General features: G+C 54.9%; 103 protein-coding genes, 3 tRNA genes, 4 pseudogenes and 1 riboswitch (1 of these 111 only partly in view). Of the genes and pseudogenes, 61 read left to right on the forward strand and 49 right to left on the reverse strand.

The window, feature by feature from the left end; genetic code table 11:
* The first annotated feature begins 11 nt into the window (after window positions 1-11).
* The 3 genes from ldtD to AC2FAP_RS02455 all read left to right on the forward strand — a co-directional run bounded on the left by ldtD (window position 12) and on the right by AC2FAP_RS02455 (window position 3,231).
* The gene (gene ldtD / locus AC2FAP_RS02445) at window positions 12-1,835 is read left to right on the forward strand and encodes a L,D-transpeptidase (RefSeq protein ID WP_485452834.1); all 1,824 of its coding nucleotides are present in this window, start codon (window positions 12-14) and stop codon (window positions 1,833-1,835) included.
* Between the two features lie 176 nt (window positions 1,836-2,011).
* Window positions 2,012-2,563 (forward strand): peptidoglycan L,D-endopeptidase MepK, encoded by a 552-nt coding sequence (mepK, locus tag AC2FAP_RS02450; protein ID WP_014169403.1) that lies wholly within the window; start codon window positions 2,012-2,014, stop codon window positions 2,561-2,563.
* 20 nt (window positions 2,564-2,583) lie between these two features.
* Window positions 2,584-3,231 (forward strand): MBL fold metallo-hydrolase, encoded by a 648-nt coding sequence (locus AC2FAP_RS02455; RefSeq protein WP_020884810.1) that lies wholly within the window; start codon window positions 2,584-2,586, stop codon window positions 3,229-3,231.
* Between the two features lie 49 nt (window positions 3,232-3,280).
* Here AC2FAP_RS02455 and aspC read toward each other — a convergent pair whose 3' ends face one another.
* The 4 genes from aspC to pncB all read right to left on the reverse strand — a co-directional run bounded on the left by aspC (window position 3,281) and on the right by pncB (window position 9,141).
* Window positions 3,281-4,471 carry an aspartate transaminase gene (gene aspC / locus AC2FAP_RS02460; protein WP_020884809.1) on the reverse strand — a complete coding sequence of 397 codons (1,191 nt, stop codon included), beginning with the start codon at window positions 4,469-4,471 and terminating at the stop codon, window positions 3,281-3,283.
* 185 nt (window positions 4,472-4,656) lie between these two features.
* Window positions 4,657-5,763, reverse strand: coding sequence for a porin (locus AC2FAP_RS02465; protein WP_050736580.1), 1,107 nt, complete (start codon window positions 5,761-5,763; stop codon window positions 4,657-4,659).
* A gap of 605 nt (window positions 5,764-6,368) precedes the next feature.
* On the reverse strand, window positions 6,369-7,769 hold the full coding sequence (asnS, locus tag AC2FAP_RS02470) for an asparagine--tRNA ligase (protein ID WP_032677806.1): 1,401 nt from the start codon (window positions 7,767-7,769) through the stop codon (window positions 6,369-6,371).
* A 169-nt stretch (window positions 7,770-7,938) separates the two neighbouring features.
* Window positions 7,939-9,141, reverse strand: coding sequence for a nicotinate phosphoribosyltransferase (gene pncB, locus AC2FAP_RS02475; protein WP_279260539.1), 1,203 nt, complete (start codon window positions 9,139-9,141; stop codon window positions 7,939-7,941).
* A gap of 255 nt (window positions 9,142-9,396) precedes the next feature.
* Here pncB and pepN point away from each other — a divergent pair, with 255 nt between their 5' ends.
* Entirely contained in the window at window positions 9,397-12,009 is a 2,613-nt protein-coding gene (pepN, locus tag AC2FAP_RS02480; protein ID WP_449541342.1) for an aminopeptidase N, read from the forward strand.
* A gap of 43 nt (window positions 12,010-12,052) precedes the next feature.
* On the opposite strand, the gene ssuB is transcribed toward pepN, so the two are convergent.
* Genes ssuB through ssuE form a run of 5 tightly spaced genes read right to left on the reverse strand, consistent with a single transcriptional unit; the run spans window position 12,053 to window position 16,293 of the window.
* Window positions 12,053-12,823, reverse strand: a complete 771-nt coding sequence (gene ssuB, locus AC2FAP_RS02485) for an aliphatic sulfonates ABC transporter ATP-binding protein (protein WP_025204544.1) — start codon at window positions 12,821-12,823, stop codon at window positions 12,053-12,055.
* Window positions 12,820-13,611 (reverse strand): aliphatic sulfonate ABC transporter permease SsuC, encoded by a 792-nt coding sequence (gene ssuC, locus AC2FAP_RS02490; RefSeq protein ID WP_020884803.1) that lies wholly within the window; start codon window positions 13,609-13,611, stop codon window positions 12,820-12,822. The genes ssuB and ssuC overlap by 4 nt, the downstream gene beginning before the upstream one ends.
* A gap of 9 nt (window positions 13,612-13,620) precedes the next feature.
* Window positions 13,621-14,766 carry an FMNH2-dependent alkanesulfonate monooxygenase gene (ssuD, locus tag AC2FAP_RS02495; protein WP_014169416.1) on the reverse strand — a complete coding sequence of 382 codons (1,146 nt, stop codon included), beginning with the start codon at window positions 14,764-14,766 and terminating at the stop codon, window positions 13,621-13,623.
* On the reverse strand, window positions 14,763-15,725 hold the full coding sequence (locus AC2FAP_RS02500) for a sulfonate ABC transporter substrate-binding protein (RefSeq protein WP_309161976.1): 963 nt from the start codon (window positions 15,723-15,725) through the stop codon (window positions 14,763-14,765). Before AC2FAP_RS02500 ends, ssuD begins: the two co-directional genes overlap by 4 nt.
* Entirely contained in the window at window positions 15,718-16,293 is a 576-nt protein-coding gene (gene ssuE / locus AC2FAP_RS02505) for an NADPH-dependent FMN reductase (RefSeq protein ID WP_032681324.1), read from the reverse strand. The genes AC2FAP_RS02500 and ssuE overlap by 8 nt, the downstream gene beginning before the upstream one ends.
* Window positions 16,294-16,542: 249 nt before the next feature.
* Between ssuE and pyrD the strand changes: the two genes are divergently transcribed.
* Window positions 16,543-17,553 (forward strand): quinone-dependent dihydroorotate dehydrogenase, encoded by a 1,011-nt coding sequence (gene pyrD, locus AC2FAP_RS02510; protein WP_020884800.1) that lies wholly within the window; start codon window positions 16,543-16,545, stop codon window positions 17,551-17,553.
* A gap of 165 nt (window positions 17,554-17,718) precedes the next feature.
* Window positions 17,719-18,261 carry a cell division protein ZapC gene (zapC, locus tag AC2FAP_RS02515; protein WP_025204541.1) on the forward strand — a complete coding sequence of 181 codons (543 nt, stop codon included), beginning with the start codon at window positions 17,719-17,721 and terminating at the stop codon, window positions 18,259-18,261.
* Here zapC and AC2FAP_RS02520 read toward each other — a convergent pair.
* Window positions 18,258-19,367 carry a YcbX family protein gene (locus AC2FAP_RS02520; RefSeq protein WP_449541341.1) on the reverse strand — a complete coding sequence of 370 codons (1,110 nt, stop codon included), beginning with the start codon at window positions 19,365-19,367 and terminating at the stop codon, window positions 18,258-18,260. The genes zapC and AC2FAP_RS02520 overlap by 4 nt on opposite strands.
* Window positions 19,368-19,465: 98 nt before the next feature.
* Here AC2FAP_RS02520 and rlmKL point away from each other — a divergent pair, with 98 nt between their 5' ends.
* The 6 genes from rlmKL (at window position 19,466) to rmf (ending at window position 27,392) form a co-directional block, all read left to right on the forward strand.
* Entirely contained in the window at window positions 19,466-21,574 is a 2,109-nt protein-coding gene (gene rlmKL / locus AC2FAP_RS02525; RefSeq protein WP_040017073.1) for a bifunctional 23S rRNA (guanine(2069)-N(7))-methyltransferase RlmK/23S rRNA (guanine(2445)-N(2))-methyltransferase RlmL, read from the forward strand.
* 12 nt (window positions 21,575-21,586) lie between these two features.
* The gene (locus AC2FAP_RS02530; protein WP_014169423.1) at window positions 21,587-23,494 is read left to right on the forward strand and encodes an ABC transporter ATP-binding protein; all 1,908 of its coding nucleotides are present in this window, start codon (window positions 21,587-21,589) and stop codon (window positions 23,492-23,494) included.
* A gap of 13 nt (window positions 23,495-23,507) precedes the next feature.
* On the forward strand, window positions 23,508-24,761 hold the full coding sequence (gene pqiA, locus AC2FAP_RS02535; protein WP_020884797.1) for a membrane integrity-associated transporter subunit PqiA: 1,254 nt from the start codon (window positions 23,508-23,510) through the stop codon (window positions 24,759-24,761).
* Between the two features lie 4 nt (window positions 24,762-24,765).
* A complete protein-coding gene (pqiB, locus tag AC2FAP_RS02540; protein ID WP_020884796.1) occupies window positions 24,766-26,406 on the forward strand; it encodes an intermembrane transport protein PqiB in 1,641 nt (546 codons plus the stop codon).
* A complete protein-coding gene (gene pqiC / locus AC2FAP_RS02545; protein ID WP_025204538.1) occupies window positions 26,403-26,969 on the forward strand; it encodes a membrane integrity-associated transporter subunit PqiC in 567 nt (188 codons plus the stop codon). Before pqiB ends, pqiC begins: the two co-directional genes overlap by 4 nt.
* A 255-nt stretch (window positions 26,970-27,224) precedes the next feature.
* A complete protein-coding gene (gene rmf / locus AC2FAP_RS02550; RefSeq protein ID WP_013097261.1) occupies window positions 27,225-27,392 on the forward strand; it encodes a ribosome modulation factor in 168 nt (55 codons plus the stop codon).
* Between the two features lie 72 nt (window positions 27,393-27,464).
* Here the strand turns inward: rmf and fabA are convergent, their stop codons facing one another.
* The gene (gene fabA / locus AC2FAP_RS02555; protein WP_014169427.1) at window positions 27,465-27,983 is read right to left on the reverse strand and encodes a bifunctional 3-hydroxydecanoyl-ACP dehydratase/trans-2-decenoyl-ACP isomerase; all 519 of its coding nucleotides are present in this window, start codon (window positions 27,981-27,983) and stop codon (window positions 27,465-27,467) included.
* Window positions 27,984-28,051: 68 nt separating this feature from the next.
* A complete protein-coding gene (locus AC2FAP_RS02560; protein ID WP_032681323.1) occupies window positions 28,052-29,812 on the reverse strand; it encodes an AAA family ATPase in 1,761 nt (586 codons plus the stop codon).
* Window positions 29,813-29,998: 186 nt separating this feature from the next.
* On the opposite strand from AC2FAP_RS02560, the gene matP reads away from it, so the two are divergent.
* Window positions 29,999-30,451 (forward strand): macrodomain Ter protein MatP, encoded by a 453-nt coding sequence (gene matP / locus AC2FAP_RS02565; RefSeq protein WP_014169429.1) that lies wholly within the window; start codon window positions 29,999-30,001, stop codon window positions 30,449-30,451.
* A gap of 69 nt (window positions 30,452-30,520) precedes the next feature.
* Here matP and ompA read toward each other — a convergent pair whose 3' ends face one another.
* Both ompA and sulA read right to left on the reverse strand, forming a co-directional pair.
* Complete coding sequence (gene ompA / locus AC2FAP_RS02570) at window positions 30,521-31,576, reverse strand: porin OmpA (RefSeq protein ID WP_020884794.1); 1,056 nt, start codon at window positions 31,574-31,576, stop codon at window positions 30,521-30,523.
* Window positions 31,577-31,930: 354 nt separating this feature from the next.
* Window positions 31,931-32,440 carry an SOS-induced cell division inhibitor SulA gene (sulA, locus tag AC2FAP_RS02575; RefSeq protein ID WP_032677816.1) on the reverse strand — a complete coding sequence of 170 codons (510 nt, stop codon included), beginning with the start codon at window positions 32,438-32,440 and terminating at the stop codon, window positions 31,931-31,933.
* 217 nt (window positions 32,441-32,657) lie between these two features.
* Between sulA and AC2FAP_RS02580 the strand changes: the two genes are divergently transcribed.
* Window positions 32,658-33,284 (forward strand): TfoX/Sxy family DNA transformation protein, encoded by a 627-nt coding sequence (locus tag AC2FAP_RS02580; RefSeq protein ID WP_020884792.1) that lies wholly within the window; start codon window positions 32,658-32,660, stop codon window positions 33,282-33,284.
* Here AC2FAP_RS02580 and yccS read toward each other — a convergent pair.
* Together yccS and AC2FAP_RS02590 are read right to left on the reverse strand one after the other, a co-directional pair.
* Window positions 33,241-35,403: a YccS family putative transporter gene (gene yccS, locus AC2FAP_RS02585; RefSeq protein ID WP_020884791.1), complete on the reverse strand. Its 2,163-nt coding sequence runs from the start codon at window positions 35,401-35,403 to the stop codon at window positions 33,241-33,243. The genes AC2FAP_RS02580 and yccS overlap by 44 nt on opposite strands.
* Before the next feature lie 19 nt (window positions 35,404-35,422).
* On the reverse strand, window positions 35,423-35,869 hold the full coding sequence (locus AC2FAP_RS02590; protein ID WP_025204535.1) for a YccF domain-containing protein: 447 nt from the start codon (window positions 35,867-35,869) through the stop codon (window positions 35,423-35,425).
* 123 nt (window positions 35,870-35,992) lie between these two features.
* Here AC2FAP_RS02590 and helD point away from each other — a divergent pair, with 123 nt between their 5' ends.
* Window positions 35,993-38,047, forward strand: coding sequence for a DNA helicase IV (gene helD, locus AC2FAP_RS02595; protein WP_252069742.1), 2,055 nt, complete (start codon window positions 35,993-35,995; stop codon window positions 38,045-38,047).
* 59 nt (window positions 38,048-38,106) lie between these two features.
* Here the strand turns inward: helD and mgsA are convergent, their stop codons facing one another.
* Window positions 38,107-38,565, reverse strand: coding sequence for a methylglyoxal synthase (gene mgsA, locus AC2FAP_RS02600; RefSeq protein ID WP_020884788.1), 459 nt, complete (start codon window positions 38,563-38,565; stop codon window positions 38,107-38,109).
* A gap of 80 nt (window positions 38,566-38,645) precedes the next feature.
* Window positions 38,646-39,308 (reverse strand): curli synthesis inhibitor, encoded by a 663-nt coding sequence (csgI, locus tag AC2FAP_RS02605; protein ID WP_032679662.1) that lies wholly within the window; start codon window positions 39,306-39,308, stop codon window positions 38,646-38,648.
* Between the two features lie 172 nt (window positions 39,309-39,480).
* Here csgI and AC2FAP_RS02610 point away from each other — a divergent pair, with 172 nt between their 5' ends.
* A complete protein-coding gene (locus AC2FAP_RS02610; RefSeq protein WP_025204532.1) occupies window positions 39,481-39,897 on the forward strand; it encodes a CoA-binding protein in 417 nt (138 codons plus the stop codon).
* Between the two features lie 34 nt (window positions 39,898-39,931).
* On the opposite strand, the gene hspQ is transcribed toward AC2FAP_RS02610, so the two are convergent.
* On the reverse strand, window positions 39,932-40,249 hold the full coding sequence (gene hspQ / locus AC2FAP_RS02615; RefSeq protein ID WP_013097248.1) for a heat shock protein HspQ: 318 nt from the start codon (window positions 40,247-40,249) through the stop codon (window positions 39,932-39,934).
* Window positions 40,250-40,309: 60 nt separating this feature from the next.
* The gene (rlmI, locus tag AC2FAP_RS02620; protein ID WP_485452835.1) at window positions 40,310-41,500 is read right to left on the reverse strand and encodes a 23S rRNA (cytosine(1962)-C(5))-methyltransferase RlmI; all 1,191 of its coding nucleotides are present in this window, start codon (window positions 41,498-41,500) and stop codon (window positions 40,310-40,312) included.
* Window positions 41,501-41,675: 175 nt separating this feature from the next.
* On the opposite strand from rlmI, the gene AC2FAP_RS02625 reads away from it, so the two are divergent.
* From AC2FAP_RS02625 to yccX, 3 genes are read left to right on the forward strand one after another with little or no spacing between them, the layout of a single operon-like run.
* Window positions 41,676-42,233, forward strand: coding sequence for a kinase inhibitor (locus AC2FAP_RS02625; RefSeq protein WP_047357174.1), 558 nt, complete (start codon window positions 41,676-41,678; stop codon window positions 42,231-42,233).
* 7 nt (window positions 42,234-42,240) lie between these two features.
* Window positions 42,241-43,032 (forward strand): helix-turn-helix transcriptional regulator, encoded by a 792-nt coding sequence (locus tag AC2FAP_RS02630; RefSeq protein WP_252069743.1) that lies wholly within the window; start codon window positions 42,241-42,243, stop codon window positions 43,030-43,032.
* Window positions 43,033-43,043: 11 nt separating this feature from the next.
* Entirely contained in the window at window positions 43,044-43,325 is a 282-nt protein-coding gene (gene yccX, locus AC2FAP_RS02635; RefSeq protein WP_020884783.1) for an acylphosphatase, read from the forward strand.
* Here yccX and tusE read toward each other — a convergent pair.
* Window positions 43,322-43,651 carry a sulfurtransferase TusE gene (tusE, locus tag AC2FAP_RS02640; RefSeq protein WP_020884782.1) on the reverse strand — a complete coding sequence of 110 codons (330 nt, stop codon included), beginning with the start codon at window positions 43,649-43,651 and terminating at the stop codon, window positions 43,322-43,324. The genes yccX and tusE overlap by 4 nt on opposite strands.
* Window positions 43,652-43,739: 88 nt before the next feature.
* Window positions 43,740-44,399: an FtsH protease modulator YccA gene (gene yccA, locus AC2FAP_RS02645; RefSeq protein ID WP_014169445.1), complete on the reverse strand. Its 660-nt coding sequence runs from the start codon at window positions 44,397-44,399 to the stop codon at window positions 43,740-43,742.
* Between the two features lie 269 nt (window positions 44,400-44,668).
* Between yccA and AC2FAP_RS02650 the strand changes: the two genes are divergently transcribed.
* From AC2FAP_RS02650 to AC2FAP_RS02660, 3 genes are all read left to right on the forward strand, one after another.
* Entirely contained in the window at window positions 44,669-46,297 is a 1,629-nt protein-coding gene (locus tag AC2FAP_RS02650) for an ABC transporter substrate-binding protein (protein ID WP_485452836.1), read from the forward strand.
* 144 nt (window positions 46,298-46,441) lie between these two features.
* Window positions 46,442-46,529 (forward strand) — tRNA-Ser (locus AC2FAP_RS02655).
* Between the two features lie 133 nt (window positions 46,530-46,662).
* Window positions 46,663-46,750 (forward strand) — tRNA-Ser (locus AC2FAP_RS02660).
* A gap of 109 nt (window positions 46,751-46,859) precedes the next feature.
* Here AC2FAP_RS02660 and AC2FAP_RS02665 read toward each other — a convergent pair.
* Window positions 46,860-47,111: a DUF4942 domain-containing protein gene (locus tag AC2FAP_RS02665; RefSeq protein ID WP_305963117.1), complete on the reverse strand. Its 252-nt coding sequence runs from the start codon at window positions 47,109-47,111 to the stop codon at window positions 46,860-46,862.
* 644 nt (window positions 47,112-47,755) lie between these two features.
* On the opposite strand from AC2FAP_RS02665, the pseudogene AC2FAP_RS02670 reads away from it, so the two are divergent.
* The 8 genes and pseudogenes from AC2FAP_RS02670 to AC2FAP_RS02705 all read left to right on the forward strand — a co-directional run.
* Window positions 47,756-48,216: pseudogene (locus AC2FAP_RS02670) on the forward strand (type VI secretion system ATPase TssH); the annotation flags it as partial.
* A 1-nt stretch (window position 48,217) separates the two neighbouring features.
* Window positions 48,218-48,859, forward strand: coding sequence for a hypothetical protein (locus tag AC2FAP_RS02675; protein WP_252069745.1), 642 nt, complete (start codon window positions 48,218-48,220; stop codon window positions 48,857-48,859).
* On the forward strand, window positions 48,856-49,068 hold the full coding sequence (locus AC2FAP_RS02680; RefSeq protein ID WP_052445441.1) for a hypothetical protein: 213 nt from the start codon (window positions 48,856-48,858) through the stop codon (window positions 49,066-49,068). The genes AC2FAP_RS02675 and AC2FAP_RS02680 overlap by 4 nt, the downstream gene beginning before the upstream one ends.
* A 185-nt stretch (window positions 49,069-49,253) precedes the next feature.
* On the forward strand, window positions 49,254-52,109 hold the full coding sequence (locus AC2FAP_RS02685) for a type VI secretion system Vgr family protein (protein ID WP_479435787.1): 2,856 nt from the start codon (window positions 49,254-49,256) through the stop codon (window positions 52,107-52,109).
* Window positions 52,110-52,570: 461 nt separating this feature from the next.
* Window positions 52,571-53,221, forward strand: a complete 651-nt coding sequence (locus AC2FAP_RS02690) for a hypothetical protein (protein ID WP_485452837.1) — start codon at window positions 52,571-52,573, stop codon at window positions 53,219-53,221.
* On the forward strand, window positions 53,200-54,585 hold the full coding sequence (locus AC2FAP_RS02695; protein WP_449541552.1) for a lipase family protein: 1,386 nt from the start codon (window positions 53,200-53,202) through the stop codon (window positions 54,583-54,585). The genes AC2FAP_RS02690 and AC2FAP_RS02695 overlap by 22 nt, the downstream gene beginning before the upstream one ends.
* Window positions 54,578-55,366: a hypothetical protein gene (locus AC2FAP_RS02700; protein WP_449541553.1), complete on the forward strand. Its 789-nt coding sequence runs from the start codon at window positions 54,578-54,580 to the stop codon at window positions 55,364-55,366. The genes AC2FAP_RS02695 and AC2FAP_RS02700 overlap by 8 nt, the downstream gene beginning before the upstream one ends.
* 27 nt (window positions 55,367-55,393) lie before the next feature.
* A pseudogene (locus tag AC2FAP_RS02705) lies at window positions 55,394-55,634 on the forward strand (PAAR domain-containing protein); the annotation flags it as partial.
* Between the two features lie 234 nt (window positions 55,635-55,868).
* On the opposite strand, the gene AC2FAP_RS02710 reads toward AC2FAP_RS02705, so the two are convergent.
* Genes AC2FAP_RS02710 through hpxO form a run of 3 tightly spaced genes read right to left on the reverse strand, consistent with a single transcriptional unit; the run spans window position 55,869 to window position 59,038 of the window.
* Window positions 55,869-56,819, reverse strand: coding sequence for a PDR/VanB family oxidoreductase (locus AC2FAP_RS02710; protein ID WP_449541554.1), 951 nt, complete (start codon window positions 56,817-56,819; stop codon window positions 55,869-55,871).
* A gap of 12 nt (window positions 56,820-56,831) precedes the next feature.
* The gene (gene hpxD / locus AC2FAP_RS02715; protein ID WP_032677828.1) at window positions 56,832-57,866 is read right to left on the reverse strand and encodes a molybdenum cofactor-independent xanthine hydroxylase subunit HpxD; all 1,035 of its coding nucleotides are present in this window, start codon (window positions 57,864-57,866) and stop codon (window positions 56,832-56,834) included.
* Between the two features lie 17 nt (window positions 57,867-57,883).
* A complete protein-coding gene (gene hpxO, locus AC2FAP_RS02720; protein ID WP_138613708.1) occupies window positions 57,884-59,038 on the reverse strand; it encodes an FAD-dependent urate hydroxylase HpxO in 1,155 nt (384 codons plus the stop codon).
* Window positions 59,039-59,280: 242 nt separating this feature from the next.
* On the opposite strand from hpxO, the gene uraD reads away from it, so the two are divergent.
* Entirely contained in the window at window positions 59,281-59,781 is a 501-nt protein-coding gene (uraD, locus tag AC2FAP_RS02725; protein WP_138613710.1) for a 2-oxo-4-hydroxy-4-carboxy-5-ureidoimidazoline decarboxylase, read from the forward strand.
* Window positions 59,778-60,101 carry a hydroxyisourate hydrolase gene (uraH, locus tag AC2FAP_RS02730; protein ID WP_014169459.1) on the forward strand — a complete coding sequence of 108 codons (324 nt, stop codon included), beginning with the start codon at window positions 59,778-59,780 and terminating at the stop codon, window positions 60,099-60,101. Before uraD ends, uraH begins: the two co-directional genes overlap by 4 nt.
* Here uraH and guaD read toward each other — a convergent pair.
* Entirely contained in the window at window positions 60,081-61,400 is a 1,320-nt protein-coding gene (gene guaD, locus AC2FAP_RS02735) for a guanine deaminase (protein WP_025204501.1), read from the reverse strand. The genes uraH and guaD overlap by 21 nt on opposite strands.
* Before the next feature lie 99 nt (window positions 61,401-61,499).
* On the reverse strand, window positions 61,500-62,996 hold the full coding sequence (locus tag AC2FAP_RS02740) for an NCS1 family nucleobase:cation symporter-1 (protein ID WP_047357200.1): 1,497 nt from the start codon (window positions 62,994-62,996) through the stop codon (window positions 61,500-61,502).
* Between the two features lie 144 nt (window positions 62,997-63,140).
* On the opposite strand from AC2FAP_RS02740, the gene AC2FAP_RS02745 reads away from it, so the two are divergent.
* The 3 genes and pseudogenes from AC2FAP_RS02745 to puuE all read left to right on the forward strand — a co-directional run.
* Complete coding sequence (locus tag AC2FAP_RS02745; protein ID WP_020884746.1) at window positions 63,141-63,857, forward strand: GntR family transcriptional regulator; 717 nt, start codon at window positions 63,141-63,143, stop codon at window positions 63,855-63,857.
* Window positions 63,857-64,727 (forward strand): annotated as a pseudogene (locus AC2FAP_RS02750) (aspartate/glutamate racemase family protein); the annotation flags it as partial. The gene AC2FAP_RS02745 and the pseudogene AC2FAP_RS02750, both read left to right, overlap by 1 nt.
* A pseudogene (gene puuE / locus AC2FAP_RS02755) lies at window positions 64,630-65,547 on the forward strand (allantoinase PuuE); the annotation flags it as partial. The pseudogenes AC2FAP_RS02750 and puuE, both read left to right, overlap by 98 nt.
* A 91-nt stretch (window positions 65,548-65,638) precedes the next feature.
* Here puuE and hpxZ read toward each other — a convergent pair.
* The 4 genes from hpxZ to hpxW are packed head-to-tail and all read right to left on the reverse strand — an operon-like array spanning window position 65,639 to window position 69,198.
* Window positions 65,639-66,025, reverse strand: coding sequence for an oxalurate catabolism protein HpxZ (gene hpxZ, locus AC2FAP_RS02760; protein WP_032677834.1), 387 nt, complete (start codon window positions 66,023-66,025; stop codon window positions 65,639-65,641).
* A complete protein-coding gene (locus tag AC2FAP_RS02765) occupies window positions 66,022-67,419 on the reverse strand; it encodes an AtzE family amidohydrolase (RefSeq protein WP_059305462.1) in 1,398 nt (465 codons plus the stop codon). Before AC2FAP_RS02765 ends, hpxZ begins: the two co-directional genes overlap by 4 nt.
* Entirely contained in the window at window positions 67,416-67,604 is a 189-nt protein-coding gene (hpxX, locus tag AC2FAP_RS02770) for an oxalurate catabolism protein HpxX (RefSeq protein WP_014169467.1), read from the reverse strand. The genes AC2FAP_RS02765 and hpxX overlap by 4 nt, the downstream gene beginning before the upstream one ends.
* 10 nt (window positions 67,605-67,614) lie before the next feature.
* Window positions 67,615-69,198, reverse strand: a complete 1,584-nt coding sequence (gene hpxW / locus AC2FAP_RS02775) for an oxamate amidohydrolase (protein ID WP_333192137.1) — start codon at window positions 69,196-69,198, stop codon at window positions 67,615-67,617.
* 153 nt (window positions 69,199-69,351) lie between these two features.
* On the opposite strand from hpxW, the gene hpxU reads away from it, so the two are divergent.
* The 7 genes from hpxU to hpxK all read left to right on the forward strand — a co-directional run bounded on the left by hpxU (window position 69,352) and on the right by hpxK (window position 75,704).
* Window positions 69,352-70,191: a MurR/RpiR family transcriptional regulator HpxU gene (gene hpxU, locus AC2FAP_RS02780; protein ID WP_020884740.1), complete on the forward strand. Its 840-nt coding sequence runs from the start codon at window positions 69,352-69,354 to the stop codon at window positions 70,189-70,191.
* A 192-nt stretch (window positions 70,192-70,383) separates the two neighbouring features.
* Window positions 70,384-71,166, forward strand: a complete 783-nt coding sequence (locus tag AC2FAP_RS02785; protein WP_020884739.1) for a transporter substrate-binding domain-containing protein — start codon at window positions 70,384-70,386, stop codon at window positions 71,164-71,166.
* A 4-nt stretch (window positions 71,167-71,170) separates the two neighbouring features.
* Entirely contained in the window at window positions 71,171-71,836 is a 666-nt protein-coding gene (locus AC2FAP_RS02790) for an amino acid ABC transporter permease (RefSeq protein WP_014169471.1), read from the forward strand.
* Window positions 71,836-72,492, forward strand: a complete 657-nt coding sequence (locus AC2FAP_RS02795) for an amino acid ABC transporter permease (protein WP_025204495.1) — start codon at window positions 71,836-71,838, stop codon at window positions 72,490-72,492. The genes AC2FAP_RS02790 and AC2FAP_RS02795 overlap by 1 nt, the downstream gene beginning before the upstream one ends.
* Window positions 72,473-73,210, forward strand: a complete 738-nt coding sequence (locus AC2FAP_RS02800) for an amino acid ABC transporter ATP-binding protein (RefSeq protein ID WP_020884737.1) — start codon at window positions 72,473-72,475, stop codon at window positions 73,208-73,210. The genes AC2FAP_RS02795 and AC2FAP_RS02800 overlap by 20 nt, the downstream gene beginning before the upstream one ends.
* Window positions 73,211-73,224: 14 nt before the next feature.
* Window positions 73,225-74,466 (forward strand): pyridoxal-phosphate-dependent aminotransferase family protein, encoded by a 1,242-nt coding sequence (locus AC2FAP_RS02805; RefSeq protein ID WP_047357204.1) that lies wholly within the window; start codon window positions 73,225-73,227, stop codon window positions 74,464-74,466.
* Window positions 74,463-75,704 (forward strand): allantoate amidohydrolase, encoded by a 1,242-nt coding sequence (gene hpxK / locus AC2FAP_RS02810; protein ID WP_163304469.1) that lies wholly within the window; start codon window positions 74,463-74,465, stop codon window positions 75,702-75,704. The genes AC2FAP_RS02805 and hpxK overlap by 4 nt, the downstream gene beginning before the upstream one ends.
* Here hpxK and AC2FAP_RS02815 read toward each other — a convergent pair.
* Window positions 75,701-76,816, reverse strand: a complete 1,116-nt coding sequence (locus AC2FAP_RS02815) for an ABC transporter ATP-binding protein (protein WP_020884735.1) — start codon at window positions 76,814-76,816, stop codon at window positions 75,701-75,703. The two genes, hpxK and AC2FAP_RS02815, sit on opposite strands and share 4 nt — an antisense overlap.
* Before the next feature lie 321 nt (window positions 76,817-77,137).
* Here AC2FAP_RS02815 and AC2FAP_RS02820 point away from each other — a divergent pair, with 321 nt between their 5' ends.
* The 6 genes from AC2FAP_RS02820 (at window position 77,138) to AC2FAP_RS02845 (ending at window position 84,212) form a co-directional block, all read left to right on the forward strand.
* Window positions 77,138-78,352, forward strand: coding sequence for an extracellular solute-binding protein (locus AC2FAP_RS02820; protein ID WP_032681287.1), 1,215 nt, complete (start codon window positions 77,138-77,140; stop codon window positions 78,350-78,352).
* A 57-nt stretch (window positions 78,353-78,409) separates the two neighbouring features.
* Window positions 78,410-79,714: a carbohydrate ABC transporter permease gene (locus tag AC2FAP_RS02825; protein WP_163304470.1), complete on the forward strand. Its 1,305-nt coding sequence runs from the start codon at window positions 78,410-78,412 to the stop codon at window positions 79,712-79,714.
* 11 nt (window positions 79,715-79,725) lie between these two features.
* Window positions 79,726-80,577, forward strand: a complete 852-nt coding sequence (locus AC2FAP_RS02830; protein ID WP_014169479.1) for a sugar ABC transporter permease — start codon at window positions 79,726-79,728, stop codon at window positions 80,575-80,577.
* 2 nt (window positions 80,578-80,579) lie between these two features.
* Window positions 80,580-81,782: a glycoside hydrolase family 53 protein gene (locus tag AC2FAP_RS02835; RefSeq protein WP_163304471.1), complete on the forward strand. Its 1,203-nt coding sequence runs from the start codon at window positions 80,580-80,582 to the stop codon at window positions 81,780-81,782.
* 30 nt (window positions 81,783-81,812) lie between these two features.
* Window positions 81,813-83,870, forward strand: a complete 2,058-nt coding sequence (locus tag AC2FAP_RS02840) for a beta-galactosidase (protein ID WP_163304472.1) — start codon at window positions 81,813-81,815, stop codon at window positions 83,868-83,870.
* 99 nt (window positions 83,871-83,969) lie between these two features.
* Window positions 83,970-84,212 carry a PTS sugar transporter subunit IIB gene (locus AC2FAP_RS02845; protein ID WP_025204491.1) on the forward strand — a complete coding sequence of 81 codons (243 nt, stop codon included), beginning with the start codon at window positions 83,970-83,972 and terminating at the stop codon, window positions 84,210-84,212.
* Between the two features lie 104 nt (window positions 84,213-84,316).
* Here AC2FAP_RS02845 and AC2FAP_RS02850 read toward each other — a convergent pair whose 3' ends face one another.
* Window positions 84,317-85,582, reverse strand: coding sequence for a maltoporin (locus AC2FAP_RS02850; protein WP_025204490.1), 1,266 nt, complete (start codon window positions 85,580-85,582; stop codon window positions 84,317-84,319).
* A 269-nt stretch (window positions 85,583-85,851) separates the two neighbouring features.
* Between AC2FAP_RS02850 and AC2FAP_RS02855 the strand changes: the two genes are divergently transcribed.
* Window positions 85,852-86,928 carry a LacI family DNA-binding transcriptional regulator gene (locus tag AC2FAP_RS02855; RefSeq protein ID WP_163304473.1) on the forward strand — a complete coding sequence of 359 codons (1,077 nt, stop codon included), beginning with the start codon at window positions 85,852-85,854 and terminating at the stop codon, window positions 86,926-86,928.
* 41 nt (window positions 86,929-86,969) lie between these two features.
* Here AC2FAP_RS02855 and AC2FAP_RS02860 read toward each other — a convergent pair whose 3' ends face one another.
* Window positions 86,970-87,971, reverse strand: a complete 1,002-nt coding sequence (locus tag AC2FAP_RS02860; protein ID WP_020884727.1) for a magnesium transporter — start codon at window positions 87,969-87,971, stop codon at window positions 86,970-86,972.
* A 60-nt stretch (window positions 87,972-88,031) separates the two neighbouring features.
* Window positions 88,032-88,201: riboswitch (M-box (ykoK) riboswitch) on the reverse strand.
* Window positions 88,202-88,490: 289 nt separating this feature from the next.
* On the opposite strand from AC2FAP_RS02860, the gene AC2FAP_RS02865 reads away from it, so the two are divergent.
* Complete coding sequence (locus AC2FAP_RS02865; protein ID WP_025204489.1) at window positions 88,491-88,994, forward strand: DedA family protein; 504 nt, start codon at window positions 88,491-88,493, stop codon at window positions 88,992-88,994.
* A gap of 1 nt (window position 88,995) precedes the next feature.
* Here the strand turns inward: AC2FAP_RS02865 and AC2FAP_RS02870 are convergent, their stop codons facing one another.
* Window positions 88,996-89,745 carry an SDR family oxidoreductase gene (locus AC2FAP_RS02870; RefSeq protein ID WP_044857451.1) on the reverse strand — a complete coding sequence of 250 codons (750 nt, stop codon included), beginning with the start codon at window positions 89,743-89,745 and terminating at the stop codon, window positions 88,996-88,998.
* A 100-nt stretch (window positions 89,746-89,845) separates the two neighbouring features.
* On the opposite strand from AC2FAP_RS02870, the gene AC2FAP_RS02875 reads away from it, so the two are divergent.
* Window positions 89,846-90,205 carry a winged helix-turn-helix transcriptional regulator gene (locus AC2FAP_RS02875; RefSeq protein WP_020884724.1) on the forward strand — a complete coding sequence of 120 codons (360 nt, stop codon included), beginning with the start codon at window positions 89,846-89,848 and terminating at the stop codon, window positions 90,203-90,205.
* An 86-nt stretch (window positions 90,206-90,291) separates the two neighbouring features.
* Window positions 90,292-91,533, forward strand: a complete 1,242-nt coding sequence (gene agp / locus AC2FAP_RS02880) for a bifunctional glucose-1-phosphatase/inositol phosphatase (protein WP_047366235.1) — start codon at window positions 90,292-90,294, stop codon at window positions 91,531-91,533.
* A 32-nt stretch (window positions 91,534-91,565) separates the two neighbouring features.
* Here agp and AC2FAP_RS02885 read toward each other — a convergent pair whose 3' ends face one another.
* Together AC2FAP_RS02885 and wrbA are read right to left on the reverse strand one after the other, a co-directional pair.
* Entirely contained in the window at window positions 91,566-91,793 is a 228-nt protein-coding gene (locus tag AC2FAP_RS02885) for a YccJ family protein (RefSeq protein ID WP_014169490.1), read from the reverse strand.
* An 18-nt stretch (window positions 91,794-91,811) separates the two neighbouring features.
* Window positions 91,812-92,408 carry an NAD(P)H:quinone oxidoreductase gene (gene wrbA / locus AC2FAP_RS02890; RefSeq protein ID WP_014169491.1) on the reverse strand — a complete coding sequence of 199 codons (597 nt, stop codon included), beginning with the start codon at window positions 92,406-92,408 and terminating at the stop codon, window positions 91,812-91,814.
* Between the two features lie 391 nt (window positions 92,409-92,799).
* Between wrbA and AC2FAP_RS02895 the strand changes: the two genes are divergently transcribed.
* Together AC2FAP_RS02895 and AC2FAP_RS02900 are read left to right on the forward strand one after the other, a co-directional pair.
* Entirely contained in the window at window positions 92,800-92,970 is a 171-nt protein-coding gene (locus tag AC2FAP_RS02895) for a con-10 family general stress protein (protein WP_001273664.1), read from the forward strand.
* Between the two features lie 117 nt (window positions 92,971-93,087).
* Complete coding sequence (locus AC2FAP_RS02900) at window positions 93,088-94,011, forward strand: DMT family transporter (protein ID WP_163304474.1); 924 nt, start codon at window positions 93,088-93,090, stop codon at window positions 94,009-94,011.
* On the opposite strand, the gene rutG is transcribed toward AC2FAP_RS02900, so the two are convergent.
* From rutG to rutA, 7 genes are read right to left on the reverse strand one after another with little or no spacing between them, the layout of a single operon-like run.
* A complete protein-coding gene (rutG, locus tag AC2FAP_RS02905; RefSeq protein WP_014169495.1) occupies window positions 93,999-95,327 on the reverse strand; it encodes a pyrimidine utilization transport protein G in 1,329 nt (442 codons plus the stop codon). The genes AC2FAP_RS02900 and rutG overlap by 13 nt on opposite strands.
* A gap of 21 nt (window positions 95,328-95,348) precedes the next feature.
* Complete coding sequence (rutF, locus tag AC2FAP_RS02910; RefSeq protein ID WP_063925104.1) at window positions 95,349-95,843, reverse strand: NADH-dependent FMN reductase RutF; 495 nt, start codon at window positions 95,841-95,843, stop codon at window positions 95,349-95,351.
* 9 nt (window positions 95,844-95,852) lie between these two features.
* Window positions 95,853-96,443: a malonic semialdehyde reductase gene (locus AC2FAP_RS02915; protein WP_020884720.1), complete on the reverse strand. Its 591-nt coding sequence runs from the start codon at window positions 96,441-96,443 to the stop codon at window positions 95,853-95,855.
* Window positions 96,444-96,452: 9 nt separating this feature from the next.
* On the reverse strand, window positions 96,453-97,253 hold the full coding sequence (gene rutD / locus AC2FAP_RS02920; RefSeq protein WP_020884719.1) for a pyrimidine utilization protein D: 801 nt from the start codon (window positions 97,251-97,253) through the stop codon (window positions 96,453-96,455).
* A gap of 7 nt (window positions 97,254-97,260) precedes the next feature.
* Entirely contained in the window at window positions 97,261-97,647 is a 387-nt protein-coding gene (gene rutC / locus AC2FAP_RS02925) for a pyrimidine utilization protein C (RefSeq protein WP_020884718.1), read from the reverse strand.
* Between the two features lie 11 nt (window positions 97,648-97,658).
* Complete coding sequence (rutB, locus tag AC2FAP_RS02930) at window positions 97,659-98,348, reverse strand: pyrimidine utilization protein B (RefSeq protein WP_068794494.1); 690 nt, start codon at window positions 98,346-98,348, stop codon at window positions 97,659-97,661.
* Window positions 98,348-99,439 carry a pyrimidine utilization protein A gene (gene rutA, locus AC2FAP_RS02935; protein WP_025204484.1) on the reverse strand — a complete coding sequence of 364 codons (1,092 nt, stop codon included), beginning with the start codon at window positions 99,437-99,439 and terminating at the stop codon, window positions 98,348-98,350. The genes rutB and rutA overlap by 1 nt, the downstream gene beginning before the upstream one ends.
* A gap of 243 nt (window positions 99,440-99,682) precedes the next feature.
* Between rutA and rutR the strand changes: the two genes are divergently transcribed.
* Window positions 99,683-100,321 carry an HTH-type transcriptional regulator RutR gene (gene rutR / locus AC2FAP_RS02940; protein WP_020884715.1) on the forward strand — a complete coding sequence of 213 codons (639 nt, stop codon included), beginning with the start codon at window positions 99,683-99,685 and terminating at the stop codon, window positions 100,319-100,321.
* Here rutR and AC2FAP_RS02945 read toward each other — a convergent pair.
* Both AC2FAP_RS02945 and putA read right to left on the reverse strand, forming a co-directional pair.
* A complete protein-coding gene (locus AC2FAP_RS02945; RefSeq protein ID WP_020884714.1) occupies window positions 100,318-100,713 on the reverse strand; it encodes a lysozyme inhibitor LprI family protein in 396 nt (131 codons plus the stop codon). The genes rutR and AC2FAP_RS02945 overlap by 4 nt on opposite strands.
* Before the next feature lie 101 nt (window positions 100,714-100,814).
* Window positions 100,815-104,777 carry a trifunctional transcriptional regulator/proline dehydrogenase/L-glutamate gamma-semialdehyde dehydrogenase gene (gene putA / locus AC2FAP_RS02950; RefSeq protein ID WP_138013722.1) on the reverse strand — a complete coding sequence of 1,321 codons (3,963 nt, stop codon included), beginning with the start codon at window positions 104,775-104,777 and terminating at the stop codon, window positions 100,815-100,817.
* Window positions 104,778-105,200: 423 nt separating this feature from the next.
* Between putA and putP the strand changes: the two genes are divergently transcribed.
* Window positions 105,201-106,709, forward strand: a complete 1,509-nt coding sequence (gene putP, locus AC2FAP_RS02955; protein WP_446489032.1) for a sodium/proline symporter PutP — start codon at window positions 105,201-105,203, stop codon at window positions 106,707-106,709.
* A 116-nt stretch (window positions 106,710-106,825) separates the two neighbouring features.
* On the forward strand, window positions 106,826-107,245 hold the full coding sequence (locus AC2FAP_RS02960) for a DUF3574 domain-containing protein (RefSeq protein WP_063156151.1): 420 nt from the start codon (window positions 106,826-106,828) through the stop codon (window positions 107,243-107,245).
* Window positions 107,246-107,277: 32 nt separating this feature from the next.
* Here AC2FAP_RS02960 and AC2FAP_RS02965 read toward each other — a convergent pair whose 3' ends face one another.
* Window positions 107,278-108,462 carry a NupC/NupG family nucleoside CNT transporter gene (locus AC2FAP_RS02965; RefSeq protein ID WP_014169507.1) on the reverse strand — a complete coding sequence of 395 codons (1,185 nt, stop codon included), beginning with the start codon at window positions 108,460-108,462 and terminating at the stop codon, window positions 107,278-107,280.
* 251 nt (window positions 108,463-108,713) lie between these two features.
* Between AC2FAP_RS02965 and efeU the strand changes: the two genes are divergently transcribed.
* From efeU to phoH, 4 genes are all read left to right on the forward strand, one after another.
* Entirely contained in the window at window positions 108,714-109,547 is an 834-nt protein-coding gene (efeU, locus tag AC2FAP_RS02970) for an iron uptake transporter permease EfeU (protein ID WP_020884710.1), read from the forward strand.
* 42 nt (window positions 109,548-109,589) lie between these two features.
* Window positions 109,590-110,717 carry an iron uptake system protein EfeO gene (gene efeO / locus AC2FAP_RS02975; RefSeq protein ID WP_138013725.1) on the forward strand — a complete coding sequence of 376 codons (1,128 nt, stop codon included), beginning with the start codon at window positions 109,590-109,592 and terminating at the stop codon, window positions 110,715-110,717.
* Between the two features lie 5 nt (window positions 110,718-110,722).
* On the forward strand, window positions 110,723-112,006 hold the full coding sequence (gene efeB, locus AC2FAP_RS02980) for an iron uptake transporter deferrochelatase/peroxidase subunit (protein ID WP_020884708.1): 1,284 nt from the start codon (window positions 110,723-110,725) through the stop codon (window positions 112,004-112,006).
* A gap of 499 nt (window positions 112,007-112,505) precedes the next feature.
* Window positions 112,506-113,294 carry a phosphate starvation-inducible protein PhoH gene (phoH, locus tag AC2FAP_RS02985; RefSeq protein WP_024908976.1) on the forward strand — a complete coding sequence of 263 codons (789 nt, stop codon included), beginning with the start codon at window positions 112,506-112,508 and terminating at the stop codon, window positions 113,292-113,294.
* 116 nt (window positions 113,295-113,410) lie between these two features.
* On the opposite strand, the gene AC2FAP_RS02990 is transcribed toward phoH, so the two are convergent.
* A tRNA-Ser gene (locus tag AC2FAP_RS02990) sits at window positions 113,411-113,485 on the reverse strand (it continues 13 nt past the right edge of the window).

A 113,485-nucleotide genomic window follows, 5' to 3' on the forward strand; every position in this document is an offset into this window, starting at 1 on the left:
GGGGGCAAGGGATGTTGCTAAAGAAAAAATGTGGTCGTCAGCTGTCTGCGCTAAGTTTATGCCTGGCAGTGACGTTTGCTCCACTGTTAACCGCTCAGGCCGACGAGCCTGAAATTGTGCCGACTGACAGCACAGCAACGACTGGCACACAGCCAACGTCGCTGTCTCAACCGCTGGAGCAGTCTCCTGCGACGGCCATCATGGCCGGTATTAAACCGTTGCCAGAAGGCATCGACGCGGTATCGCTTCGCCAGCAGTTGCTGTCTGGGCTGCCAGCAGGCTACACGCCTGTCTATACCAGTCAGCTCACGCTGCTTTATGCGGCGCGTGACATGAAACCCATGTGGGAAAACCGTGATGCGGTGCGCGCCTTCCAGCAACAGCTGGCAGAAGTCGCCATTGCAGGGTTCCAGCCGCAGTTCACAAAATGGGTTGAGCTCTTAACCGATCCTGCTGTCACCGGGCAGGCGCGGGACGTGGTGCTTTCCGATGCCATGATGGGGTATCTCCAGTTTGTGGCCGGTATTCCGGTCAATGGTAACCGTTGGTTGTACAGCGATAAGCCTTACAAGCTGGCGACACCGGCACTGTCGGTAATTAACCAGTGGCAACTGGCGCTGGATAGTGGCGATCTGCCGCGCTTTATTGCGAGCCTCGCGCCGGCACATCCGCAATACGCGACCATGCATCAGTCGCTTCTGGAACTGGTCGGGGATTCACGTCCATGGCCGCAGATGCGTGGTACCGCGACGCTGCGTCCTGGACAGTGGAGCAGCGATGTGCCTGCCCTGCGTGAGATCCTCAAACGCTCCGGTATTCTGGATAGCGGGCCTAAAATTGCCCTGCCGGGTGACGATGCGCAAAGCGTCGTTGTCAGCCCGTCAGCCCCGGTGAAAGAGAAAAAAGCCGCCGTTCTGAGTGATAAGCCCGCGGCCTACGATCGGGAGCTGGTTGCAGCGGTTAAGCAGTTTCAGGCTGCTCAGGGGCTGGGTGCTGATGGCGTGATTGGCCAGTCAACGCGCGACTGGCTGAACGTCTCACCTGCGCAGCGTGCAGGGGTGCTGGCGCTCAATATCCAGCGTTTACGCTTGCTGCCAGGGACCCTCTCTACCGGCATCATGGTGAATATTCCGGCGTATTCGCTGGTCTATTACCAGAACGGCAGTGAAGTGCTGGCGTCACGCGTGATTGTGGGACGTCCCGATCGCAAAACGCCGATGATGAGCAGTGCCCTGAACAACGTGGTGGTTAACCCGCCGTGGAACGTACCGCCGACGCTGGCGCGTAAAGACATTCTGCCCAAGGTCTGGAACGATCCGGGTTACCTGGAACGCCATGGCTATACGGTGATGCGCGGCTGGAACAGCAAAGAGGCGATAGACCCCTATATGGTCGACTGGTCAACCATTACCGCGTCTAATCTGCCATTCCGGTTCCAGCAGGCACCCGGTGCACATAACTCGCTCGGACGCTACAAGTTCAATATGCCGAGTTCAGATGCTATCTATCTGCACGATACGCCGAACCACAATCTGTTCCAGAAAGACACCCGCGCGCTGAGTTCAGGCTGTGTGCGTGTCAATAAAGCCTCGGAGCTGGCTAATATGCTGTTGCAGGATGCAGGCTGGAACGATACGCGCATCTCTGACGCCCTGAAGCAGGGAGATACGCGTTACGTTAATATTCGCCATAATATTCCGGTCAATCTTTATTATCTGACGGCGTTTGTGGGTGAGGACGGGCGGACGCAGTATCGTACAGATATTTACAATTATGATCTCACGGCGCGATCCGGCGCACAAATTTCGCCAAAAGCTGAACAATTAATCAGGTAAATGAAGCAGTTCGGGAAAATAGGTTGTCGTAAGTAATGGTGAATACGGGGCTATATGGCTGGAGGCCGCGTATTTACTGGGGTTGGGTGCCTTGACGTAGTCGGCTTTGCCAGTTAAGGTGCCCTTCGTGCGCTAAGCATATTTACGATAAACATTGACCTGTAGACCTGATTATCATGGACAAATTTGACGCTAATCGCCGCAAACTGCTGGCGTTAGGTGGTGTTGCGCTCGGCGCAGCGGCCATCTTGCCGACGCCAGCATTTGCCACCCTCTCGACACCTCGTCCGCGAGTTTTAACGCTCAACAATCTCCACACCGGTGAGTCGTTAAAAGCGGAGTTCTTCGATGGCAGAGGCTATATTCAGGATGAATTAGCAAGACTTAACCATTTTTTTCGTGATTTCCGCGCGAATAAAATAAAAGCCATCGACCCAGGACTGTTTGATCAGTTATTCCGCCTTCAGGGCCTGCTGGGTACCAGCAAGCCAGTGCAGCTTATTTCTGGTTATCGCTCTGTTGATACCAATAATGAACTGCGCGCCCACAGCCGTGGGGTAGCGAAAAAAAGCTATCACACGAAGGGACAGGCAATGGATTTCCATATTGAAGGCGTTTCGTTAGCCAATATTCGCAAAGCTGCGTTATCTATGCGCGCAGGTGGTGTAGGATATTACCCAAGTAGCAACTTTGTGCATATTGATACCGGTCCGGTCCGGCACTGGTAATAACGAAACACAGGAGCAGTATGAACTATCGTATTATTCCGGTTACTGCATTCTCCCAGAATTGTTCATTAATCTGGTGTGAGCAAACCAAACTGGCCGCGCTTGTCGATCCCGGCGGTGACGCTGAGAAAATCAAGCAGGAAGTCGCTGATAGCGGTGTCACGCTGATGCAGATTTTACTGACGCATGGTCATCTTGATCATGTTGGTGCGGCGGCGGAGCTGGCACAGCACTTCGGTGTGCCTGTGATCGGTCCGGAAAAAGAAGATGAGTTCTGGCTGCAGGGTTTACCAGCCCAGAGCCGCATGTTTGGCCTTGATGAGTGTCTGCCCCTGACGCCCGATCGCTGGCTAAATGAAGGAGAGCGCGTTAACGTAGGGAATGTGACTTTACAGGTGTTGCATTGTCCTGGGCATACGCCAGGCCATATTGTCTTCTTTGATGACCAGTCCCGTCTGCTGATTTCCGGCGATGTGATTTTCAAAGGTGGCGTAGGACGCAGCGATTTTCCACGTGGCGACCACGGACAGCTGATTCAGTCGATTAAACAGAAGTTGTTGCCGCTGGGCGATGATGTGACGTTTATCCCTGGACACGGTCCGATGTCGACGCTGGGTTATGAACGACTCCATAACCCGTTCCTTCAGGACGAAATGCCTGTCTGGTAACCAGAATAAAAAAAGCCTGCATTATGCAGGCTTTTTTTATGGGGGCAATTTACAGCACGGCGACGATGGCTTCGCACAGCGGCGCCATATTGTCTGGGGTCATGCCTGCAACGTTGACGCGGCCAGACGCCACGGCGTAGACGCCAAACTCTTCACGCAGACGCAGAACCTGTTCTTTGGTCAGGCCGCTGAAAGAGAACATACCGTTCTGCTTAATAATAAAGCTGAAGTCACGGTCAGCGCCTTTCTCCGCAAGGGTGTTCACAAACAGCAGACGCATGCGCTGAATACGCTGACGCATATCGTTCAGCTCTTGTTCCCAGATAGCACGCAGTGCATCGTTGCTCAGGATAGTCGCAACGACAGAGGCACCGTGTGCAGGCGGGTTAGAGTAGTTAGCGCGGATCACGGATTTCATCTGGCTGAATGCACGATCAACGGTTTCAGTATTCGCCGCAACCAGCGTACAAGCACCGACACGCTCATTGTACAGACCGAAGTTCTTGGAGTAAGAGCTTGCCACGATCAGTTCCTGATGCACGGCAGCAAAAGCGCGCAGACCTTCCGCATCTTCTTCCAGACCACGGGCGAAGCCCTGGTATGCAAAGTCAAACAGCGGCAGCCAGCCTTTTTCTACGGAGAGCTTCGCCAGCTGTTCCCACTGTTCCAGCGTTGGATCAATACCGGTTGGGTTGTGGCAGCAGCCGTGGAACAGCACCACATCACCCGCCTGAGCCTCATTCAGGCTGGCCAGCAGACCGTCGAAGTCCAGAGAGTGGTTAGCTGCGTCGTAGTAAGCATATTCGCGGACTTCCAGGCCTGCAGAGTTGAATACGCTCTTGTGGTTTGGCCAGCTTGGATTGCTCACCCAGACACGCTTAACAGAGGTGTTTTTCGCAAGGAAATCCGCCGCGACGCGCAGCGCGCCGGTACCGCCAGGGGTCTGTGCTGTACGCGCACGCTTGTCGCTCACAATTGCACTGCCTTTGCCGAACAGCAGTTCCTGAGTGCAACGACCAAATTCAGGGATACCATCAATACCGAGGTAATTTTTGGTGGTTTCATTTTCCAGCAGATACTGCTCAGCTTTTTTAACGCTGGTCAGCACCGGGGTTTTGCCGGTTTCATCTTTATATACACCAATACCCAGGTTGATTTTACCAGGGCGGTCGTCGGCACGAAACAGATCGGCCAGGCCCAGAATAGGGTCGGCAGGAGCGGCGGTAATGTTCTCAAACATGACGAAGTTCCATTGTGATTACAGAAGTGAAATCCGCTATCAGGTTAACGGTAGATTTACAAAATGCCAACCGTTTGCGACAAAAAGCGTGCGGCTTTTCAAAAGTCGCCATTTTTTGCTATCAGACATAAAAAAAACAGGGCCGAAGCCCTGTTCATTAAGCATATAACAACGTGGTGTACTGATTAGAACTGGTAGGTTACACCCACAGCTGCCATATCGTCGTTGCCGTTCAGACCGCCAACCGCTTTCGCGTAGTCGGTGTCTTTGTCCAGCAGGTTGATGTAGTAGTCAGCCCACACGTTGAAGTTTTTGTTGAAGTAGTAAGTGGTACCCACCTGGATGAATTTAGCCAGGTCTGCATCGCCACCGCTGAAGCCGCCGACGGCAGCCAGGTCTTTACCTTTGGTCTGCACGTAGGAGATGGCTGGACGCAGGCCGAAGTCAAACTGGTACTGAGCAACCACTTCGAAGTTCTGAGTTTTGTTAGCAAAACCAGCATCACCGCTAGAACCGGTACGGGTGGTGTTACGGGTTTCTGCATAGGTGGTTGCCAGGTACAGGTTGTTAGCGTCGTATTTCAGACCAACACCCCATGCTTCAGCTTTGTCACCCTGACCATCAGCCTTCTGGTTCAGAGTACGGTTAGCGTTGCTGTAAGATGCGATTGCACCGAAGCCTTCGCCGAAGTCGTAACCCAGGGAGTAACCTACGCCGTCACCGTTAGAGGTTTTAACGTCAGCACGGTCGTTTTTACCCTGGTACTGTACGCCCATGCTCAGACCGTCAACCAGACCGAAGAAATCGCTGTTACGGTAGGTCAGCAGGCCAGTGCCACGGCTGGTCATAAAGTTATCAACGTAGTTGCCGCCCCAAGTCATACCTGAGAAGGACGGCGCCATATCGGTGTATGACTCAACGTCATAAACGATACCGTAGTTACGACCATAGTCGATGCTGCCAGCGTCACCCGCTTTCAGGCCCGCGAAAGCCAGACGGTTTTTGTTAGCCTGAGCAGTGTTCTCAGCCTGGTTAGCCATGAAACGGTATTCCCACTGGCCATAACCGGTCAGTTGGTCGTTGATCTGAGTTTCACCTTTGAAACCGATCTGCGCGTAGGTAGCGTCGTTGTTATTCGTGTTATCGCCAGAGGTCACGAAATCGTGCTCGGCGTTAACTTTCCCGTAGAAGTCCAGTTTGTTGCCGTTCTTGTTATAGATTTCTGCAGCGTTAGCTGCACCGGCTACCAGCAGGGCAGGGATTACCACTGCCAGAATATTGCGCTTCATCATTATTTATTACCCTCATTGGTTTTTTTATGACACTCGCCACTGCCGTCAATAAATTCTGTCAATAAATATTTCCGGAACTATTGATGAGAGTTAGGTGTCTTTATGTATCTGACAGGCATCTTTCCATTCATAGAACCGTTTCGCTAGCCTGAAAGTGCTACAATTCTCAAGATTAAGTTACAAAAAGAAATCATGTGTAACCAGATGTGTATTTTCCGGAACTTTGTGAACCACCTCAAATTTCAGCGTCCACTGGCGAATTAAACGGCAGATGCTTTGATATCTATATGAAAAGCTTATAATTAATTTAGATAAAGGCAATTCGTATAAACAGAAGCCAAACGGCTCATTTTTTCTTATGACCCGAAAGAGACTTCTGGATGGCTGTAAAACTGGTTGAATTTTGTGCTATTGCTTCAGATTGCAATAAGCGCAATAAGAATAGGGTTTATTTTTTGTGCGCAGATGTTTCGTGGAAACAAAACGTAACAGGTAGTGGTTGTAACGGGGTTGTGGTTTAAAAATGCTGACTTTGCGCTGACGAAAACTGACAATGCAGAATAAAATAATGGCCAGCAATTGCTGGCCATTTGTTATTCAGACGATTAGAAACTGGCGTTACGCGGTGTGCGTGGGAATGGAATAACGTCACGGACGTTCTGAACACCGGTGACATAGGCGATCAGGCGCTCAAAGCCCAGACCAAAACCGGCATGCGGGACAGTACCGTAACGGCGTAAATCGCGATACCAGCTGTAATCCGCAGGATTAAGGCCCATCTCTTCCATGCGTGCGTCCAGAACGTCAAGACGCTCTTCACGCTGAGAACCACCGATGATTTCACCAATGCCCGGTGCCAGGACGTCCATCGCCGCAACGGTTTTACCGTCTTCGTTAAGGCGCATATAGAAGGCCTTAATGTCTTTCGGGTAGTTTTTCACCACAACCGGTGCTTTGAAGTGCTTCTCGGCCAGGTAACGCTCGTGCTCAGACGCCAGGTCAACGCCCCAGTAAACCGGGTTCTCAAACTTCTCACCGCATTTCTCGAGGATGGCCACCGCGTCGGTGTAGTCCACCTGCGCGAAATCTGCTGAGACGAAACGCTCCAGACGTGCGACTGCATCGCTGTCGACACGCTCTGCGAAGAATTTCATGTCATCAGGACGCTCTTCCAGCACCGCTTTGAAGACATATTTCAGCATCGCTTCTGCCAGACCCGCGACATCATCCAGATCTGCGAACGCCACTTCAGGCTCCAGCATCCAGAATTCCGCCAGGTGACGGCTGGTGTTGGAGTTTTCTGCACGGAAGGTTGGACCAAAGGTGTAGATTTTGGACAGCGCGCAGGCATAAGTTTCACCGTTGAGCTGACCAGAAACCGTCAGGAAGGCCTCTTTACCGAAGAAGTCTTTGTCATAGTCCACTTTACCTTCTGGCGTACGCGGCAGGTTTTCCATGTCCAGCGTAGAGACGCGGAACATTTCACCCGCGCCTTCCGTATCGGACGCGGTGATCAGTGGGGTAGACACCCAGAAATAACCCTGCTCGTCGAAGAAACGATGCAGCGCCTGCGCCAGCGTATGACGCACGCGGGCAACCGCACCAATCAGGTTGGTGCGTGGACGCAGGTGCGCCACTTCACGCAGGTATTCGATGCTGTGACGTTTTGCCGCCATTGGGTAGGTGTCGGGATCTTCAACCCAGCCAGTGACTTCAATGGCTGAGGCCTGAATTTCGAAACTCTGACCCTGACCAGGTGATGCCACAACAACACCAGTTACGATAACGGAACAACCCGTTGTCAGGCGCAGAACGTCATCATTGTAATTGGGCAGAGAATTATTAATGACGGCCTGTACAGGATCAAAGCAGGAACCGTCATAGACGGCAAGGAAGGAGATGCCAGCTTTAGAATCTCGGCGAGTACGCACCCATCCGCGCACGGTGACTTCTTGGTCAACGGCGACACGGCCCTGGAGTACGTCGGCTACAGGCACAACGCTCATAATATTCTCTCTGTTAATAGTCGGAAAAAATAAACACTTGTCCACCCTTACTGGGGGGGATATCTATGTTACCTGGCATCCGCCATCAGACAAGCAGATTTCGCAGTCAAAAGAGAAGAATTAAGAAATAAATTGAGGAGAGGGGAGCCTGAAAGGCTCCCGAAAGCGGTTAACTGGCTTTTTTGATCTGCGGCAGATCGAATGCTTTGCGTAATGCGCGCACAAAGGCTTTGTCATGGCAGATGGTTTTACCGGGGCTATCGGAGAGCTTCGCTACCGGCTTACCGTTACATTCCACCAGTTTTATCACGATGTTCAGAGGTTTTACCTGAGGGATGTCGCAGGTCAGGCGGGTGCCAATCCCAAAGCTCAGGTTAATTCTGGAGGTGAAATGACGATAGAGATCGACCGCTTTCGCCAGATCGAGGTTATCGGAGAAGACCAGCACCTTGCTCATCGGGTCAATGCCCAGTTTTTCGTAATGGGCAATGGCCTTTTCACCCCATTCAACCGGATCCCCGGAATCATGGCGTAATCCCTGATAACGTTCGGCAAATTCAGGGCCAAAATCACGCAGGAACGCGTCCATCGTAATACAGTCGGTAAGCGCGATGCCCAGTTGATTGGGATATTCTTCCAGCCACGCGGCCAGTGCGGCGCGCTGGCTGTTTGCCAGGTCCGGGCTTATCTGCTGATGCGCCTGGAACCACTCATGCGCCTGGGTGCCCATCGGGGTCAGATCCAGACGACGTGCCAGATCGTAGTTGCTGGTGCCCACGAACCACGGCTCCTGCTGCAGACGCTTCACAATAGCCTGCTGCACTTCGCGAGAGAAACGGCGACGCGTGCCAAAATCCATCAGGCGGAAGCGGGACATATCCAGCCCTTCGGTCAGCGTTGAGAATGCGGCCAGTTTATTTTCCAGCGACGCGACCGCCTGCTCAACGCCGGTTTCCGGCGAACGGTAGCGGTGGGCCAGTTCACTGATCACCGCGAGAAGCGGAACTTCCCACATGATCACTTCACGCCACGGGCCTTCAAGACGAATATTCAGCTTGCCGTTATCATTGACCACGGTCACCTGCTCCGGCTTATAGCGGAAGTCGCGCAGCCAGTTCAGGTAGTCAGCTTTAAAGAAGGGCAGGCCAGAGAGCCACTGATATTCGTCGTCCTGCAGCGTCAGATGCTGCATAGCATCGACCTGTTCACGAATGGAGTCTGCGTAGATACCGAGCAAGTCGTCACCACGGCAGCGGAATTCCGCCGCGACATGGACGTCATAGTAATGGTGGAAAACGGCTTGCTGCATATGCAGTTTATACGCGTCGGTATCCAGCAATGTATGCAGAACAGGAGAAGCGAATTGAGTCATAGGTGCGCAGTAGCATCCTCTCACAGGAGCGTTTAGTACAATAAACAACTCCGGAGTATACCTTGTTTAGTGATTTATTGAACCCCGATCACAACATAAGCGCTCTTTATGGTCGAGGGCATTTTGTGCCCCGTGTTATACAAATGTAGCGAAAAAGGTGTTTGTACCTGAAAAGATGAACATTCTGCATAGCGCGTTTTACACAACAGGAATAGACTGGATTCGTTATTCGACAAACGATGCATAAGGTTTTCTATGACACAACAGCCACAAGCCAAATACCGCCACGACTACCGTGCGCCGGATTACCTGATTAGCGATATCGATCTGACTTTTGACCTGGATGCCACTAAAACCGTTGTCACGGCGGTAAGCCAGCTCACGCGCCAGAGCGCGACGGCTGTGCCGCTGCGTCTGGATGGTGAAGACCTGACGCTGGTCTCCGTGCAAATCAATGATCAAGCATGGTCTGACTATAAAATAGAAGGCAACCAGCTGGTTATCGACAACCTGCCGGAACGCTTTACGCTGCGCATCGTGAATGAAATCAGCCCGGCTGCCAACACGGCGCTGGAAGGGCTTTACCAGTCTGGCGTGGCCCTGTGCACCCAGTGTGAGGCCGAAGGTTTCCGCCACATTACCTGGTATCTTGACCGCCCGGACGTGCTGGCACGCTTTACAACGAAAATCATCGCCGATAAAACCCTCTATCCGTTCCTGCTTTCCAACGGCAACCGCGTAGGTGAAGGCGAGCTGGAAAACGGTCGCCACTGGGTACAGTGGCAAGATCCATTCCCGAAACCGTGTTACCTGTTTGCGCTGGTGGCGGGTGATTTCGACGTGCTGCGTGATACGTTCAAAACCCGTTCAGGCCGCGACGTCGCGCTGGAGTTGTTCGTCGACCGCGGCAACCTGGACCGCGCGCCATGGGCGATGAACTCGCTTATCAACTCCATGAAGTGGGATGAAGAGCGCTTTGGCCTCGAGTATGACCTCGACATCTATATGATCGTTGCTGTCGACTTCTTCAACATGGGCGCGATGGAGAATAAAGGTCTTAACGTCTTTAACTCCAAATACGTGCTGGCACGTACCGATACCGCGACCGATAAAGATTACCTGGATATTGAACGCGTCATCGGACACGAGTATTTCCATAACTGGACAGGAAACCGCGTCACCTGCCGTGACTGGTTCCAGCTGAGCCTGAAAGAGGGCCTGACCGTCTTCCGTGACCAGGAGTTCAGTTCCGATCTGGGTTCCCGTGCGGTGAACCGCATTAACAACGTGCGCACCATGCGTGGCCTGCAGTTTGCGGAAGATGCCAGCCCAATGGCACACCCTATCCGTCCCGATAAAGTCATCGAGATGAATAACTTCTACACCCTGACGGTGTACGAAAAAGGGGCGGAAATTATCCGCATGATCCATACCCTGCTGGGTGAAGAGAACTTCCAGAAAGGGATGCAGCTCTACTTCGAGCGTCATGACGGCAGCGCAGCCACCTGCGACGATTTTGTGCAGGCGATGGAGGATGCGTCTAATGTCGATCTTTCCCATTTCCGCCGCTGGTACAGCCAGGCCGGGACGCCGATTGTCACCGTCAAAGACGACTACAATCCGGAAACCGAGCAGTACACCCTGACCATCAGCCAGCGCACGCCGCCAACGGCAGAGCAGGAAGAAAAACACCCGCTGCACATTCCGTTCAGTATTGAACTGTATGACAACGAGGGTAACGTGATCCCGCTGCAGAAGGGCGGTCATCCGGTCCACCACGTCCTGAACGTGACCCAGGCGGAACAGACCTTTATCTTTGATAACGTCTATTTCCAGCCGGTTCCCGCGCTGCTGTGTGAATTCTCTGCGCCCGTGAAACTGGAATATAAGTGGAGCGACCAGCAACTGACGTTCCTGATGCGCCATGCGCGCAATGACTTCTCACGCTGGGATGCGGCGCAAAGCCTGCTGGCGACCTACATCAAGCTGAACGTTAATCGTCATCAGCAGGGCCAGCCGCTGTCGCTGCCGGTTCACGTTGCGGACGCATTCCGCGCAGTCCTGCTGGATGAGAAGATTGACCCGGCGCTGGCGGCTGAAATTCTGACGTTGCCATCCGCAGGCGAAATCGCCGAACTGTTCGACATCATCGATCCGATTGCCATTGTGGCGGTGCGTGAAGCGCTGACCCGTACGCTGGCGAACGAGCTTGCAGACGAATTCCTCGCAATCTACAACGCTAATAAGCTTGACGCTTATCGTGTGGAACATGCTGACATCGGTAAACGTTCCCTGCGTAACACCTGCCTGCGTTATCTGGCCTTCGGTGAGCGCGAGCTGGCAAACACGCTGGTGAGCAAGCAGTATCACGAAGCAGACAACATGACCGACGCGCTGGCAGCCCTGGCTGCAAGTGTTGCCGCCGAACTGCCGTGCCGTGATGCGCTAATGCAGGAGTACGATGACAAGTGGCATCAGGATGGTCTGGTGATGGACAAGTGGTTCATCCTGCAGGCCACCAGCCCGGCGGCCGATGCCCTCAGCAATGTACGCAGTCTGCTGAAGCATCGCTCCTTCACCATGAGCAACCCAAACCGCGTGCGTTCCCTGATTGGCGCGTTTGCCAGCAGCAACCCGGCGGCGTTCCATGCGGAAGATGGCAGCGGTTATCAGTTTATGGTGGAAATGTTGACCGAGCTGAACAGCCGTAACCCACAGGTGGCGTCACGCCTGATTGAGCCGCTGATCCGTCTGAAACGCTATGATGCACAGCGCCAGGCGAAAATGCGTGCTGCGCTTGAGCAGCTGAAAGGGCTGGAAAACCTGTCTGGCGATCTGTACGAGAAGATCGCTAAGGCACTGGCCTGATCGAAAGACCAACCCTCCCTCTCCCGGTGGGAGAGGGAGGATGTCAGCCGTGAGCCGTCATTAACGCTCGCTCGCTGACCCCGCGCTTCATCACCCGATTCAGCACTTCCGCCTCCAGCTCTGCCAGTCTTGCCGACCCTACGCGGCGCGGACGCGCAATATCGACCGTGACATCAAGACCGATTTTCCCTTCTTCTATTAGCAGCACGCGGTCTGCCATCGCGACGGCTTCGCTCACGTCGTGCGTCACCAGAAGTACCGTAAAGCCATGCTTTTGCCAGAGTGCGGCAATCAGGTCCTGCATTTCGATTCGCGTCAGGGCGTCGAGCGCGCCGAGTGGCTCATCCAGCAGCAGCAAGCCCGGACGATGTATCAGCGCTCGCGCCAGCGCCACGCGCTGCTTCTGCCCGCCGGAGAGCGCCGCAGGCCATTCACCCGCACGGTTTTCCAGCCCTACGGCGGCTAGCGCCTGGCGGGCTTCATCCCGCCAGTTGCCGTTGAGGCCCAGTCCGACATTATCAATCACCGTTTTCCAGGGCAGCAGGCGCGCGTCCTGAAACATCATGCGGGTATCGTCCTGAATAGTGGCCAGCGGTGTCGCGCCTGCCAGAATTTCGCCGCCGTTGGGGGATTCCAGCCCGGCTAAAAGGCGTAACAACGTACTCTTGCCGCCGCCGCTGCGGCCCACAATGGCGACAAATTGTCCGGCAGGAATATGCAGGTCCAGCGCGTTGAGAATCGTGTTTTCGCCATAGCGCTTCGTGACACCGTTAAGGAGCAGCGGTGTACCCTGAGTCAGTCGGGCAGTATTCATGCTTTAGCCTCCTGTGAAATATAGGCTGGATTCCAGCGCAGCCAGCTGCGTTCCAGCCACTGGGCGCTGACGTCGGCAAGTTTGCCGAGCAGGGCATAGAGGATAATGGCCACCACCACCACGTCCGTTTGCAGGAATTCGCGGGCGTTCATCGCCAGATAGCCAATCCCTGAGTTTGCAGAGATGGTCTCTGCCACAATCAGCGTCAGCCACATCAGGCCGAGCGCAAAGCGCACGCCGACCATTATGGAGGGCAGGGCGCCCGGCAGGATCACATGCATAAAGAGGGCAAAACCGGACAGGCCGTAACTGCGTGCCATTTCGACCAGTCCGCGATCGATGTTGCGGATCCCGTGCCAGGTATTAATGTAAATCGGGAACAGCGTGCCCAGCGCGACGAGAAAAATTTTGGCGCTCTCATCAATACCAAACCACAAAATGACCAGCGGGATCAGCGCCAGATGCGGCACGTTACGCAGCATCTGAATGGAGGTATCGAGCAGCCGCTCGCCCCAGCGAGAAAGCCCGCTGATCAGACCCAGTACCAGGCCGATGCTTCCGCCAATCGAAAAACCAATTACGGCACGCCATGAGCTGATGGCCAAATGCTGCCAGAGTTCGCCGCTGACGCTCAGCGACCAGAATGCCTCTATTACGCCCTCCGGAGAGGGCAGAATACGGCTCGACAGCCAGCCGGCAGAGGACGCGAGTTGCCAGACAAGCACAATGCCAACGGGTAAAAACCATGGGGCGGCACGTAGCAACCATTTTTGTGAGGGGGCATTCATGGCAACTCCTTAGCTTTGTGCGGCTCTTCGCGGGATAAACTCGTTAGCCACGGCTTCGCCCTGAAGCTGGAGCTGGCGGGGCTGCGGTACGTCCGGGATGGCGACATCCAGATGCGGGAATAACAGCTCGCCCACTTTGTAGGCCTCTTCCAGGTGCGGATAACCGGAGAGGATAAAACTGTCGATACCCAGGTCCGCGTATTCATTGATCCGCGCAGCCACCGTTGGACCGTCGCCGACCAGCGCGGTACCCGCACCGCCGCGCACCAGGCCAACGCCCGCCCACAGGTTCGGGCTGATCTCCAGATTCTCGCGCTTACCGTTGTGCAATGACGCCATTCTGTGCTGGCCGACGGAGTCGGTTTTCGCAAACGCCGCCTGAGCTTTAGCGATAGTCTCATCATCCAGATGCGCGATCAGCCGGTCGGCCGCCTGCCAGGCTTCTTCATTGGTTTCACGCACAATCACATGCAGGCGAATACCAAAGCGTACCTTGCGACCATGCGCTGCCGCTTTGGCGCGCACCTGGGCAATTTTCTCTTTGACCAGCTCGGGCGGCTCACCCCAGGTGAGGTAGAGATCAACCTGTTCTGCCGCCAGATCCTGCGCCACATCTGATGAGCCGCCGAAGTAAAGAGGAGGGCGCGGCTGCTGCACCGGCGGGAAGTAGAGCCTGGCGTCGCGAACGTGAATATGTTTACCTTCGAAGGTGACGGTTTCCCCCTCCAGCAGACGTCGCCAGACGCGGGTGAACTCGGCGGACGCTTCATAGCGTTCGGTGTGATCGAGGAACACGCCGTCACCCGCCAGCTCCTGCGGATCGCTTCCGGTGACCAGGTTAAACAGGGCCCGGCCGTTAGAGAGCCTGTCGAGCGTTGCCGCCTGGCGCGCCGCGACGGTCGGGGAGACCACGCTCGGACGCAGTGCCACGAGGAACTTCAGGCGTTGGGTCACGGGGATCATCGATGCGGCTACCAGCCACGCATCCTCGCACGAGCGTCCGGTGGGGATCAGTACGCCGGTAAAACCGATTCGGTCAGCTGCCTGCGCAATCTGCTGCAGATAGCCGTGGTCAACCGGGCGTGAACCCTCTTCTGTACCAAGATAGTGTCCATCACCGTGGGTGGGTAAAAACCAGAAAAGATTCAGACTCATGATTTGGTTCCTTCTTTGCCTGCGGGTTGCCAGATGCGTTCGCGAATATTCACCTGTTTTGGAACAAGGCGATTTTGATAGAAGAGATCTGCGGTTTGCTGCTGCAGCGCAGCGACGTGTGCGTCCACCGGGGTAATGGTGGTCTGTGGACGGTGATCGAGATAGCTCGCGATCACCGGCTCAGGTAAGCCCATGGTTTTCGCCAGCAGGGTAATGCTCTCCTGACGTTGGCTTTGCGTTAGTGCATCCGCCTGAGTAAAGGTGTTGAGAACATCCTGAATAAAAGCGCCATTCTTTTCCGCATACGGGCGCGCGGCGAGATAGAACGAGCCGGTTTGTTTCAGAGTGGTGCCATCTTTTAATACCCGCACGCCACCCTGCAGTAAAGCTGCGGAGTAGTAGGGATCCCAGATAGCCCACGCGTCGACATTGCCCTGCTGGAAAGCGGCGCGAGCATCAGCCGGCGTCAAATAAACGGGTTGAATGTCGGTGAATTTAAGACCGGCCTCCTGCAGGGCCCGCAGCAGCAGGTTATGCGAGCTTGAGCCTTTCTGGAATGCAACCTTGTGGCCTTTGAGATCGGCGACCGTCTTAATGGTGCTCTTTTCAGGGACCAGAATGACCTCAGCCTTCGGCTTGGCCGGCTCAACGCCGACATAAACCAGGTCGGCCCCCGCCGCCTGCGCGAATATTGGCGGAATATCCCCGGTGCTGCCGAGGTCGATGCTTCCGACATTCAGGGCTTCCAGCATTTGCGGGCCAGCAGGGAACTCAATCCAGGAGAATGTGGTCTTCGGGAAGCGTTTTTCCAGAAGCTGATGGCTTTTAGCCAGCACCATACTGACGCTGCCTTTCTGATAGCCGATGCGTAAATGTTCAGGCGCCGTCTCTGCCGCGTGGGCCAGCGAGGTGAGCGCTAACAGCCCGGCCAGTCCGAGACGGGTTAATCTTTTAAACATGGGCGACTCCCTGTGACGGGTTAAACGCCGGGGCGTGGATATCTCTGCGGTGCAGGGCATGCCAGAAGGTTTCCAGGGCGCTGTCGAGACGGGTTTGCAGATTCGGCGTGAAGTGAGGTTTGTGTTGATAATCGATAACCTGCGAGTCGTCGGCAAAGACGCCGTGGAGGATCTCCTGCGCTTTTAGCGCATTGAGTACCGGCTTGAGGGCATAATCCACCGCCAGTAAATGTGCCACCGTGCCGCCCGTTGCCAGTGGCAGAACCACTTTGCCGTCCAGCGCACGTTCAGGCAGCAGATCGAGCAGGGTTTTCAGGGCCCCGGAAAACGAAGCTTTATAGATAGGCGTCGCCACGATTAAGCCATCAGCCCCTTTAAGCTGTTCAGTCAGCGTTTGCAGCGCCGGACTGTCAAAACGGGCGTAGAGCAGATCCTCGGGGTCGAAGTTATGCAGATTCCAGTGGCATACTTCCACATCCAGAGCATTGAGCTTTTCACGGGCATATTCCAGCAGTGCGCTGGAGCGAGAGGGGAATCGTGGACTTCCGGCCAGGGTTATGACGCGCATGCATGCTCCTTATAACTAATTGTTTGCTTTTATCTAACATTCATAACAATTTTCAGGAGTGTGACACTGCCCGGTTATTCCACTAAATGATTTATCTGCAATTAAAATGCGAAAAAGCGCATAAGAACGGGGCTGCGAGGTAAACGATTGCGTCTAACGGTGTTTTTTTTGCCACAGGTCAATTCCCTTTCCGGGCCGGATCGCACATAATCCCCTCCCGGTTTGCACACCGGGAATCCAGGAGAGTTCATGTACTACCCCTTCGTTCGTAAAGCCCTTTTCCAGCTCGACCCTGAGCGCGCTCATGAATTTACATTCCAGCAGTTACGTCGTATTACCGGAACGCCGCTGGCCGCACTGGTGCGTCAAAACGTGCCGGAAAAACCTGTGCAATGCATGGGCCTGACCTTTAAAAATCCGCTGGGTCTCGCGGCGGGTCTGGATAAAAATGGTGAGTGCATTGATGCCCTGGGCGCGATGGGCTTTGGCTCCATCGAAATCGGTACCGTCACGCCGCGTCCGCAGCCAGGTAATGATAAGCCGCGTCTGTTCCGCCTGGTCGAAGCCGAAGGGCTGATCAACCGCATGGGCTTTAATAACCTCGGCGTTGATCACCTTGTTGAGAACGTAAAAAAAGCCCATTTTGATGGTGTATTAGGCATCAATATTGGCAAAAATAAAGACACGCCGGTAGAGCAGGGTAAAGATGACTATCTGATTTGTATGGAAAAAGTCTATGCCTACGCGGGGTATATTGCGGTGAATATTTCCTCACCAAATACCCCGGGTCTGCGCTCTTTACAATATGGCGAAGCACTGGACGATCTTCTGAGTGCCATTAAAAATAAACAAAATGAGCTCCAGGCGATCCACCATAAATATGTTCCGGTTGCGGTTAAGATCGCACCGGATCTTTCTGCTGAAGAATTGATCCAGGTTGCCGACAGTTTAGTTCGCCATAATATTGACGGGGTGATTGCGACCAATACCACACTCGATCGCTCGCTCGTTCAGGGAATGAAAAACTGTGACGAAGCGGGTGGGTTAAGTGGACGTCCGGTACAATTAAAAAGCACAGAAATTATTCGTGCTCTGTCAGCAGAATTAAAAGGACGACTGCCGATTATTGGCGTCGGTGGTATCGACTCCGTGATTGCGGCTCGCGAGAAGATGGCGGCGGGTGCCTCACTGGTGCAAATCTATTCCGGTTTTATTTTTAAAGGACCGCAGCTGATTAAAGAAATCGTTACTCATATCTAATCTTTTCTCTTTATCAGACAACCAGGGCTTTATTTCCAGCCCTGGTTGTTTTATATTCCGTCATTGTTGCTTATTTAGTCATTATAGTCTTTTATTAATGGTGTTATAAACGAAGCGGCGAACAGGACATTTTTAGTACAGGAAGTTTGGGGACGGGAGAGAAACATGCGAATTAAACCTGACGATAACTGGCGCTGGTATTTTTGTGACGAGCATGATCGCATGATGCTCGATTTAGCCAATGGTATGTTGTTTCGTTCCCGTTTTGCTCGCCGAATGTTAACCCCGGACGCCTTCTCCCCGTCAGGCTTTTGTGTTGACGACGCTGCGCTTTATTTCTCCTTTGAAGAAAAATGCCGCGACCTGGTGCTTTCTAAAGAGCAGCGCGCCGAACTGGTATTAAACGCGTTAGTGGCTATTCGATTCCTGAAACCGCAAATGCCGAAAAGCTGGCATTTTTTACCGCACAGCATGAACTGGACCCCCGCCACCGGCGATGCGGCGAGTGTAAACCTGAGCGATACCGCTGAAGAGGTGAGCCTGCTGGTGGTTGAGCCTGGCGAAAATGCCGCGCTCTGTCTGCTGGCCCAGCCCGGTGTGACCATTGCCGGGCGGACGATGCAACTGGGGGATGCCATTAAGGTAATGAATGACAGGCTGAAACCGCAGCAACGCGTAGACGCTTTCAGCCTCGAGCAGGCCGTTTAAGCTTCCAGCTGTACCGACGTTTTCGGAATACAGCTGCAGCACAGAATTGTACCATCATCGCCAATCGCGGATTTTTTCAGCGCGCTGACTTCCCCTTCGACCAGCTTGATTCGACAGCACCCACAGATGCCTGCCCGGCAGGAGTAAGGTACGCGGATCCCCGCTTGTTCCAGCTGTTCAAGTAAAACCTGCTGATTGTTGCCGCGGATAACGGTGCCCTGCCAGTGAATGTCTACGGGCGAGCTGGCTGGCGTCTCAACGTCGACGAACTCTTCTTCCTGACCTGCGCCATACACTCTTGCGGGCCCACGGGCGAGAATTTCGACTTCGTCACCCACGCGGATGACGCCGCTTGAGCGCGGAATGAGGTTCTGGCCGAAATCCACATCGCCATTGTCCTGCGCTGTGCGGAATGACTGCAGGGTTTTTAACGGCTCGCCGGAAGGGTGTTTCTGGCCTTTTTCGGGACTGACGGTGGTAAAGATACAGCGGCTGCAAGGCTTCACGACATCAAATACCACGCTGCCGATACGGATCACCTTCCAGGTATCCTCTTCCCAGGCGTCAGCGCCTGTAACAACCAGGTTGGGACGAAACTGCTCCATCTGGACGCTGGCTTTACAGCGACGCTGCAGGTCGCGCAGGGAGGCGTCGTTAGTCAGCAGGAAGGGGAAGCCGTCCGCGAATGAGAGCGGGACCGCCTCGTGGCGCTTAACGCGCCGCGTCAGCGCCGGGCCGACCCAGCGCAGCTGCACATCCCGGGAGAAGAAGCCGCTCAGCCAGCGGTTAATGTCATCCGGGGCGATGCGCGCGGTAAAATGATTGCCCCACACTTCCGTTGGCGCTTCGACAGGCGCAAAATCAGCAAAGCGGATCACCACGCTGGAGCCATCCGGCGCGGTGAGATGCAAACCGTCATAAAGCGGGGAAGGGGTAAAGCGAACCATTTGTGGGAACTGGCGTGCGGTAATGAACGTACCGTCAGGTTCGGTGACCATAAAGATACGATCGAAGGCAAATCCGCTCATGTCGGCCAGCGCGTGTGAAACGCCGAGCCCGCGCATGGATTTCACCGGATGAATAAAAAGCCTGGATAACGTCGCCACTGCACAGCCCCTCGAATGAAAATAAGCCTTCAACTTTATGACATACACGCCATATTAGCTATAATGCGCGACAATTTTCTAAGAGTAAAAGTGACGATATGAATTCTCTGTTTGCCAGTACGGCCCGTGGGCTGGAAGAGCTGTTAAAAACTGAACTGGAAACCCTGGGCGCGCAAGAGTGCCAGGTGGTTCAGGGTGGTGTCCATTTTGAGGGCGACACACGGCTTATTTACCAGAGCCTGATGTGGAGCCGTCTGGCATCACGCATCATGCTGCCGATGAAAGAGTGCAAGGTTTACAGCGACCTTGACCTCTATACCGGCGTACAGATGATCGACTGGACAGAGATCTTCTCCCCAAATGCCACCTTTGCCGTGCACTTTAATGGCGTGAACGATGAGATCCGCAACAGCCAGTACGGTGCCCTGCGCGTTAAAGACGCCATTGTGGACTGCTTCACGCGTAAAAATAAGGAACGCCCAAACGTCGATCGTGAAAATCCCGATCTGCGGATCAACGTCTGGCTCAACGGCGACACCGCCAGTATCTCTCTGGATCTGAGCGGCGCGGGTCTGCACCTGCGTGGTTATCGCGATCGTACCGGTATGGCGCCCATCAAAGAGACTCTCGCCGCCGCCATAGTGATGCGTTCCGGCTGGCAGCCAGGCACACCGCTGCTCGACCCGATGTGTGGCTCCGGTACGCTGCTGATTGAGGCCGCTATGCTGGCCACCGACCGCGCACCGGGCCTGCACCGCGGCCATTGGGGCTTCAGCGGCTGGGCGCAGCACGATGAGGCGCTGTGGAAAGAGGTCAAAGACGAAGCGCAGACCCGTGCACGTAAAGGTCTGGCGGAGTACACCTCCCATTTCTACGGCTCTGACAGCGACTCACGCGTCATTGAGCGTGCGCGCAGCAACGCCCGCCGTGCCGGTATCGGCGAGCTGGTCACCTTCGAAGTGAAAGACGTGGCGAACCTGACCAATCCGCTGCCAAAAGGCCCATACGGTACCGTTATCAGCAACCCGCCTTACGGCGAGCGTCTTGATAGCGAACCGGCGCTGATTGCCCTGCACAGCCTGCTGGGCCGTAATATGAAAAATGACTTTGGCGGCTGGAACCTGTCGCTGTTTAGCGCCTCGCCAGAACTGCTGAGCTGTCTGCAACTGCGTGCCGAACGCCAGTTTAAGGCGAAAAACGGTCCGCTGGACTGCGTGCAGAAAAACTACCATCTGGCCGAGAAAGCGGCGGACAGTAAACCATCGGGTGTGGCGGAAGATTACGCTAACCGCCTGCGTAAGAATCTGAAGAAATTCGAAAAATGGGCGAAACAGGAAGGTATCGAATGTTATCGCCTGTATGATGCCGATCTGCCGGAGTACAACGTGGCGGTTGACCGTTACGCTGACTGGGTTGTGGTGCAGGAATATGCGCCGCCAAAAACGATTGATGCACAAAAAGCGCGTCAGCGTATGCTGGACGTGATTGCGGCAACAATTTCGGTGCTGGGCATTGCGCCTAACAAACTGGTGCTGAAAACCCGCGAGCGTCAGAAAGGGAAAAATCAGTATCAGAAAATGGGTGAGAAGGGTGACTTTATCGAGGTGGGCGAATACAACGCGCGCCTGTGGGTTAACCTGACCGATTATCTGGATACCGGTCTGTTCCTTGACCACCGTATCGCCCGCCGCATGCTGGGCCAGATGAGCAAGGGTAAAGACTTCCTGAACCTGTTCTCCTATACCGGCAGCGCCAGCGTGCATGCTGGCCTTGGCGGCGCGCGCAGTACCACCACGGTGGATATGTCCCGTACTTACCTGGAATGGGCAGAACGTAACCTGCGCCTGAACGGTCTCACCGGGCGTCAGCATCGTCTGATGCAGGCTGACGTGCTGGGCTGGCTACGCGAAACGAACGAACAATTTGATCTGATCTTCATCGATCCCCCAACGTTCTCTAACTCCAAGCGTATGGAAGATAGCTTTGACGTTCAACGCGATCACCTGCGCCTGATGACCGACCTGAAACGCCTGCTGCGTAAGGGCGGTACCATTATGTTCTCGAATAACAAACGCGGCTTCCGCATGGATCATGAGGGGCTGGCTGCTCTGGGACTGAAAGCACAAGAAATTAGCCAAAAAACGCTGTCCCAGGACTTTGCCCGTAATCGTCAGATCCATAACTGCTGGTTGATCTCCGCGGTCTGAAAGGAATAATACATGTCTTTAATTAGTATGCACGGCGCGTGGCTCTCTTTCAGCGACTCGCCGCTTCTCGACAATGCAGAACTGCACATCGAGGACAACGAGCGCGTCTGTCTGGTCGGCCGTAACGGCGCGGGTAAATCCACGCTGATGAAAATCCTCAACCGCGAACAGGGCCTGGACGACGGGCGTATTGTTTACGAGCAGGATCTTATCGTCTCTCGCCTGCAGCAGGATCCGCCGCGTCACGTGACCGGCAGCGTTTACGATTTTGTTGCCGAAGGTATCTCTGAGCAGGCCGAATACCTGAAGCGTTATCACGAGATTTCTCACCTGGTGATGACCGACCCGAGCGACAAGAATCTTAACGAACTGGCGAAAGTGCAGGAGATGCTCGATCACCACGGCCTGTGGCAGCTCGAAAACCGCATCAATGAAGTGCTGGCACAGCTCGGACTGGAACCGGACATGGAGCTGTCGGCGCTTTCTGGCGGCTGGCTGCGTAAGGCTGCGCTTGGCCGCGCGCTGGTCAGCGGGCCGAAAGTACTGCTGCTGGATGAACCAACGAACCACCTGGACATCGAAGCGATAGACTGGCTGGAAGGGTTCCTCAAAACCTTCAACGGGACCATTATCTTTATCTCCCACGACCGTTCGTTTATCCGCAATATGGCCACGCGTATTGTCGATCTCGATCGCGGCAAGCTGGTGACCTACCCTGGCGATTACGATACCTATCTGCTGGAGAAAGAAGAAAACCTGCGTGTGGAAGAGTTGCAGAACGCTGAATTCGACCGCAAGCTGGCGCAGGAAGAGGTCTGGATCCGTCAGGGCATCAAAGCCCGTCGTACCCGTAACGAAGGCCGCGTTCGCGCGCTGAAAGCGATGCGTCGTGAACGCAGCGAGCGCCGCGAAGTGATGGGCAGCGCCAGAATGCAGGTTGAAGAGGCTTCCCGTTCCGGCAAAATTGTCTTCGAAATGGAAAACGTCAACTATCAGGTTGATGGCAAAGTGCTGGTGAAAGACTTCTCCGCACAGGTTCAGCGTGGGGATAAAATCGCGCTGATCGGGCCGAATGGCTGTGGTAAAACCACGCTGTTGAAGCTGATGCTGGATCAGCTGAAGCCTGACAGCGGCCGCATTCACTGCGGTACTAAGCTCGAAGTGGCTTACTTCGACCAGCACCGTGCGGAGCTGGATCCGGACAGAACGGTGATGGATAACCTGGCGGAAGGTAAACAAGAGGTGATGGTTAACGGTAAGCCGCGTCATGTGCTGGGCTACCTGCAGGACTTCCTGTTCCATCCGAAACGCGCGCTGACGCCGGTACGCGCGTTGTCAGGCGGTGAGCGAAATCGTCTGCTGCTGGCACGTCTGTTCCTGAAGCCAAGTAACCTGCTGATCCTCGATGAACCAACAAACGACCTGGACGTGGAAACGCTCGAACTGCTGGAAGAGCTGATCGACGGCTATCAGGGAACCGTGATGCTGGTAAGCCACGACCGTCAGTTCGTCGATAACACCGTGACCGAGTGCTGGATCTTCGAAGGTGAAGGGCGAATCGGACAGTATGTGGGCGGCTATCACGATGCGAAAGGACAGCAGTCGCAGTCTCAGGCGCTAAAACAGGCTAAATCCAGAACCAGTTCCGAACCTGCTGTAACAAAAGCAGAAACTGTCAAGAAAACCTCGGTTAAACTAAGCTATAACCTGCAGCGCGAACTGGAAGGACTCCCTCAGCGTCTTGAAGAGCTGGAAGCCGCACTTGAAGATCTGCAGGCGCAGGTCGCTGATGCGTCATTCTTTACCCAATCGCATGACTATACTCAAAAAGTACTGGCAGAACTGTCCGCGGCTGAAAAAGCCCTGGAAGAAGCATTTGAGCGCTGGGAGTACCTTGAGTCTCTGAAGAACGGCGCATAAACAGGGATACAATATGTGTGACCAGCACCATGCCGACAGGCATATATTATGCTCTCAATGCGATATGCTCGTGGCGTTGCCAGAGCTTGGTCACGGACATAAAGCCCTGTGTCCCCGTTGCGGTACGACGTTGACAACCGAGTGGGACGCACCAAGGCAGCGTCCCACTGCTTATGCGCTGGCGGCGTTGTTCATGCTGCTGCTTTCCAATCTCTTCCCCTTCATTTATATGAAGGTGGGAGGGATGACCAGCCAGGTCGATTTGCTTGAAATTCCGGGGGTTATGTTCTCGGAAGACTATGCCAGCCTCGGCACCTTTTTCCTCCTGTTCGTACAGATCGTCCCGGCTTTTTGTCTGGTCGTCATTCTGTTGCTGGTGAACCGCGTCGCGATGCCCCTCGCGCTTAAAATCTGGCTCGCGCGTATCCTGTTCCAGTTAAAAAGCTGGGGTATGGCCGAAATCTTTCTGGCAGGTATCCTGGTCAGTTTCGTCAAACTGATGGCGTATGGCGATGTGGGTATCGGCAGCAGCTTTGTACCCTGGTGTCTGTATTGCGTGCTGCAACTGCGCGCCTTCCAGTGTGTGGACAGACGTTGGGCGTGGGACGATATCGCGCCGGCACCGACGCTGGTGCAGACGGTAAAGGTGGGGGTGCCAGGCATTCGTCAGGGGCTTCGTTCTTGCCCATGCTGCACCGCTGTGCTGCCAGCCGATCTGGATGTGTGCCCGCGCTGCGAAACAAAAGGATACGTGCGACGTAAAAATAGCCTGCAGTGGACAATGGCGCTGCTGGTGACTTCCATCATGTTGTACCTGCCGGCCAATATCCTGCCGATTATGATCACCGATTTGCTCGGTGACAAAATGCCCTCGACAATCCTTGCCGGGGTAATACTGCTGTGGGGTGAAGGCTCCTATCCCGTTGCGGGGGTGATCTTTATTGCCAGTATTATGGTACCCACGTTAAAAATGATCGCCATTGCCTGGCTCTGCTGGGATGCGAAAGGCCATGGCAAACGCGACAGCGAACGCATGCACCTGATTTATGAAGTCGTCGAGTTTGTTGGACGCTGGTCAATGATTGATGTGTTTGTTATTGCCGTTCTCTCTGCACTGGTGCGGATGGGCGGATTGATGAGTATTTATCCCGCGATGGGGGCATTAATGTTTGCGCTGGTCGTTATTATGACCATGTTCGCGGCCATGACCTTCGACCCTCGTTTATCGTGGGATCGTGAGCCTGAATCAAGCCATGAGGAACAGTAAGAGCATGGAAAATAAGAGTGGAGAGGCGAAAGTGCAGAAGGTCAAAAACTGGTCGCCGGTGTGGATTTTCCCCATCGTGACCGCGCTGATCGGTGCATGGATCCTGTTTTATCATTACAGCCATCAGGGACCGGAAGTGACGCTCATCACCACCAATGCCGAGGGGATTGAGGGCGGTAAAACGACCATCAAAAGCCGTAGCGTCGATGTGGGCGTGGTTGAAAGCGCAACCCTGACCGACGATTTAACCCATGTGGAAATCAAGGCACGCCTGAACGCGGGCATGGAAAAACTGCTGCACGGTGATTCTGCTTTCTGGGTGGTCAAGCCGCAGGTAGGACGTGAAGGGATCAGCGGCTTAGGTACGCTGCTCTCCGGTGCCTACATTGAACTGCAGCCGGGTAAAAAAGGAAGCCAGCCGGCGCAATACCAGCTGCTTGACTCGCCACCGCTTGCGCCGCCAGATGCGAAAGGCATCCGCGTGATCCTGGACAGTAAAAAAGCGGGCCAGTTAACGGCGGGCGATCCCGTGCTGTTCCGCGGTTATCGCGTGGGATCGGTTGAAACAAGTACCTTTGATCCGCAAAAGCGCACCATCAGCTATCAGCTGTTCATCAATGCGCCAAACGATCGGCTGGTCACCAGCAACGTCCGTTTCTGGAAGGACAGCGGGATCGCGGTTGATCTAACGTCAGCGGGAATGCGCGTTGAGATGGGCTCCCTGACCACGCTGTTTGGTGGCGGTGTAAGCTTTGATGTGCCGGAAGGGCAAGATTTGGGACAGCCGGTTGCAGAGAAAACGGCGTTCAGGCTCTTTGACGATCAACGCAGCATTCAGGACGCACTCTATACCGATCACATCGACTTCCTGATGTTCTTTAAAGATTCCGTCCGTGGCCTTCAGCCGGGCGCGCCTGTCGAATTCCGCGGCATTCGCCTGGGTACGGTGGGGCAAGTTCCGTTCTTTGTACCGGGTCTGCAGCAGGTACTGGATGACGATTACCGCATTCCGGTGCTGATTCGCATTGAGCCGGAACGTCTGCTCAACCAGATTGGTGAGAATCAGGATATTGGTACGCATATTACCGAACTGATGAACCGGGGTCTGCGTGGGTCGCTGAAGACGGGCAACCTGGTGACCGGTGCGCTGTATGTGGATATGGACTTCTATCCAAAAGCCCCGCCGATTACCGGTATCCGGGAGTTCGGTGGTTATAAGATCATCCCGACGGTGAGCAGCGGCCTGGCACAGATCCAGCAGCGTCTGATGGAGACACTGGATAAGATTAACAATCTGCCACTGAATCCGATGATTGAAGCCGCGACCAGTTCGCTCAGCGAAAGTCAGGCAACAATGCGTCGCCTGCAAACCACGCTGGATAACATCAACAAGATCACCGCAAGCCAGAGCATGCAGCAGCTGCCGCAGGATATGCAGAAAACGCTGCGTGAGCTTAACCGCAGTATGCAGGGCTTCCAGCCTGGCTCGGCGGCGTACAACAAGATGGTGGCAGATATGCAACGTCTTGATCAGGTCTTGCGTGAACTGCAGCCGGTTCTGAAAACGCTCAATGAGAAGAGCAACGCGCTGGTGTTCGAAGCGAAAGATAAAAAGGATCCTGAGCCTAAGAGGGCAAAAGAATGAATAAATGGCTATTAATGGTTGGCGCTCTGCTGTTAACGGCGTGCAGTTCAGGCGTGGAGAACAAGAGCTACTATCAGTTGCCTCTTGCAGCGCAAAACGGGGTACAAAGTACCGCCAGTCAGGGAAACCGTCTGCTGTGGGTTGAGCAGGTTGCCGTGCCGGATTATCTGGCAGGCAACGGCGTGGTCTACCAGACCAGCGACGTAAAATACGTGATTGCGACAAACAACCTGTGGGCCAGCCCGCTGGATCAGCAGCTGCGCAACACGCTGGTGGCCAATCTGGGCAGCCAGCTTCCGGGTTGGGTTGTCGCGTCGCAGCCGCTGGGTAACGACCAGGATACGCTGAACGTCACGGTTACGGGTTTCCATGGCCGTTATGACGGTGCGGTGGTGATTAGCGGAGAGTGGTTGCTGAACCATCAGGGCCAGATGATTAAGCGTCCTTTCCATCTTGAGCTGAAACAGCAGAAAGATGGCTACGATGAAATGGTGAAAGTGCTGGCCCAGGGGTGGGCGCAAGAGTCGGCCAGCATCGCCAGGGAGATTTCCCGGCTGCCATAAGTAAAATTCATCGGTAAAAACCGCAGTCGGCCTGTTGCTGATTGCGGTTTTTTTTCAGTTTCACTTCAGACCGTTACTTGTGCCGGGTCACAATTTTTGTACAAATGATCTTCCAGGTAGCTCACAAATATGACACCCGTATGAATTTTGAACATTGACGCTGCGACTAATTCGGGGTATTCGTTATCTGTGCCTGCGCAAGTTTGTGCAGACACTGTTTTCTTTCCACCAGACAAAGAATGAGGGAAACGAGGCATGAAGAGACAGAAACGAGATCGCCTGGAACGGGCTCATCAACGTGGTTATCAGGCCGGCATCGCTGGACGATCTAAAGAAATGTGTCCTTATCAGACGATAAATCAAAGGTCACAATGGCTTGGAGGCTGGCGAGAAGCCATCGGCGACAGGGCACTCATAGCCTGATAACGTCTCTTTCAAAAAAAGAAACCTCCGCACTGCGGAGGTTTCGCCTTTATGGGGTCGCTCAACGCGAAATCAGAACGCGGAAGTGTCCTGGAACAGACCCACTTTCAGGTCGTTTGCGGTATAAATCTGACGACCATCTACCAGCACTTCGCCATCTGCCAGGCCCATAATCAGGCGGCGGTTAACGATGCGTTTGAAGTGAATACGATAGGTCACTTTCTTCGCAGTAGGCAGAACCTGTCCGGTGAATTTCACTTCGCCAACACCCAGCGCACGGCCTTTACCTTCACCACCCAGCCAGCCCAGATAGAAGCCAACCAGCTGCCACATTGCATCCAGACCCAGACACCCAGGCATTACCGGATCGCCAATAAAGTGGCAACCGAAGAACCACAGGTCCGGATTGATATCGAGTTCTGCTTCTACGTAACCCTTATCGAAGTTGCCGCCGGTTTCGGTCATTTTCACGACACGGTCCATCATCAGCATGTTCGGGGCCGGTAACTGTGGGCCGTTAGCGCCAAACAGTTCACCGCGACCAGAGGCAAGAAGGTCTTCTTTTGTATAGGATTCGCGTTTATCTACCATGTTCTCAGTAAGCCTTATTTTAGTGAAGGACGCAGGATAGCTAACACGTGTACGCTGAACAAGTCCGATCAGTTTGAACTAAACCAGCCTAACCAGCGTAACGGCCAGGGATAACGATGACGAGCATCCTGCTGCGTCGCCTGAGCAATGCGCTCCTGGATAGTCTGCATCAGGGTTGTTTGCCCTTCGCCGTCCCATACCAGGTTTGTCAGTAAGGGTAGTGCATCATCAATGCCTTCGATGGCCCAGATGGTGAATTGTTCCTGTTCCACGGCATCCAGAATGTCCTGGCTGAGGCTCAAATGGCGCGCGTTAGGGGCAGGAATAATCACCCCCTGTTTGCCGTTTAACCCACGCTGCTGACAAATCGAGAAGAAGCCTTCAATCTTTTCGTTCAGACCACCCACTGGCTGCGCACGACCAAACTGATCGACCGAGCCGGTGATCGCGATGTTCTGATTAACTGGCACTTCTGCCAGGGCGCTGATTAAGGCGCACAGCTCAGCCATAGAGGCGCTATCACCGTCGACTTCACTGTATGATTGCTCAAACGTCAGCGAGGCGGAGAAGGGGATTTGCTGCTCAAGCTGCAGCTCTGACATCAGGAACGCCTGCATGATCATCATGCCTTTAGCGTGAATGTTGCCGCCCAACTCGGCTTTGCGTTCGATATCAGTGAACTCACCGTCACCGACATGCACAACGCAGCTGATGCGGGAAGGCTCCCCGAAAGCGCGCGGGTGGCCGGGGAATTCAATCACCGACAAGGCATTGATCTGCCCGATACGTTCGCCTTCGGTCTCAACCAGAATTTGTTCCAGCAGAATTTCATCCTGCATACGGTCAGCAAGATAGCCTTCACGCCACTCACGCTGCGCCAGCATCTGGGTAAGCTGCTCACCGGTGAATGCGCCGTTACCGCTGACGACACCCACTTCACGTAACTGCTTGCCGATCCAGAGCGGGCAGAGCGGCAGCGTCTCCTGGTCACCGGTGTAGCGAACCGCTTCGCGGATCAAACCAGGCCAGGCGTCGGCGGCCGGCGTTGGCAGTGCGAAACGTTCCGCAACGCTCAACACCCACTGGCACCACTGTGCCATATCATCGGCATCGGTAATCTGGATGTTATCTTCGTATTCGCTGTAGACCGCCTGCTCAGCCAGTTCGGGCTCCATCTCCTGGAAGTCAGCCAGCGATTCACGATCACCCGTCAGCACCACGGTCAGCGACAGCGGCATTGAAGGAACTGAGACAGGCAGGGGACGAGACTCGTCGTAGCCAACCCAGTCAAAACGCTGCTGATTAACCACCGTTTTCAGGCGCATCCACAGCAGAGGTTGTGAGAGAAGGGTGCGCAACGAGATGATCAATACGCCGCCATTCGCGCGGTGCACCAGCCCAGGTTGCAGCGAGAGCTCACCGTTAAACTGGCGCAGACAACCAAAGAGTTGTTCAGCCTCGACCCAGTTAGCGGTAATCACTTCACCCCTGGCAGCAAAGCGATCGTCGGGCTGCTCTGCCGGTTCGAATGTGACATCATGTCCCGCGATACGATATTGGCCGCCAAAGACGGCGTTCGCTTGCGGTCGCAACTGGCGCATGGCATCACCCAGAAGCGTCAGATATTCCGCTTCTTCCGGGGCCTTGAGCATCATGAAGGGTGATGTTGCCCAGGGGCTTAACACCTGCTCCAGCGCATAATGCAAACGGGGTTGCGTATCGCTAAGGATGAATTCGTGTTCTTTTGCGAGATCGGGTCGTGCAAACAGTTCCTGATAGCTCTCGGTATCCGGAACGAGGTCACGCCATGCAAGTTTCGTAATGGTCAAAGTTGATGTTTTTTAGTTAGATGTAAAAGCGTGGAGTATACCGTAAGCGGGGGGCTCTACCCAAGAAGGATTGGGCATTTCGGCAGGGTGATTGGCTGCATTCACTCACAGGATATGATTTCTTTTCAGCAGATTGCCAAAAAACTGATATTCTGAACAGAGTTACGTGGTAACACTGAGATCGCAATGAAATATCAACAACTGGAAAATCTCGAAAGCGGCTGGAAATGGAAGTACCTGGTCAAAAAGCACCGTGAAGGGGAGCTGATCACCTGCTACATCGAAGCCAGCGCAGCGCAAGAAGCCGTGGATATTTTGCTGACCCTCGAAAATGAACCGGTACAGGTTAACGGCTGGATTGAGAAACACATTAATCCTGCGTTGTTAAACCGGATGAAGCAAACTATTCGTGCGCGTCGCAAGCGGCATTTTAATGCGGAGCATCAGCACACTCGCAAAAAATCCATCGACCTGGAGTTTATGGTCTGGCAACGTCTGGCAGGGCTTGCGCAACGGCGTGGGAAAACGCTGTCAGAAACGATAGTGCAGTTGATTGAAGATGCCGAGCATAAAGAGAAGTACGCCAACCAGATGTCGACGCTGAAGAATGATCTTCAGGCTCTGTTGGGTAAGAAATAGATTTTTGTTTTCTTCAGATTCAGATAATAAAAAACCCCGCAATGCGGGGTTTTTTTATAAGACGATAACTTATGCCGCTGGCTGAGTTACAACGTCTTTGATGCCTTTAACTTCGATCTCTACGCGACGATCTGGAGCCAGGCAGTCGATCAGTGCAGCGCGAGCTTTAACGTTGTCACAGGTGTTGCCAGTAACTGGGTTAGCTTCGCCCATACCACGTGGGGAGATCTTGTTAGCTGGGATACCTTTAGAGATCAGGTAATCAACAACAGACTGAGCACGTTTCTCAGACAGTTTCTGGTTGTAAGCGTCAGAACCGATACGGTCGGTGAAGCCCAGAACCACTACAGAACCGTCTTTAGGATCCAGGTTGCTCAGCTGGGTGTACAGCTGATCCAGTGCCTGCTGACCTTCTGGTTTCAGGGTAGCTTTGTTGAAGTTGAACAGAACGTCAGACTTCAGAGTGAAGTGCTTGGTCTGTACTTCTGGAGCTGGAGCCGGCGCTGGAGCAACGATTGGCGCTGCATCTTCCTGCTGGCCGAAACGGTAGGAAACACCTACGCTCAGCATGCCGTTGTCCGGACGAACACCAACGGTGTTGCCGTCGCCGATGTTGTTAACCCACTGGTATTCCAGACGGGTAGCGATATCACGGGTCATAGCCCACTCAACGCCACCAGCGAATACTGGGGAAACACCGGTGTCATGGTCGTCGCCAGCGATGCTGTTGCTGGAGTCAGCGCGCCATACCATGCCGCCCAGACGAGTGTACACGTCCAGATCGTCAGTTACTGGGTAACCCAGTTTAGCGGTCAGCTGTACGCCCTGAGCTTTAAAAGCGCCGTTTACGTTGTCGCCTTTGTATGGCATACGACCTAACCAGTCGTAACCCATTTCAAAACCAACATACGGGTTAACCTGATAGCCACCGAACGCACCTGCACCAAGCTGGCTCTCGTGAGTAGGGCCATCGTTGTTCAGGCTGCTGTTGTACCAGCCGGTGTCATGGAACTGAGACCAGCCCAGTTTACCACCTGCATACCAGGTATTATCTTTCGGAGCGGCCTGCGCTACGGTAGCGAAGCCAGCCAGTGCCACTGCAATCGCGATAGCTGTCTTTTTCATTTTTTGCGCCTCGTTATCATCCAAAATTCGCCATGAAGGTCTCAATAGAGATTCACGGTTAAATCCTTCACCGGGGGGCGTGGTCAAATATAAATCTACCGATATCTTCGGCTTAGGCCGAGCACCCCTGGCGATGTAAAGTCTACAACGTAGCTGAAAACTTACAAGTGTGAAGTCCGTCAGGCATATGAAAAAAAAAGTTCCGTATACCGATTATTTAACATTTTTCGAACGAGTTTTGTGCAATAAAATTAAGGAGAACCGCACCAGACAAGCCTTGCCGCAGTTTTGGCGCCTGGAACTAAAATCGCATCTTGTGGTCAAAAAAAATTCCAGGAATAATCTTAATTTTCCTCAATGATACAAATTTGAGTGAATTTTTAGGCCAGAAAGTTGTCCTCTGCGATAAGAATCTGGTCGAACCGGACGCATGATCAACCCGATCGCACTACCTTCTTCAGCCGCTTCCGTCAGTCGAAAATGTTCCTCATCGGTCAATTCGTCTGATAACCATCCAATCACCACGCTGTAATTCCCCGTACGTAACGCCCGGATCATCGATTCCACAGTATCGCAGGGAGAGAGTTGGTTAATTTGCATGACCTTTGTCAGCGGCAGGCCCGCGGACTGCACCCATTCACGGCTCAGTTTTTGTTGAGGCGTCAGCCAAAGCTGCCAGCGCGACTGCTGACCAAGCTGTTGTAATAACGGCAATAGCAGAAGTTGAGTGAGCAGGGGCTGGTCTTCACGATAAACCACTTCACTGATAAGCCCTGTCGAAACACGCCCGGTGGAATTCTGCGTGACATTGCCAGCGGAAGAAGAGAGAGAGGTTGAGCGATTTGCATAGCCTGAAGTGTACATATTCATTCCAGCCCTGTAGTTACTGTATGGATATACAGTAACCCCTGTATGCATAAAGATCAACCTCATTTTCGGAAAGCGACTCGCAAAATTCATTCATTATTGATGCGCCTGGAAAAATCATCTTGCTCAACGACGATAAGTTGCCTATTTTCCTGCTAACGGATCCGCTAGTAAGAAATTTCGTTGTTACTTTATGATTTTGAAGGGAAATATCATGAAAAAGATATCTTATGAACGGATTTATAAATCCCAGGAATACCTTTCACCCTTAGGTGAAATCCACCATCGTGCGCTGTTCGGGGGGTATACCCTGGCCGTAGATGATGCCGTCTTCGCTATGGTCTCCGACGGGGAACTGTATCTCCGGGCCTGTGAGGAAAGTGCAAAATACTGTGTAAAAAATGCCTCGTCATTCTTAACCCTCATGAAGCGGGGTCGTCCGGTGCTGCTCAATTATTATCGTGTCGATGACGGACTGTGGCAGGACAGAGAACGGCTGCTTCAGCTCTCCTCGTTCGCGCTCAATGCGGCACGAAAAGAGCGTTCGCAGCGTGATCGGCGAAACCGCCTCAAGGACTTGCCCAATCTCACCTTTCAGCTTGAAGTGCTGCTCTTTGAAGCCGGAATCACTGATGAAGAGACGCTGCGGGAGCTGGGTGCCCGTGCGAGCTGGCTGAAGATGCGGGCGAAGAATAAAGCGCTCAGCATTAAAGTGCTCTTCGCACTGGAAGGGGCCATCGCCGGACTTCATGAAGCGGCACTCCCGGCGGGAATTCGCCGGGAGTTAACGGAGTGGTTTAATGCGCTGCCTGAGCCACAGGAGAATCACTCCTCCAGGTAGCGATCTGCAATTGCAGTCGGCAAATTTCTGGCAGCAGAGCGATAAGGAGGCCAATCTGCTGAAGAACCAGCGGTGCTTTGCTGTCGCTTCCCGGGTCAATATGCGTAATACGCTGAGCCAGTTCATCCAGCGCGTGTTGAACGCGAGGCTCATCGGCTGGTCGGTGATGAAGCGCGTCATCGACATAGCATACGGCATCATCCAGCAGGGCGAGGATGGCCGGGTGAGTCAATTTCTCACGGTGGGCACCCAGCGTCGAAATATAGCTGGTGAAGGTATGGTTCAGGCAGAGCAGGCGGAAAGCCGTTTCCCGAATTTCTGCCGTGGCGCGAGGCTCCGTGGACATGTTAGAGACCACCGAAGCCAGTTCAGCATCACAGTTATGCGCATCGCGGCGTGCGATACGATAAGCCAGACGGTTATCGCGACCCTGATGATACTGCTCAAGGATGGCATCAAGGTATCGACAGTTCGCGTTCATCGCCCTGTCTACCACACGCGGTAAATTACGGAACCGCCAGTCCGGCCAGATAAAACTGACCGCCGCCCAGGCGATAGCGCAGCCAATCAGCGTATCTATCACGCGGGGCAGGGCCACTTCAAATCCTTCACCCAGCAGGTTAAAGCAGAGTAGCACCAGCAACGTGATGAACATTGTGGCATGCGCATACTGCACATTACGAAAGGCGAAGAACAACACACCGGTAATAACGATCAGGATCAGCTGGCCTTCGACAGAGGGCACGAAATAGAGCACCGGCAGCCCAATAGCGACGCCCACCAGCGTACCAATAATACGTAGCGCAAGGCGGTGGCGGGTGGCGTTATAGTTTGGCTGGCAAACAAACAGGCTGGTCAGCAGGATCCAGTAACCGTGATGTAACCCGGTTATCTGAATGATGGCATAACCCACGCACAGCACCAGTGACATCCTCACCGCATGGCGAAACAGTGCCGATTCCGGCGTAAAGTTGCGGCTCAGTCGCAGCCACATATCGCTGAAGCTATGCACGCTGTCATCAGCAAGCTGATTCTCCACATCTTTATCGGGGAGCGCCATCGCCTGCTCGGATTCAATGGTAGCCAGCTGAGCATCTATCGCCCGCAGGTTATTCAGCAAAAATCCCAGTGCTTTAATATGTTCCGGCGATGTTCCACTGGCCTGAACGCGATCGAGCGCCGCATCAAGATGGCTAAATACGCGTTCGAAGCGCGGGTCATGTTGATAGGGCGTACGCAGCAAAATGGAGCGTGCCAGCTGCTGGCATGCCTGAGACTGCATCGACAGCAGGCGCTGGAAGCGGAACATCACGTCGCTGTAGCGGAACTTCTCGCGCAGGGCAGCATACTGAACGTGCGAGGAGCTGGCACGCTCATGTATATCCTGCGCCGCGAAATAGTAGTGCAAGGTTCTTCGCGTTCCGCGCTGACCGCGATCGCCCCGCAGACGGGTAAGCAGTGAGGCTTTCGTCTGGTTAAGTGTGGCGACCAGTTGACCGTTGGCCAGAGCCAAATCGTAAAGCGGAGACTGGCTCTCCTCCTCGATATCCGGATCGAAGAGCCGGGATTTTAGCTCAAGATAGTGGGCCAGTTGCTCAAAGCTGCGGGCAAGGTTGTCCTGAAGAGGGCGAACCGGAAAAATAAGATGCCCGGTTAACGTCAGCAGGTTATACCAGATGGCCCCCAGCAACAGCAGTATGGGTTGCTGGTACCATTGATCGTAAAGGGAAACACCCAGCATGGTGTAAATGGCGATCAGCAGGGCACCAAAGGCGATAGTGGCATAGCGCTGCCCAAGGCCGCCAAGCAAAATAAACCCGCTGGTAGAGAGCGTAAGGCCAATGGCAAACAGCCAGGGCCAGGGGAAGAGCAGCTCCACGGAGGCTGACGCGATAAAAAAACAGACCAGCGTAATCACAAGATTACGCAGGCGCCCGGCAAGGCGATCGTCCAGATCCGCCAGCGCCCCCGCAACCACTCCCAGCGTGAGCGGGATGGTGAGTTTTACGTCATTCAGCCACCACGGCAGGGCAACCGTGCCGCAAAGTGCGATAAATATTCTGACGTTATAAAGCCAGATGCTGTTCCAGGTATAACGGCGAAGCAGTGGGCTTAGCATAAGCACGGCCAGTCCTTATTTACTGAAAACGACGACGCGCGTTTGCTTCACGTGCCGCCTGTGCCACTTCTACCGGAACGACCCTGCGCCCGACTGGCCAAAGCGCGATGGCGGCAATCTTAAAGTTCGCGATCCCCACCGGAATACCAATAATGGATATGCACTGGGCAATACCGGCAAAGATATGCATCACACACAGCCACCAGCCGAAGAAAACCAGCCACAGAATATTGAGAACCGTACCTCCCGTGTTCAGCAGTGCGTTTTTGCTCTCCGGGTTCAGTTCGTCAACGTGGACGGCTTCATTCCCGTACGGGATGAAAGAGAGTTTGGTGATTTCCCAGCAGGAGCGGGTCAGGGGGAGCGTAAAAATAAGGACGATACTCACCAGCGTGGCAAAAAGCCAGGCAAGAGTGGTGGCAAAACCGCCTAACACAAAATTCAAAACATTCAGAACAGTACGCATAAACCCTCAGTTCCTTTCGATATGATTAACGCCCAGTGATTGTAACGTTTTTTTAGGCTGGAGCACCTTAAAACTGGCAGTTAAACTGTCAGGTAAATTATCTCTTCGTGGATTCGGCTGGACATGGAACTGAAAGCAACATCATTAGGCAAACGCCTGGCGCAACACCCCTACGACAGGGTTGTCCTCCTTAATGCCGGAGTGAAAGTCTCCGGAGAACGCCACGAATACCTCATTCCGTTTAATCAACTGCTGGCTATCCACTGTAAACGCGGGTTGGTCTGGGGCGAACTGGAGTTTGTCCTGCCTGACGATAAAGTCGTGCGTCTTCACGGTACCGAGTGGGCTGAGACCCAGCGCTTCCATCATCACCTGAATATGCTCTGGCAGCAGTGGAGCCAGGATATGAGCGTGATTGCCGCTCAGGTACTGCAGCAGGTACTGGATGATATTGCACAAAGTAACGAGCAACAAACGTGGCTCACCCGCCAGCAGACGGCCGGGTTGCAGCAAAAGATCAGGCAGGCGCTGGCGGCACTGCCGTTATCCGTGACGCGTCTTGACGAGTTCGACAATTGCCGTGACGCCTGGTGTCAGTGTCAGGCCTGGCTTGGCGATACAGACAAGAGCCGGCTGGCGCACAACCAGGCGTGGACAGATGCCATGCTGACCCGTTATGCCGACTTTTTCAGCACGGTTGAATCTTCACCGCTTAACCCTGCACAGGCGCGCGCCGTGGTTAACGGCGAGCAGTCCCTGCTGGTGCTGGCGGGTGCCGGAAGCGGCAAAACGTCGGTGCTGGTGGCCCGTGCGGGTTGGCTACTGACAACGGGTGAGGCTGTTGCCGACCAGATACTGTTGCTGGCGTTTGGCCGTAAGGCAGCCGAGGAGATGGACGAACGCATACAGGAACGCCTGCATACACGGGATATTACCGCCAGAACTTTCCATGCCCTGGCGCTGCATATTATTCAGCAGGGCAGTAAAAAAGTGCCTGCCATCAGCAAGCTGGAAAACGACACGCAGGCGCGTCAGGCGCTGTTCATCAAGACGTGGCGTCAGCAGTGCAGTGAGAAAAAGGCGCAGGCTAAAGGGTGGCGTCAGTGGCTGGAAGAAGAACTCAACTGGGACGTACCGGAAGGCAATTTCTGGCAGGATGAAAAACTGGCTCGTCGCCTGGGCTCTCGCCTCGACCGCTGGGTTAGCCTGATGCGGATGCACGGCGGATCGCAAGCCGAGATGATTGAAAGCGCGCCGGAGACGATCCGCGCCCTGTTTTCGAAGCGGGTTAAGCTGATGGCCCCGATGCTGAAAGCCTGGAAATCCGCGCTGAAAGAGGAAAATGCCGTCGATTTCTCCGGTTTGATCCATCAGGCCATTATCATTCTTGAGAAGGGCCGTTTTGTCAGCCCGTGGAAGCATATCCTGGTGGATGAATTCCAGGATATCTCGCCGCAACGTGCCGCGCTGCTCTCGGCGTTAAGGGCGCAAAATAAACATACCTCGCTGTTTGCGGTGGGCGATGACTGGCAGGCTATCTATCGCTTCAGCGGGGCACAGCTCTCCCTGACAACTGCATTCCATCACTATTTTGGCGAAGGCGATCGCAGCGATCTGGATACCACCTACCGCTTCAATTCCCGGATTGGTGAAGTTGCCAACCGCTTTATCCAGCAGAACCCGCATCAGCTGGCAAAACCGCTAAATAGCCTCCGGGCCGGGGACAAAAAAGCCGTTACCCTGCTGGCGGACGATCAGCTGGAGCCGCTGCTGGACAAACTGAGCGGCTATGCGAAGCCGGATGAACGTATTCTGGTGCTGGCACGCTATCACCATCTTAAGCCTGCGGCGCTGGAAAAAGCCGCGACCCGCTGGCCGAAGCTGCAGCTCGATTTTATGACCATCCACGCCAGCAAAGGGCAGCAGGCCGACTATGTGATAGTGATGGGGCTCAAAGAGGGGAGCGATGGTTTCCCGGCTCCGGCACGAGAGTCGGTAATGGAACAGGCGTTACTGCCGGTCCCGGAGGATTTTCCGGATGCCGAAGAGCGGCGTTTGCTGTACGTGGCGATGACCCGCGCGCGTCATCGCGTGTGGCTGCTGTTCAACAAAGAGGAGCCGTCGGTGTTTGTCGATATTCTGAAGAGTATTGATGTGCCAGTGGCGAGGAAGCCTTAACGGGATAGCGGAGCGGTAATATTGCAGGCCCGGTAAGCGTGTCGCCACCGGGCAAAAAACTACTTCAGTCTTTCGGAAAGATAGCGCTGATAATCCGGGATCAGGATCTCAACCGGTGAGTTGAAGTGCGGGGATTCAATGATGAAATCTGCCGTCGACAGGTTCGTCGCCACCGGAATATTCCATACCGTTGCCAGACGCAGCAGGGCTTTGACATCCGGGTCGTGCGGAACCGCATTCAGCGGATCCCAGAAGAAAATCAGTACATCAATTTTCCCTTCAGAAATCTGAGCGCCGACCTGCTGGTCGCCGCCCATCGGGCCGCTCAGCATGGCATTGACCTCCAGACCCGTTTCGCGGTGGATCAGGTTACCGGTTGTCCCGGTCGCTGAGAGAGCATGCTTTTCCAGCAATGGCTGATGGCGGCGAACCCAGTTAAGCAGCATTTGTTTACAGTGATCGTGCGCAACCAGAGCAATGTGTTTGCGTTCCGGTAGCGTGCGTGTTGTCAGTTCCATAATCTTATCCATCAGGTTAACTGACTACACGATGACGGGAACCGCCTGACGCTGCAAGAGAAAGGCGAAAAAAATGTGGCTTATGATGAAGGTTGTTGCTTCACCCACTGTAAAAAACGGGCCCGGGTCTCAGGATCGGCCTGCTGGAACCAGAATTTAAGACGCTGTTCCGTTAACGTCTGGGACTGTGGCGGAATAACATCCAGCTCTGAGACACCGGACAGCAGCGTACTGTCGTCGGCCATCCTGGTGGCAAACTGTGGAAGGGAAGCGCGTTTGCCCGCCTTGTTATAGATTTCGGTCGCGGCCTCGTAATCGGTGCCTTTCGGGGACGAGGTTAACGCCAGAATATCGAGTTTTACCGGAATCGGCATTGAATCTCCGTCCAGCAGTTCAAGGCGCGGAGAGGCGTCAAAGGCCGCCGACTCTTTTTCGGTTTCAAGACGCGGGAGGGTAATGTTCACCTGACTGACCCGCTGGGTATTAAAGCTGACAATCAGCGGCGCAGAGATATACATGCGTTGTTCATGATTAGCGAGGCCGATGGTTTTTTCTACCCGCAATACCAGCTGGTGTGGCCCATTATCAAGTTCGATGCTGTCCGCACCGCGCAACAAGGAACTGGACACTTTTTTTCCGTCCAGCACCAGCAGATCAATATCCGTTGTAAGCCGTAGCGTGGTCGCAAAGACGCAAACTGGCATCACTAATGCAATCACAGCAGTGGCAATGCCGGTTTTCATAGAGGGCTCCTGTTGAAATGACTCGGCCGCGGTAATGTATCCAAATATTTCGATAATCACGTTTACTAACATATAGACATATTCTGCCGTTTTGCCCTCATGCATCTGCATGGGATGCATGGTTGAGATGTGCGCTTTGACGTACACTCATAAAAAAGCCTGGAGGAAAACCATGAAAGAGAACGAAATTGCCGAGATTCTGACATCGACGCGCACGATTGCACTGGTAGGGGCAAGCGATAAACCGGATCGCCCAAGCTACCGGGTGATGAAATACCTTCTCGATCAGGGCTATCACGTCATCCCTGTGTCGCCGAAAGTGGCCGGTAAAACCTTACTGGGTCAGCAGGGATACGCCACGCTGAACGAGGTACCTGAAAAAGTGGACATGGTGGATGTTTTCCGCAATTCCGAGGCAGCGTGGGGAGTGGCACAAGAGGCCATCGCCATCGGCGCGAAAACGCTGTGGATGCAGTTGGGTGTCATTAACGAGCAGGCGGCGGTGCTGGCGCGAGAAGCCGGTCTGACGGTGGTAATGGACCGATGTCCGGCGATTGAGATTCCCCGTCTGGGGCTGGCGAAGTCATAAAAAAAAGCCCGTTTATCGGGCTTTTTTTACACGCTTAGTTCCGCAGGCGCGGGGCCTGTAACTGTTTGCGGATAGTCTGAGCAAGTTCATCCATCGTGGGTTGCTCTGGATGCTCATCCTGCAGTTCGCTACTCAGCTGCGCTTCAGCAAGGTAGGTGTGAACGGGTTGTCCATCATCCCCCTCCATCACCACATGATACCAGGGCGCGGCGCGAAGCTCTGCGTTAACCGCCAGCTCATCCGCTGACGGTTCATCAAGGGAATACTCCGGGTCGATATCCACGACCACACCCAAATACCCTAGCAAAGTGTGGCGGACCTGCTGGCCGATACCGAATTTGCTGGCAATCATAGTCACCTCCCGGGAAACACTACTTACACGTTATGTGCGGGCAATATTTCTCTTTTCAAGTTACATGACGCGACAGGCAAACCCTTTCAGATACAGCCCTTCCGGGTAGGTAGCGATCACCGGGTGATCGGCTGCCTGACGGAACTGTTCTATAAATTGTACATCACGACCAGCATCTATTGCGGCATCAGCGATGATTTTCTGAAATAAATCTGTGGTCATCAGGCCGGAGCAGGAGAAGGTGAGAAGCACTCCACCCGGGTTCAGCAGCTGGATGGCCAGCATGTTGATATCCTTATAGCCGCGGCAGGCACCCATCAGCTGACTTTTGTTCTCCACAAACTTCGGTGGATCCATCACGATGACGTCGAATTTCTCGCCCTGATCGCGATACTTACGCAGCAGCTTGAAGACGTCATCACGAACAAACTCGGCTTTGCTCAGATCCAGCTTGTTCAGCTCGACGTTTTGTTTCGCCACGTCCAGTGCTTCCTGAGAGGTATCAACGCTGACAACCTGGGCACAGTCGCCCATCAGCGCCGAGACGGCGAAACCGCCGGTATAGGAGAAGCAGTTCAGCACGCGTTTGTCGGCAACATACTGGCGAGTGGCCAGGCGGCTGTCACGCTGGTCCAGGTAGTAACCCGTTTTATGGCCGCCCTGGATATCCACCAGCAGCTTCATACCGTGTTCTTCGATTGGCAACAGGGCAGGCGGCAGTTCACCGGTGACCGGACCTTGCGTCAGCTCCATGCCCTCTTTTTTACGCACTGCCACATCGCTGCGGTCATAAATGGCGCATTCCGGGAAAACCGATTGCAACGCGCTGATCAGCGCAGCACGTTGATATTCAGCCCCTGCGCTTAACAGTTGCAGTACCAGGAAGTTACCGAAGCGGTCGATCGTCACGCCAGGCAGACCATCGGACTCACCGGCAATCACACGGTAGCTGTCCAGACCGTCACGCTTTGCCAGCCACTCACGCCACTGCTGCGCCTGCTGTAAACGACGAACGAAGAAATCAATATCGATCGTTTCATCTTTATCAAAGGTCCAGACGCGAGCGCGGATTTGGGACGCTGGCGAATATGCGCCTCGCGCTAACCATTTCCCCTGATGGTCAACGATATCGATGGTCTCTCCGAGGCTGGCTTTGCCTTCCATACGGGCTACTGCACCGGAAAAGACCCAGGGATGGCGGCGCAATAATGACTTCTCGCGCCCTTTGGCTAACACTAAACGTACACTCATAATTTGCTATTCTGTCGATTCCAGGGAAATGGCGCGTAGAGTAGCACATTCAGCAAGTCGCAATCATCTGCGGATGCCTTTGAGCGTTTCGGCACAAAATCAAATCGCTTAGGCACAGTACTGCACTGCGGTGGGCTTTACAGTAGGGTTTCCGGTACAGCAAAGGGAAACACAAATGAGAAAGCGCCTTGCGATAGCAGTAACTACCCTGGCGGTGGTCAGTGTTCATGTTTTAGCGGCATCGTCTTTCACCATCAGCAGTCAGGATCTGGCCAGTGAACGCCCGTTGTCGCAACAGCACGTGTTTGACGGGTTTGGGTGTCACGGTGGGAATCACTCTCCACAACTGGCGTGGAAAAATCCGCCTGTCGGGACGAAAAGTTTCGCAGTCACGGTATTTGACCCTGATGCCCCTACCGGAAGTGGATGGTGGCACTGGACGGTGGTCAATATTCCCCTCCAGACGCTGACGCTTCCCGCCGATGCCGGAAACCCGAAGGGGGAGACATTACCGGCCGGGGTTGTGCAGGGGCGTAATGATTTCGGTTATTCTGGTTTCGGCGGCGCATGTCCGCCCAAAGGGGATAAGCCGCACCGTTATCAGTTTACCGTCTGGGCGCTGGATGTGGATAAATTGCCTGTCGACAGGAATGCCAGCGGCGCGCTGGTGGGTTTTATGCTTAACAGTCACGTCCTGGCAAAGGCCAGCTTAACCGTTACCTACAGCAGATAAGGATGGCATGGTGCAGGGAGTCCAGTTTCAACATAAACATTTGACGGCTGGTGAAGTGAGTGCCAGTAAAATGCATCACCTGCACCAGGTTAAACTCTTTCTTCCTGCCATTTGCCATATCACTCACGGCAGTAAAGTGATTGTTCAGGACGATAACCGCCTGGTGGCGACGAAAGCGTCGCTGATCATTATTCCCGCCAATATGCCGCTGGAGATCATAAATCAACCCGCGAATGGTCTCTTTCGCTCTGACTTATTGATGTTGTCACCGGAGCTTCTGGCGGAGTTTAAAACGCATTACCTGAAATCCTGGCCGCGCACAGAATTACATTCCCTCTGTGCTCCCCTGAGTGAGGGGCTGGCATTTATGTGGGGTAACCTGCTGCATGCCGTGCGTCAGGATTTACCGGCGGCGTTACAAAAGCATCAGGCTTTCGGCCTTTTGCTGGCATTGTTACATGACGGCGTCGCAGGGCCGTTGCTTATAGAGCGTAATAGCCACCTGTCCGAGCAGGTGCGGCAGTTCATCATGCTGTCGCCCGCTAGGGCCTGGACTGCACAGGATGTTGCCAGCCGCTTGGCATTGAGCGTGCCGACACTACGCAGACGGTTACGCGAAGAGTCGCAGAGTTTTCGCCAGATTGTTGAGGAGGTGAGGATGGCCGTTGCGCTGTCACACTTACAGTCAACCCGGTTACCTATTGGCGAAATCGCATTACAATGTGGTTATCTTTCCAGCTCTCGTTTTACTGCCCGTTTCCGGCAACATTATGGCTGTTTGCCGAAAACGCTACGTTAAGGAGTAGAAAAATGTCAAAAATCTGCACAATTGCCTGGGTACACGGCATGGTTCAGGGCGTCGGATTCCGTTACAGCACGCAGCGCGAAGCTATGCAACTGGGGCTCACTGGATACGCGCGAAACAGGGATGATGGCAGCGTTGAGGTGGTTGCCTGTGGTGATGCGGAGCAGGTTGAAAAGCTGGTGGCGTGGCTGAAAGCAGGTGGGCCGCGCAGCGCGCGGGTTGATAAGGTTTTAACCGAACCCCATCAACCCGGCCGGGAATACGTTAACTTCGGTATTCGCTACTAAATGCATTTCACCGGTTTTGGCAGGCCGGCGATTTTGGTGGCCTGTTTTGCCGGGCCTTTCGGGAACAGGCGATACAGGTAACGGCTGTTGCCTTTCTCTTCACCGAATTTATTGGCCATTGCCTTGACCAGCATGCGGATCGCCGGGGAGGTGTTGAATTCGAGATAGAATTCGCGCACAAAACGCACCACTTCCCAGTGTTCCGGGGAGAGGGCGATACCTTCGTTTTCGGCGATTTTTTCCGCCAGCGGCTCGCTCCACTGGCTGCTCTCTTTCAGATAACCGTCGTTATCAGTTTCAATCTCTTTACCTTCAAAACTCAACATAGTCATTCACGCGTCAGTCAAAAACCGCAGCAGTGTACCAAAAAACAAAGCCCCGCATAAGCGGGGCTCTGGTTCACAGCATTGTTGATTAATCGCGGCTGGCGAAGCCCAGGATGCTCAACAGGCTGACAAAGATGTTGTACAGCGATACATACAGGCTCACGGTGGCGCGGATGTAGTTCGTCTCACCGCCGTGAATGATGTTGCTGGTTTCATACAGGATTGCGCCAGATGAAATCAGAATAAACACGGCGCTGATCGCCAGGTGCAGGGCAGGCAGCTGCAGGAAGATGTTTGCCACCATACCTACCAGCACCACCACAATACCTGCCATCAGCATACCGCCGAGGAAGGACATGTCCTTACGGGTGGTCAGCACGTAGGCCGAACAGCAGAAGAACACCAGCGCGGTACCGCCCAGCGCCATGCCAATCACGTCGCCCATACCGGCGGACAGATAGGCGTTAAGGATGGGCCCCAGGATATAGCCCAGGAAACCCGTAAAGGCGAACGCGGACAGAATACCCACCGGTTTATCAGCAGTTTTGTAGGTCAGGAACATCAGACCATACATCCCCACCAGCGTCAGGATCAGACCCGGTGACGGCAGCATCAGCACGGTGCTGGCAGTTGCGGTCATCGCCGAGAATGCCAACGTCAGGCTGAGCATGAAATAGGTATTGCGCAGCACCTTGTGGGTACTGAGTAGCGATGTGCGGTCGCGTGAAGAAGTAATTATACGATCCATGAGTCACTCTCTTATGACAGATGTAATTAGCGGAAAGAATAGGAAACGGCGCGCCAGTCTCAAAGTGGTTTTACCCATCTTTACTCAGGACGTTAGCGTTACTGCTGGTTGTTTATTCTTCAGAAAACCTTTTCAGCAGAATGAACAACGGTTTGCTTCATTTATTCAGATCAAGCTCTTATAGGTTACTGAAAAATATTGCGTTATTACACGTTGAGCGCTAAGTGTTATTTCCGGATCGTCAAAAAACAGACAATAAGGCGAAGGAAATGAAACCACAAGCACGCACGCGCTTTACACTCTCTTTGTTAACGGCAGGGATCCTGTGCGCCAGCACGGCGACCTGGGCGGCTAACGTGCCAGCAGGAACACAGCTGGCCGATAAACAGGAACTGGTCAGAAACAACGGTAATGAACCGGCCTCACTCGACCCGCATAAAGTCGAAAGCGATGTCGAATTCAATATTATCAGCGATATCTTCGAAGGGCTGGTTAGCGTTTCTCCGACTGGTGAAATACAGCCACGGCTGGCAGAAAAATGGGAGAACAAAGACAACACCGTCTGGACTTTTCATCTGCGTCCAGGCATCACATGGAGTGACGGCACCGCGATTACCGCGCAGGATGTGGTCTGGAGCTGGCAACGTCTGACAGACCCCAAAACCGCCTCGCCGTATGCCAGCTATCCGGGCAACATGCATATTGTTAACGCCGCTGATATCGCTCAGGGGAAAAAAACACCGGATACGCTGGGTGTAAAAGCCATTAACGATACCACGCTTGAGGTCACGCTGACTCAACCTAATGCCGCATTCCTTGCCATGCTGGCCCACCCGTCGCTGGTGCCGGTGGATAAGGTGCTGATTGGTCGGTTTGGTGATAAGTGGACCAAACCGGAGCATATCGTCACCAGCGGAGCGTATAAACTGTCGCAGTGGGTGGTTAACGAGCGCATCGTGGCGGAGCGTAACCCGCGCTACTGGGATAACGAACATACCGTTATCAATAAGGTGACCTATCTGCCGATCACCTCCGAGGCCTCGGATGTAAACCGTTTTAAAGTAGGTGAAATCGATATTGTTTATACGGTGCCGATCAACCAGTTTGCGCAGCTCAAGAAAACCCTGGGTAGCCAGCTGGATGTCTCCCCGCAGCTTGCCACCTATTACTATGAATTCAACACCACCCGGCCGCCGTTCAACGACGCGCGTGTACGTAAGGCGCTGAACATGGCGCTGGATAAAGAGATCATTGCCGGGAAGGTATTAGGGCAGGGGCAGCGTCCGGCGTGGCTTATCAGCCAGCCAGATATTGGCGGTGTGACGCTCCAGAACCCGGACTATGCCAGCTGGCCGATGGATAAACGAATCGAAGAAGCGAAAAAGCTGCTGGCCGAAGCCGGCTTTAACGCCAGCCATCCGCTGCGTTTTAACTTGCTCTATAACACCTCTGAATCGCACCAGCGCATCGCGATTGCCGCCAGCTCGATGTGGAAGAAAAACCTTGGGGTGGAGGCGAAGCTGCAAAATCAGGAGTGGAAAACGATGCTCGATACGATGCATACCCACGACTTTGACGCAGTGCGCTACGCCTGGATTGCCGATTACGACGATGCTGCCACTTTCCTGAACAACTTCCGTACCGGTGACAGCGAAAACACCAGCCAGTACAGCAATCCGGAGTATGACCAGGCGCTGGTGAACGCCGCGAAAGCCAAAACACCGGCAGAGCGCGGTAAGTTCTATCAGCAGGCGGAAGATTTGCTGGCGCGCGATGTGCCTGCCATTCCGGTTTATCACTATGTCCGCACGCACCTGGTCAAACCGTGGGTGGGAGGATTCACGCCGGACAAGCTGGGGTACTATTTCACCAGGGACATGTATATCAAAAAACACTGAGCATGAACGCTGAATTTTGTGCTGATAAAATGGCCGATACGTTGTCTATTCAACCGATTAAACGCGTTTTGGCTATTTTTAAAGCGAACGAATGCGGTCACTCTTTACAGCATGCGGAGAGGTGTTTATAGTTCGCCTCACTTAGGAAGTGTGGCCGAGCGGTTGAAGGCACCGGTCTTGAAAACCGGCGACCCGAAAGGGTTCCAGAGTTCGAATCTCTGCGCTTCCGCCAGACATAAAAGCCCTGCGATAGTCATATCGCGGGGCTTTTTGCTTTTAAGGGGCATGGATAGCCCCCGCAGAAAAAAATAGAAAAATTCCTGCTTTACAAGGCGCTAATAGATGTTTATAGTGCGCCTCACTTTGGAAGCGTGGCCGAGCGGTTGAAGGCACCGGTCTTGAAAACCGGCGACCCGAAAGGGTTCTAGAGTTCGAATCTCTACGCTTCCGCCAAATTTGAAACCCAGGTCGTTATGCGACCTGGGTTTTTTGTTTTTGTCGGTTTTCAGTATGCCATTGCCGTCTGGCTTGTGTCGGTGGGGCTAAGAATCCATCGGACGGATTAGTAACCGGCATCTGTTACATCTTGCTCCTGGTGTTCCAGGATAATGCCAGCGATGATGTCATTGGGGTTATCCACCCGTTCTGGTCGTTTAATGACGTGAGTCGTTCCCTTCTCAAAATAGTTAATAGCAAACATCTCATCTTCATCACGATTGCAGTGCCTGTTTTCATCAATGAGAGCATTCAGTCGTCTGGTTACATTTTCATGGTTATCGGATGTAGCCACACGATCTAAGGGAATCAGCTTCACAGGTACGCCCTTATGCATATAACTTACGGAACGATCGACACCCTTCCGAATTTTTTCAAGCTACACAGCAAAGGTTGTTGTTCAAGGTCGTACCCACTCCTCGAACGATACCTGAGATGTACATATCACGAGTACTGGGGCGAGGCATGCAAAAATCCCCTGCGATATTTGTTTTTCTGATGAAAATAATAAGACCCATTTAAATAAATAATAAAAATGGTGAAGGCCAGTAAATGTCGCCAATTTTTCACACAGGCAGGCACGTTCTGCCTTTCATTTTTTGATAAAAGTACAAAATCAGATATTTCATGTGATTGATGAGATTTTATACAAAGTTGTCCCTAAATTAAATTGATCACTTACTGTACACCCTTATTTCATAAGGGTTAAAGGGGTATGCAAGAAAATTCTTATAAATCAGAAAGATGATCTTTGGCTATCAGGATTTCTTTGGGAAGCATTTTGTTACATTTTTTGATTTCCGATCGGGTGGGGAACGTTCCTACACTTCGGCCATTGGGTCTTATCCGAAATTTTTTCATTTCAGACAAATACTCAAAAATAAATATTGTGTCGACATGCTGGTGAATGGAATGCGTCCGCTATTAATTCCGGGGGTTAATTTCCATCGAATGATGTAAACCGGCAGCGACCACCTGATGCAACTGCTGGATGAACAGCCGGACGCTACCGAAGGCGATCTGCAGGAGCTGCTGCGATTTTATGTGACCACTTCCAGCTGGCGCTGCTGGCCCGTTTCCAGACGGTGATTTACCGCCCGCTACATGAGGCTGCCATGCGCACCATTGTGGAAATGAAGCTCGCTCAGGTGAGCAAGCGCCTGCATCGTCATGACGGCTTGTCCACGAATATTGAAGAGAGCCTGTATGACGCTCTGACTGCTGCCTGCCTGCTGCCGGATACCGGCGCGCGTAACGTCGACAGCCTGCTCAATCAACAAATTCTGCCGGTGCTGAGTCAGCAGTTGCTGAGACACATGGCTGCGAAGCAGAAACCCGCTTCCCTGACTCTGGGATGGAGTGAGGAAGAGGGCATCGGGCTGGAGTTTGATGTGCGCTCTGGCTCTGTAATAGAGGGGGAGTGATATGGACAGCGCAAAAGAGATTGCCAGAGATATGCTTGAGGCCATTAATATCGATGGGTCCGGTTTTTGGGGGGCAATAGGAAAAGGGTTTATTTCATTTCCAGTCAGTCTTGCCTATCTGGGGTATGATTTCATTGATACTGAGCATCGCAGAGATAATCGGGATGATAAGTTCAGGCTGGCGCGATTAGTTAAAAAGGGTGTATTTAATCATCAGGTTATTGAGCAAATCATTAAGACCTCTCTCGAAGATTTTATTTCACGCATTCACGCCGAAAAGATATCTTCTATCGTGAAAAATGTTTCCGGTTCGTTCATGGGGAAAATGGCGTTTACTGAACTAACGGGGGTAAAGCTGGGCGAAGCAATAGTATCCAGAGGTGTATCAGCCTTTTTTGCTGGAAGTTTGGCGGGCTTATTGTTATCTGTTGGTGCTGAAACATCCAGAGCAATTTATACATCAAGAGACCTCGAAGACAGAAATCCTGTTTTGCACAATAAACTCCAACGTCTGGGTGACCTGGATCTTCTTTATTTTATTGTTGAAGATATCGTTAAGCCTTTTGATACAGCTTGTGAAATAGGAGACAGAAATCCTGCCGAGTTTGATAAAGTATGCGAATACTTTTTTGGAGGCTTATGAAAATCAAGGTGATTCTTCTGGTAATCCTTTCCCGATTAATTCGCGGGGCAGGGATGGGGCTGGGTGTTTCTGGTATTGCATTTACTATTTGGTTTTTTTTCTTATCTTCAAGCGAATCCAGATACATCTGGGGTATGTTTTCGATAGCAGAATTTTTTGCAGGCTATCTTATATATCGGTTTGCTTATACATATGTTTATGATGAATAACCTTACGGTTTTGTCATCCCCTGAAAATCAATCAGGAAGATATTTACAACGTCCTACCAACAGGCATAGAGATAATGTGGCTATACGGTGGAGTAGCTAAATAAAATAATTTAAACCTTATATCGTTGTCTTTCTTTCCGTCACTGGTCATTAAGGATGTAGAAATATTACACGGAGTCAAGAGCGTGAGTCTGACAGATACATTGAGCAGTTTAATCTATACCCCGCTAAGCCGTTACCAACTGGATATTCCGTCGTGTGCGGCAAATATTGACGTGGAAGGTTTCAGCGGCTCAGAAGCGATGAGTTCACTGTACAAGTACACCATCAACTTCACCAGTGCCGACAAGAACATTGATGCCCGGCAGATGCTGAGCAAGCCAGCGACGCTGACCATGGGGGCGGGTAATCTGCTTTCCCTGACGGCGCGCAAGGTGGTTCACGGAGTAGTGACGCATTTCGAGCGTACGGGCGGTTCAGCGGATGAAGCGCAGTACTGCATCGTGCTGGAGCCGTTTCTGGCGCTGTTGGGCAATCAGTTTCGTACTCACCGTTTCTTCGTCAACAAATCAGTGCCGGAAGTGGTAGAGCAAATTCTTGGCGAGCATGGTTTGAAGGGGTGGGAGTATGAATTCAAGCTTAAACAAACTTACCCAAAACGGGAACAGATAAACCAGTACAAGGAAAATGACCTGGAGTTTATCGAACGCCTGCTGGCCGAGGTTGGGATTTTCTATTTCTGCACTCTGCAGCCGGACACGCAAACTGAAGTGGTGCACTTTGCTGACAAGCAGAGCGCCTGGACGTTTGGCAAATCGCTACCTCTCAGCAGCCCGTCAGGGATGAATGATAATGCTGCCGAATCGGTGTGGGGCGTTAACGTTCAGCAGAACGTGGTGGAGCGTTCTGTCACGGCCAGTGACTATAACCACCGTGAAGCCCAGAACATCCTGACTTCAGTACCGGCTGACATGACCCGCGGCGACGGGGAGGGGAATACTTACGGTGATGTGTATCACTACCGGCCACGTCACCTTGAACGTGGCGATAAAATCACGCCGGCGGCAGAAACCGGTAACTTCTGGGCGCGCCTGGAGCATGAGCGCTTTCTGTCCACCCAGACCACGGTAACCGGCAGCAGCACCGACCACACCCTGGGGCCGGCGCAGGTGCTGACCATCACCGAAATGGCTATCCCACCAACACTGCCCCGCGAAACGGAGAACGGTGTTGTTATTATCCGCACTGGCTACTCTGCCAGCCGTAAGAATGCCCTGAAGGTGGCATGGGTAGCGATGCCTTACTACGAGAACCGCTGCTGGCGTCCTGCTGCTAAAAAGCGCCCGGTGGTCAGCGGCACCCTGACGGCACGAGTGACCAGCGCCAAAGAGAACGATATCTACGCCTGGCAGGATGCATCAGGTATGTACCGGGTGAAATTCGACGCTGACCGCGACGACAAACGTCAGGGCATGGAAAGTATGCCGGTACGCTTTGCCAAACCTTATGGAGGCGACAAGTACGGTTTTCACTTTCCGCTGATACAGGGTACTGAAGTCGCCATTGCGTTCCATGAAGGTGACCCGGACCGTCCATACATCGCTCACGCCCTCCACGACTCCCGCCACGTTGACCACGTCACTGAAGCCAACAGCACGCGTAACGTTATCCGCACAGCTGGCCTGAATAAACTGCGGATGGAGGACAAGCGCGGCGAAGAGCACGTCAAGCTCAGTACAGAATACGGAGGTAAGACCCAACTGAATTTAGGGCACAACGTTAACGCTTCCCGCGAACTTCGTGGCGAAGGGGCAGAGTTGCGCACTAACGACTGGGTCAGCGTTCGTGGTGGTAAGGGCATTCTGCTTACTGCAGATGCTCAGCCTGACGTCGGCAGTAAAATGCTTGAAATGGACAGGGCTGTAGAACAACTGGAGCAGGCACTCACGCTGGCGAGAAGCCTCCAGGCTGCTGCGAAAGGGGCACAGGCGACAGTATCTGACATCAACAGCCAAAAGACGCTAAACAGCTCACTGAAATATCTGAAAATGCCAGGAATGCTGGCCAGTGCTCCCGCTGGAATAGGCATTCTCAGTCCTGAGGCTGTCCGGCTTGCTTCAGGCGGGGCAAGTATTGGCCTCATGTCAGGTAAAAACACGGATATCAGTACCGGGCAATCGTTCACTGTAGCGGCAAGCGAGGCTGTAAGTTTGTTTGCACAGGCTGCAGTAATGAAAATGTATGCCGGGGCAGGGAAGGTTGATATTCAGGCGCAGGCGGATGCCATGAATGTCTCAGCATTACAGGACATCCTTGTTGCCAGTGGCCAGGGAAGCGTGAAGGTGAACGCCAGCAAGGAGCTGATTTTAAGTTGCTGTGGCGCTTATATAAAGCTTAGCGGCGGGAATATTGAACTGGGATGTTCGGGAAATATTTTACTGAAAGCGGCCAATGTTAACCAAACGGGACCTGCAACACTTGATACTCCACCTCTTACTTTCCTTAAGGGGTATGGCGGATCGTTTACTGTTACCGATCCTGAATCAGGGGATATCAAACCATTCACGAGTTATAAAGTAACCTCTCCAGATGGCGAGGTGCTTGAAGGAATATCTGACTCGTCAGGAAAGACTGCACCGTTTTACTCCTCGACACCGGGTAATGTAAAAATCGAGTTTCCACATGAGCAAAAGGATGAAGGACCTGGGCATTGGGTTACTGTTGATCATGATTATCACGGGGTGAAGAATACTGCAATTATGGCAATCAACCGCTTAACCTCTATGGGAGATGAGGGGCGTGTTTTTGGTTCTGAAGGGAAGGACTATATGAATACGAAAAGAGATAAGATTCAGGAATGGCAGCCTTTGCCATCTGATGTTACAGACGAGATGGAGCAGCAATCTGTAGTACATCGTTATGGCGAACAGCGAAAGATAACGCAAACTTTTCTAGAAGGTGACGATTCCTGGGCTGTTACGGGTCAGTCTTGGCACTGGCAACCAACGACCGCTGATGATATGTATGAGGGAAATAAATGAAGTTAAGATTAAATCAGAACTATATATTATATTTTTGGGGAGTGTTTGATCTCTTTTATATTGCCAGATTTATCTGGCTGAATATCTCTCAGGGACGAATTCCTTTAATTTCTGATATATTGTCTTTTAGCAATATTTATCCACAGCAAGAGTTTTATTCGCTAGTCCTTTTTTTATCTTCATTGCTGTTTAACATGTCGATTGTTTTTTCTGCTGTAATGCTTTTAAAAAAGTGGAAGTATGTGAATTGGATAGTTTATTTTCAAACACCATTCAGACTGTTCTTCATGATCCCTTCTATATCAATATTGCCATGGTTCTTCAAAACTATGTCAATCAAAGTTGGAGTGATATTTATTGCCGCTGTATTCTTTTCAGAGATAATTAAGATCGGGACATTTTATCTTACAAGAGAACAAGGCTCATAAATTTTTGTTACATCTGAATAAAGAGGGATATTTATGGCAGGCAGTTCATTAGTGACATCCGTGACACATACAGAGGCAAAAGCTACGGCTGGAAAGCAAAAACCCTACTGGATAGAATTCCAACTGGTTGATGAGCAGGGCGAACCTGTGGCGAATATGCCATGGACTGTGGAAAGTTCTCATCCAGTTACCGGGCCGGTGGAGGGATTCACTTATTCTGATCAGAGCGATACTGACGGGATAATTAGAGTCGATATGCCGCATGGGCTAGAACTGAGGTTGACGTTAGATGGCAATCAGCTGGCTACGGAAATGGAAAAACGTGCCTTACGTGTTAGTCGCGATGCGGAAAATGATTCTATTGTGCGTCCTGAAGCTGAAGAGAAAGGGTATATCTGGCACTATGCAGTTATCGGTGAACTTTGCCGTACCCTTCCCTCCGTTAAACTACGAAAAGGAGAAGTGTGGCCGCCATTTCATTTTCCTGCAGACAAGGTTATGAAAGGGTTGACGATAAGGTCAAATCAGCTTGAAAAACGTCATGTAATAGAAATATGCCCGTTCCGGGCGTGGGAAATTGTCTTACATCATCAGAAAGATTATTCGCTGGCTAATGCTATAAATTCAGGCGGAGGGGCTTGCCTGCATATGCAGATGATAATGTGTTTGATGAAAAATCAATAACCCGCTTTTTCATAAGTCAATGTCAGGACTTAAAGAAATTACCAAAGTTTCATAAAGTTAGCAATACTTACAATGCCCTTGTATGTGATGTTCCCTATAGCGATCGCTATAATCCACCGGTATTTATGGATACATCAAAAAATACCGGTGGATCTTCATCTGATGGCGGGAGCACTCCGAAAAATAATAGTAATACAGGCAAAGCCGATGGCGATACTCAGTTATATTACGTTTATAACTCAGATAAAGTCATAGTTTCATGGCGCGGCAGAGCAAGTTTATATGACGTTGGAACTGATCTTTCATTTTCTCCGGTAAATACTAAAACATGCAATATGGATAAGACAGCATGCACCGAATTGCTTTCGGCCGGAAAAGTTCATAATGGTTTTTGGAGTGGTTATTGCCGAGTTGAACGTAAATTTGATGACCAAATACTAGAGTTAGAGCAATTAGCTGGTGGCTTGAAATTGTTTATATGCGGCCCTAGTTTAGGCGGTGCATTAGCTTTGATCAACTCAGTGAGGCTAAGAAGTTTAGATCCAAAGATTTATACATATGTAATGCCTCGGACATTTACAAAAAATGTTGTCCAGCAGTTATCCGGCATAACTCACTACCGCCATGTTAATGACAATGACCCGGTTCCTGCTGTTCCACCTGAAGCTAATGTTGACAATGAGTTATACAATTTGTGCGGACCAGTTGGTGCATTATTAGGTATGACTTGGTCCGTAGGTGAATTGATGGCATATCAATTGAAATCTTGGGGGGATTGTTTTTGGCATCATGGGAAAATCGTTGCATTTTTCACGGCAACGCAATTTAGAGAATGGAAAGAGTGTAAAATTAGTTTTCCTGAACCAGCTGGATGTATAACTTTGAGTGGCCCGCTACCAATTACAGCAGAGCTTTATCTGGTACCATCATTTGCAGAGGTGGAATCTGAAGAAGCTGGGAAAAAACAGCATGAATATAAAAAATCATTAACGGCACATGATTTAAGTAAATATTTTCCTGAAGAGCAAAACCCATCCAGATTAGAGGATTTAACTTTTGGGGATCACTTCATGACATCTTATATGCCTTACATTAATAACAAAATTCTTGGTTTGATTGATAAAAAAGGTCTGAGTAAGAAGAAACACTTTACTGAGCATGCTGAAAATATTGTGAAATTTAAAGAACAAATTTCGGAAGATCAAAAATATATTCCCGGCACTGAGCTTAAGCGAAATGAATTGTTTCTCTTGTTGGAAGATAGGCTTGATGTGGCATTAAACACGACACTCTTAATGAAAGATGGTGGTAACGCTCTGGAACGTTTTGCTTTGTATGGAGAAGAGGATATGGAAAATGCATAAGTTGATAAAAATTATCGCTGTTTGTCTGTCTGCATTGATTTTGAATAGCTGTGCACATGCAATGGATAAAACACTCTCGCCGCCTTCTGACACGAAGTGGGTCAATATTGAAGTAAAAAACCCGTCTCAGTATACAAAACCCTTCCCGCTGGAAGTCAGATATATCTCGTATGAATGCATGAAAAAGAGAATCAGTGGATTTGATGGCTCAGTTGTCACAGAACCCAGCTATAACGTTATCGGGATCCCTATGATGCAAAGAAGTGGAGATGTTTGGGAAGCAAAAGTTGCTATGACTGGTGGCGGTTCATGCAAATGGACTTTAAGTGCAGTAAATGTAGGTATTGAATATATAGATGCGACTCATCTTGGAAAGGATCTCATCCCAGGCTCCGCTGTGGGCGTAACGGTTGTATTTGATGCTGATGCTTCTAGAAATGGGCAATTTGAAATTATAAGTGGAAATAAATTCAATTACACCCCTAAATATTACCCCGTATTAGAAAGGTGGAGTACTCAAAAGAACTCTACAAAATCAGATAAACTGAACTTGTTTGGGGAGAAAAGTTCCTTTTTTGATGTTCGTATGATTATAAAAGATAATGATGCTTGGGTGAATTACCATCCAACAATCGATGAGGATAAGAAAGTTGAGATGATGTTCCCTTATGAAAAGAAAAAAGGAGTGGCATTCACTTTTGTATATCCCAATGGTGAAAGGGTGTCATCGCGAGAAATAAAACCTGACTTTAAAAAACTTGATGAAATGAACGTTAATTGATTCTTATTTATTGTTCGAGGATTCAACATGACAAAAGGCTTGGTTTTGCTTGGTGACAAAACTTCTCATGGTGGAAAAGTGATCTCCGCCTGCTCCAATATTACTGTCGATGGGAAAAAAGCCGCATTAGTTGGCGATATGGCCAGCTGCCCGTTAGAAGGGCATGGAACTAATCCTATCGTGGAAGGATCACCGCACCTTTAACGGTCGCGCTGTTGTCGTCGATGGCTGTAAATGTCAGTGCGGTTGTATTGTAATTTCAAGTGCTCAGTACCTGCCAGGCAGAGCAGGCACCACTGCTTGCCAGGATGATGAAGTGTCAGGCCAGTTATGCTGCCATGAGGGATCGTTTTATCGTCCTGTCTGCTTTTTTTGGGGGGGATATCGGTGATTATGGACATGCTTTTTTCTCCGAAACCCGGTATGCCGTTTGTTTTGACTATCCGTGGATCCCGCCAAATCCGAAAACCCTGCGATAGCAATATCGCAGGGTTTTTTCGTTCTACAACCCAATCACCAGTTCCCCTGTATGGCTTCGCGAGCAGCACAGCGCCACCTGCTGGTCTGCCGCGCTTTTCTCCGCCTCCGACTGCACGCTATCCCGGTGATCCACTACGCCGTCGATAACCGGCGTCAGACAGGCACCGCAAATCCCCATTTCACAGGAGAGCGGTACCGCCACGCCGTTTTCCAGCAGCACCTGCGCGATAGTTTTGTCCGCCGGCACTGGCCAGCGCTCGCCGGTTGATGCCAGCTTGACTGTAAAAATCTCGCCCGTTTCATTACAGTCGGCGGGCATAACGGGCTGGAATGCTTCGCTGTGAAGATTGCTCTCCGCCCAGCCTTTCGCGAGGGCGACCTGATACACTTTCTCCATAAAACCTGCCGGCCCGCAGACCCAGGCGTGGAAACCGGGCGCTGGCGTGGGCATGTGCTCTGCCAGCGCAGTGCGCGGGCTGATGGTATGGATGACACACTCGCCGTGTTTAAATTGCATGAGTTCACGTGCAAACGCCGCGTTGCCATGCTCTTTAACGTAATAGTGCAGCGTAAACGGGGTGCCGGAAGCCTCCAGCTGCCGGGCCATCGCATACAAGGGCGTTATGCCTATCCCTGCCGCCAGCAGCAAGAAGCGTTCAGCCTCGTGCAGCGCAAACAGATTGCGCGGTGAGGAGATAAGCAGTTTCTGCCCCGGACGTAGCGTCTCGTGAACATAGCGTGACCCGCCGCGCGAGGCGGTTTCACGTCCTACGCAAATAAGATAGCTCTCGCTGTCGCTTGCGCCGGTCAGCGAATACTGGCGAACCAGCCCGCAGGGCAGATGCACGTCAATGTGCGCCCCGGGCTGCCAGCCCGGCAGGGCTTCACCGTATTCTGACACCAGCCTGATGGCGAGACTCTTATCCCCCTCACGCCAGAGACCGTCGACAATAACGCTTAACATTTCGCTCATCACGTTCCTCCGTCACACCAGGAAAAACTCGCCGAAGCCCATCTTTTTCAGCCCCCGGCGGTAGGCAATCGAGCTTTTATCCGCAGGGATATGGGCTTCCAGAGTCAGATCCAGTGGCAGGCTTTCCGGGCGCTGCGTCTCAACCATCAGGCGGTCTTCTTCAAAAATACGCAAATTGAAGGCGTGCACTTCCTCTACCGGAATATGCAGGTCAAAGTTGCGCGCGATAGGGGCGAACATGCGGGTTACCCGTGAAGAGACGGGCGAGGCGGCGTTCATGATCACCAGCCTGGCTTCCCCCGGAAAATGGATCGTCAGCGTGGCGGTAAACGGTAAATGCATTTCAAAATGACGCAGCCACTGGAAGCCTTCTGGGGCCTGGACATCGGAGCTGGCGGGGTAGTTGCTCACCGAGCTCCAGTAATCGGCAACAAAGCCAAACGGCGTCTCCTGGGGCTGATAATGGGGTACCAGCGGATTATTGGGGTCAGCAAAGGTGTCAGTGTGGATCCAGGCAAAATGCGCCACGTCCAGAAACCCTTCCACCTGACGGCCGGCGAAGCCATTCACTTCAAACGCCGGGCAGTTGATCTGCTGAAATCCGTCGTTATCCCAGTGCGGCATGGTGGGCAGCGGCATTGGGTTATCGGGATCAAACGCCAGGCAGGTCCAGATCAACCCAAAGCGCTCCTCCACGGCATAGTTGATCAGGTTAAGCTTCGCGGGAACCGGCTGGTCAGGGCTGGACGGAATGCGGTTGCAGCGTCCATCTTCACCAAAGCGTAAGCCATGATAAGGGCAGATTATCCCGTGTTCATCGTGAAAGCCCAGCGTCAGCGGTACGCCGCGGTGCGGGCAAACGTCCCGGGCGACCACAACCTGGTCTTTGACGCGGTAGATAACCAGTTGTTCGTCGAGCAGGGTGGCTTTGACCGGTGCCGCGCCGATGTCGCAGGCGCGAGCAACCGGATGCCAGCATTTTGCCAGACGCAGCCAGTCCTCTGGCTCAAACGTACAATGGGCGGGTGGAGTCGGTTGTATTTTCATGGTTGTCCCTCTCGCGTTCAGCCTAAAGGCCCGGCCTGAATGGTGTCGCACAGACCGTTAATGATGCGCTCTCCGGTCTCCTCTTTGAGCTCCTGGTACCAGGCCCGGGTCAATGCCATGTCTTTGCCATGCGTGATATCACAGCGTTTACGGGCCTTAAGCACCAGGTCGCGGACCCGGTCACAGCGCAGCGCTTCGTACTGCCGCAACGCCAGTGCGATGTTGTGGTTCTCGCGCAGGCAGTCACCCAGCACCACGGCGTCCTCCATCGCCGCGCATCCGCCCTGGCCGATATCCGGCGTGGTGCTGTGCGCGGCATCGCCAAGAAGCGCCACGTTGCCGCGCACCAGGGTGTCGAACGGTTCAATGTCGTGGATTTCGATACGGTTTGTGGTCTCGGGATCCAGCGCGGCGATGAGCTTCTGTACCGGTGGCGCCCAGCCGCGGAAATAGCCCGTGAGATCGGCGCGAAGGGTAGTGCGATCTTCCGCCAGCCCGAGGGGGAGCGGAACATCAAAAAAGAAATAGAAGCGTCCGCCGGCGACGGGCATCAGCGAAACGCGCTTGCCCTCGCCGACGAAGGTGGTCCACTGGTGCGCAGGGGCAATCTCTTCATCAATCTTCACCAGCCCGTTCCAGTTGACGTAACCGGCGTAGCGGCGCTCGGGCGTATAGCCCAGCACGTACGGGCGAACCGCGGAGTGACTGCCATCGGCGGCAATCAGGAAATCCCCTGTCGCGGTAGTACCGTCGGTGAAGGTGACGGTGACGCCAGCCGCGTCCTCACGGACGCTTTCAACGCGTTTGCCGAACTGAACGTTCTCGCGCCCCCAGAAGTTCAGCATTTCGCGCTGCAGTTCCGTACGCGACACGGGGCAGGGGCGACCGCCCGTGCGCTCGACCAGCGGGGCAAGGCTAAAGCGGGTGAGGGTATCGCCGCGCCGGTGATCCTTATAGGCCATAAAGCGCATGGGGCCGCCGTAGGTCTCGATGATGTCGCCCATCCCGAGGTGCTGCATGCATTTCACCCCATTGGGCCAGATGGAGATGGCCGCACCGACGGGCTTCATCTCTTTCACGGCCTCAAACACGGTACAGTCGATTCCCGCCTTCTTCAGCGCTACAGCGGCGCTCAGGCCGCCAATGCCCGCGCCAATAACGATTGCTCTCATGCTTCTCTCCTTTTGCAGGGTGTAAAAAGGGAAGAGCAATTTGCGTACCAGGCTGCAGAGTGGCGAAAAGCGCGTTGTATGGGGTGGTTTTGCACTGCTAAGGTGCGCAAACGCGGTGAGAATGCCTTTTTATGAATCAATAATTTCCTGTTGTGCGATCCGGAATCGACTGTTTCATAGGGGATGGCAAGAGTGGCGTAGTTTGTGCAAAGCGAGAAAACGACGATATGACGGGAGTGAGTATGATTGCACTGCAAACTTTTAATCAACTGAGCCACGAAGAGGCGCTCGCGCGGTTGCAGCCCTGCGTGGCGTTGCCCGACTGGGCCGATGCGCTGGTGCAGGGGCGGCCCTATTCACACCGCAAAGCACTGTTCGACGCCGCCCGGGCGCTGGCCCAAACCTGGGATGAAACGGCGCTTACGCAGGCCCTGAATGCGCACCCGCGAATTGGTGAGAAACCGACAGGAGCCCGGGCGGAGGCGGTGCTTTCGCGCCAGGAGCAGGGCGCCGTCAACAACCGCGACAGGCAGCTGGCACAGGCACTGCAGGAAGGGAACGCTCGCTACGAGGCCCGTTTTGGACGCGTGTTTTTGATCCGCGCGAAAGGCCGTAGCGGTGAGGAGATTTTACGCGCCCTCAACGCCCGGCTGGAAAACAGCGATGCGCAGGAGGTACAGGCCGCACTGGAACAGCTGCGGGAAATTACGCTGCTTCGGCTGGAAGGAGTCATTGACGAATGAGTACGTTAAGCACGCATATTCTTGATATTTCAACGGGAAAACCGGCGCAGGGCGTAAGGGTTTATCTTGAGCAGGACGGCGTCGTATTGGCCACTGCTTTCACTAACGCCCAGGGGCGCATCACCGCGTTTATCCCTTTCCTGCCAGCAGGACGTTACCGGCTGGTGGCTGAGATTGGGGCTTGGTTCACCGAAACCGGCCGCGACACGCTTTACCCCTGCGCACAGATCGATTTTGTGACGGGAGAAACGGCAGACGAGCACTTCCACCTGCCGTTTGTGATTGCGCCGGGCGGGTGGTCAACCTACCGCGGCAGTTGACCACACCTGCACACCGTTGACCCAGGTCTCGCTAATATTGCGCTCGTCGCCCAGGGTCATCAGCACAAACAGCTGCTCATAAATGTCCTGACAGCGCCGGTTACGCAGGCGCTGTAGCGGCGTAACGGCCGGGTCGATGACGATAAAATCGGCCTCTTTGCCGGGGGCGAAATTGCCAATCTTATCGTCCAGCCTCAGGGCGTGAGCGCCGCCCAGCGTGGCGTGATAAAACGCTTCGCTGGCGCGCAGGCGGTAGCTCTGCAACTGACCCACCTTGTACGCCTCCCCGAGGGTGCGCAGCATGCTGAAGGTGGTTCCGGCACCCACATCGGTGCCAATGCCCATACGCACCTGGTGTTGCCAGCAGGCGGGTAAGCGGAACAGTCCGCTGCCAAGAAAGAGGTTCGAGGTGGGGCAAAATGCCACTGCCGAGCCGGTATCGTGCAGACAGCGCCACTCGCTCTCATGGAGGTGGATCCCATGGGCAAACACGCTGCGTTCGCCGGTCAGCCCGTAATGATGATACACATCCAGATAACGTTCATGTTCCGGCCACAGATCGCTCACCCAGGCCACTTCATTTGGGTTTTCGCTCAGATGGGTCTGCATCCACGTGTCGGGAAACTCCTCTCTGAGCAGGCTGACCGCGGCCAGCAGTTCCGGTGAGGAGGTCGGGGCAAAGCGTGGCGTAATGGCGTAGCCCAACCGTCCACGGTGGTGCCAGCGCTGGATCAACTCGCGCGTCTGCCGGTAGCTCTCTTTCGCGGTTTCACTCAGGTAGTCAGGCGTGTGGCGGTCCATCATCACCTTGCCGGCGATAAGACGCATGTTAAGGCGCAGGGCCTCGGTGAACAGCGCCTCGACCGATTCAGGATGCAGCGTACAAAACACCAGCGCGGTGGTGGTGCCGTGGCTGACCAGTTGGTTGATGAAAAACGCCGCGATCTCTTTCGCATAGGCCTCATCGGCAAACTGGCTTTCTACCGGGAACGTGTAGGTGGTCAGCCACTCCAGCAGTTGCTCACCAAAAGCGCCAATCATCTCCGTCTGCGGGTAATGGACGTGGGTATCGACAAAACCCGGGAGCAGCAGTTTGCCGCGCAGGTCGGTGTACCCTTTGTAGGGATCAAGATACTGCTCGCCCTCCTGCCAGGCCATCTGCGCCAGAATTTTGCCGTTATGGATGAATAGCAGCCCGTCTTCAAGGTAGCGCGCCTGTTGGGCGATAACGTCTGCACTGTCGCAGACCCGGGCAATATCAAAAAATGCACCGCGGATCGCAGTCTGGTAGTCCATCATGATTCCTGCCTTAGTGTTTGCGTAGCGGGGTGATGAGACTGAGCAAAAACGGTGCCAGAATGAAAAAGGCCGCAGAGGAACTGCGGCCCGGAGGAAGGGTTACTCTTTTTGCGTCGCCACGCGGGGGCTGAACGACGAGGCGCCTGCCGCTTCACGCTCTTCCCGCGCCAGCCAGCGGTAGGTGACCCCGCCCAGGAAGACGCCGATAAACCAGCTAAAGTTTGCCACTTCATGCAGGGAGGGAATAAAGCTTATCACCAGTCCAACGGCAACGGATGGTACCAGCGCGCCGATGGCTTTCGGGTTGAAACCGTTGCGATACCAGTATTTGCCTTTTGGCGTGTCATCAAACAGATCGTCTACGGAGACCTTGCCGCGCTTAATCAGGTAAAAATCGGCAATCAGAATCCCGAACAGCGGGCCAATAAATGCCCCGAGCACGTCCAGAGTGTAGTGGATAAGCTCCGGCGAGTTAAACAGGTTCCACGGGGTTAACAGGATAGAGCCGACGGCGGCGATCATCCCCCCGGTGCGGAAGCTGATTTTTTGCGGTGAACAGTTAGAGAAATCAAACGCCGGGGAGACGAAGTTCGCCACGATGTTGATCCCGATGGTGGCGGTGATCATGGTCAGCAAGCCAATGGCCACCGCCAGATCGTTGCCCACACGGCTGACGGTTTCAATCGGGTCAGTGATCATGCGGCCAAACAGCGATTGCGTACCCGACACAATCACCACGGTAACGATGGAGAACAGCAGGAAGTTAAACGGCAGGCCCCAGCGGTTACCGCGGCGGATCTCCCCCATGCTTTTACCGTAGCGGGAGAAGTCACCAAAATTGAGCAGCGGGCCGGAGAAGTAAGAGACCACCAGCGCCGTGGCGGTGATCATCTGCCAGGTCTGCTCACCGGCGCTCAGGGATTTGCTGGCGAGGGTAAAGGAGATGCCGTCAAAACCGGTCTTGTATACAATCCATCCCGCCAGCGCCAGCATCACTACGTAGACCGCCGGACCGGCGATATCAATAAAGCGCTTAATGGCGCTCATGCCGTGCCAGAAGACCATCGCCTGCAGCACCCACATGATAGCGAAACAGATCCAGCCAAGATGCGACAGGCCCAGGAACGAACCGGTGGTGAGCGTCGCGAGTGAAGGCCAGAACTTAAGCGCCACCAGCATCAGCGCGTTGGCGGCCAGGTAGGTCTGAATGCCGTACCATGCGAAAGCAATCAGCCCGCGGATCACCGCCGGAATATTGGCCCCGAAAACGCCAAATGCCTGACGGCAAATCACCGCGTAGGGTACGCCTGCCATCTGACTCGGTTTCGCCACCAGGTTGGCGCACAACTGCACAATGCAAATCCCTATCAGCAGGCAGAGCAAGACCTGCCAGCTTGCCAGCCCGAGCGTAAAGAAGCTCGCGGCAACAACATAACCCCCCATGCTGTGGACGTCCGACATCCAGAAAGAAAAGATGTTGTACCAGCTCCAGTTCTGGTCACGCGTCGGTGCCAGATCCTCATTGCAAAGCCGTGGGCTGTAAACCGCACCGGAATCAGCGGCCGTACCGTGCTGCGCGTTTTGTCTGTTTGGCATGAAACCTGCTCCTGTGAATGAAAACCCGTTAAGTGGGAGTGCAGACGGTGTTGCAGGATCCAGGCCAAAATAATAAATCTTGTATGCAATATTTTATTTTTATGTATACGATTCGATAACGAAAAGTAAAAATCGGAGTGGTTAATGAACAACATAAACAGCCTGCAGACCGCGCCAGACCTGCATGACAAAGATGAATCCATCTTTCAGGCGCTGATGACCGCGATAGTCGAACATCAGTTGCTCCCGGGAAGTAAATTGCCTGAAGAGGCGCTGGCTGAGGTCTTCGGCGTGAGCCGCACCGGTATTCGCAAGGTGCTGCAACGACTCGCCGCTGTGCAAATGGTCACCTTAACGCCCAAACGTGGTGCACACGTGGCCAGCCCGACGGTAGAAGAAGCGCAGCAGATCTTCCGCACGCGCGCTCTGCTTGAGGTGGCTAACCTGCCGGACGTGCTGGCCCACTGTCAGCCACCGCATCTGGCTGCACTGGAAGGGATTATTCGCCAGGAGCAGCAGGCGCACGAAGCGTATGACGGTCCCGCCGCAATCCGCCACTCCGCCAATTTCCATATTCAGCTTCAGGCCATTTCAGGCAATCAGGTGCTGACAGAGATGGTGACCGGACTGAGCCAGCGGTCGTCGCTGGTGATCGCAGCCTGGGGCGCGCCGTGGCGTCAGGGCTGCCGCTGCAATGACCACGAGCAACTGGTGGAACTCTTGCGCCAGAAGGCGCTCCAGCCCCTGAGTGAGGCCTTAATGCACCATTTTGAACATATTGTCGCCAGCCTCTGTTTCGAACGGGCCGGTGAGTGCCTGCCTGATTTTGCCCGGCTGTTCGCCAGCCACAAGGAGTCGTAATGTCGTCTGTTTGTATACAAGTGATTAACCCCAACACCAGCCTCGCGATGACGGAAACCATCGGCGCCGCAGCCCGCGCGGTAGCAGCACCGGGAACGGAGATCCTCGCCGTCTGCCCGAGCGCAGGTGTGCCCTCGATAGAAGGTCATTTTGATGAGGCCATCGCCGCCGTGGGCGTTCTCGAACAGATAAAACGCGGACGGCAACAGGGCGTGGATGGACACGTGATTGCCTGCTTTGGTGACCCCGGCCTGCTGGCGGCGCGCGAGCTGGCGCAGGGGCCGGTCATCGGTATCGCAGAAGCTGCGATGCATATGGCCACGCTGGTGGCAACACGCTTTTCCGTTGTGACCACGCTGCCTCGCACGCGGATTATCGCCCGCCATCTTTTGCACCAGTATGGTTTCCAGGACCACTGTGCAGCCCTGCATGCCATCGATCTGCCGGTGCTGGCACTGGAAGACGGTAGCGGCCTGGCTCAGGAGAAGGTGCGCGCGCGCTGCATCCAGGCGCTGAAAGAAGATGGCTGCGGCGCGATTGTGCTCGGCTGCGGTGGAATGGCGACGCTGGCGCAGGAGCTGACGCGCGAGCTGCACGTGCCGGTGATCGACGGCGTCAGCGCGGCGGTGAAAATGGTCGAGTCGCTGGTGGCGCTGGGGCTGTCAACCAGCAAGCACGGGGACCTGGCTTTCCCGGAGAAAAAAGCGTTGAGCGGACACTTTCAGGCACTGAATCCATTTTAATTGAGGGGGTGATAATGGCGCTTTTTAACGAAGATTATCCGCGGGACTTACGCGGCTATGCAGGCAAGCCGCCGCACGCGCAGTGGCCGAACCAGGCGCGCATCGCCGTGCAGTTTGTACTCAATTACGAAGAAGGGGCGGAAAACCACGTGCTGCATGGTGATGCCGGCTCAGAACAATTCCTCTCGGACATCATCGGTGCGGCCAGTTATCCGGACAGACACATGTCGATGGACTCCCTCTATGAATACGGCAGCCGCGCTGGGTTCTGGCGGATCCATAACGAATTCTGCAAGCGTGGCCTGCCGCTGACGGTCTTTGGCGTGGCAATGGCGCTGGCGCGACATCCCGATATCGTCGACGCCATCAAAGCGGCTGATTATGACGTGGTCAGCCACGGCTGGCGCTGGATCCACTATCAAAGTATGGATATCAACCAGGAGCGCGAGCACCTGCACAAGGCGGTGCATGTCCTGACTGACCTGTTTGGCAAACCGCCTGCCGGCTGGTACACCGGGCGTGACAGCCCAAACACCCGCCAGCTGGTAGTGGAGCATGGGGGCTTTGACTATGACAGCGACTACTATGGCGATGATTTACCGTTCTGGACGCAAGTGGCGTGCAGCGACGGCACGCGCAAACCCCACCTGATTGTGCCGTATACGCTGGATGCCAACGACATGCGCTTCGCGACCGCGCAGGGGTTCAACACCGCCGAGCAGTTTTATACCTACCTGAAAGACAGCTTTGACGTGTTGTACGAAGAAGGGGAACGTGCGCCGAAGATGATGTCCATCGGCATGCATTGCCGTCTGCTGGGGCGTCCTGGGCGTTTTCGTGCCCTGCAGCGGTTCCTCGATTACCTTGCGCAGCACGATCGGGTATGGGTCTGTACCCGCCAGCAGATAGCCGATCACTGGCGTGAAGTGCACCCGTTTCAACAATAACGATCCAGCAGTGCGCCGGGCGGGCGGTGACGCCTGTCCCGGCCTGCTGCTTATCTGATGGGAAAAGCGCCACCGGGCAGGGTTATAAACATTACGCCATCACGCTGACCTGCGCCGCCACAATTCGCCAGCCGTACGGGAAGCGTACCCATGTCTGCTGCTGGCGGCCAATCCGCTCCGTTCCTTCGCGGGTGAATTCGGTGCTACACACGGCGTAATCCTCTCCGAAGGTGGTGATTACCGTATGGCGCAACGTCCTTTGCAGACCCGCGGACGGGCGCGCCGCCCGAAAGGCGCGGATTTCCTCAATGCCGTACAGGTTTTCGCCCGCACCGAGACGCACCGTGTTTTTGTCGTGCCAGAACAGCTCATCCAGCACCGGAATGTTGTTGCTTACCAGCGCATCTTCATAGCGGTAAAAGGCTGCTGTCACTTCTGCAACGACCCACGGAAGGTTAATGTCATCGTGATTTATCATGGTGCCATCTCCGCTGGTCGGGCATCGGTTATTCCGCTTGCTTCCAGCACCCGCGCCACGCGCAGGCAGGCTTGCTCGTTAAACGGTGCGGCGATCAACTGCAGGCCAACAGGTGCGCCCTGAGCGGTGCGCAGCGGGACGGTGGTAACGGGTAAACCTAAAAACGAAATCGGCTGCGTCAGCATGCCCATGCTGGCGCGAACCGGTAACGGCTGGCCGTTGATCTCCATAATCTCTTCGCCAATCCGCGTTGCACTGCGCGGCGTGGCCGGGGCGATCAGCACGTCGGCCTGCGCAAACAGCGCTTTAAACGCCTGTCGGGCCTGCGTGCGAAAACGCTGGGCCTGAATATACCAGGCAGAAGGGATCATCGCGCCGGCCAGCAGTCGCTCGCGCGAATGGGGTTCAAAACGCCCGGGCTCGCGGCGAAGCGCGGGCAGGTACTGATTTCCGCCTTCCGAGGCGCTGATGATAAACGCCGCGGAGCGGGCCAGTTCGGCATCGGGGAATTGCAACGTTTCCTGCACGTCTAGGGCTTTTGCCACCCGCGCCACGGCGTCTCGCATGTCGCTGTCGCACCAGGTACTGAAATAGCCGCCGAGCACCGCGCAGCGCAAACCATCCAGACCGCGGTCGAGCAGGGGCCGGGTCTGCTCCCGGGAGCTCTCCGCCTGAAATCCGTCGCTGGTATCCCGACCCTGCAGTGCATCGTACACCGACGCCAGATCGCTCACGCGACGGGCAAACGGCCCGATGTGATCCAGACTGGCGACAAACGGATGGCTGCCGGCGCGTGACAGACGACCAAAAGTGGGCTTAAGACCGTATATTCCGCACAGGGAGGCCGGTACGCGAATCGACCCGTTGGTGTCGGTACCGAGCGAAAAATGGACCAGTCCGGCAGCGACCGCGGCGGCAGAGCCGCCGGACGATCCTCCGGCAATGCGCGTCACATCGTGCGGGTTACGCGTTGCGCCGTAGTAACTGTTTTCCGTCGTAAAGCCGTAGGCGTAGGCATCCATGTTGACCATCCCCGACAATAAGCCACCGGCACTGCGCAGCTGGCGTACCGCAAAGCTGTCAGCGGTGGCGGGGGGGCGCTGACTGAACAGCTCTGCACCGGCAAGGGTCGTGTGCCCGGCGACGTCGAACAGGTTTTTCACCGCGTAGGGAATGCCCGCCAGCGGCGGCAGAGGGCGTTTCTCCCGACGCAGGGTGTCGATATTCTCGGCTTCGGCCAGCATGCGTTCTTCCGTGACGGTGGTCCAGGCGTTGATATGGGGATTGATGCGCGTAATGGCTTCCAGGGTCTGGCGGGCGATGTCATGGGCGCTCAGGTCGCCTGCACTCAGCGCCTGCTGGATCTCACTGATACTCATCTCGTGTAGCGTCATGCTTTGTATACTCCTGCGATCTCCAGACGGTCATCAAGCGGCAGCGCCATCAGCGGGGCGGCCATCGCCGCGATACGGCAGAACTGCACATAGAGTTCTGCCCGGCGGGCGTCATCCAGCTCAACGCCCAGCACGGACTCCATTTGCGCCAGATAGGCATGCCAGTCAGGTTGTGTGGTATTCATCAGTCTCTCCTTAAAATCCGGCGGCGGCGCCGTTGCTGCGCGGGTCAAATGCCCCTTCAAACAGCCCGTTGGGATGACGAACAATCGCACCCGCGTGGCCCATGGCTTCGCTGAAGGCCGGGAAGCACTCCACGTCGTGGCCCAGCGCCTGCAGGCGCGTGACGGTCTGCGGCGTAAAGCGGCCTTCCACCTTCAGGGTGTCGGACGTCTGTCCCCAGGTGCGCCCCAGTAACCAGCGCGGGCGGGCGATGCTCTCCTGCAACGGTACCCCCTGCACCACATAGCGGGTAAACAGGGTGGCCTGAGTTTGCGGCTGGCCGTCACCGCCCATCGAGCCGTAGACCATGACGCGTCCGTCATGCAGACGCGCGGCTGCCGGGTTCAGGGTGTGGAACGGTTGTTTTCCTGGCGCAAGCGCCAGCAGGTGACGGGGATTGAGGCTGAATGAGGCTCCCCGGTTTTGCCAGACGATGCCGGTATCAGGCAGGACCACGCCGCTGCCGAACTCGTGATAAATGCTCTGGATAAACGACACGGCAAGACCGCTGTTATCCATTACCCCCATCCAGACCGTATCACCAGGGCCTTTGCCGCAGCCCCACGGTGCGGCCTGGTTATCATCGACCTGGTCGGCGAGGGCGGCCAGTGCGGCAGGATCCAGCAGACTCTGGATATCGGTTTTCAGCTCGCGCGGGTCGGTGATATGGGCATCGCGCAGACCAAACGCCAGTTTGGTGGCCTCTACAATGCGGTGAACGGTGGTCGCTTCGTCAGCATCGGCCATGGACAGGCGGTCGGTTATCCCGAGGATCGCCAGCGACACCAGCCCCTGCGTTGGCGGCGCAAGGTTCCACACTTCGCCTTGCTGATGCTGTAATTTCAGCGGCGTGGTGCGCCGGGCGACATGCGCGTTTAGGTCAGCCAGGGTGATGGGCAGCCCCAGCGTTGCCATGCCCCGGGCCAGACGCTCCGCCAGCGGGCCGCGATAAAAACTGTCCAGACCGTCTTCTGCGAGGTGCGAGAGCGTGGAGGCCAGCGCCGGTTGATAAAACCGGCTGCCGACCTGCGGCGGTTTGCCGTCCGTCAGCCAGGTCTCCGCGAAGCCGGGCAGGTCCTTCAGTTCATCCAGCTTACTGGCCGTGGCGGCGGCCTGAGACGCGGTCACCGGCGTGCCGTTTCGGGCATAGTCAATGGCGTCTGCCAGCAGGCGATTCAGGGGAAGAGCGGTGCCCGTCAGCGTGCGCGAAACCTTCAGCGCTTCGTCCCAGCCGCTCACCGTTCCCGCCACGGTCAGCGCCGCGCGAGGCCCGCGATGGGGGATCTGAGAGACATCGTCATAGGCGGCAAGCGTCGCCAGTGAGCCTGCTGCGCCGCTGGCGTCAATGGCGACCGGTTCGCCATCGGGCGGCACGATAAGCCAGAAACCGTCCCCACCGAGACCGTTCATGTGCGGGTAAACCACGGCAATGGTTGCGGCGGCGGCGACCATTGCCTCAATCGCGCTACCGCCTTCGCGCAGAATGGCCAGGGCGCTCTGGCTGGCAAGATGGTGGGGCGCCACGGCCATTCCGTGTACGGAGACATTACTTTGCATGGAGAGTCCTCATAACCCAAAAGTCACAAGGTGCTGCAAAAGCTGTTCCAGTTATGAATGAAAAGTTTCACGTCAGTCGTAACATAACGTTTTAAGAAGCTGGCATGCTTAATGAAAGGTATAGTGAGGTGAAACAAAAGTTACAGAGGCTTTATGGAACAGCTTGATGAACGTCTGAAAGCGCAATACGCGTCGTTGTCACCGCAGGAGCAACGGGTGGCTGATTTTATTTTTGATCATTTCGACGACCTCATTAGTTATAACAGCGCCGAGCTGGCGCAGCTGAGCGGGGTGTCGAAAGCCACGGTGAGCCGTCTGTTTAAGCGTCTGGGCTATGAGAAGTATAAAGAGATGCGCGACGAACTGCGCACGCTGCGCCAGAGCGGCATGCCGCTGACCGATAACCGCGATGCGGTGCAGGGCAACACTCTGCTGGCGCGGCATTATAAGCAGGAGATGGCAAACCTCACCCAGTGGGTCAACGCTCTGGATGCTCAGCAGTTTGCCGAGGCCATGGCCTCAATGGTGAAGGCACGACGGATTGTGATTATCGGGATGCGCAACGCCTATCCGGCGGCGCTGCACCTGCGCCAGCAGCTGTTGCAGGCGCGCGGACAGGTGCTGCTGCTGCCGCAGCCGGGGCAGAGCCTGAGTGAGGAACTGGTCGATCTCACGCCCGACGATCTGGTGATTATGATGGCGTTTCGCCGTCGCCCGCGGATCGTTCGGCCGCTGTTGCAGCAGCTTCAGCACAGCGGTATTCCGGTTCTGCTGATGTGTGAGCCGCAGGCACACAGCCTGTTTCCGCTGACCAGCTGGCAGCTCTGCGCCCCGCTGGACAGCGTCTCGGCGTACGACAGCTACTCGTCGGTCAACAGTCTGATCAACCTGCTGGCTAACGCCTTCCTGCATGAAATCCTCGATAAAGGCCGTCCCCGGATCCACGATATCGCCTCCCTTTATCAGCAGCTGGACGAACTGGAACAGCGATAATGGGGCATCAGGCTGGTGCTTTGCATTAAAATGGTGCAGCGGAGCGGGGCGGGAAAGGGAGGCCTTTTCCGCCCCGCTCTCGTTTTATCAGGCCTTCAGAGAAAATTTCCCGTTTCGCTTCATCTGGCACATTAGTTGCAAAATCCAATTCAAAGAATCTTTTGTTTCATGTTAACGTTACGGGGAAGCACCATGAAAAAGTTATTGATTGCACTGACCGGGGCCGTCTGTCTGTTTGCAAACCTGCCAGCAAAAGCTGACCAGCTTCAGGATATTGAGAAACGCGGCACTCTTCGTATCGCCGTCCCGCAGGATTTTCCTCCGTTTGGTTCGGTCGGGACCGATCTCCAGCCGCAGGGCTACGACATTGACATGGCGCGCTATCTGGCAAAACAGATGAAGCTCAAGCTGCAGCTGGTGCCGGTGACCAGTGCCAACCGCGTGCCGTATCTGCAAACCGATAAGGTGGATCTGGTGATCTCAAGCCTCGGTAAAAACGCCGAGCGTGAAAAGGTGATCGATTTTAGCCGTGCCTATGCGCCGTTCTTCCTCGGCGTGTTCGGCCCGAAAGGGGCTGAGCTGAAAGATGCTGCTCAACTGAGTGGAAAAACCATTGGCGTGACGCGCGGCGCGGTGGAGGACATGGTGCTGACCAGCCTTGCGCCGAAAGATGCAGACGTCAAACGCTACGAAGACAATAACACCACGCTGTCGGCTTACCTGTCCGGTCAGGTCCAGTACGTGGCGACAGGTAATCTGGTCGTGGCGGCGATTTCCCGCCAGAACGCCGCCAAAGCCCCGGTTCCGAGCTTTATGCTGAAGGACTCGCCGTGCTTTATCGGGCTGAAGAAAAACGAACCGGCGCTGAAAGCGAAAGTTGATGCGGTGATTGAGCAGGGAATTAAAGACGGCACCCTGAATAGCCTCTCTGAGCAGTGGCTGAAAGCGCCGTTGCCGGCAAGCCTGGGCGTGTAAGGCGATGACAGAGCAACTCCATTTCTCTGCGCTCTGGCCGTACTGGCCGGCGCTGCTGGCTGGGCTGTGGGTCACCATTCAACTGACGGTGATGGCAACCCTCGGCGGGCTGGCGATCGGTATTTTCGGGGCGGCGATTCGCAGCGGCCGGACGACGTGGTTCAGCCGGATCTGGGGCGGCTACGTGGAGATTATCCGCAACACGCCCTTTGTCGTGCAGCTGTTTTTCATTGTGTTCGGTCTGCCGAATCTGGGGCTGAAGATGACGGCGGGCGAAGCGGCGCTGCTGGCAATGGTCGTCAACCTGGGCGCGTACAGCACGGAGATTGTCCGTGCCGGTATTCAGGTTACGCCCAAAGGACAGTGGGAGGCCGGCCGCGTGCTGGGGCTTACCCGCCTGCAAACGTTTATACGTGTGGTGCTGCCACCGGCCCTGCAGCGTATTTATCCGGCGCTGGTCAGCCAGTGCATTATCGTTATGCTCGGTTCGTCGGTGGTGTCGCAGGTCTCCTATGAAGAGCTGACTTTTGCCGCCAACCTGATTCAGTCAAGAACGTTCCTGAGCTTTGAGGTCTATCTGGTGACCACCGGAATTTACCTCGTGCTGTCAATTACCCTGCGCCAGCTAATGATGGCAGCAGGTCGGAAGTGGCTGGGGGTACAGGCATGATGACCACCTTTACCGACTGGGATATTATTCGCAATCTGCTGCTCGCCGGACGCTGGACGGTGCTGCTGTCGCTGGTGGCGTTTGTCGGCGGGGCGGCGGTAACGCTGCCGCTGTTGCTGTTGCGCCTCACGGGTGGGCGTACGGTAAAACGTCTTATCCGCGGCTATATCGAACTGTTTCAGGGCACGCCGCTGCTGATGCAACTGTTCCTGGCCTTCTTCGGCGTGGCGCTATTGGGTATCGATGTTTCGCCGTGGACCGCCGCGTCGCTGGCCCTGACGTTCTACACCAGCGCCTTTTTGCTTGATATCTGGTTTGGCAGTATTCGTGCGCTGCCGAAAGGGCAGTGGGAGGCGTCGCGCTGTCTGGGGCTGACCTTCGGCCAGACGCTGTTTCGCGTGGTGGCTCCCCAGGCGTTACGCATCGCCATCGCCCCAACGGTGGGGTTCGCCGTGCAGGTGATTAAGGGGACCGCGCTGGCATCCATTATCGGTTTTATCGAGCTGACCAAGGCCGGGACGATGCTGACCAACGTGACCTATCAGCCGTTTAAAGTCTTTGCGCTGGTGGCGCTCGGCTACTTCATTCTGTGTTATCCGCTGTCGCGCTACAGCCGTTATCTGGAGACTAAATTCAATGCCTCTCATCACCATTAATCAGGTGCAGAAGTACTACGGCGATAACCACGTGCTCAAGGGCGTGGATCTGGACATCGACATGGGCCAGGTCATTTCAATTATCGGGCGCAGCGGTTCGGGTAAAAGCACGCTGTTGCGCTGCATTAACGGCCTCGAAGGGTATCAGGACGGCAGCATCAAGCTCGGCGGCATGACCATTACCGACCGGGATTCCCAGGCGCGTGAAATCAGCCGCTCGGTCGGCATGGTATTTCAGAACTTCAACCTTTTCCCGCACATGACGGCGATGGAAAACGTGATGCTCGCGCCACGTCGGGTGCTGAAGAAAAGCGCAGCAGAATGTCAGGTGCTGGCGCAGCGCATGCTGGAGAAAGTCGGGCTGGGTGACCGTCTGGATTACTACCCGTCAAGCCTCTCCGGCGGCCAGCAGCAGCGCGTGGCGATTGCCCGTGCTCTGGCGATGTCGCCTAAAGTTTTACTCTGTGACGAGATAACTTCCGCGCTCGATCCGGAACTGGTAGGCGAAGTGCTCAAGGTGCTGGAACAACTGGCCGCTGAGGGGATGACGCTGATCCTGGTGACCCATGAAATGAATTTTGCCCGCGAAGTGGGCGACCGCGTGGTGTTTATGCATCAGGGGCGCGTCTGGGAGCAGGGCGACAGCAAAACGCTGTTCGCTAACCCACAGACCACTGAGCTTAAACAGTTTATCTCCTCCGTGCGCGGCCTCAATTAACTAAGGACTAAAAAATGGATATCGCTCAATTTCCGCAAATCAATCCGCCACAACGTCTGCTGATGGGGCCGGGGCCAATCAACGCCGATCCGCGCGTGCTGCGAGCCATGTCGAGCCAGCTTATCGGCCAGTACGATCCGGCGATGACCCACTACATGAACGACGTCATGGCTCTCTACCGCGGCGTGTTCCGCACGGAAAACCGCTGGACGATGCTGGTGGACGGCACCTCCCGCGCGGGGATTGAAGCGATTCTGGTATCGGCCATTCGTCCGGGGGACAAAGTGCTGGTGCCCGTTTTTGGTCGCTTCGGCCATCTGCTGTGCGAAATTGCCCGCCGCTGCCGCGCAGAGGTCCACACCATCGAGGTACCGTGGGGCGAGGTGTTCACACCGGATCGGGTGGAAGATGCCATTAAACGCGTGCGTCCGCGCCTGCTGTTAACCGTGCAGGGGGATACGTCCACCACCATGCTGCAGCCGCTTGCAGAACTCGGGGCAATCTGCCGTCGTTACGATGTCCTGTTTTATACCGATGCTACCGCGTCGCTCGGCGGCAACGCCCTGGAGACCGATGCCTGGGGGCTGGATGCGGTCTCGGCGGGGATGCAGAAATGTCTTGGCGGTCCGTCCGGCACCTCGCCTGTTACCCTGAGCCCGCGGATGGAAGAGGCAATCCGTCGCCGCAAATGCATCGAAGAGGGGATCCGTACCGATGCCCATCGCGACGGCGACGAAGAGATGATTTACTCCAACTATTTCGACCTCGGCATGGTGATGGATTACTGGGGACCCGAGCGTCTGAACCACCACACCGAAGCGACCACCGCGCTGTTTGGCGCCCGCGAATGTGCCCGCCTGATTCTGCAGGAAGGGCTGGATAACGGTATCGCCCGCCACAAGCTGCACGGGGATGCGCTGCTGAAAGGTATTCAGGCGATGGGACTCGAGACCTTCGGCGACCTCAGGCACAAGATGAACAACGTGCTGGGCGTGCTTATCCCTCAGGGCGTAAACGGTGACCAGGTGCGTAAACTGATGCTGGAGGATTTCGGCATTGAAATCGGTACTTCGTTTGGTCCGCTGCACGGCAAAGTGTGGCGTATTGGCACCATGGGCTATAACGCGCGTAAAGACTGCGTGATGACAACCCTGAGTGCGCTGGAGTCGGTACTGAACTACCTGACGTTTTCCACTACGCAGGGTGCTGCGATGCAGGCCGCGTGGGATCATTACCGCACTGAGACGGCGCTATGAATCACGCGACACGCCAGCAGGCGGCAGAACGTGTGATGGCCCGCGCCGATGCGCTGGCCGCCATCAGCGAAACCCAGGATTCCCTTACCCGCGTGTATCTCTCTGCCCAGCATCTGCAGGCTAACCAGCTGGTCGGGCAGTGGATGAACCAGGCGGGCATGACCGTCTGGCAGGACAGCGTGGGGAATATCTGCGGACGTTATGAAGGCGAGCAGGAGGGCGCACCGGCGGTGTTGCTTGGCTCGCATCTGGATACCGTGCGCAATGCCGGGCGCTACGACGGGATGCTGGGGGTGCTGACGGCCATTGAAGTCGTTGACAGCCTGCATCAGCAGGGAAAACGGCTGGCGCAGGCCGTTGAGATTGTCGGCTTTTGCGATGAAGAGGGTACCCGCTTTGGTATCACGCTGTTGGGCAGCCGCGCGCTGACGGGCACCTGGCCTGTGGGCTGGCTCGACACGTGCGATGCCAGAGGTATCAGCGTGGCGCAGGCGATGGTACAGGCAGGGTTAGATCCCAGCCGTGTCGCGATGGCCGCAAGACGCCCGGATGATTTCAGCGCCTGTCTGGAGCTGCATATTGAACAAGGACCGTGTCTGGAACAGGCCGGTCTGGCGCTGGGCGTGGTTGAAGCCATTAACGGCGCGCGTCGTCTGAACTGCCGCTTCACCGGTGAGGCCGGCCACGCCGGGACCGTGCCGATGGCGCATCGTAAGGACGCGCTGGCCGCCGCCGCCGAATGGATGGTGCTGATTGAAAACACCACCCGTCAGCACGGCGGCAACCTGGTGGCCACGGTGGGTGAGTTGCGCTGTCTGCCTTGTGCGGTAAACGTCATCCCCGGCGAGGTCGCGCTCTCGTTAGATATTCGCGGCCCGCAGGATGCGCCGCTTGACCTTCTGCTTACTGCACTGCTGACGCAGGCGCAGGCGATAGCGGCCCGTCGCGGAATACATTTTGCAGCCGACGAATTTTACCGAATCGCCGCCACGCCATGCGATACACGTCTGCAGGCGCTGCTGGCGGAGGCTGTAGAATCGGTGCAGGGGAAGACATTATCGCTGCCGAGCGGTGCCGGTCATGACACCATCGCCCTGGCGGAGCGCTGGCCGGTAGGGATGTTGTTTGTGCGGTGTAGGGGAGGCGTCAGCCACCATCCGGCGGAATCGGTGATGGCTGAGGATGTCGCGCTGGCGATTGATGCCTTTACGCGTGCGGTAACGCGTCTGGCGGGTTAAGCGACCGAGCGTACCGCTTCATCGATGTCGGCACTCACCCGCACATCCTGCTCGTCAAACACCATGCAGTGGCGATCGTCAAAAGCCACATCAATTTGCTGCCACGGCGCGAATTTCACATCGCCCGGCAGCAAAATCTTCACATTGTCGTGGCCGTAGCACTGACCAAAGAGGTAGGTGTTGTTGCCCAGACGCTCAACCACTTCACAGTTAAACGTCAGCCGCGTGCCGTGGCGGAGATCGGTGGTTAAATGTTCCGGACGAATGCCCAGCGTCACCGGGCTGCCTGCGTTCAACGGTGTGGTGGTCAGGGCCAGTGTGAGCGTCTTCTGCTGGGATAATCTCACCGTCAGCTCACCCGGTTGCCAGGCCTCTACCGTTGCCGGCAGGAAATTCATCTTCGGCGAGCCGATAAACCCGGCCACGAACTTGTTCGCCGGTTTGTAGTAGAGTTCCATCGGCGCGCCCATCTGCTCAACCTTTCCGTAGTTCATCACCACAATTTTATCAGCCAGGGTCATCGCTTCTATCTGGTCGTGGGTGACATACACCATGGTGGTTTTCAGTTCCTGGTGCAGACGGGCAAGATGCAGACGCATCTCCACGCGCAGCTCGGCATCCAGGTTGGAGAGCGGTTCGTCGAACATAAAGACCCGCGGATTACGCACGATGGCGCGGCCAATAGCCACACGCTGGCGCTGGCCGCCGGAAAGCTGCTTAGGTTTGCGATCCAGAAGGTGGGAAAGCTGCAGCGTTTTGGCCACCATCTCGACCTGATGGCGGATCTGATCTTTCGGCACCTTATTGACCTTCAGGCCGTAGCCCATGTTTTCGGCCACCGTCATATGTGGGTAGAGCGCATAGGACTGAAACACCATCGCCACGCCGCGGTGGGAGGGGGCAACGTCGTTCATCACCTCGTCACCAATTAACACTTCCCCTTCGCTAATGTCCTCCAGTCCGGCAATCATGCGCAGCATTGTCGATTTACCGCAGCCGGAAGGACCGACAAAGACGGCAAACTCACCGTCTTCAATCTCAAGATTCACGTTGTGCAAGGTTACGGTGTCGCCAAAGCGTTTGGTGACATTCCTCAATTGTATGTTCGACATCTGTATTCCCCGAGTAAACCGCCGCGTATGTATTACGTATAACAATTATTTGCTACATGGCTGGACGGTGCAATTTGTCTGCTCTGACTATAACTTCCAGTATTCACGCACCCTATACCGGTATTCCATAAATGTTATGACGATCACACAACTTACAGTTTTTTGTAGAGTTATCATGATGTGAAGGGTAGCGTATACCAAACCAAATGCATTTGATGTTATACGTTGTACGCCAGTGTTAGTCGGTTTTCTGGCGAAGGTGTATGGCGGTGAAATGCAATAACAACCATAAAATTGTTATACCTTCACATGAGGTTGATAATGAAAAAGAACATACTCGCTGCTCTGATCCTCTCTACGCTCGCGGTGCAGGCTCACGCCACCACGCAGCTTAACGTCTGGGAAGACATCAAAAAGTCGTCCGGCATTAAAGACGCGGTCGCCGATTTCGAAAAGCAGTACGACGTTAAGGTTAACCTGCAGGAGATGCCTTACGCGCAGCAGCTGGAAAAACTGCGCCTCGACGGCCCGGCAGGAATTGGCCCGGACGTGCTGGTCATTCCCAATGATCAACTGGGCGGGGCGGTTGTGCAAGGGCTGCTGACCCCCCTGAATCTGGAGGCGAAGCAGACCGAACAGTACACGCCAGCGTCAATAAATGCCTTCAAAATGGATAACACCCTTTACGGTGTGCCGAAAGCGGTTGAGACGCTGGTGCTGATTTACAACAAAGACCTGATCGCGAAGCCGCTCAACTCACTTCAGGACTGGTATGACTTTTCTAAACAGCAGCGCGCCAAAAACCAGTACGGCCTGCTCGCCAAGTTCGACCAGATTTACTACAGCTGGGGGGCTATCTCCCCGATGGGCGGATACATCTTCGGTAAAAACGATAAAGGCGGTTATAACGCCAGCGACGTGGGCCTGAACAAGCCGGGCGCGGTAGACGCGGTCACCTACCTGAAAAAATTCTATACCGATGACGTGTTCCCGGCGGGGATCATCGGCGATAACGGTCTGAACGCGATCGATTCTCTGTTTACCGAGAAAAAAGCGGCAGCCGTCATCAACGGTCCGTGGGCGTTCCAGCCGTATGAAGCGGCGGGCATTAACTACGGCGTTGCGCCGCTGCCGACGCTGCCGGACGGTAAGCCAATGAGTTCATTCCTGGGCGTGAAGGGCTATGTCGTCTCTACCTGGAGCAAAGACAAAGCCATGGCGCAGAAATTTATCGAATTTATCAACCAGCCGCAGTACGTCAAAACGCGCTATATCGCGACGCGTGAAATTCCGCCGCTGACCGCGATGATTGACGATCCGCTCATTAAGAACGACGAGAAAGCCAGCGCGGTTGCCGTGCAGGCCGCACGGGCGACAGCGATGCCGGGCATTCCGGAAATGGGTGAAGTCTGGGCTCCGGCGAACGCGGCCCTCGAGCTGAGCCTGACCGGTAAACAGGATCCGAAAGCCGCGCTCGACAGCGCAGAAAAACAGGTTCAGATGCAAATCGAAGCCATGCAGGCCAGCAACCAGTAGTTTTCTGACGTCGCAGAACGGGAGGGCGTCTCTCCCGTTTTTTGAAAGGAGTTGTTTGTGAGTATCATCCCGGAACATTTTGCCAAACCGCGCGTGGCCGGGCGTCACGCCTGGACCAGCCTGCTGCTGGCGGTCATTCCCGGCTTCGGTCAGTTTTACCACCGTCAGTGGCTGAAAGGGGTCATCTTCCTGGTGCTGCTTGCCAGTTTTATCGGCGTATTTGCTGATTTTCTGCGCGAAGGGCTGTGGGGACTGGTGACGCTGGGTGAGGAGGTGCCGCGCGACAACTCCATCTTCCTGCTGGCGGAGGGGATCATCAGCGTGTTAATCGCTGCGTTCGGCGTGATGGTGTATTACCTGTCGATGCGTGACGCGTGGGTCAATGGCCTGAAACGTGACGAAGGGTTGCAGCTTAACAGCGTGCGTAAACAGTATCAGATGCTATTGAGCGACGGCTTCCCGTATCTGATGATCACCCCGGGCTTTATCCTGCTGGTGTTTGTGGTGGTGTTTCCCATTTTGTTCGGGTTTGCCATCGCCTTTACCAACTACAACCTCTACCACACGCCGCCGGCTAAGCTGGTTGACTGGGTCGGGTTTAAGAACTTCATCAATATCTTTACGCTCTCTATCTGGCGTTCCACCTTCTTCGACGTGCTGCAGTGGACGGTAGTCTGGACGCTGCTCGCCACTACGCTGCAGTGTTCGGTGGGCGTACTGCTGGCGATTCTGGTGAACCAGAAAGATTTACGCTTTAAGCCGCTGATCCGCACCATCTTTATTCTACCGTGGGCCGTGCCGGGCTTTGTCACCATCCTGGTTTTCGCCGGGATGTTTAATGACTCGTTCGGGGTGATTAACAACGCCATTCTGGCCTTCTTTGGGATTGCGGCTAAAGCCTGGATGACCGATCCGTTCTGGACCAAAACGGCGCTGATCATGATGCAAACCTGGCTTGGTTTCCCGTTTGTTTTCGCCATGACCACCGGCGTGCTGCAGGCCATTCCTGATGACCTGTATGAAGCGGCCACCATGGACGGCGCCAGCAGCTGGACCCGGTTGCGGACCATTACGCTGCCGCTGGTGCTCTACGCCATTGCGCCGATCCTGATTACGCAATACACCTTCAACTTCAATAATTTCAACATCATCTATCTGTTCAATAACGGCGGGCCGGCGGTAGTGGGGTCGAATGCGGGCGGCACCGACATTCTGGTGTCGTGGATCTACAAACTGACGATGTCATCTTCGCAATATGCCATTGCGGCGACCATCACCATCCTGCTGTCTGTTTTTGTCGTCGGCCTGGCGTTATGGCAGTTCCGCGCCACTAAATCTTTCAAAAATGACGACATGGCGTAAGGGACGTAACAATGGCTAAATCACAAAGTATTAAACGTGAGAAATGGGTCCGCCTTTCACTCTCCTGGCTGGTTATTGTGCTGGTGTCGGTCATCATCATTTACCCGCTGGTGTGGACGGTGGGCGCCTCACTCAACGCGGGCAACAGCCTGTTAAGCTCCTCTGTTATTCCGCAGAACCTGTCGTTCCAGCATTACGCCGACCTGTTTAATGGTCAGGTGAACTACATGACGTGGTACTGGAACTCGATGAAAATCAGCTTCCTGACCATGGTGTTGACCTTAATCAGCGTTAGCTTTACCGCCTATGCCTTCTCGCGTTTTCGCTTTAAGGGGCGGCAGAACGGACTGATGCTCTTCCTGCTGCTGCAGATGATCCCGCAGTTCTCGGCGCTGATTGCCATCTTCGTGCTCTCGCAGCTGTTGGGCTTAATCAACAGCCATCTGGCGCTGGTGCTGATTTACGTTGGCGGCATGATCCCAATGAATACCTATCTGATGAAGGGCTACCTGGACGCCATTCCTAAGGATCTGGATGAGTCCGCGCGCATGGACGGAGCCAGTAACTTCCGCATCTTCATCGAGATCATCATGCCGCTTTCCAAACCCATTGTGGCGGTGGTGGCGCTGTTCTCCTTCACCGGGCCGCTGGGGGATTTCATTCTCTCCAGCACCATTTTGCGCACCCCGGACAAATACACCTTACCCATCGGGCTTTATAACCTGGTGGCGCAAAAAATGGGTGCCAGTTACACCACCTACGCGGCAGGCGCGGTGCTGATTGCGGTGCCGGTCGCGATCCTCTATCTGGCCTTACAAAAATACTTCGTCTCCGGTCTGACCTCCGGGAGTACTAAGGGATAACCATGAAAAGACTCAAACCCGCTTTGCTTGCTGTTTGTCTTTCTTGCGGTCTTGCCGCGAGTGCGTTTGCCGCGGACGGGGTAAAAACGCGTCCTTTTAACGCCATGCCGGCAGACTTTATTAAGGGGGCGGACATCTCGACGCTGCTCGAGGCGGAACAGCATGGCGCAACATTTTATAACCAGAACGGCCAGCAGCAGGATGCGATTGCCATTCTGAAAGCCAACGGTGTGAACTATGTGCGCCTGCGTTTGTGGGTGGATCCGCAGGATGCCAACGGAAATACCTACGGGGGCGGCAGTAACAATCTGGAAAACACGCTGGCGCTGGCGAAGCGCGTAAAGGCCCAGGGCATAAAACTCCTGCTCGATTTCCACTACAGCGATTTCTGGACCGACCCGGGCAAACAGTTCAAACCAAAAGCCTGGGAGAAGATGGATTACCCGCAGCTTAAAACGGCAATCCATGACTATACGCGCGACACCCTTGCCCGCTTTAAAAAAGAGGGCGTGCTGCCGGACATGGTCCAGATTGGTAATGAAATCAATGGCGGGCTGCTCTGGCCGGAAGGCAAAAGCTGGGGGCAGGGTGGCGGCGAGTTTGACCGCGTAGCCGGGTTACTCAACGCCGCAATCAGCGGGATGAAAGAGAACCTGACCGACGGCGAGCAGGTGAAAATTATGCTGCACCTGGCCGAAGGCACTAAAAATGACACCTTCCGCTGGTGGTTTGATGAGATCACGAAGCGCGAAGTGCCGTTCGATATTATCGGCCTGTCGATGTACACCTACTGGAATGGCCCGATCGGCGCGCTGAAAGCCAATATGGATGACATCAGCAAACGCTATAACAAAGACGTCATTGTGGTGGAAGCGGCCTATGGCTATACGCTGGAGAACTGCGATAACGCAGAAAACAGTTTCCAGGCCAAAGAAGAGAAGGACGGTGGCTATCCCGGCACCGTGCAGGGTCAGTACGATTATATCCACGATTTAATGCAGGCCGTGATTGACGTTCCCGATCGTCGCGGTAAAGGTCTGTTCTACTGGGAGCCGACCTGGATTGCCGTACCGGGCACCACATGGGCCACCAAAACCGGCATGAAATATATCCATGATGACTGGAAAGAGGGAAATGCCCGCGAAAACCAGGCGTTATTTGATTGTCATGGCAAAGTGCTGCCGTCGATAACGGTATTTAAATAGTATTCTGTTTCACTTCAGGACGTTTTTAATATGAATAAATTTGCGCCTTTAAGTTCGAAGGTCGCTGCGTTATTGCATGGCGCCGACTATAACCCGGAGCAATGGGAGAATTACCCCGGTATTATTGAAAAAGATATTGCCATGATGCAGCAGGCGAAATGTAATGTTATGTCGGTGGGCATATTTAGCTGGGCGAAGCTCGAACCGCGTGAAGGGGAATATGATTTTGTCTGGCTGGATAACGTCATTGATAAATTATATTCAGCGGGGATCCATATTTTCCTCGCCACGCCGAGCGGTGCGCGGCCGGCATGGATGTCGCAAAAATACCCGCAGGTGCTGCGCGTAGGGCGTAACCGCGTGCCTGCGCTGCACGGTGGACGTCATAACCACTGTATGTCTTCCCCGGTGTACCGTGAGAAGACATTGAAAATGAATACCTTACTGGCTGAGCGTTATTCACAGCACCCGGCGGTGCTGGGCTGGCATATCTCCAATGAGTACGGCGGTGAGTGCCACTGCGATCTGTGCCAGGAGCGCTTTCGTGACTGGCTGAAAGCGCGCTACAAAACCCTGGATGCACTGAACCACGCATGGTGGAGCACCTTCTGGAGCCACACCTATAGCGACTGGTCGCAGATTGAGTCCCCTGCGCCGCAGGGAGAGGTGTCCATTCACGGTCTGAACCTCGACTGGCGCCGCTTTAATACGGCGCAGGTAACAGATTTCTGTCGCCATGAGGTTGCGCCGCTAAAAGCCGTCAACGCAGCGTTGCCGGTGACAACCAACTTCATGGAGTACTTCTACGATTACGACTACTGGCAGCTTGCGAAAGCGATCGACTTTATCTCCTGGGACAGCTACCCGATGTGGCACAAGGAGAAAGACGAAACCCAGCTCGCCTGCTATACCGCCATGTACCACGACATGATGCGCAGCCTGAAAGGCGGCAAACCTTTTGTGCTGATGGAGTCCACGCCGAGCACCACCAACTGGCAGCCGACCAGCAAGCTGAAAAAGCCGGGGATGCATATTCTCTCGTCAATGCAGGCGGTGGCACACGGGGCCGATGCCGTACAGTACTTCCAGTGGCGTAAAAGCCGCGGTTCGGTGGAGAAATTCCACGGGGCGGTTATCGACCACGTGGGGCATCTTGATACGCGTGTCGGGCGCGAAGTGACGCGTCTGGGCGAAATGCTTGAGCGCCTGCCGGGGGTGGTCGGGTGTCGCACGCAGGCACGGGTGGCGATTATCTTCGACCAGCAAAATCGCTGGGCGCTGGACGATGCCGAAGGGCCGCGCAACATGGGGATGGAGTACGAAAAAACCGTTAACGAACACTACCGTCCGTTCTGGGAAAAAGGCATCGCGGTGGATGTGATTGATGCCGACGGCGATCTCAGCCAGTACGCGCTGGTGATTGTGCCGATGCTTTATATGGTGCGGGAAGGCTTCGCCGAACGCGCAGAAGCGTTTGTCGCCGGGGGCGGCCATCTGGTGACCACCTACTGGAGCGGCATCGTGGATGAAAGCGATCTTTGTCATCTCGGCGGGTTCCCGGGGCCGCTACGTAAACTGCTCGGCATCTGGGCTGAAGAGATCGACTGTCTCGGTGAGGGAGAACGTAATCTGGTACAGGGGCTGGCGGGTAATGCGGCTGGCCTGCAGGGCCCGTATCAGGTTCGTCATCTGTGCGAACTGATCCATGTCGAAAACGCTCAGCCGCTGGCGACCTACCGGGATGATTTCTACGCCGGTCGGCCTGCCGTGACGGTGAACCGTTTCGGTAAGGGGAAAGCGTGGCATGTGGCGTCGCGCAACGATCTGCCGTTCCAGCGTGATTTCTTCGCCGGGATTATTGACGAACTGGCGCTGCCACGAGCCATGGAATGCGATTTCCCTCCGGGTGTAGTGGCAACGGCCCGCACGGACGGCGAAACCACGTGGGTGTTTGTGCAGAACTACACCGCCCAGCAGCAGCTCATTACGCTGCCGCAGGGGTATACCGACTGCATGACCGATGCCGCCGCCACGGGTGATACCGCTCTGCTGCCGTGGGATTGTCGGGTACTCAGGCGTAAAGCGTAGTCGCTGAGGGCGTCGCGTTGTACAACCCTGGCTAATCAATCTGAAGGCGCCTGCTCTATGAGCAGGCATTTTTTTATCTGCATAACAGAGAGGCGTATTATGGACAGTGAAATAACTCAGCGTTTAATTCCTGCATTCGGCGGCGACGATAATATCGAACATGTTGAAGCCTGTATTACCCGTCTGCGCGTCACGGTAAAAGATTTAAATAAGGTGGATACGCAGGCGTTACAACAGGAGGGGGCGCTGGGCGTGATTATTATCGGCCAGCAGGTGCATGCGATATTTGGCCGCCAGTCTGATACCTTGCGGCAATTATTAGATGCGCATTTTAATCACTAATAATAAAAAAGGGATAGCCAAAATAATGGCTATCCCAAACGAGGAGAATAGACTGCCAGTTGTTGGAGATACAATAACGATTAACGCATATCAGGAAATAAACATTACCACCAGGCTTCCACCTGCACGCCAACGTTCCAGGTATTATTTGCGGTGCCGTCTTCGAAGGATTGTCCTTTCTCGGAGTCATTCAGGTAAGAGGCGAAGACGCGCAGTTCAGGACGCGACATAAAATCAGGCCCATCCGCCAGTCCGAGTGCGAGGGTGTACTTCTCTCCGCTCTGCTTGTAGCTGGAGCCATCGGTGTAGGTATCTTTCTGGTAGAAACCGCCCACTTCACCAATCAGACGCACATATTCGGTGAACTGGTACTGTGCGCGACCCACCAGAGAGACAAGGCGCGATTTATCGGTGAATTGCGTGGTGTCATCCGCCGAGCCCCAGGTCAGCACGTGGTTGAAGGAGAGCTTGTCCGTAATCGGAATTAAGCCGGTGTTAATCACACGGTAGCCGCTGGCGTCGTTCACGTAGTTCCACATGTCATACCAGCCGCCGCCCTGGGACACCATGTTCTGCGCCAGGCCTTTGTTCGCATACTGCAGCACCAGCTTGTTGTAGCCGCCTAACATGTCCTGGCTGATCTCACCGGTGACCATGACGCCGTTGTCGGCCTCATACAGCCCACCGTACTCTTTCTGCTTATTGGTGGGGTTTGGCATGGCGTAATCAATGCCCACTTCAGTCCATGCACCCGCCCACGGCTTCCAGCCCGCATAGCGAAGGTCGATGTAGTTGATATTAACGTCGCTATCGCCGTCCACGCGGTAGTCCACGTCGTTGGCATCGCCACGGATCCAGGCCACGGACACTGCACCCGGTCCGAGCGTGTAGTTTTCGATACCGGCACCCGCGCCTGAGATGTTCCAGTATTTGGTGTCAATGATGTGCAGGTCATGGCGCTGGTAGTAGCGCTTACCGCCCCAGATCACCGCATTCGGATCGCCGGGGATCAGCCCCTTGATCTGCAGATTCAGCTGACGCAACCCGAACTGCGCATCGTCGCCGAAGGTGGTTTCATTGTCGTTAGAGCCGTCAGAGACCATGCTCACCATGCTGTCGAGGTAGAAGCTGACATCGTTCTTTTTGTACACCTCTGAGCCCAGCTCCAGCTCGCCGTAGGTATCGGCCTCGTTACCCAGACGGCCAATTTTATTTTTTTGCCACTCCTCCATCCCACCATCCCGTGAGACGCCCACACCGGAGCGAAGATATCCATGAAAATCAATTGGTACTGAAGACGCTGCAAACAGCGAAGGAGACGCTAACGCGGCAGCCAACGCAACAGATACAGAGCGGATCGTCGTGTTCATTGTTACCCTCTTATTGTTTTGTAATACGTTCACAAATCCGCTGTCATAAAATGCCTAAACCTTTTTTCTGGCAATTGTATGATCGTTAATCTGTGATTAAGTGCAAATAAAATAGCCAATTTTGTTACGATTGATGAGGTGTGACCAGAAATGTAGTATTGTGAACGTAATACTTTTTGATGGTGTTATGGCAGCCAGACGTGCCCAGTGGGCGTTTTTTTATATCGCCCCTGATACAATCAGCGCATAACAACATAAGGAACCGGACCATGAAGTCGAAAAGCGCAACGTTAGAGGACGTCGCACGCCATGCGGGCGTCTCCTATCAGACCGTGTCCAGGGTACTGAATAAATCTGCCAATGTATCCGAAGCCACGCGTCACAAGGTGGAGAAATCCATAGAGTTATTGCGGTATGTCCCGAACCGCCTGGCGCAGCAGCTGGTCGGAAAGCAGACCCAGACCGTCGGACTGGTGACGATTTCGCTGGCTTTGCATGCGCCGTCACAGGTCGCCGCGGCGGTAAAACGCTATGCAAATGTGGAAGGGTATCAGGTGTTGATCTCCATGATTGATGAGAACGTCAACCACAGCATCCAGGATTCGATCAATGAACTGAAATCTCAGCTCGTCAGTAAGGTGATCATCAACGTCCCGCTGGAAGCAGAGCAGGCGCAGAAAATCGCGACGGACAACGACGATATCGTCTGTCTGTTCCTCGACGTTGACCCTTACAGTTCCGTGTTTAACGTTTCGTTTAACCCGGCAGATGGCACCCGTGCCAGCGTCAAATATCTCTACGAACTGGGGCACCGGGAAATCGCGTTGCTGGCGGGGCCTGCGTCTTCTGTCTCGGCGCAGCTCAGGCTGAAAAGCTGGATTGAAACCCTGAAAGGTTACGGTCTGGAGCCGGCCTCGGTAATCCGCGGGAACTGGGACGCGCAGAGCGGTTACGCGGGTGCGTTGCAGATGCTGCGCGAGACGCCGCAATTCTCTGCCGTGCTGGTGGCCAACGACCAGATGGCGCTGGGGGTACTAAGTGCTTTCCATCAGCATCAGATTTCCATTCCGGGTGAAAAATCGGTGATTGGCTACGATGACACCTACGAAAGCTCATTCTTCTATCCGGCATTGACCACGGTATCGCTGGACCTGGATCTGCAGGGGAAAGAGGCGGTGCGCCGCATTCTTGACAGTGGCGAAGACAATGCCGTGCGCATGTCATCCATTTTGCCTGCCCGGCTGGTGGTGCGGCAGTCGACCGGGCCGAAAGGTGAGAAGGGCAAAAACCTGCAGGCGCTGGCGCAACAGCTTCGTGATATCGCACATCATCTTGGCGATATGTAAAACGGTGAGCACCTCAACCCGGTGGGTGAGGTGCTGCACTCTTATTCCAGCCCCAGCGTGTACTGCGCAATCTTGAAGTAGATAATCAGACCGGTTCCGTCGATAAGCGTCGCGATAAAGGGCGCGGAAACGACGGCCGGGTCAATGCCGCAGCGCTTCAGTACCATCGGAATAACTGACGAGACAATCGCACTCCACAGCGTAATACAGACCAGCGTCAGGCTGACGATAAGGGTAATTTCCAGCCCGATACCCATCATCCAGGCGCGAACACACCCGGCAAGACCAAGCGTGGCGGCAATCATCAGCGAGGTGGTCATCTCCTTTCGTAACACGCGGCCAACGTCGCGCAGACGCACTTCACCCAGTGCCATTGCACGCACCAGCGTGGAGGTGATCTGCGTCCCGCTGTTCCCACCGGTCCCTATCAGCAGCGGAATAAAAAAGGCCAGGGCAATGGCGGATTCCAGCGCCTCTTCGAAGTGCTGAATAACCGAGCTGGTATAGGCTTCAGCGACAAACAGCAGCAGCAGCCAGACGGAGCGTTTTTTCCACAGGCTGAAGGGGCTGGTTTCCAGATACGGCTTTTCCAGCGGCAGCGTTGCTCCCTGGAGCTGGGCATCTTCGGTGACATCATCTTCCAGCAGATGGGCGATTTCGCGTTCGGTCAGGCAGCCGACCACTTTACCGTGCGTGACCACCGGCACGACATCCGCCTCGCCGTGGGCCAGCAGCCCGGCGACATCGGCACGCTCGTCTTCCGGTTTGACCTGCAGAAACTGAGAAATCATCAGCGTTTTCACCGGCTGTACCGTATCGGCGGTCTGCAGCAGTTTGCGCACCGCAACCATGCCTGCCAGCCGACCGTTATCTTCGAGGAAAATATGCGATGGAATATCATCGTCTTTTAATTTTTCGAAAAATTGCTCGCGTGCCAGCGCCACGCATAATGAAATATCGAGGACGATAAAATCGGTATTCATATATTGCGCGATTGCGCTGTCATTGAATGCCAGGTTTTGATTGTGAATAGCGTAAGACATAGTGAATTCCCTTTGAATAATAAAATCTCTCAGGGGCGAGCAAGACAGGGCATGTCGAAGAGGAGATCCCCACGTCCTGGGTTCAGCACTGTACACCGTATCCCGTAAGGGAAGTTATACTGACAAAGCCTTGATTCGACAGTGCCTGTTTTACCCTGTGCCGGTTCTCTCGAACCCACCAGAGCGATAACGTGTATTTGTACAGGAGCCTCGCCATAACGAGATCGTTGTAAAACGAGAGGGATAATACGCCACTTTAAAAATCGCGCTGTGGAATTTAAAAGACGTTTAAGAAACGTTTAGAACAATAATTTAATCCCGCGTATTAATGACATCGATTATTCATCAATGACGGTGGTTATTGCTCAAGAGAGTATAATTCCACACCTCTGTGTTTCTAATGTCGCTGACATTTTCGCGTGCCGTTAATGCCTTCCTGCTGGAGGTCTGAGCGGTTGATACCCCATTTAAGGTTGTTCGTTTCTAATGGTCAGCATCACGAACGCTGCGGGGTGGAATATGACGTGGTTTGACAATCTGCTGAATCATTTTGCGCTCTATCCGACGCATCTGTTCGCGCTGCTTTTCGTCATCGCGCTGAGCAAGTCTACGGTACTGGTTTCCTCCGTGCTTCCGCCGGCCTCGGTGATGCTGCTGGCAGGGATCACCGTCAGCCAGACCAGCCTGCATCCGGGACTGACGTGGCTGGCTGTCGCGGCGGGTGCCGCAACAGGGTCGGTATTGAATTATCATATCGGCCAGTTGATGGGCCACACGCGGCTGGTCACGCGCTTCACCTCCCGGCACGCCGAGAAATTTTTGCGGGTACAACATCAGCTGCAGAAAAACGGCGTGCTGGTGCTCTTTACCGCGCGTTTCCTGGCGGTGCTGCGCTATATCGTCCCGCTGGCAGCGGGCATGCTCAGACTGAACGCGGCGAAGGTTTACGCGGTAAGCCTGATTTCAGCCGTCGTATGGGCGGCGCTGTATGTCGGCATCGTCACCGGCATCAGCGCCTTTTGACCTACAGGTTTCCCATTCCGCCGTCGACCAGCAGTTCCGTTCCCACCATATAGCGCGATTCGTCAGAGGCAAGATAGAGCGCGGCTTTCGCCAGCTCCGTCGGCGTGCCCATTCTGCCCAGCGGCACAAGTTTGGTGATATCCCCCAGCATCGCCTTGAGCGCTTCCTCGCTTAACCCCGTTTTATTAAATGCCGGTGTTTCTACCGGACCCGGGCTCAGGCCGTTGACGCGAATACCGCGCGGCAACAGCTCCCCTGACAGCGTGCGTGCCAGCGACAGTAATCCCGCCTTGCTGGCGGCATAAACGCTGCTGGCAGGCAGCCCGATGCGGGCGCTCACGGACCCGCACAGGATCACAGAGGAGGGATTATTGAGCAGCGGCAGCAGGGCCTGAATCAAAAAGAACGGTCCTTTAAGGTTGATGCCCATCAGGCGATCCCAGGCGTCTTCCTGCCACTCTTCAAGCAGCCCGTGCGTCACATCGCCGGCGTTAATAAACACGGCATCAAGACGTGGCCAGCGAGAGGAGAGTGTGTCCGCCAGCGCTTTTTGCGCGGCGATGTCACCCGCATCGGTCGGAATAACCCAGGCATTATCGCCCAGAATGCGTTGTGCTTCGGCAAGGGTATCCGGGTTACGTCCGGTGACAGCAACGTGCGCCCCTTCGGCAATAAATTCCTGCGCGGTAGCGAGACCAATACCGGAAGTGCCGCCGGTAATCAGCGTATATTTACCTGCTAAACGACCCATGTGCTTCTCCTGAAATGACTCTGGAGAAAGCACTATAGAAACGTTAGTATCGAAAGGAAACCAGGTACCATTTGGATACTAATGAGGCAAGAGGTGTGCTATGGCGGAATCACTCACTATACCCTGTGAAAAAAAATCTGAGGTTTATCTTTGCCCGATGACGCAGTTTGTAAACCTGATTTCCGGTAAGTGGGCCATCCCGGTGCTCTATCGCCTGATTATGCTCAATGCACCGGTCCGGTTTGGCGATCTGCTGCGCGCCGCCGCCCCCATCACGCAAAAAGAGCTCACGAAGCAGTTGCGCCTGTTTGAGCAGCGCGGGCTGGTGTCGCGCACTATCTACCCGGAGATCCCACCGCGGGTGGAGTACCAGATAACCGCGCTGGGATTAACCCTGCAGAGCGCGCTCTCCCCGCTGGCCGACTGGATGAGCGAATACGGCGATCGCCTTGAAAAGTAATCCTCAGTTTGCGAAACGCTTCCCGGAAAATTGTCACGAATCTGTCACACTCACTGCGACATTTTAAAACGAGTGAGGAATTAGGGATGAGAAAAGCACTACTCGCGCTGGCAATCGCCGGTTCCATTGCAGTGACATCTGGCGTGCAGGCGCAAGAGACGCCGGAAGGGTATCAGCTGGAACAAGTTTTAATCATGAGTCGCCATAATTTGCGCGCGCCGCTCGCCAATAATGGCAGCGTGCTCGAACAATCCACACCGAAGCAGTGGCCAGAATGGGAGGTGCCAGGCGGTCAGCTCACCACCAAAGGTGGCGTGCTTGAAGTCTATATGGGCCACTATATGCGTGAGTGGCTGGCACAGCAGGGGATGGTGAAAACCGGCGAGTGCCCGGCCGCGGATAGCGTATATGCCTATGCCAACAGCCTGCAGCGCACTGTCGCCACCGCGCAGTTCTTTATCACCGGCGCCTTCCCGGGGTGCGATGTGCCTGTGCATCATCAGGAAAAAATGGGCACCATGGATCCGACCTTTAACCCGGTGATTACGGATAACTCACCTGCATTCCGTGAAAAAGCGCTGAAGGCGATGGAGACTGAGCGGCAGAAAATGCAGCTTGGCGAGAGCTACAAGCTGCTGGAGCAGATGACGAATTACGCCGATTCACCGTCCTGTAAAGAGAAGAACGTGTGCTCGCTGGCAGAGGCGAAAGATACCTTCAGCGCCGACTATGAAAAAGAACCTGGCGTATCGGGGCCGTTAAAAGTCGGTAACTCGCTGGTGGATGCCTTCACGCTGCAGTATTACGAAGGCTTCCCGGCAGACCAGGTTGCCTGGGGTGAAATTAAAACCGATCAACAGTGGCGCGTGTTGTCGCAGCTGAAAAATGGCTATCAGGACTCGCTGTTTACCTCCACCGAGGTGGCGCAAAACGTGGCCAAACCGCTGGTGAAGTATATCGACCAGGCTCTCGTCACCGGGCAGGCGAAAGCGCCGAAAATCACCCTGCTGGTGGGGCATGATTCCAATATCGCGTCGCTGCTTACGGCGCTGGATTTCAAACCGTACCAGCTGCATGACCAGCACGAGCGGACGCCAATTGGCGGGAAAATTGTTTTCCAGCGCTGGCATGATAAAAACGCCAACCAGGAGCTTATGAAGATTGAGTATGTCTATCAGAGCGCCGACCAGCTGCGTAACGCCAGCGTATTGTCACTGGATGCGCCGGCACAGCGTGTGACGCTGGAGCTGAAGGGGTGTCCGGTTGATGCGAACGGTTTTTGCCCAATCGATAAATTCAATGTGGTGATGAATAACGCGGCGAAATAGGTAAAACCCCCCGCTCAGGCGGGGGGAAACGTTCAGACGTTTTTACGTTCGATGGTTTGCTCACCCCAGAAGAGCGCGTCTTTGTCCGTTTTCCCGAAGGCACGTTCCAGCACTTCATCGCTGCCTTCTTCCCAAATCTGCTCTGCCAGCTTCTCGTCATAGTTCGCGACTTCAAAAATGGCTTCGGCGATCTCCGGAGAGGTGTTGCGTAAACTTGCCCATTCACCCACGCGGTGGGCTTTGGATTCTTGAGTTGGCATACTTGTCCTCCTGTTGAGTTAGCCGTTCAGTTTTTTGGCGAGGCCTGCGACATACTCACCCTGATAGCGGGCGATAGTGAGCTCTTCGTTGCTCGGCTGTCGGGAGCCATCGCCACCGGCAATGGTGGTGGCGCCGTACGGTGTCCCGCCACGAACCTGGGAAATATCAAACAGTTCCTGCGCGCCGTAGCCAATCGGCACAATCACCATCCCATGATGAGCAAGGGTAGTCCAGGTTGACGTAATCGTCTGCTCCTGACCGCCGCCGGTCCCGGTGGAGCTGAAGACGCTGGCGAGTTTGCCGTATAACGCTCCGGATGCCCAAAGTCCTCCGGTTTGATCGAGGAAGGTCCGCATCTGGCCTGACATATTGCCAAATCGGGTAGGGGTGCCGAAAATAATGGCATCGTAATCAGCCAGTTCCTGCGGGGTGGCAACCGGGGCATTTTGTGTTTTCCCCCCGGCTTTGGCGAACGCCTCAGCCTGCATCGTTTCCGGTACGCGTTTCACCACAACTTCTACGCCGTCCACTCTGTTTGCACCTTCTGCTACCGCGTGAGCCATGGTTTCAATGTGTCCATACATGGAATAATAGAGCACCAGAACTTTTGCCATTTTGCATCACTCCTCGTTTGTGTTTTCTGACAGCGGATCGCTGCGTTCATTTAAAGATATGTCATCACAGCCAGACTGCAAAAATGAACGGCATTTCTTTGATTTATAACAATATGGATACAAAAGCGCTTTGTAGCAAAATGAAACAACTTTCCCGCTGCGGATTTTTAAAATGATAAGAAAGGCTTATAAATGGCCGTCGCGTAATCTCACCCGAATGGCTGAGATCATGTTGCAGAATATTACCTCTGACTTGCCGGATAGCCGCATTCCACTAAGCTTAATTTCACGCGGCACAGATAAAGGCACTGTCCTTCAGCCGCGCGGTGAAAGAATCCTCTTTTACTGAATGCAATATGATGTCTAATGTTTCACACTCTGGAGGTTAGAGATGGCAAACCATCGTGGTGGTTCAGGTAATTTCGCTGAAGACCGTGAAAGAGCATCAGAAGCAGGTCGTAAAGGTGGCCAGTCTAGCGGGGGGAATTTCAAAAATGACCCTCAGCGCGCATCAGAAGCTGGCAAAAAAGGGGGCAAAAACAGTCATGGCAGTAATAAGTAATACGCCGGGCTGATACCCTGCCGCCGGGATCTCCCGGCGGTTTTTTATTTCTGCAACATTGAACTGTAATCAAAGGCATCGCACACTAGAGGATTGATGCTTATTTGCTGGTGCCGCATGTCTCTCTCCCGTTTCACATTCTCCGTCAAACCTCAGGAAGCCCTTCTCATTCTGATCACCATGTTCTGGGGCGGAACCTTTCTCGCCGTCCAGTACGCGGTCACGCTGAGCGGTCCGTTCTTTTTTGTCGGCCTGCGCTTTGCGACGGCGGCGATTGCCGTGGGATTACTCTCACTTAAAACCTTGCGTGGGCTGACGCTTAAAGAATTGAAGGCCGGGGTGGCCATTGGGGTTGCGATTGCCATGGGCTACAGTCTGCAGACGTGGGGATTACAGACCATCACCAGCAGCAAATCGGCGTTTATCACCGCCATGTATGTGCCGCTGGTGCCGTTACTGCAATGGCTCTGTCTGGGGAGAATACCGGGTCTGATGTCCTGCACGGGGATCGTGCTGGCGTTTATTGGCCTTATCTTGCTTGCCGGGCCGGAAAACAACCTGCTGGCGCTGGGGCCGGGCGAAATCATTACGCTGGTGGGCGCTATCGCGATTGCCGCGGAAATTATTCTGATCAGCGCCTGGGCTGGCAAAGTGGACGTCAAGCGCGTCACCGTGGTTCAGCTGGCGACCGCGTCGCTGGTGGCTTTTGCCACCATGGTGCCGGCAGGGGAGTCTGTTCCGCCGATGTCCACCGGGCTGGTTGTAGTGGCGCTGGGGCTGGGCATCTTTAGCGCCATTATCCAGGTCACCATGAACTGGGCGCAGCGCAGCGTTTCCCCGACGCGTGCGACGGTTATCTATACCGGTGAACCGGTATGGGCGGGCATTTTCGGGCGTATCGACGGAGAGCGTTTACCGCTGCTGGCGCTGGTGGGTGCGGCGTTTATTGTCGCCGGCGTGCTGGTGAGTGAGCTGAAGCTGAAACGGAAGAAAAAAGCGCTGCCAGAGCGTGACAGCGCTGCGATAAATCAAGAGTCCTGATGTACCACGTCGCCCTGCGGTGCGGCCGCTTCCCGGCGGCTTAGCAGGGCGTTAAGCAGGATTGCGCCAAAGGTTGCGGTGCCAATCCCACCAAGGGTGAAGCCGCCCAGCGTCAGGGCAAAATCTCCCGCCCCTAACACCAGCGTGACCGCCACCATAATCAGGTTGCTGTTCTGGCTCAGATCGACACGATGTTGCACCCAGATGCGTGCCCCGGCAACGGCAATCAGACCAAATACCACAATCGATGCCCCACCAATCACCGGTGCGGGAATGGTGTGGATCAGCGCGCCGAATTTCGGTGAGAACCCGAGGAGCATCGCCATCACCGCTGCCGCCACGAAGACCAGGGTGGAGTAAACTTTGGTCACTGCCATCACGCCAATATTTTCAGCGTAGGTCGTTACGCCGCTGCCGCCGACCGAGCCGGAGAGCATGGTAGCCAGACCGTCGCCGACAAAGGCGCGGCCCATGTAAGGGTCCATGCTGCGCCCGGTCATACCCGCAACGGCTTTCAGATGGCCTAAGTTTTCTGCCACCAGGATCACCGCAACCGGCGCAATTAACATCATCGCCTGCGTGTTAAAGACCGGAGACGTCACCTGCGGCAGGCCGAACCAGGCGGCGTTATGCAGCAGCGTAAAATCAACCGGCTTGCCCAGACCGAAGACGTTTGCCAGCAGGGCGTACACCAGACAGGCAACGATTAACCCCACCAGGATCAACAGTCGCTGGATCATCCCCCGCGTAAACACCGCCACCAGGCCAATGCAGAGTACCGTGATCACCGCCATCCAGCTTTCAAAGGGCGAACCGGAGACACTTCTGACGGCTATTGGCGCAAGGTTCAGACCAATTGCCATTACCACAGCCCCGGTGACGACGGGAGGCATCATCCGCTCTATCCAGCGCGTCCCGACCTTCATGACCACCAGGCCAATCAGCGTGTAGACCAGCCCGCAGGCGATAATGCCGCCGAGCGCGACGCTCAGATTCGGGTTGATACCCTGACCGTTAAAGCCGGTGGTGGCGATGACCACGCCGACAAACGCAGCGCTGGAACCAAGATAGCTGGGCACGCGCCCGCCGGTGATGAAAAAGAACAGCAGGGTACCGATACCCGACATCAGAATAGACAGATTGGGATCAAGCCCCATCAGCATGGGCATCAGCACCGTTGCGCCGAACATCGCGACCGCGTGCTGAACCCCCATCACTAAGGTTGGCCCGAGCGGGAGCCTTTCATCCGGCGCGACCACGCCAGGTTCCGTAGAGGTCGATTTCAACTGCCAGTGGGGAAAACCGAACATTGCCATGAGCTGACTCCTTAAGGAGGGTTAACAGGCGGGTCGCATAAGCGCGTGATAGCCGCGGTCAAACCACACCAGCCCTTGCGGCGCGGGGTGGCGAATAATCGAAACGATGTCGCAAAACAGGATGTCGTGCGTGCCCACGCTCACCACCTGGCTGATACGGCAGTCAAACGAGGCCAGCGCCTCCTCCAGACGCGGGCACCCCGTTTCGCCGGTCTCCCAGCGCGCGGCGGCGAAGCGCTCGTCCATCGGGGTTTTCCCCCCAAACAGGTTTGATAGCGGCTCTTGTCCGGCGCTCAGGGTATTGACGCACAGGGTGCGGTTTTCACTGAAGGTCGGCCAGACGGATGCGCCACGGTTCAGGCATACCAGCAGCGTGGGCGGTGAATCCGTTACGCTGCACACCGCGCTGGCGGTGAAACCCGCCATCCCGGCAGGACCGTCGGTGGTGATGATATTGACCGCCGCACCGACGCAGGCCATGGCATCACGAAAGGTTTGTTTATCGGGTGTCTTCATGGTGGCTCCTTATGCCAGTGCGCATGCGTCTTCAAAGGCCAGACGCGGCAAACGGCCGTAGAGTTTGCTGGTATCGCCATAGCCAATATTGATAAGCAGATTACTTTTCAGCGACGTGCCGGTGAAAAACGCGTCGTCGACTTTTTGGCGATCAAAGCCTGACATCGGGCCCGTATCGAGCCCCAGTGCCCGACAGGCGAAAATCAGGTAAGCCGCCTGCATCGCGCTGTTGCGAAAGGCGGTCTCTTCGGCAAGCGCCGGGCTTGAGGTAAACCAGCTCCGCGCATCCCCGTGGGGGAACAGGACGGGCAGGCGTTCATAAAATTCACTATCCCAGGCGACAATCGCCGTGACCGGGGCGGTGAGGGTTTTCTCCAGGTTGCCGCTGGAAAGCGCCGGGCGCAGTTTTTCTTTTCCCTCAGCGCTTCGTACAAACACAATCCGCGCTGGCGAGCAGTTGGCGGACGTGGGACCCCATTTCATCAGGTCGTAGATCTCGCGCAGCGTCTCGTCGCTGACGGGGATCGCCTGCCAGCCGTTATGGGTGCGTGCGCCGGTAAACAGTGATGCCAGCGCGCCAGGGGTAATCGCTTCGCTCATCAGGGCTCCTTATAAAGCGGGTTCAGGGCTGTGCAGCAGGCTGGCAAGCCCGTTCAGCAGCAGCGTATTAAAAGTTTCTGGCTCGGTGACGTTGCAGGCGTGCCCGCCCTGGCGCATCACCACCTTGTGGCTGCCGGGGATGGCCGCCTGCAGCTCAGTGGAACAGACCGCAGGGATGAGCAGATCGTCGGCGGAGCAGATGAGGTGTACCGGGCAGTGAATGCGTGACGCATGGCGACTGAAGTCCGCTTTCTTCAGGGCATTCAGCCTGTGCAGCAGGTTGTTTTTGCCCTGGAAGTGGGCCAGTGCCAGGGCCTCTTCGGCCTCCAGGCGCGGCGCGCGGGCGGCCATCCAGTCGGCCGGGTAAAGAAACAGCGGCTGTGCCTCTACCCACGCCTGTGCGCCGCCTGCATGAAGCAGGCGTTCGCGGATCTGGAAACAGCGTCGGGTATGAGCATTCAGAGTGAGCCAGCCGTTCACGCACACCAGCGCGCTGAGGGCATCGGGGTGGTCGAGCGCCAGCTGCAGGCCGATCAGCGCCCCCAGCGCATGACCCACGACGCAGTAACGAACGATCCCGGCGGCATTCAGCGCCCGGGCCAGCTCGTCGGCCATCATCGCCAGGCTGTAGGCTTCCGGCAGCACGTCGGGATTATTGCCCGTCCCGCGCTGGTCGTAGCACACCACCTGGTACTCTTGCTCCAGGACGGCAAGCTGCGGTAGCCAGTAGCTGCCGCCCCCGCCAAGCCCGGCAATCAGGACAACCGTGGGCGCGCCGTCGTAAGGGGGAGGTGAGACAGAGAGCTTCATGGCCGCCTCACTTTGCGATGTGTGCAACGGTCGCGATTTCAACCAGCGCATCTGGCTTCACCAGCCCACACTGAATGCAGAACCGGGCCGGTTTATCACCGGGAAAGAATTCGGCGTAAATGTCGTTAATCGCGGCGTAGTTTTTCCAGTCGGTGATAAAGATACTGTTGAACGTCACATCCTCCATTGTGCCACCCGCTGTTTCGATCACTTTTTTGATCGTCTCCAGCACGTGGCGGGTTTGCGCCTTTGGGTCGTTGGGGTAGACCACGTTATTGTGCTGATCAAACGGCAGCGTGCCGGATACATACACCACACCATCGGCCAGCGTGCCGGGCACGAACGGGGCAATCGGGGTACTGGTTCCTGGCGGAATAATCACGGATTTCGGCATGGTCTTGTTCCTCAGGCAATACGGGCTAATGGTGGATTCAGGGCGTCGCAAAAATCCGCGACGTTGCTGACCCAGCCAAAAAAGGTTTCGATGTTGAACAGGGCCGCTTGCTGCGCAAACGCCGGCCCGGCCTGATGGGTGGCGTCTTCCAGCACCACGCCAAAATATTCCAGGAAGAAGCCGTCGCGCAGGGTGGATTCCACGCAGACGTTGGTAGCGATGCCGGTAAAGACCAGATGACGGATCCCCCGGCTGCGCAGCAGGCTGTCGAGTGGGGTGTTGAAAAAGCCGCTGTAGCGCGGTTTGGGCAGCACGATATCGCCTGCCTCTGGCACCAGCTCATCCACCAGCTGGTAATCCCAACTGCCTTTCGCCAGCAGTGTGCCCTGCAGTTCGGGCCGTTTGCGCATGGTTTTCAGGGCGTTCGATTTATGGAAATTGGGAGAGCCCGGGCCACCGGCCTCCACATATTGATCGTCCCAGCCGTTCTGGAACCAGACGATCAGCATGCCTGCCGCGCGGGCTGCGTTGACTGCGGTTTGAATGTTCTCAATCACCGGTCGGGTGGTGGAGACGTCAAATCCCGCCAGATCCAGATAGCCGCCCTGGCTGGCATAGGCGTTTTGCATATCCACCACAATCAGGGCGCTTTGGTGCGGCGCAAAGGTGATGGCTTCCGGACGTGCTGCAAGCGTGGTCATTACGCAACCTCCTTTGTGATGGCAGGAATGTGGGCGCGGCACTGCATCAGCGGCTGAATGCGCTCGCCGAATGTTTCCACACCGGTCAGGAACTCATCGAAGGTCAGCAGCACGCCTTCCGCACCGGGCACGGCGGCCACTTCATCGAGCATTCTGGCGACGCTGGCATAGGAACCGACCAGCGTGCCCATGTTGATGTTGACCGCTGAGGTCGGGTCGGCCATCTGACGGACGTTGGTGTCCGAGCCGGAACGGGTATCTTTCTGGCTCTGTTCGGTGAGCCAGCTCAGCGCTTCATCGTCCGCGCCCGCCTTATACCGTTCCCATTTCGCGCGGGCGGCGTCGTCGGTTTCGTCGGCAATGACCATAAACAGGACATAGGAACCCACATCGCGACCGGTTTTGTCCGCGGCCTCTTTCATGCGTGCCGCAGTCGGGGCGAAGGCGGCAGGGGTATTCACGCCTTTGCCAAAGCAGAAGTTGAAGTCGGCGTATTTAGCGGAGAATTCCATTCCTGCGTCGCTCTGCCCGGCGCAGATCACTTTCATCGGGGCGGAAGGCTGCGGGCTGACGCGGCAGTCGTTCATGGTGAAGTAGTCACCTTTGAAGTCGCTTTTGCCGGTGCCCCAGAGATCGCGCAGCACCTGCACATACTCGGTCAGGTAGTCGTAGCGGCGGGAGAAATACTCGTCGCCCGGCCAGATCCCCATCTGCTCATATTCAGGTTTTTGCCAGCCCGTAACCAGGTTAACGCCAAAGCGACCACCGGAGATGGAGTCGATGGTGGAGGCCATTCTGGCAACGATCGCCGGCGGCAGGGTGAGGGTGGCGGCCGTCGCGTAGATCTGAATGCGCGAGGTGACGGCTGCCAGCCCGGCCATCAGGGTGAAGGACTCCAGGTTGTGATCCCAGAATTCGGTTTTGCCGCCGAAACCCCGCAGCTTGATCATCGAAAGCGCAAAATCGAAATGGTAGTGCTCCGCCTTTTGCACAATGGCCTTATTCAGCTCAAAAGTAGGCATGTATTGCGGGGCGGTGGTCGAGATTAGCCAGCCGTTGTTGCCGATAGGTACAAATACGCCAATTTTCATCACGAACCTCTCTTTACGACGTTGCAGGTAAAGAGGGGTTTGCAAAGGCAATGCCAGTTTTGAAAATGGCTTTGTTATTAATGTGTTAATCAATGGTTGGTTAATTGAGGTATGCAAATGTGGACTAAATGGTCAAAAACATTGCACAGAAAACAGGCATTCATGCGCGATCGGAGTGCAGAGTGTCGTGGTCGGTGAGGGGTTTTGCTATGCTGATGGCAACGCAAAATATGGAGAGCGGGAATGACACAAGGTGCAGTGAAAACACCCGGTAAACGTTCGCAGGCGGTCAGTGCGAAGAAGCAGGCCATCCTCGGTGCGGCGCTGGAGACCTTTTCGCAGTTTGGTATTCATGGCACGCGCCTTGAGCAGGTGGCGGAACAGGCCGGGGTGTCGAAAACGAATCTGCTCTACTACTATCCGTCGAAAGAGGCGCTTTATATTGCGGTGATGCAACAGATCCTCGATATCTGGCTGGCGCCGCTCAAGGCGTTTCGCGAAGAGCTTGCCCCGCTGGTGGCGATCAGGGAGTACATTCGCCTGAAGCTGGAGGTGTCGCGTGATTATCCGCAGGCGTCACGGCTGTTCTGCCTGGAGATGCTGCAGGGCGCACCGCTGTTGCAGGCGGAACTGACCGGGGATTTAAAACAGCTGGTTGACGAGAAATCGGCCATTATTGCCGGATGGGTGGCGGGCGGGAAGCTGGCTCCAGTTGACCCGCATCATCTGATCTTTATGATTTGGGCCTCCACTCAGCATTACGCTGACTTTGCGGCCCAGGTTGAAGCGGTGACCGGTAAAACGCTCCAGGATGAGGCGTTTTTCCACAGCACGCTGGAAAACGTTCAGCAGATGATCATTGAAGGGATCCGCGTGCGTTAGTTTCCCGGCGGAAGAGGGCAGCTTAAATCGCCCTCTTCACACTGCATCAGTGAGGCAAGAAACGCTTCACGCTCAACGGTTTTTTCGTTCAGGCACTGGCTGATGATCATCGGCTGGACGCTGCCTCCCTCAGTACCCGACCCGATAAAGTTGCAGTCGGCATCGCGCAGGGCAATCCACGCCTGCTGCGCCTTTTTCAGAAGCTCACGCTGTGGGGCTTCTGCGCGTTTGATGGCAGCCTGATACGTCTGATTCAGTTTTTTATCGGCTGCCTGGTACTGCTGCGCCGTACAGGTGTTCATTTCAAGCTGGGTGGTCGCATTTGCGCATTCTTCTGCCAGCGCGTTCGCGCTCAGCAGCAATGCAGCCCCCGCGATCAGATATCTTTTCATCATCCCCTCCATGTAAAAAAGCCGGATGCGCTGTGCTTATCCGGCCCTGGTTTTTTTTGTCACCCCGGTAAGCGTAGTGCCACCGGGGATATTTTACACGATTAACCGATTGTCATCAGGCTCGCGTTACCGCCCGCCGCCGCGGTGTTCACGCTGAGCGAGCGCTCAACGTACAGACGTTCCAGCAGCAGATTGGTTTCGCCGCGGGCAAAGCCCTGTACCGAAACAATCGCACCGCTGCGGGCCGCCACCTGCTCGCACAGTTCGCGCAGCTGGTCGGAATCACCGTGATAGATAACGGCATCAAACGGCTGAGTCAGCAGGGCATCGGGCTTCGCAAAATGAATGCGGGCAGAGACCGCTTTCGGCAGCTGTTTCGCGAGGTCACGATGCAGTGCATCTTCCGGCCACAGCACTTCACAACCGGTTGCAGCAGCAGCGGCCAGCTGAACCAGCGCATCCTGCTCGTTGTCCGCCACGCACAGCACACGCTCGCGCGGCATCAGCGTCCAGGTGTTGCGCTCACCGGTTGGCCCCGGCAGCAGGCGCTGCGTACCCGCCTGCGCCAGTTCGCCATACTGCTGTGCGACAGCGCGCAGTTCCGGGCGTTTTTCTGCCCACGTGATGAGCGCTTCAAGCGGCTGTGTCAGCACGGCCTTCAGCTGCGCGTCCACCGGACGTTCGGCATCCTGACGTGCCAGCGTCACGCCGAGCGCATTGTCCGGACGGTTTGCCAGCAGACGGTACAGGTAGAGTGGACCACCGGCTTTTGGACCGGTACCTGACAGACCTTCACCGCCGAACGGCTGTACGCCCACCACCGCGCCGACCATGTTACGGTTGACGTACAGGTTGCCTACTTTAGCGCTGCCGGTCACCTGAGCGATGGTCTCATCGATGCGGGTATGCACGCCGAGGGTCAGGCCATAGCCGGAGGCGTTAATCTGTTCAATCAGCTCGTTGAGGTTGTTACGGTTGTAGCGCACCACGTGCAATACCGGGCCAAAGACCTCTTTTTTCAGCTCGTCGAAGCTGGCCAGTTCAATCAGCGTTGGCGGCACAAAGGTGCCGGTCTGCCACTCGCGGGCATCCTCGCTGTTTTCACGCACGGCCTGGAAGACCGGACGGCCTTTGGCGCGCATGGTCTGAATGTGGTTTTCGATATTTGCTTTGGCTTCCGCGTCGATAACCGGCCCGATATCGGTCGTGAGACGGCCCGGGTTACCCATGCGGCATTCGGCCATCGCGCCGCGCAGCATCTTCAGCGTGTGGTCTGCCACGTCATCCTGCAGACACAGCACGCGCAGGGCGGAACAGCGCTGGCCCGCGCTGTCGAAGGCGGAGGCGAGAACATCGACCACCACCTGCTCGGTGAGCGCGGAGGAGTCGACGATCATGGCGTTCATGCCGCCGGTTTCAGCGATGAGCGGCGTTGGACGCCCCTGCGCATCAAGACGGGTGGCGATGTTGCGCTGCAGCAGGGAGGCCACTTCAGTCGAGCCGGTAAACATCACGCCGCGCACACGGTTATCGGCGGTCAGTTTCGCCCCGACCGTTTCACCGCGGCCCGGCAACAGCTGTATGACACCCGCAGGCACGCCCGCTTCCAGCAGAATGTTAATACCCTGAGCGGCAATCAGCGGGGTCTGCTCCGCCGGTTTTGCCAGCACGCTGTTGCCTGCGGCAAGTGCGGCGGCAATCTGGCCGGTGAAGATCGCCAGCGGGAAGTTCCACGGACTGATACACACCACCGGACCGAGAGGACGGTGGGTTTCGTTATCGAAATCATCACGAACCTGGCCTGCGTAGTAGTGCAGGAAGTCGACCGCTTCACGAACTTCGGCAATGGCGTTGCTGAAGGTTTTACCTGCTTCGCGCACCAGGATCCCGATGAGCGACTGCATCTGGTCTTCCATCAGCACCGCAGCACGTTCCAGAATGGCGCCACGCTCTTGCGGCGGCGTCGCGAACCAGATTGGCGCGTTATTCACCGCGCTGTCCAGCGCCTGATCCACTTCTGCTTCGGTTGCTTCCCGCACGTAGCCGACGATATCTTTTGGCTCCGCCGGGTTAATCACGGGCTGCATTTCGCCATCAGCGACGGGCTGCTCCAGAATCGGTTTGGCCTGCCATTTCTGCAGCGCGCTGTTGAGCAGGGCGGAGGAGAGGGAGGCCAGACGGTGTTCGTTCGCCAGGTCCAGGCCCGCGGAGTTCACGCGACCTTTGCCGTACAGTTCACGCGGCAGCGGGATCTTCGGATGCGGCAGGCCAATCTGACCTTCCTGGGCCGCCATCTTCTCAACCGCCTGCACCGGATCGGCAACCAGCTCGTCAAGCGGCAGGGTGGTATCGGCGATACGGTTAACGAAGGAGGTGTTCGCCCCGTTCTCCAGCAGACGACGCACCAGGTACGCCAGCAGGGTTTCATGGGTGCCCACCGGGGCATAAATACGGCACGGACGGTTCAGTTTGCCATCCGCCACTTTACCGGTGACCTGCTCGTACAGCGGTTCACCCATGCCGTGCAGGCACTGGAACTCATACTGACCCGGATAGTAGTTCTGACCGGCCAGGCTGTAGATGGCCGCCAGAGTGTGGGCGTTATGGGTGGCAAACTGCGGGTAAATCAGGTTCGGCACGCCGAGCAGTTTTTTCGCGCAGGCAAGGTATGAGACATCGGTGTAAACCTTGCGGGTATAGACCGGATAGCCTTCCAGACCTTCCATCTGGGCGCGTTTAATCTCGCTGTCCCAGTAGGCGCCTTTCACCAGGCGGATCATCAGGCGACGGCGGCTGCGGCTTGCCAGGTCAATCAGGTAATCAATCACGAACGGACAACGTTTCTGATACGCCTGGATAACGAAACCAATCCCGTTCCAGCCTGCCAGTTCCGGCTCGAAGCACAGTTTTTCCAGCAGATCGAGGGAGATCTCCAGGCGGTCGGCCTCTTCGGCGTCGATGTTGATACCGATGTCGTACTGGCGCGCCAGCAGGGTCAGGGATTTCAGGCGCGGATAGAGCTCTTCCATCACCCGGTCGTACTGCGCACGGCTGTAGCGCGGATGCAGGGCCGAGAGCTTGATGGAGATCCCCGGGCCTTCATAAATACCGCGACCGTTTGACGCTTTACCAATGGCGTGAATCGCCTGCTGGTAAGAGACCATATAAGCCTGCGCGTCGGCGGCGGTCAGCGCCGCTTCACCCAGCATGTCGTAAGAGTAGCGGAAACCTTTATCTTCGAGCTTACGGGCGTTGGCCAGCGCTTCCGCGATGGTTTCGCCGGTAACAAACTGCTCGCCCATCAGGCGCATCGCCATATCCACGCCTTTGCGGATCAGCGGTTCACCGCTCTTGCCGATGATGCGGTTCAGGGAGCGAGAGAGGTTGGCTTCGTTATGAGTCGAGACCAGTCGGCCGGTAAACAGCAGGCCCCAGGTCGCCGCGTTGACGAACAGCGACGGGCTGCGGCCAATGTGTGACTGCCAGTTACCGTTGCTGATTTTGTCGCGGATCAGTGCGTCACGGGTGGCTTTGTCAGGAATACGCAACAGCGCTTCCGCCAGACACATCAGCGCTACGCCCTCCTGAGAGGAGAGGGAAAACTCCTGCAGCAGACCCTGTACCATTCCGGCGCGGCCGGTGGCATTTTTCTGGTTACGCAGTTTGTCGGCAAGCTGATACGCCAGGCTGTGCGCCTGAGAGGCAATGGCTTCTGGCAGACGGGCCTGCTCCAGCAGCATCGGTACGGCGTCGGTTTCGGCACGACGGTAAGCACCGGTAATGGCGGCGCGACTGACCGACTGAGGCAGGATCTGCTCGGCGAATTCAAGGAACGGCTGATGGTTTTCGTCAGCAGCGGCGGAAACCTCATCACTTTCATTGGCTGCACCCGCCAGCAGCGCGGGCAGCTCTGGCAGCCCCTCATCGCTTTCGAGTCTTTCGAGGTAGTTAAAAATCGCCTGCTTGATTAGCCAGTGCGGCGTGCGGTCAATGCGGGTTGCTGCGGTCTTAATCCGTTCGCGGGTTGCGTCATCCAGCTTAACCCCCATGGTGGTCATACCCATGCCAAAGCTCCTGTTGTTCTGTCGTCGTGTGCTATCGATAGCGTGAAATATCCACCATGTTGCAACTTTGTGCAACCGTGTTAAATGTGACCTGGTTTGCAACCCAGAAAATGAATGGATTGTTAAGAGATGGTTAGCTGGAAAAAAGTGCTGGCTTCTGGATGAGAGGCCTGTTTTTATGCGGGACTTAACACTTTTAAAAGGTGCAACCCGTAAAAGCGTGAGCGAGTGCAACCTATACGAAAGACGTATAAAACCAGGGATGAATTTGATGTAAATGCAGTGTTAAATCGTTTGTGTGCGAGCACTGCTTACGGCAGGATACGCGCGGCCAACAGAAACACATACACACATCACTACGTTCCGGTGATGACATAACAAGGCAACCCGGACGGTTGTCGCTCGACATTTTGGAGAATTTGAATGGCAATTAGCACACCGATGCTGGTGACATTTCTCGTTTATATATTTGGCATGATCCTGATAGGGTTTTTGGCATGGCGTTCAACAAAGAACTTTGACGACTACATTCTGGGCGGGCGTAGCTTAGGGCCGATGGTTACCGCACTCTCTGCGGGCGCGTCCGACATGAGCGGCTGGCTGCTGATGGGGCTGCCGGGGGCGATTTTCATCTCCGGTATTTCTGAAAGCTGGATCGCCATTGGCCTGACCGTCGGGGCATGGATCAACTGGAAGCTGGTTGCAGGCCGTCTGCGCGTGCATACCGAAGCCAACAACAATGCGTTGACCCTGCCGGATTACTTCACCGGACGCTTTGAAGATAACAGCCGCGTGCTGCGCATTATCTCTGCGCTGGTTATCCTCGTGTTCTTCACCATCTATTGTGCCTCTGGTATTGTGGCCGGTGCGCGCCTGTTCGAAAGCACCTTCGGCATGAGCTATGAAACGGCGCTGTGGGCCGGTGCTGCGGCAACCATTCTCTATACCTTCGTGGGCGGTTTCCTGGCCGTAAGCTGGACTGACACCGTGCAGGCGAGCCTGATGATCTTCGCTCTGATCCTGACGCCAGTCATTGTCATCTTCACCGTCGGCGGCTTTGCTGATTCGCTGGAAGTGATTAAGCAGAAGAGCATTGAAAACGTCGACATGCTGAAAGGGCTGAACTTTGTCGCCATCGTTTCTCTGATGGGCTGGGGTCTGGGCTACTTCGGTCAGCCGCACATTCTGGCGCGCTTCATGGCCGCTGACTCTCACCACACGATTGTTCATGCCCGTCGTATCAGTATGACGTGGATGATCCTCTGTCTGGCGGGTGCCTGTGCGGTTGGTTTCTTCGGCATCGCTTACTTCAACAATAACCCGGCGCAGGCAGGTGCAGTAAACCAGAACGCCGAGCGTGTGTTCATCGAACTGGCGGGCATTCTGTTCAACCCGTGGATTGCCGGTATTCTGCTCTCCGCGATCCTGGCGGCCGTGATGTCCACCCTGAGCTGCCAGCTACTGGTCTGCTCAAGTGCAATCACCGAAGACCTCTACAAAGCGTTCCTGCGTAAAGATGCGAGCCAGAAAGAGCTGGTATGGGTGGGGCGTTTCATGGTGCTGGTGGTGGCCTTAATTGCCATTGCGCTGGCGGCAAACCCTGAGAACCGCGTGCTGGGCCTGGTGAGCTACGCGTGGGCGGGCTTTGGTGCGGCGTTTGGTCCGGTGGTGCTCTTCTCGGTGCTGTGGTCGCGCATGACCCGCAACGGCGCGCTGGCGGGGATGATTATCGGTGCGCTTACCGTTATCGTCTGGAAGCAGTTCGCCTGGCTCGGTCTGTACGAAATTATCCCGGGCTTCATCTTCGGCAGTATCGGCATTGTGGTGTTCAGCCTGCTGGGTAAAGCGCCTTCTGCCTCAATGCAGAAACGTTTTGCTGAAGCAGACGAACACTATCACACTGCACCGCCGTCTAAGCTGCAGGCTGAGTAATCTTTTTCGCTGATAGTCAGGCCGGGTAAGCGCGTGCGCTTACCCGGCTTTTTTCTTGCCAAAATCCGCAATTTACGATGATATCGCTGTGCTTATAACAATGAGGATAGCGAAGCATGACAATCAAAACAGGGGTAATGGCAGCGGCATTATTGATGCTGGCGGGCTGCAGTATGCCGTCGCAACACGCGGCGATGGAGACCTGCAAAGCGGATAACCAGATGCAGCAAACCACGCTCTATTTCGGGCTAAACCGTCCCGCAGGGGCGCAAATCACCACCGGCGAGTGGCAGCAGTTCGTTGACCAGGACGTGACGCCGCGTTTTCGCGATGGCCTGACGGTCTTTGATGCGCGCGGGCAGTGGCTGGGTAACGACGGGAAAGTGGCGCGTGAACCGAGCAAGGCGCTTATGCTGATCCACGGTAAAGATGCGCAGAGCGAGAAGAATATTGAAGCGTTGCGCGGTATTTATAAATCACGCTTCGCGCAGGAGTCGGTGATGCGGGTCGATCAACCGGTGTGCGTGCAGTTTTAATGAAAAACGGCGGGAGAACCCGCCGTTATCGCTTACAGCACCAGTCCTGCAAAGCTGGCGGACAGCAAACTGACCAGCGTCGCGCCATACACCAGACGTAAGCCAAAACGCGATACCACGTTCCCCTGTTGCTCGTTCAGGCCTTTGATCGCCCCGGCCACAATGCCGATAGAGGCAAAGTTAGCGAACGACACCAAGAAAACGGACAAAATGCCCAGTCCGCGTGGTGACATCTGATGCGCAATTTTTTGCAGCTCAATCATTGCCACAAATTCATTTGCGACCAGCTTGGTTGCCATAATACTGCCGGCATTCAACGCGTCGCTCAGCGGAATACCAACCAGCCACGCCAGCGGATAAAATACATAGCCCAGGATCTGCTGGAAGCTCATACCAAATACGCTGGAGAAGAGGGCGTTAACGGCGCTAATAAGGGCAATAAAGCCAATCAGCATCGCCAGAATAATCATCGCCACTTTAAAACCGGCCAGAATATACTCGCCAAGCATTTCGAAGAAGCTCTGGGACTCGTGCAGCTTTTCAAGCTTGATGTCCGGCTCTGCTTCCGGGCGCGCCGGGTTGATAATGGAGAGAATAATAAAGGTGCTGAACATGTTCAGGATGAGTGCGGCAACGACAAATTTGGCGTCGAGCATGGTCATATAGGCACCGACAATCGACAGGGATACCGTCGACATGGCCGTGGCTGCCATGGTGAAGAGACGACGAGAGGAGAGGTCGCCCAGTACACCCTTGTAGGCAATAAAGTTTTCAGACTGTCCGAGGATCAGCGAGCTCACCGCGTTGAACGATTCCAGCTTACCCATGCCATTCAGTTTTGACAGCAGTGTCCCGATTACCCGAATAAAAATCGGCAGAATTCGCCAGTGCTGAAGAATACCAATCAGTGCGGAGATAAAAATAATCGGGCAGAGTACGCCGAGGAAAATGAACGCCAGTCCTTTTTCACCCATCCCGCCAAAGACGAAATTGGTGCCTTCAGCCGCGAATTTCAGCAGTGACTCAAAGAATCCCGAGACATATTTAATAATGAACAGCCCGCTTTCGGCATGCAGGAAAAAGAACGCCAGGGCTATTTCAATGACAATCAGCTGTAAAACAAAACGAATGCGAATTTTTCGGCGGTCGAAACTCACCAGCCAGGCAAGCGCAAGAATAATCACCAGCGCCAGCAGGAAATGGATAATGTTAAACATGGTTAATTTTCAGTTGGTTTTTGAGGCAGATATTTAGCCACAGCCCTGATTAACCGTAAATGGGCATTTTCGCTATAACTTATAAACTTAACGATAACGCCAGCAATTATTACCAGGCTGGGTGTTTACAACTCGTCATCAAAACAACACACATTTCGCTTGTTTTTCTTGCTGGCGTAATGATAATCACTATCACAAGAATTTACCTTTCTTTGCATCAGTTGACCGCGATAAACATTTAAGGTGTCGGCATGTTTGTTCCATTTCTCATTATGTTACGTGAAGGTCTCGAAGCGGCCCTCATCGTCAGCCTCATCGCCAGTTATCTGAAGCGAACCCAGCGTGGACGCTGGATTGGTGTCATGTGGATAGGGGTATTCCTCGCCGCAGCACTCTGTCTGGGCCTCGGCATTCTTATCAATGAAACCACCGGTGAGTTTCCCCAGAAAGAGCAAGAGTTGTTTGAAGGGATCGTGGCCGTCATTGCCGTGGTAATCCTCACCTGGATGGTGTTCTGGATGCGTAAAGTGTCCCGCAACGTGAAGGTGCAGCTGGAGCAGGCGGTGGATAACGCCCTGCAAAAGGGCAATAACCACGGCTGGGCGCTGATCATGATGGTCTTTTTCGCTGTGGCGCGGGAAGGGCTGGAGTCGGTTTTCTTCCTGCTGGCGGCATTTCAGCAGGATGTGGGGATCTGGCCACCGCTGGGTGCGATGCTGGGTCTGGCCACTGCGGTGGTGCTGGGCTTCCTGCTCTACTGGGGCGGCATTCGTCTTAACCTGGGTGCGTTCTTTAAATGGACCAGCCTGTTTATTCTGCTGGTGGCCGCTGGGCTGGCGGCGGGAGCGATCCGCGCTTTCCACGAAGCGGGCCTGTGGAATCACTTCCAGGAAGTGGCGTTCGACCTCAGTAATGTGCTCTCAACGCACTCCCTGACCGGTACCTTGCTCGAAGGTATTTTTGGTTACCAGGAAACGCCGAGCGTCAGCGAAGTGGCGATGTACTTTATCTATTTGGTTCCGGCGCTGGTGCTGTTTGCCATGCCGCCGCGCACCGGCACTCAGACGTCGCGCGTTGCGCCGTAATCTGACTGCATTAGTTACAACATACTTTTAAAGGGAAGAGTCATGGCAATTCAGTTCCGTCGTAGTGCGTTATGCGCAGGCATTGCCGCGCTGTTCGCTTCAGCATTTTCCGCCTGGGGCGCGGATGTTCCGCAGGTCAAGGTTTCGGTCAATGATAAGCAGTGCGAGCCAATGACCATCACGGTCAACAGCGGCAAAACCCAGTTTATTATTCAGAACCACAGCCAGAAGGCGCTGGAGTGGGAAATCCTGAAAGGCGTCATGGTGGTGGAAGAGCGTGAAAATATCGCGCCAGGCTTTAGTCAGAAGATGACCGCCAACCTGCAGCCGGGTGAATATGAGATGACCTGCGGGCTGCTGACGAACCCTAAAGGCAAGCTTATCGTGAAGGGCAACGCCACGGCGGACGCCGGAAAAGGCACGGCCCTGTTGAGCCTGGGTGATGCGATTACTGCTTATAAAGCCTATGTCATCAAAGAGACGGCGGACCTGGCTACCGGTACCAAAGCCTTCACCGATGCAGTAAAAGCGGGCGATATCGCGAAAGCGAAATCCCTGTATGCGCCAACCCGCCAGCATTACGAGCGGATTGAGCCGATTGCCGAGTTGTTCTCTGACCTGGATGGCAGCATTGATGCCCGTGAAGATGATTTTGAGCAGAAAGCCGCCGACCCGAAATTTACCGGCTTCCACCGTCTGGAGAAAGCCCTGTTTGGCGATAACACTCTCAAAGGGATGGATAAATATGCCGATCAGCTGAACAGTGACGTGCTTGAGCTGCAAAAACGCATCAGTGAGCTGGCCTTCCCGCCATCAAAAGTGGTGGGCGGTGCCGCGGGTCTGATTGAAGAAGTGGCGGCAAGTAAAATCAGCGGTGAAGAAGACCGTTACAGCCACACCGACCTGTGGGACTTCCAGGCGAACGTCGATGGCGCGCAGAAAATTGTCGATCTGCTACGTCCTCAGCTGCAGAAAGATAACAGCGAACTGCTGGCGAAAGTGGATGCCAACTTCAAAAAAGTCGACACCATTCTGGCGAAGTACCGTACCAAAGACGGGTTTGAAACCTACGATAAACTGACCGATGCCGACCGTAACGCGCTGAAAGGCCCGATTACCACACTGGCGGAAGATCTCTCCCTGCTGCGTGGCGTACTGGGTCTGGATTAAGCACGATGAACAAGCAGAATGAACACGACGTGGTGGAACCTTCACGTCGTCGATTGTTAAAAGGGGTAGGGGCGCTGGGGGGCGCCCTTGCTCTGGCCGGAGGGTGCCCGGTGGCGCATGCGGCGAAACCGCAAAGCGCTCCCGGCACGCTGTCACCCAATGCACGCATGGAGACGCAGCCTTTTTATGGTGAGCATCAGTCGGGCATTTTGACGCCACAGCAGGCCTCCATGATGCTGGTGGCTTTTGATTCGCTGGCAAGCGATAAAGCCGATCTTGAGCGTTTGTTCCGCCTGCTGACGACGCGCATCGCGTTTCTCACCGCCGGTGGTCCGGCGCCGGACACGCCTAACCCGCGTCTGCCGCCGATGGACTCCGGTATCCTCGGGGCATTTATCGCTCCGGATAACCTGACGATAACCGTTTCGCTCGGTGAGTCGCTGTTTGATGCGCGCTACGGGCTGGCAAAACAGAAGCCAAAAGCGCTGCAGAAAATGACGCGTTTCCCGAATGACTCTCTGGATGCTGCTCTCTGCCATGGCGATCTGCTCCTGCAAATTTGCGCCAACACCCAGGATACGGTGATCCACGCGCTGCGCGACATCATCAAGCACACGCCGGATCTGCTGAGCGTTCGCTGGAAGCGGGAAGGGTTTATCTCTGACCATGCCGCCCGCAGCAAAGGGAAAGAGACGCCCGTAAACCTGCTGGGCTTTAAAGACGGCACGGCCAACCCGGACAGCCGTAATGATCCGCTCATGAAAGAGGTGGTCTGGGTGACGGCCGATCAGGGCGAGCCGGCATGGGCTGTGGGTGGAAGTTATCAGGCGGTGCGGATTATTCAGTTCCACGTGGAGTTCTGGGACCGTACGCCGCTCAAAGAGCAGCAGACGATTTTTGGCCGCGATAAACAGAGTGGCGCTCCGCTCGGGATGAAGAACGAGCATGATGTGCCTGACTACGCCAGCGATCCGAATGGCGATGTCATCGCGCTGGACAGCCATATCCGCCTGGCCAATCCGCGTACCAAAGAGACACAATCCAGCCTGATGATGCGTCGGGGATATAGCTATTCACTTGGCGTAACCAACGCCGGCCAGCTCGATATGGGGCTGCTGTTTGTGTGCTATCAGCACGACCTGGAGAAGGGCTTCCTGACCGTACAGAAACGCTTGAACGGGGAAGCGCTGGAAGAGTACATTAAACCCATCGGCGGCGGTTATTTCTTTGCCCTGCCTGGCGCACGCGATCGCAACGCCTATCTCGCTCAAGGGTTGATTGAAGCCTGATAATTGTCCCTGCGATAATTCGCGGGGACATTATTTTTTCATATGCCTGTCCTGCTGTTATATTTCTGTAATATTCCTGTATGAGACTGATTTCCACTGTAGGGACAGTCTTAAAGTTACGCTCAGGTAAAATAAATGTTGCATTTATGATAACTCCTGATGTACTTAAGATAAGACAGCGGTAGTTCCCGGCAGTGATGCTGAATCACTATGGAGATCGCGAATGGTTGCGTCCTGTACTGGACATGGTAAACACAACACCCGCAGCACCCGGCGCGGAGGCTCAGACTCCGGCAGCGATTTCCTCACCACAAAATTATCCCCCTCGACTCAAGAATCTCTTTCGACCGACGTGCAGAATGGTGCGCGTAGCCGTTCTGTTGCGTCATCCGGTAAAGCAAGCAATGGCTTACAAGGAAGCCAACCCTCTGATGTTCGTGCGCATAATCGTGCTGAAACTGGCACGTGTGATGAATACCAACAACTCAAGGTGCTATCCATGGGAAGACAAAAAGCAGTGATCAAAGCTCGTCGCGAAGCAAAACGTGTGCTGAGACGGGATTCACGTAGTCATAAACAGCGTGAAGAAGAATCGGTCACCTCGCTTGTGCAGATGAGTGGCGTAGAAGCAATTGGCATGGCCCGAGACAGCCGTGATAATTCTCCAATTGTGGCGCGCAATGAGGCTCAGGCGCACTACCTGAATGCTATCGAGAGTAAACAGCTCATCTTTGCAACCGGCGAAGCCGGATGCGGGAAAACGTGGATCAGTGCAGCCAAAGCGGCAGAGGCGCTGATCCATAAAGACGTGGAGAGAATTATTGTCACCCGTCCGGTACTGCAGGCTGATGAAGATCTTGGCTTCTTGCCCGGAGATATTTCAGAGAAGTTTGCCCCTTACTTCAGGCCCGTCTATGACGTGCTGGTGAAACGTCTGGGAGCATCCTTTATGCAGTACTGTCTGCGACCAGAGATTGGCAAGGTGGAAATCGCGCCGTTCGCTTATATGCGCGGACGTACATTTGAAAATGCGGTCGTCATTCTTGACGAGGCTCAGAACGTGACCGCAGCGCAAATGAAGATGTTTTTAACGCGCCTCGGGGAAAACGTGACGGTCATCGTCAATGGTGATATTACCCAGTGCGATCTGCCGTCGGGCGTGAAGTCCGGACTGAGCGACGCCATGTCACGTTTTGAGGAAGATGAGATGATTGGGGTGGTACGCTTCACGAAAGAAGACTGCGTGCGTTCAGCGCTCTGCCAGCGCACGCTGCAAGCGTACTATTGAGTTAGCCGTTGTGTTCAAGGCCCGGGAAACCGGGCTTTGTTTTTTGTGCGGGCGTCCTGTCCGGGGAATATAAAAGAAAAAAGCCCGTACTTTCGTACGAGCTCTCATCTTGAATATGGCGGTGAGGGGGGGATTCGAACCCCCGATACGTTGCCGTATACACACTTTCCAGGCGTGCTCCTTCAGCCACT

Source organism: Enterobacter cloacae complex sp. 394I7 (assembly GCF_057320345.1).

Excerpts from the sequence above, each read along its gene's own strand:
- ldtD (WP_485452834.1), top strand. The coding sequence starts at position 12 with ATGTTGCTAAAGAAAAAATGTGGTCGTCAGCTGTCTGCGCTAAGTTTA.
- mepK (WP_014169403.1), top strand. The coding sequence starts at position 2,012 with ATGGACAAATTTGACGCTAATCGCCGCAAACTGCTGGCGTTAGGTGGT.
- AC2FAP_RS02455 (WP_020884810.1), top strand. The coding sequence starts at position 2,584 with ATGAACTATCGTATTATTCCGGTTACTGCATTCTCCCAGAATTGTTCA.
- aspC (WP_020884809.1), bottom strand. The coding sequence starts at position 4,471 with ATGTTTGAGAACATTACCGCCGCTCCTGCCGACCCTATTCTGGGCCTG.
- AC2FAP_RS02465 (WP_050736580.1), bottom strand. The coding sequence starts at position 5,763 with ATGATGAAGCGCAATATTCTGGCAGTGGTAATCCCTGCCCTGCTGGTA.
- asnS (WP_032677806.1), bottom strand. The coding sequence starts at position 7,769 with ATGAGCGTTGTGCCTGTAGCCGACGTACTCCAGGGCCGTGTCGCCGTT.
- pncB (WP_279260539.1), bottom strand. The coding sequence starts at position 9,141 with ATGACTCAATTCGCTTCTCCTGTTCTGCATACATTGCTGGATACCGAC.
- pepN (WP_449541342.1), top strand. The coding sequence starts at position 9,397 with ATGACACAACAGCCACAAGCCAAATACCGCCACGACTACCGTGCGCCG.
- ssuB (WP_025204544.1), bottom strand. The coding sequence starts at position 12,823 with ATGAATACTGCCCGACTGACTCAGGGTACACCGCTGCTCCTTAACGGT.
- ssuC (WP_020884803.1), bottom strand. The coding sequence starts at position 13,611 with ATGAATGCCCCCTCACAAAAATGGTTGCTACGTGCCGCCCCATGGTTT.
- ssuD (WP_014169416.1), bottom strand. The coding sequence starts at position 14,766 with ATGAGTCTGAATCTTTTCTGGTTTTTACCCACCCACGGTGATGGACAC.
- AC2FAP_RS02500 (WP_309161976.1), bottom strand. The coding sequence starts at position 15,725 with ATGTTTAAAAGATTAACCCGTCTCGGACTGGCCGGGCTGTTAGCGCTC.
- ssuE (WP_032681324.1), bottom strand. The coding sequence starts at position 16,293 with ATGCGCGTCATAACCCTGGCCGGAAGTCCACGATTCCCCTCTCGCTCC.
- pyrD (WP_020884800.1), top strand. The coding sequence starts at position 16,543 with ATGTACTACCCCTTCGTTCGTAAAGCCCTTTTCCAGCTCGACCCTGAG.
- zapC (WP_025204541.1), top strand. The coding sequence starts at position 17,719 with ATGCGAATTAAACCTGACGATAACTGGCGCTGGTATTTTTGTGACGAG.
- rlmKL (WP_040017073.1), top strand. The coding sequence starts at position 19,466 with ATGAATTCTCTGTTTGCCAGTACGGCCCGTGGGCTGGAAGAGCTGTTA.
- AC2FAP_RS02530 (WP_014169423.1), top strand. The coding sequence starts at position 21,587 with ATGTCTTTAATTAGTATGCACGGCGCGTGGCTCTCTTTCAGCGACTCG.
- pqiA (WP_020884797.1), top strand. The coding sequence starts at position 23,508 with ATGTGTGACCAGCACCATGCCGACAGGCATATATTATGCTCTCAATGC.
- pqiB (WP_020884796.1), top strand. The coding sequence starts at position 24,766 with ATGGAAAATAAGAGTGGAGAGGCGAAAGTGCAGAAGGTCAAAAACTGG.
- pqiC (WP_025204538.1), top strand. The coding sequence starts at position 26,403 with ATGAATAAATGGCTATTAATGGTTGGCGCTCTGCTGTTAACGGCGTGC.
- rmf (WP_013097261.1), top strand. The coding sequence starts at position 27,225 with ATGAAGAGACAGAAACGAGATCGCCTGGAACGGGCTCATCAACGTGGT.
- fabA (WP_014169427.1), bottom strand. The coding sequence starts at position 27,983 with ATGGTAGATAAACGCGAATCCTATACAAAAGAAGACCTTCTTGCCTCT.
- matP (WP_014169429.1), top strand. The coding sequence starts at position 29,999 with ATGAAATATCAACAACTGGAAAATCTCGAAAGCGGCTGGAAATGGAAG.
- ompA (WP_020884794.1), bottom strand. The coding sequence starts at position 31,576 with ATGAAAAAGACAGCTATCGCGATTGCAGTGGCACTGGCTGGCTTCGCT.
- sulA (WP_032677816.1), bottom strand. The coding sequence starts at position 32,440 with ATGTACACTTCAGGCTATGCAAATCGCTCAACCTCTCTCTCTTCTTCC.
- AC2FAP_RS02580 (WP_020884792.1), top strand. The coding sequence starts at position 32,658 with ATGAAAAAGATATCTTATGAACGGATTTATAAATCCCAGGAATACCTT.
- yccS (WP_020884791.1), bottom strand. The coding sequence starts at position 35,403 with ATGCTAAGCCCACTGCTTCGCCGTTATACCTGGAACAGCATCTGGCTT.
- AC2FAP_RS02590 (WP_025204535.1), bottom strand. The coding sequence starts at position 35,869 with ATGCGTACTGTTCTGAATGTTTTGAATTTTGTGTTAGGCGGTTTTGCC.
- helD (WP_252069742.1), top strand. The coding sequence starts at position 35,993 with ATGGAACTGAAAGCAACATCATTAGGCAAACGCCTGGCGCAACACCCC.
- mgsA (WP_020884788.1), bottom strand. The coding sequence starts at position 38,565 with ATGGAACTGACAACACGCACGCTACCGGAACGCAAACACATTGCTCTG.
- csgI (WP_032679662.1), bottom strand. The coding sequence starts at position 39,308 with ATGAAAACCGGCATTGCCACTGCTGTGATTGCATTAGTGATGCCAGTT.
- AC2FAP_RS02610 (WP_025204532.1), top strand. The coding sequence starts at position 39,481 with ATGAAAGAGAACGAAATTGCCGAGATTCTGACATCGACGCGCACGATT.
- hspQ (WP_013097248.1), bottom strand. The coding sequence starts at position 40,249 with ATGATTGCCAGCAAATTCGGTATCGGCCAGCAGGTCCGCCACACTTTG.
- rlmI (WP_485452835.1), bottom strand. The coding sequence starts at position 41,500 with ATGAGTGTACGTTTAGTGTTAGCCAAAGGGCGCGAGAAGTCATTATTG.
- AC2FAP_RS02625 (WP_047357174.1), top strand. The coding sequence starts at position 41,676 with ATGAGAAAGCGCCTTGCGATAGCAGTAACTACCCTGGCGGTGGTCAGT.
- AC2FAP_RS02630 (WP_252069743.1), top strand. The coding sequence starts at position 42,241 with ATGGTGCAGGGAGTCCAGTTTCAACATAAACATTTGACGGCTGGTGAA.
- yccX (WP_020884783.1), top strand. The coding sequence starts at position 43,044 with ATGTCAAAAATCTGCACAATTGCCTGGGTACACGGCATGGTTCAGGGC.
- tusE (WP_020884782.1), bottom strand. The coding sequence starts at position 43,651 with ATGTTGAGTTTTGAAGGTAAAGAGATTGAAACTGATAACGACGGTTAT.
- yccA (WP_014169445.1), bottom strand. The coding sequence starts at position 44,399 with ATGGATCGTATAATTACTTCTTCACGCGACCGCACATCGCTACTCAGT.
- AC2FAP_RS02650 (WP_485452836.1), top strand. The coding sequence starts at position 44,669 with ATGAAACCACAAGCACGCACGCGCTTTACACTCTCTTTGTTAACGGCA.
- AC2FAP_RS02675 (WP_252069745.1), top strand. The coding sequence starts at position 48,218 with ATGGACAGCGCAAAAGAGATTGCCAGAGATATGCTTGAGGCCATTAAT.
- AC2FAP_RS02680 (WP_052445441.1), top strand. The coding sequence starts at position 48,856 with ATGAAAATCAAGGTGATTCTTCTGGTAATCCTTTCCCGATTAATTCGC.
- AC2FAP_RS02690 (WP_485452837.1), top strand. The coding sequence starts at position 52,571 with ATGGCAGGCAGTTCATTAGTGACATCCGTGACACATACAGAGGCAAAA.
- AC2FAP_RS02700 (WP_449541553.1), top strand. The coding sequence starts at position 54,578 with ATGCATAAGTTGATAAAAATTATCGCTGTTTGTCTGTCTGCATTGATT.
- AC2FAP_RS02710 (WP_449541554.1), bottom strand. The coding sequence starts at position 56,819 with ATGAGCGAAATGTTAAGCGTTATTGTCGACGGTCTCTGGCGTGAGGGG.
- hpxD (WP_032677828.1), bottom strand. The coding sequence starts at position 57,866 with ATGAAAATACAACCGACTCCACCCGCCCATTGTACGTTTGAGCCAGAG.
- hpxO (WP_138613708.1), bottom strand. The coding sequence starts at position 59,038 with ATGAGAGCAATCGTTATTGGCGCGGGCATTGGCGGCCTGAGCGCCGCT.
- uraD (WP_138613710.1), top strand. The coding sequence starts at position 59,281 with ATGATTGCACTGCAAACTTTTAATCAACTGAGCCACGAAGAGGCGCTC.
- uraH (WP_014169459.1), top strand. The coding sequence starts at position 59,778 with ATGAGTACGTTAAGCACGCATATTCTTGATATTTCAACGGGAAAACCG.
- guaD (WP_025204501.1), bottom strand. The coding sequence starts at position 61,400 with ATGATGGACTACCAGACTGCGATCCGCGGTGCATTTTTTGATATTGCC.
- AC2FAP_RS02740 (WP_047357200.1), bottom strand. The coding sequence starts at position 62,996 with ATGCCAAACAGACAAAACGCGCAGCACGGTACGGCCGCTGATTCCGGT.
- AC2FAP_RS02745 (WP_020884746.1), top strand. The coding sequence starts at position 63,141 with ATGAACAACATAAACAGCCTGCAGACCGCGCCAGACCTGCATGACAAA.
- hpxZ (WP_032677834.1), bottom strand. The coding sequence starts at position 66,025 with ATGATAAATCACGATGACATTAACCTTCCGTGGGTCGTTGCAGAAGTG.
- AC2FAP_RS02765 (WP_059305462.1), bottom strand. The coding sequence starts at position 67,419 with ATGACGCTACACGAGATGAGTATCAGTGAGATCCAGCAGGCGCTGAGT.
- hpxX (WP_014169467.1), bottom strand. The coding sequence starts at position 67,604 with ATGAATACCACACAACCTGACTGGCATGCCTATCTGGCGCAAATGGAG.
- hpxW (WP_333192137.1), bottom strand. The coding sequence starts at position 69,198 with ATGCAAAGTAATGTCTCCGTACACGGAATGGCCGTGGCGCCCCACCAT.
- hpxU (WP_020884740.1), top strand. The coding sequence starts at position 69,352 with ATGGAACAGCTTGATGAACGTCTGAAAGCGCAATACGCGTCGTTGTCA.
- AC2FAP_RS02785 (WP_020884739.1), top strand. The coding sequence starts at position 70,384 with ATGAAAAAGTTATTGATTGCACTGACCGGGGCCGTCTGTCTGTTTGCA.
- AC2FAP_RS02790 (WP_014169471.1), top strand. The coding sequence starts at position 71,171 with ATGACAGAGCAACTCCATTTCTCTGCGCTCTGGCCGTACTGGCCGGCG.
- AC2FAP_RS02795 (WP_025204495.1), top strand. The coding sequence starts at position 71,836 with ATGACCACCTTTACCGACTGGGATATTATTCGCAATCTGCTGCTCGCC.
- AC2FAP_RS02800 (WP_020884737.1), top strand. The coding sequence starts at position 72,473 with ATGCCTCTCATCACCATTAATCAGGTGCAGAAGTACTACGGCGATAAC.
- AC2FAP_RS02805 (WP_047357204.1), top strand. The coding sequence starts at position 73,225 with ATGGATATCGCTCAATTTCCGCAAATCAATCCGCCACAACGTCTGCTG.
- hpxK (WP_163304469.1), top strand. The coding sequence starts at position 74,463 with ATGAATCACGCGACACGCCAGCAGGCGGCAGAACGTGTGATGGCCCGC.
- AC2FAP_RS02815 (WP_020884735.1), bottom strand. The coding sequence starts at position 76,816 with ATGTCGAACATACAATTGAGGAATGTCACCAAACGCTTTGGCGACACC.
- AC2FAP_RS02820 (WP_032681287.1), top strand. The coding sequence starts at position 77,138 with ATGAAAAAGAACATACTCGCTGCTCTGATCCTCTCTACGCTCGCGGTG.
- AC2FAP_RS02830 (WP_014169479.1), top strand. The coding sequence starts at position 79,726 with ATGGCTAAATCACAAAGTATTAAACGTGAGAAATGGGTCCGCCTTTCA.
- AC2FAP_RS02835 (WP_163304471.1), top strand. The coding sequence starts at position 80,580 with ATGAAAAGACTCAAACCCGCTTTGCTTGCTGTTTGTCTTTCTTGCGGT.
- AC2FAP_RS02840 (WP_163304472.1), top strand. The coding sequence starts at position 81,813 with ATGAATAAATTTGCGCCTTTAAGTTCGAAGGTCGCTGCGTTATTGCAT.
- AC2FAP_RS02845 (WP_025204491.1), top strand. The coding sequence starts at position 83,970 with ATGGACAGTGAAATAACTCAGCGTTTAATTCCTGCATTCGGCGGCGAC.
- AC2FAP_RS02850 (WP_025204490.1), bottom strand. The coding sequence starts at position 85,582 with ATGAACACGACGATCCGCTCTGTATCTGTTGCGTTGGCTGCCGCGTTA.
- AC2FAP_RS02855 (WP_163304473.1), top strand. The coding sequence starts at position 85,852 with ATGAAGTCGAAAAGCGCAACGTTAGAGGACGTCGCACGCCATGCGGGC.
- AC2FAP_RS02860 (WP_020884727.1), bottom strand. The coding sequence starts at position 87,971 with ATGTCTTACGCTATTCACAATCAAAACCTGGCATTCAATGACAGCGCA.
- AC2FAP_RS02865 (WP_025204489.1), top strand. The coding sequence starts at position 88,491 with ATGACGTGGTTTGACAATCTGCTGAATCATTTTGCGCTCTATCCGACG.
- AC2FAP_RS02870 (WP_044857451.1), bottom strand. The coding sequence starts at position 89,745 with ATGGGTCGTTTAGCAGGTAAATATACGCTGATTACCGGCGGCACTTCC.
- AC2FAP_RS02875 (WP_020884724.1), top strand. The coding sequence starts at position 89,846 with ATGGCGGAATCACTCACTATACCCTGTGAAAAAAAATCTGAGGTTTAT.
- agp (WP_047366235.1), top strand. The coding sequence starts at position 90,292 with ATGAGAAAAGCACTACTCGCGCTGGCAATCGCCGGTTCCATTGCAGTG.
- AC2FAP_RS02885 (WP_014169490.1), bottom strand. The coding sequence starts at position 91,793 with ATGCCAACTCAAGAATCCAAAGCCCACCGCGTGGGTGAATGGGCAAGT.
- wrbA (WP_014169491.1), bottom strand. The coding sequence starts at position 92,408 with ATGGCAAAAGTTCTGGTGCTCTATTATTCCATGTATGGACACATTGAA.
- AC2FAP_RS02895 (WP_001273664.1), top strand. The coding sequence starts at position 92,800 with ATGGCAAACCATCGTGGTGGTTCAGGTAATTTCGCTGAAGACCGTGAA.
- AC2FAP_RS02900 (WP_163304474.1), top strand. The coding sequence starts at position 93,088 with ATGTCTCTCTCCCGTTTCACATTCTCCGTCAAACCTCAGGAAGCCCTT.
- rutG (WP_014169495.1), bottom strand. The coding sequence starts at position 95,327 with ATGGCAATGTTCGGTTTTCCCCACTGGCAGTTGAAATCGACCTCTACG.
- rutF (WP_063925104.1), bottom strand. The coding sequence starts at position 95,843 with ATGAAGACACCCGATAAACAAACCTTTCGTGATGCCATGGCCTGCGTC.
- AC2FAP_RS02915 (WP_020884720.1), bottom strand. The coding sequence starts at position 96,443 with ATGAGCGAAGCGATTACCCCTGGCGCGCTGGCATCACTGTTTACCGGC.
- rutD (WP_020884719.1), bottom strand. The coding sequence starts at position 97,253 with ATGAAGCTCTCTGTCTCACCTCCCCCTTACGACGGCGCGCCCACGGTT.
- rutC (WP_020884718.1), bottom strand. The coding sequence starts at position 97,647 with ATGCCGAAATCCGTGATTATTCCGCCAGGAACCAGTACCCCGATTGCC.
- rutB (WP_068794494.1), bottom strand. The coding sequence starts at position 98,348 with ATGACCACGCTTGCAGCACGTCCGGAAGCCATCACCTTTGCGCCGCAC.
- rutA (WP_025204484.1), bottom strand. The coding sequence starts at position 99,439 with ATGAAAATTGGCGTATTTGTACCTATCGGCAACAACGGCTGGCTAATC.
- rutR (WP_020884715.1), top strand. The coding sequence starts at position 99,683 with ATGACACAAGGTGCAGTGAAAACACCCGGTAAACGTTCGCAGGCGGTC.
- AC2FAP_RS02945 (WP_020884714.1), bottom strand. The coding sequence starts at position 100,713 with ATGAAAAGATATCTGATCGCGGGGGCTGCATTGCTGCTGAGCGCGAAC.
- putA (WP_138013722.1), bottom strand. The coding sequence starts at position 104,777 with ATGGGTATGACCACCATGGGGGTTAAGCTGGATGACGCAACCCGCGAA.
- putP (WP_446489032.1), top strand. The coding sequence starts at position 105,201 with ATGGCAATTAGCACACCGATGCTGGTGACATTTCTCGTTTATATATTT.
- AC2FAP_RS02960 (WP_063156151.1), top strand. The coding sequence starts at position 106,826 with ATGACAATCAAAACAGGGGTAATGGCAGCGGCATTATTGATGCTGGCG.
- AC2FAP_RS02965 (WP_014169507.1), bottom strand. The coding sequence starts at position 108,462 with ATGTTTAACATTATCCATTTCCTGCTGGCGCTGGTGATTATTCTTGCG.
- efeU (WP_020884710.1), top strand. The coding sequence starts at position 108,714 with ATGTTTGTTCCATTTCTCATTATGTTACGTGAAGGTCTCGAAGCGGCC.
- efeO (WP_138013725.1), top strand. The coding sequence starts at position 109,590 with ATGGCAATTCAGTTCCGTCGTAGTGCGTTATGCGCAGGCATTGCCGCG.
- efeB (WP_020884708.1), top strand. The coding sequence starts at position 110,723 with ATGAACAAGCAGAATGAACACGACGTGGTGGAACCTTCACGTCGTCGA.
- phoH (WP_024908976.1), top strand. The coding sequence starts at position 112,506 with ATGGGAAGACAAAAAGCAGTGATCAAAGCTCGTCGCGAAGCAAAACGT.